The organism is Streptomyces sp. AV19, assembly GCF_015999245.1.
Taxonomy (GTDB): domain Bacteria; phylum Actinomycetota; class Actinomycetes; order Streptomycetales; family Streptomycetaceae; genus Streptomyces.
Genome location: NZ_JAEAMR010000007.1, coordinates 108806 through 220766, shown reverse-complemented (window position 1 = coordinate 220766; position 111961 = coordinate 108806). Strand labels below are relative to the sequence as shown.

The 111961-nt window shown below is 72.2% G+C and carries 103 protein-coding genes, 2 tRNA genes and 3 pseudogenes (1 of these 108 only partly in view); 61 read left to right on the top strand and 47 right to left on the bottom strand.

The window, feature by feature from the left end; all coding sequences use genetic code 11:
• Both I5Q34_RS10580 and I5Q34_RS10575 read left to right on the top strand, forming a co-directional pair.
• Positions 1-244: the 3' end of a peptidylprolyl isomerase gene (locus tag I5Q34_RS10580; protein ID WP_199891949.1), read on the top strand. 278 nt of this gene lie to the left of the window's left edge; only the last 244 of its 522 coding nucleotides appear in the window; the start codon falls outside the window, past its left edge; its stop codon occupies positions 242-244.
• Positions 245-349: 105 nt separating this feature from the next.
• On the top strand, positions 350-1213 hold the full coding sequence (locus I5Q34_RS10575) for a rhomboid family intramembrane serine protease (RefSeq protein ID WP_199891948.1): 864 nt from the start codon (positions 350-352) through the stop codon (positions 1211-1213).
• A gap of 340 nt (positions 1214-1553) precedes the next feature.
• Here the strand turns inward: I5Q34_RS10575 and crgA are convergent, their stop codons facing one another.
• Complete coding sequence (crgA, locus tag I5Q34_RS10570) at positions 1554-1808, bottom strand: cell division protein CrgA (RefSeq protein ID WP_199891947.1); 255 nt, start codon at positions 1806-1808, stop codon at positions 1554-1556.
• Between the two features lie 137 nt (positions 1809-1945).
• Between crgA and I5Q34_RS10565 the strand changes: the two genes are divergently transcribed.
• From I5Q34_RS10565 to I5Q34_RS10555, 3 genes are all read left to right on the top strand, one after another.
• Positions 1946-2725, top strand: coding sequence for a DUF881 domain-containing protein (locus I5Q34_RS10565; RefSeq protein ID WP_199891946.1), 780 nt, complete (start codon positions 1946-1948; stop codon positions 2723-2725).
• Positions 2726-2799: 74 nt separating this feature from the next.
• On the top strand, positions 2800-2988 hold the full coding sequence (locus I5Q34_RS10560) for a hypothetical protein (RefSeq protein ID WP_199891945.1): 189 nt from the start codon (positions 2800-2802) through the stop codon (positions 2986-2988).
• Positions 2989-2992: 4 nt separating this feature from the next.
• Entirely contained in the window at positions 2993-3661 is a 669-nt protein-coding gene (locus tag I5Q34_RS10555) for an aminodeoxychorismate/anthranilate synthase component II (protein WP_199891944.1), read from the top strand.
• Between the two features lie 92 nt (positions 3662-3753).
• On the opposite strand, the gene I5Q34_RS10550 is transcribed toward I5Q34_RS10555, so the two are convergent.
• A complete protein-coding gene (locus I5Q34_RS10550; RefSeq protein ID WP_199891943.1) occupies positions 3754-4920 on the bottom strand; it encodes an RNA-guided endonuclease TnpB family protein in 1167 nt (388 codons plus the stop codon).
• A gap of 133 nt (positions 4921-5053) precedes the next feature.
• On the opposite strand from I5Q34_RS10550, the gene I5Q34_RS10545 reads away from it, so the two are divergent.
• Together I5Q34_RS10545 and I5Q34_RS10540 are read left to right on the top strand one after the other, a co-directional pair.
• Positions 5054-6052, top strand: coding sequence for a class E sortase (locus I5Q34_RS10545; RefSeq protein ID WP_277965233.1), 999 nt, complete (start codon positions 5054-5056; stop codon positions 6050-6052).
• Complete coding sequence (locus I5Q34_RS10540) at positions 6049-6816, top strand: class E sortase (RefSeq protein WP_374192997.1); 768 nt, start codon at positions 6049-6051, stop codon at positions 6814-6816. The genes I5Q34_RS10545 and I5Q34_RS10540 overlap by 4 nt, the downstream gene beginning before the upstream one ends.
• Positions 6817-6837: 21 nt before the next feature.
• Here the strand turns inward: I5Q34_RS10540 and pknB are convergent, their stop codons facing one another.
• The 6 genes from pknB to I5Q34_RS10510 all read right to left on the bottom strand — a co-directional run bounded on the left by pknB (position 6838) and on the right by I5Q34_RS10510 (position 14964).
• Positions 6838-8907, bottom strand: a complete 2070-nt coding sequence (gene pknB / locus I5Q34_RS10535) for a Stk1 family PASTA domain-containing Ser/Thr kinase (protein WP_199891942.1) — start codon at positions 8905-8907, stop codon at positions 6838-6840.
• A gap of 133 nt (positions 8908-9040) precedes the next feature.
• The gene (locus I5Q34_RS10530) at positions 9041-10498 is read right to left on the bottom strand and encodes a penicillin-binding protein 2 (protein ID WP_199891941.1); all 1458 of its coding nucleotides are present in this window, start codon (positions 10496-10498) and stop codon (positions 9041-9043) included.
• Entirely contained in the window at positions 10495-11895 is a 1401-nt protein-coding gene (locus I5Q34_RS10525) for an FtsW/RodA/SpoVE family cell cycle protein (protein WP_199892890.1), read from the bottom strand. Before I5Q34_RS10525 ends, I5Q34_RS10530 begins: the two co-directional genes overlap by 4 nt.
• Before the next feature lie 38 nt (positions 11896-11933).
• A complete protein-coding gene (locus I5Q34_RS10520) occupies positions 11934-13469 on the bottom strand; it encodes a Stp1/IreP family PP2C-type Ser/Thr phosphatase (protein WP_199892889.1) in 1536 nt (511 codons plus the stop codon).
• Positions 13470-13544: 75 nt separating this feature from the next.
• Complete coding sequence (locus tag I5Q34_RS10515) at positions 13545-14087, bottom strand: FHA domain-containing protein (protein ID WP_199891940.1); 543 nt, start codon at positions 14085-14087, stop codon at positions 13545-13547.
• A 10-nt stretch (positions 14088-14097) separates the two neighbouring features.
• The gene (locus I5Q34_RS10510; protein ID WP_199891939.1) at positions 14098-14964 is read right to left on the bottom strand and encodes a DUF3662 and FHA domain-containing protein; all 867 of its coding nucleotides are present in this window, start codon (positions 14962-14964) and stop codon (positions 14098-14100) included.
• A gap of 360 nt (positions 14965-15324) precedes the next feature.
• On the opposite strand from I5Q34_RS10510, the gene I5Q34_RS10505 reads away from it, so the two are divergent.
• Positions 15325-15408, top strand: a tRNA-Leu gene (locus I5Q34_RS10505).
• A 118-nt stretch (positions 15409-15526) separates the two neighbouring features.
• Here the strand turns inward: I5Q34_RS10505 and I5Q34_RS10500 are convergent.
• The gene (locus tag I5Q34_RS10500) at positions 15527-15961 is read right to left on the bottom strand and encodes a MarR family winged helix-turn-helix transcriptional regulator (protein WP_199891938.1); all 435 of its coding nucleotides are present in this window, start codon (positions 15959-15961) and stop codon (positions 15527-15529) included.
• A gap of 84 nt (positions 15962-16045) precedes the next feature.
• Here I5Q34_RS10500 and I5Q34_RS10495 point away from each other — a divergent pair, with 84 nt between their 5' ends.
• The 3 genes from I5Q34_RS10495 to I5Q34_RS10485 are packed head-to-tail and all read left to right on the top strand — an operon-like array spanning position 16046 to position 18262.
• A complete protein-coding gene (locus tag I5Q34_RS10495) occupies positions 16046-17071 on the top strand; it encodes a hypothetical protein (RefSeq protein ID WP_199891937.1) in 1026 nt (341 codons plus the stop codon).
• Positions 17072-17088: 17 nt separating this feature from the next.
• Positions 17089-17904, top strand: a complete 816-nt coding sequence (locus I5Q34_RS10490; protein ID WP_199891936.1) for a J domain-containing protein — start codon at positions 17089-17091, stop codon at positions 17902-17904.
• A gap of 10 nt (positions 17905-17914) precedes the next feature.
• Positions 17915-18262: a rhodanese-like domain-containing protein gene (locus I5Q34_RS10485; protein ID WP_199891935.1), complete on the top strand. Its 348-nt coding sequence runs from the start codon at positions 17915-17917 to the stop codon at positions 18260-18262.
• 108 nt (positions 18263-18370) lie between these two features.
• Here the strand turns inward: I5Q34_RS10485 and I5Q34_RS10480 are convergent, their stop codons facing one another.
• Genes I5Q34_RS10480 through paaA form a run of 5 tightly spaced genes read right to left on the bottom strand, consistent with a single transcriptional unit; the run spans position 18371 to position 21972 of the window.
• Positions 18371-19453 carry a 2Fe-2S iron-sulfur cluster-binding protein gene (locus I5Q34_RS10480; RefSeq protein WP_199891934.1) on the bottom strand — a complete coding sequence of 361 codons (1083 nt, stop codon included), beginning with the start codon at positions 19451-19453 and terminating at the stop codon, positions 18371-18373.
• On the bottom strand, positions 19453-19983 hold the full coding sequence (gene paaD / locus I5Q34_RS10475; protein WP_199891933.1) for a 1,2-phenylacetyl-CoA epoxidase subunit PaaD: 531 nt from the start codon (positions 19981-19983) through the stop codon (positions 19453-19455). The genes I5Q34_RS10480 and paaD overlap by 1 nt, the downstream gene beginning before the upstream one ends.
• Positions 19977-20696: a 1,2-phenylacetyl-CoA epoxidase subunit PaaC gene (paaC, locus tag I5Q34_RS10470; RefSeq protein ID WP_199891932.1), complete on the bottom strand. Its 720-nt coding sequence runs from the start codon at positions 20694-20696 to the stop codon at positions 19977-19979. The genes paaD and paaC overlap by 7 nt, the downstream gene beginning before the upstream one ends.
• 14 nt (positions 20697-20710) lie before the next feature.
• Complete coding sequence (gene paaB, locus I5Q34_RS10465) at positions 20711-20998, bottom strand: 1,2-phenylacetyl-CoA epoxidase subunit PaaB (RefSeq protein WP_199891931.1); 288 nt, start codon at positions 20996-20998, stop codon at positions 20711-20713.
• Positions 20995-21972, bottom strand: coding sequence for a 1,2-phenylacetyl-CoA epoxidase subunit PaaA (gene paaA / locus I5Q34_RS10460; protein WP_199891930.1), 978 nt, complete (start codon positions 21970-21972; stop codon positions 20995-20997). The genes paaB and paaA overlap by 4 nt, the downstream gene beginning before the upstream one ends.
• 277 nt (positions 21973-22249) lie before the next feature.
• On the opposite strand from paaA, the gene I5Q34_RS34605 reads away from it, so the two are divergent.
• The 3 genes from I5Q34_RS34605 to I5Q34_RS10450 are packed head-to-tail and all read left to right on the top strand — an operon-like array spanning position 22250 to position 25007.
• Positions 22250-22942, top strand: coding sequence for a DUF5819 family protein (locus tag I5Q34_RS34605; RefSeq protein WP_234428709.1), 693 nt, complete (start codon positions 22250-22252; stop codon positions 22940-22942).
• The gene (locus I5Q34_RS34600; protein WP_277965234.1) at positions 22939-24192 is read left to right on the top strand and encodes an HTTM domain-containing protein; all 1254 of its coding nucleotides are present in this window, start codon (positions 22939-22941) and stop codon (positions 24190-24192) included. Before I5Q34_RS34605 ends, I5Q34_RS34600 begins: the two co-directional genes overlap by 4 nt.
• 44 nt (positions 24193-24236) lie before the next feature.
• A complete protein-coding gene (locus I5Q34_RS10450; RefSeq protein ID WP_199891928.1) occupies positions 24237-25007 on the top strand; it encodes an RNA methyltransferase in 771 nt (256 codons plus the stop codon).
• Between the two features lie 342 nt (positions 25008-25349).
• On the opposite strand, the gene paaN is transcribed toward I5Q34_RS10450, so the two are convergent.
• Positions 25350-27041: a phenylacetic acid degradation protein PaaN gene (paaN, locus tag I5Q34_RS10445; RefSeq protein WP_199891927.1), complete on the bottom strand. Its 1692-nt coding sequence runs from the start codon at positions 27039-27041 to the stop codon at positions 25350-25352.
• Between the two features lie 169 nt (positions 27042-27210).
• Between paaN and I5Q34_RS10440 the strand changes: the two genes are divergently transcribed.
• A complete protein-coding gene (locus tag I5Q34_RS10440; RefSeq protein WP_199891926.1) occupies positions 27211-28737 on the top strand; it encodes a 3-hydroxyacyl-CoA dehydrogenase in 1527 nt (508 codons plus the stop codon).
• Positions 28734-29324 (top strand): TetR/AcrR family transcriptional regulator, encoded by a 591-nt coding sequence (locus I5Q34_RS10435; protein ID WP_199891925.1) that lies wholly within the window; start codon positions 28734-28736, stop codon positions 29322-29324. Before I5Q34_RS10440 ends, I5Q34_RS10435 begins: the two co-directional genes overlap by 4 nt.
• A 373-nt stretch (positions 29325-29697) precedes the next feature.
• Here the strand turns inward: I5Q34_RS10435 and I5Q34_RS10430 are convergent, their stop codons facing one another.
• Positions 29698-30213 carry an Lrp/AsnC family transcriptional regulator gene (locus I5Q34_RS10430; RefSeq protein WP_199891924.1) on the bottom strand — a complete coding sequence of 172 codons (516 nt, stop codon included), beginning with the start codon at positions 30211-30213 and terminating at the stop codon, positions 29698-29700.
• 169 nt (positions 30214-30382) lie between these two features.
• Between I5Q34_RS10430 and pdhA (I5Q34_RS10425) the strand changes: the two genes are divergently transcribed.
• The 8 genes and pseudogenes from pdhA (I5Q34_RS10425) (at position 30383) to I5Q34_RS10385 (ending at position 39359) form a co-directional block, all read left to right on the top strand.
• Positions 30383-31519 (top strand): pyruvate dehydrogenase (acetyl-transferring) E1 component subunit alpha, encoded by a 1137-nt coding sequence (gene pdhA, locus I5Q34_RS10425; RefSeq protein WP_199892888.1) that lies wholly within the window; start codon positions 30383-30385, stop codon positions 31517-31519.
• Entirely contained in the window at positions 31516-32550 is a 1035-nt protein-coding gene (locus I5Q34_RS10420) for an alpha-ketoacid dehydrogenase subunit beta (RefSeq protein ID WP_199891923.1), read from the top strand. Before pdhA (I5Q34_RS10425) ends, I5Q34_RS10420 begins: the two co-directional genes overlap by 4 nt.
• The gene (locus tag I5Q34_RS10415; protein WP_199891922.1) at positions 32550-33989 is read left to right on the top strand and encodes a dihydrolipoamide acetyltransferase family protein; all 1440 of its coding nucleotides are present in this window, start codon (positions 32550-32552) and stop codon (positions 33987-33989) included. The genes I5Q34_RS10420 and I5Q34_RS10415 overlap by 1 nt, the downstream gene beginning before the upstream one ends.
• A 15-nt stretch (positions 33990-34004) precedes the next feature.
• A pseudogene (locus tag I5Q34_RS35500) lies at positions 34005-34160 on the top strand (NTP transferase domain-containing protein); the annotation flags it as partial.
• Positions 34161-34259: 99 nt separating this feature from the next.
• Positions 34260-35099: a DUF6457 domain-containing protein gene (locus tag I5Q34_RS10405; RefSeq protein WP_199892887.1), complete on the top strand. Its 840-nt coding sequence runs from the start codon at positions 34260-34262 to the stop codon at positions 35097-35099.
• Positions 35100-36085: 986 nt separating this feature from the next.
• Positions 36086-37480, top strand: a pseudogene (locus I5Q34_RS34590) (molybdopterin molybdotransferase MoeA); the annotation flags it as partial.
• A 584-nt stretch (positions 37481-38064) separates the two neighbouring features.
• Positions 38065-38607 (top strand): GntR family transcriptional regulator, encoded by a 543-nt coding sequence (locus tag I5Q34_RS10390; RefSeq protein WP_199891920.1) that lies wholly within the window; start codon positions 38065-38067, stop codon positions 38605-38607.
• Positions 38604-39359, top strand: coding sequence for a GntR family transcriptional regulator (locus I5Q34_RS10385; RefSeq protein WP_199892886.1), 756 nt, complete (start codon positions 38604-38606; stop codon positions 39357-39359). Before I5Q34_RS10390 ends, I5Q34_RS10385 begins: the two co-directional genes overlap by 4 nt.
• Positions 39360-39732: 373 nt before the next feature.
• Here I5Q34_RS10385 and I5Q34_RS10380 read toward each other — a convergent pair whose 3' ends face one another.
• Positions 39733-40872 carry a TrkA family potassium uptake protein gene (locus I5Q34_RS10380; RefSeq protein ID WP_374192996.1) on the bottom strand — a complete coding sequence of 380 codons (1140 nt, stop codon included), beginning with the start codon at positions 40870-40872 and terminating at the stop codon, positions 39733-39735.
• Between the two features lie 52 nt (positions 40873-40924).
• Between I5Q34_RS10380 and I5Q34_RS10375 the strand changes: the two genes are divergently transcribed.
• From I5Q34_RS10375 to I5Q34_RS10365, 3 genes are all read left to right on the top strand, one after another.
• Positions 40925-41905 (top strand): NAD(P)H-quinone oxidoreductase, encoded by a 981-nt coding sequence (locus I5Q34_RS10375; protein ID WP_199891918.1) that lies wholly within the window; start codon positions 40925-40927, stop codon positions 41903-41905.
• Between the two features lie 73 nt (positions 41906-41978).
• A complete protein-coding gene (locus I5Q34_RS10370) occupies positions 41979-42521 on the top strand; it encodes a hypothetical protein (RefSeq protein WP_199891917.1) in 543 nt (180 codons plus the stop codon).
• 82 nt (positions 42522-42603) lie between these two features.
• Positions 42604-43161, top strand: a complete 558-nt coding sequence (locus I5Q34_RS10365; protein WP_199891916.1) for a bacterial proteasome activator family protein — start codon at positions 42604-42606, stop codon at positions 43159-43161.
• A 59-nt stretch (positions 43162-43220) separates the two neighbouring features.
• Here the strand turns inward: I5Q34_RS10365 and I5Q34_RS10360 are convergent, their stop codons facing one another.
• Positions 43221-44843, bottom strand: coding sequence for a protein kinase (locus I5Q34_RS10360; protein WP_199891915.1), 1623 nt, complete (start codon positions 44841-44843; stop codon positions 43221-43223).
• A 389-nt stretch (positions 44844-45232) separates the two neighbouring features.
• Here I5Q34_RS10360 and I5Q34_RS10355 point away from each other — a divergent pair, with 389 nt between their 5' ends.
• Positions 45233-46972, top strand: coding sequence for a protein kinase (locus I5Q34_RS10355; RefSeq protein WP_199891914.1), 1740 nt, complete (start codon positions 45233-45235; stop codon positions 46970-46972).
• Positions 46973-46987: 15 nt separating this feature from the next.
• Here I5Q34_RS10355 and I5Q34_RS10350 read toward each other — a convergent pair whose 3' ends face one another.
• The 3 genes from I5Q34_RS10350 to I5Q34_RS10340 all read right to left on the bottom strand — a co-directional run bounded on the left by I5Q34_RS10350 (position 46988) and on the right by I5Q34_RS10340 (position 49305).
• Positions 46988-48067, bottom strand: a complete 1080-nt coding sequence (locus I5Q34_RS10350; protein WP_199891913.1) for a phosphotransferase — start codon at positions 48065-48067, stop codon at positions 46988-46990.
• 15 nt (positions 48068-48082) lie between these two features.
• Positions 48083-48508, bottom strand: coding sequence for a pyridoxamine 5'-phosphate oxidase family protein (locus I5Q34_RS10345; protein ID WP_199891912.1), 426 nt, complete (start codon positions 48506-48508; stop codon positions 48083-48085).
• A 137-nt stretch (positions 48509-48645) separates the two neighbouring features.
• The gene (locus tag I5Q34_RS10340) at positions 48646-49305 is read right to left on the bottom strand and encodes a response regulator transcription factor (protein ID WP_277965480.1); all 660 of its coding nucleotides are present in this window, start codon (positions 49303-49305) and stop codon (positions 48646-48648) included.
• A 369-nt stretch (positions 49306-49674) separates the two neighbouring features.
• Here I5Q34_RS10340 and pdhA (I5Q34_RS10335) point away from each other — a divergent pair, with 369 nt between their 5' ends.
• The 6 genes from pdhA (I5Q34_RS10335) (at position 49675) to I5Q34_RS10310 (ending at position 56486) form a co-directional block, all read left to right on the top strand.
• Entirely contained in the window at positions 49675-50826 is a 1152-nt protein-coding gene (pdhA, locus tag I5Q34_RS10335) for a pyruvate dehydrogenase (acetyl-transferring) E1 component subunit alpha (protein WP_199891910.1), read from the top strand.
• Positions 50826-51815: an alpha-ketoacid dehydrogenase subunit beta gene (locus I5Q34_RS10330; protein WP_199891909.1), complete on the top strand. Its 990-nt coding sequence runs from the start codon at positions 50826-50828 to the stop codon at positions 51813-51815. Before pdhA (I5Q34_RS10335) ends, I5Q34_RS10330 begins: the two co-directional genes overlap by 1 nt.
• 21 nt (positions 51816-51836) lie before the next feature.
• Entirely contained in the window at positions 51837-53264 is a 1428-nt protein-coding gene (locus I5Q34_RS10325) for a dihydrolipoamide acetyltransferase family protein (protein ID WP_199891908.1), read from the top strand.
• A gap of 360 nt (positions 53265-53624) precedes the next feature.
• Complete coding sequence (locus I5Q34_RS10320) at positions 53625-54431, top strand: helix-turn-helix domain-containing protein (RefSeq protein WP_199891907.1); 807 nt, start codon at positions 53625-53627, stop codon at positions 54429-54431.
• 85 nt (positions 54432-54516) lie between these two features.
• On the top strand, positions 54517-55182 hold the full coding sequence (locus I5Q34_RS10315) for a GntR family transcriptional regulator (protein ID WP_199891906.1): 666 nt from the start codon (positions 54517-54519) through the stop codon (positions 55180-55182).
• The gene (locus tag I5Q34_RS10310; protein ID WP_199891905.1) at positions 55179-56486 is read left to right on the top strand and encodes a nitrate/nitrite transporter; all 1308 of its coding nucleotides are present in this window, start codon (positions 55179-55181) and stop codon (positions 56484-56486) included. The genes I5Q34_RS10315 and I5Q34_RS10310 overlap by 4 nt, the downstream gene beginning before the upstream one ends.
• An 83-nt stretch (positions 56487-56569) precedes the next feature.
• Here the strand turns inward: I5Q34_RS10310 and I5Q34_RS10305 are convergent, their stop codons facing one another.
• Complete coding sequence (locus I5Q34_RS10305; RefSeq protein ID WP_199891904.1) at positions 56570-57400, bottom strand: maleylpyruvate isomerase family mycothiol-dependent enzyme; 831 nt, start codon at positions 57398-57400, stop codon at positions 56570-56572.
• A 117-nt stretch (positions 57401-57517) separates the two neighbouring features.
• Here I5Q34_RS10305 and I5Q34_RS10300 point away from each other — a divergent pair, with 117 nt between their 5' ends.
• Complete coding sequence (locus I5Q34_RS10300) at positions 57518-58309, top strand: carbon-nitrogen family hydrolase (RefSeq protein WP_199891903.1); 792 nt, start codon at positions 57518-57520, stop codon at positions 58307-58309.
• Positions 58310-58372: 63 nt separating this feature from the next.
• Here the strand turns inward: I5Q34_RS10300 and I5Q34_RS10295 are convergent, their stop codons facing one another.
• The 4 genes from I5Q34_RS10295 to I5Q34_RS10280 all read right to left on the bottom strand — a co-directional run bounded on the left by I5Q34_RS10295 (position 58373) and on the right by I5Q34_RS10280 (position 61298).
• On the bottom strand, positions 58373-59602 hold the full coding sequence (locus I5Q34_RS10295; RefSeq protein WP_199891902.1) for a dienelactone hydrolase family protein: 1230 nt from the start codon (positions 59600-59602) through the stop codon (positions 58373-58375).
• A 2-nt stretch (positions 59603-59604) separates the two neighbouring features.
• On the bottom strand, positions 59605-60018 hold the full coding sequence (locus I5Q34_RS10290; protein WP_199891901.1) for a hypothetical protein: 414 nt from the start codon (positions 60016-60018) through the stop codon (positions 59605-59607).
• Between the two features lie 64 nt (positions 60019-60082).
• On the bottom strand, positions 60083-60553 hold the full coding sequence (locus I5Q34_RS10285) for an NUDIX domain-containing protein (RefSeq protein ID WP_199891900.1): 471 nt from the start codon (positions 60551-60553) through the stop codon (positions 60083-60085).
• Between the two features lie 4 nt (positions 60554-60557).
• Positions 60558-61298: an XRE family transcriptional regulator gene (locus tag I5Q34_RS10280; protein WP_277965237.1), complete on the bottom strand. Its 741-nt coding sequence runs from the start codon at positions 61296-61298 to the stop codon at positions 60558-60560.
• 698 nt (positions 61299-61996) lie between these two features.
• Here I5Q34_RS10280 and I5Q34_RS35495 point away from each other — a divergent pair.
• The 3 genes from I5Q34_RS35495 (at position 61997) to I5Q34_RS10270 (ending at position 64245) form a co-directional block, all read left to right on the top strand.
• Positions 61997-62128: a hypothetical protein gene (locus I5Q34_RS35495; RefSeq protein ID WP_267911945.1), complete on the top strand. Its 132-nt coding sequence runs from the start codon at positions 61997-61999 to the stop codon at positions 62126-62128.
• Between the two features lie 3 nt (positions 62129-62131).
• Positions 62132-62320 carry a hypothetical protein gene (locus I5Q34_RS10275; RefSeq protein ID WP_199891899.1) on the top strand — a complete coding sequence of 63 codons (189 nt, stop codon included), beginning with the start codon at positions 62132-62134 and terminating at the stop codon, positions 62318-62320.
• A 95-nt stretch (positions 62321-62415) separates the two neighbouring features.
• Positions 62416-64245, top strand: coding sequence for an NHL domain-containing thioredoxin family protein (locus I5Q34_RS10270; RefSeq protein WP_199891898.1), 1830 nt, complete (start codon positions 62416-62418; stop codon positions 64243-64245).
• A gap of 81 nt (positions 64246-64326) precedes the next feature.
• Here the strand turns inward: I5Q34_RS10270 and I5Q34_RS10265 are convergent, their stop codons facing one another.
• The 3 genes from I5Q34_RS10265 to I5Q34_RS10255 form a co-directional block, all read right to left on the bottom strand.
• Positions 64327-64911 (bottom strand): DUF4232 domain-containing protein, encoded by a 585-nt coding sequence (locus I5Q34_RS10265; protein WP_199891897.1) that lies wholly within the window; start codon positions 64909-64911, stop codon positions 64327-64329.
• A gap of 27 nt (positions 64912-64938) precedes the next feature.
• On the bottom strand, positions 64939-66228 hold the full coding sequence (locus I5Q34_RS10260) for a M18 family aminopeptidase (RefSeq protein WP_199891896.1): 1290 nt from the start codon (positions 66226-66228) through the stop codon (positions 64939-64941).
• A 108-nt stretch (positions 66229-66336) separates the two neighbouring features.
• Positions 66337-68163, bottom strand: a complete 1827-nt coding sequence (locus I5Q34_RS10255) for an acyl-CoA dehydrogenase (protein ID WP_199891895.1) — start codon at positions 68161-68163, stop codon at positions 66337-66339.
• Between the two features lie 132 nt (positions 68164-68295).
• Here I5Q34_RS10255 and I5Q34_RS10250 point away from each other — a divergent pair, with 132 nt between their 5' ends.
• On the top strand, positions 68296-68748 hold the full coding sequence (locus I5Q34_RS10250; RefSeq protein ID WP_049719141.1) for an SseB family protein: 453 nt from the start codon (positions 68296-68298) through the stop codon (positions 68746-68748).
• A gap of 337 nt (positions 68749-69085) precedes the next feature.
• On the opposite strand, the gene I5Q34_RS10245 is transcribed toward I5Q34_RS10250, so the two are convergent.
• Positions 69086-70060, bottom strand: coding sequence for a serine protease (locus I5Q34_RS10245; RefSeq protein ID WP_199891894.1), 975 nt, complete (start codon positions 70058-70060; stop codon positions 69086-69088).
• A gap of 187 nt (positions 70061-70247) precedes the next feature.
• On the opposite strand from I5Q34_RS10245, the gene I5Q34_RS10240 reads away from it, so the two are divergent.
• Complete coding sequence (locus I5Q34_RS10240; RefSeq protein ID WP_199891893.1) at positions 70248-71201, top strand: pirin family protein; 954 nt, start codon at positions 70248-70250, stop codon at positions 71199-71201.
• Positions 71202-71240: 39 nt separating this feature from the next.
• Here I5Q34_RS10240 and I5Q34_RS10235 read toward each other — a convergent pair whose 3' ends face one another.
• Positions 71241-73403, bottom strand: a complete 2163-nt coding sequence (locus I5Q34_RS10235) for a SpoIIE family protein phosphatase (protein ID WP_199891892.1) — start codon at positions 73401-73403, stop codon at positions 71241-71243.
• 164 nt (positions 73404-73567) lie between these two features.
• Here I5Q34_RS10235 and aspS point away from each other — a divergent pair, with 164 nt between their 5' ends.
• Positions 73568-75367, top strand: a complete 1800-nt coding sequence (gene aspS, locus I5Q34_RS10230) for an aspartate--tRNA ligase (RefSeq protein ID WP_199891891.1) — start codon at positions 73568-73570, stop codon at positions 75365-75367.
• Between the two features lie 80 nt (positions 75368-75447).
• Here the strand turns inward: aspS and I5Q34_RS10225 are convergent, their stop codons facing one another.
• From I5Q34_RS10225 to I5Q34_RS10210, 4 genes are all read right to left on the bottom strand, one after another.
• Positions 75448-75801 (bottom strand): DNA-binding response regulator, encoded by a 354-nt coding sequence (locus I5Q34_RS10225; RefSeq protein WP_277965238.1) that lies wholly within the window; start codon positions 75799-75801, stop codon positions 75448-75450.
• A gap of 165 nt (positions 75802-75966) precedes the next feature.
• The gene (metG, locus tag I5Q34_RS10220; protein ID WP_199891890.1) at positions 75967-77682 is read right to left on the bottom strand and encodes a methionine--tRNA ligase; all 1716 of its coding nucleotides are present in this window, start codon (positions 77680-77682) and stop codon (positions 75967-75969) included.
• 110 nt (positions 77683-77792) lie between these two features.
• The gene (locus I5Q34_RS10215) at positions 77793-78041 is read right to left on the bottom strand and encodes a hypothetical protein (protein ID WP_374192995.1); all 249 of its coding nucleotides are present in this window, start codon (positions 78039-78041) and stop codon (positions 77793-77795) included.
• The gene (locus tag I5Q34_RS10210) at positions 78038-78241 is read right to left on the bottom strand and encodes a hypothetical protein (RefSeq protein ID WP_199891888.1); all 204 of its coding nucleotides are present in this window, start codon (positions 78239-78241) and stop codon (positions 78038-78040) included. The genes I5Q34_RS10215 and I5Q34_RS10210 overlap by 4 nt, the downstream gene beginning before the upstream one ends.
• Before the next feature lie 302 nt (positions 78242-78543).
• On the opposite strand from I5Q34_RS10210, the gene I5Q34_RS10205 reads away from it, so the two are divergent.
• A complete protein-coding gene (locus I5Q34_RS10205; RefSeq protein ID WP_199891887.1) occupies positions 78544-79197 on the top strand; it encodes a response regulator transcription factor in 654 nt (217 codons plus the stop codon).
• The gene (locus I5Q34_RS10200) at positions 79194-80225 is read left to right on the top strand and encodes a HAMP domain-containing sensor histidine kinase (protein ID WP_277965239.1); all 1032 of its coding nucleotides are present in this window, start codon (positions 79194-79196) and stop codon (positions 80223-80225) included. The genes I5Q34_RS10205 and I5Q34_RS10200 overlap by 4 nt, the downstream gene beginning before the upstream one ends.
• Here I5Q34_RS10200 and I5Q34_RS10195 read toward each other — a convergent pair.
• Entirely contained in the window at positions 80191-81243 is a 1053-nt protein-coding gene (locus tag I5Q34_RS10195; protein ID WP_199891886.1) for a VWA domain-containing protein, read from the bottom strand. The genes I5Q34_RS10200 and I5Q34_RS10195 overlap by 35 nt on opposite strands.
• Before the next feature lie 158 nt (positions 81244-81401).
• Positions 81402-82760 carry a carotenoid oxygenase family protein gene (locus I5Q34_RS10190; RefSeq protein WP_199891885.1) on the bottom strand — a complete coding sequence of 453 codons (1359 nt, stop codon included), beginning with the start codon at positions 82758-82760 and terminating at the stop codon, positions 81402-81404.
• Positions 82761-83052: 292 nt separating this feature from the next.
• Here I5Q34_RS10190 and I5Q34_RS10185 point away from each other — a divergent pair, with 292 nt between their 5' ends.
• Positions 83053-84249 carry an alpha/beta hydrolase family protein gene (locus tag I5Q34_RS10185; protein WP_199891884.1) on the top strand — a complete coding sequence of 399 codons (1197 nt, stop codon included), beginning with the start codon at positions 83053-83055 and terminating at the stop codon, positions 84247-84249.
• Here the strand turns inward: I5Q34_RS10185 and I5Q34_RS10180 are convergent.
• Positions 84206-85375, bottom strand: coding sequence for an alpha/beta hydrolase-fold protein (locus tag I5Q34_RS10180; RefSeq protein WP_307811664.1), 1170 nt, complete (start codon positions 85373-85375; stop codon positions 84206-84208). The genes I5Q34_RS10185 and I5Q34_RS10180 overlap by 44 nt on opposite strands.
• Positions 85376-86091: 716 nt before the next feature.
• On the opposite strand from I5Q34_RS10180, the gene I5Q34_RS10175 reads away from it, so the two are divergent.
• Complete coding sequence (locus tag I5Q34_RS10175) at positions 86092-86793, top strand: ScbR family autoregulator-binding transcription factor (protein WP_199891882.1); 702 nt, start codon at positions 86092-86094, stop codon at positions 86791-86793.
• Positions 86794-86814: 21 nt separating this feature from the next.
• Here I5Q34_RS10175 and I5Q34_RS10170 read toward each other — a convergent pair whose 3' ends face one another.
• Positions 86815-87390, bottom strand: coding sequence for a TetR/AcrR family transcriptional regulator (locus I5Q34_RS10170; RefSeq protein WP_199891881.1), 576 nt, complete (start codon positions 87388-87390; stop codon positions 86815-86817).
• A gap of 435 nt (positions 87391-87825) precedes the next feature.
• Between I5Q34_RS10170 and I5Q34_RS10165 the strand changes: the two genes are divergently transcribed.
• From I5Q34_RS10165 to I5Q34_RS10150, 4 genes are all read left to right on the top strand, one after another.
• Positions 87826-88041 carry an acyl-CoA carboxylase subunit epsilon gene (locus I5Q34_RS10165; RefSeq protein ID WP_199891880.1) on the top strand — a complete coding sequence of 72 codons (216 nt, stop codon included), beginning with the start codon at positions 87826-87828 and terminating at the stop codon, positions 88039-88041.
• 244 nt (positions 88042-88285) lie between these two features.
• Positions 88286-88678, top strand: a complete 393-nt coding sequence (locus tag I5Q34_RS10160; RefSeq protein ID WP_199891879.1) for a rodlin — start codon at positions 88286-88288, stop codon at positions 88676-88678.
• Positions 88679-88840: 162 nt separating this feature from the next.
• On the top strand, positions 88841-89233 hold the full coding sequence (locus I5Q34_RS10155; RefSeq protein ID WP_199891878.1) for a rodlin: 393 nt from the start codon (positions 88841-88843) through the stop codon (positions 89231-89233).
• 121 nt (positions 89234-89354) lie between these two features.
• Positions 89355-90083 carry a hypothetical protein gene (locus I5Q34_RS10150; RefSeq protein ID WP_199891877.1) on the top strand — a complete coding sequence of 243 codons (729 nt, stop codon included), beginning with the start codon at positions 89355-89357 and terminating at the stop codon, positions 90081-90083.
• A gap of 38 nt (positions 90084-90121) precedes the next feature.
• Here I5Q34_RS10150 and I5Q34_RS10145 read toward each other — a convergent pair whose 3' ends face one another.
• Complete coding sequence (locus I5Q34_RS10145; protein WP_234428704.1) at positions 90122-91597, bottom strand: helix-turn-helix transcriptional regulator; 1476 nt, start codon at positions 91595-91597, stop codon at positions 90122-90124.
• Positions 91598-91944: 347 nt separating this feature from the next.
• Here I5Q34_RS10145 and I5Q34_RS10140 point away from each other — a divergent pair, with 347 nt between their 5' ends.
• A complete protein-coding gene (locus I5Q34_RS10140; RefSeq protein WP_199891875.1) occupies positions 91945-92448 on the top strand; it encodes a DUF4232 domain-containing protein in 504 nt (167 codons plus the stop codon).
• Between the two features lie 59 nt (positions 92449-92507).
• A complete protein-coding gene (gene aac(3), locus I5Q34_RS10135; protein WP_199891874.1) occupies positions 92508-93365 on the top strand; it encodes an aminoglycoside 3-N-acetyltransferase in 858 nt (285 codons plus the stop codon).
• On the opposite strand, the gene I5Q34_RS10130 is transcribed toward aac(3), so the two are convergent.
• Entirely contained in the window at positions 93366-94280 is a 915-nt protein-coding gene (locus I5Q34_RS10130; protein WP_199891873.1) for an SGNH/GDSL hydrolase family protein, read from the bottom strand.
• 177 nt (positions 94281-94457) lie between these two features.
• Between I5Q34_RS10130 and I5Q34_RS10125 the strand changes: the two genes are divergently transcribed.
• Entirely contained in the window at positions 94458-95651 is a 1194-nt protein-coding gene (locus I5Q34_RS10125) for a CdaR family transcriptional regulator (RefSeq protein ID WP_199891872.1), read from the top strand.
• A gap of 145 nt (positions 95652-95796) precedes the next feature.
• Here the strand turns inward: I5Q34_RS10125 and I5Q34_RS10120 are convergent, their stop codons facing one another.
• Positions 95797-97464 (bottom strand): serine/threonine-protein kinase, encoded by a 1668-nt coding sequence (locus I5Q34_RS10120; RefSeq protein ID WP_277965240.1) that lies wholly within the window; start codon positions 97462-97464, stop codon positions 95797-95799.
• Positions 97465-97656: 192 nt separating this feature from the next.
• Here I5Q34_RS10120 and I5Q34_RS10115 point away from each other — a divergent pair, with 192 nt between their 5' ends.
• Together I5Q34_RS10115 and I5Q34_RS34580 are read left to right on the top strand one after the other, a co-directional pair.
• Positions 97657-98910 carry an SLC13 family permease gene (locus I5Q34_RS10115; RefSeq protein ID WP_199892882.1) on the top strand — a complete coding sequence of 418 codons (1254 nt, stop codon included), beginning with the start codon at positions 97657-97659 and terminating at the stop codon, positions 98908-98910.
• Positions 98911-98919: 9 nt separating this feature from the next.
• Positions 98920-99405: pseudogene (locus I5Q34_RS34580) on the top strand (universal stress protein); the annotation flags it as partial.
• A 144-nt stretch (positions 99406-99549) separates the two neighbouring features.
• Here I5Q34_RS34580 and I5Q34_RS10105 read toward each other — a convergent pair.
• Positions 99550-99620, bottom strand: a tRNA-Gly gene (locus I5Q34_RS10105).
• Positions 99621-100137: 517 nt separating this feature from the next.
• Here I5Q34_RS10105 and dcd point away from each other — a divergent pair.
• On the top strand, positions 100138-100713 hold the full coding sequence (gene dcd, locus I5Q34_RS10100) for a dCTP deaminase (protein WP_199891869.1): 576 nt from the start codon (positions 100138-100140) through the stop codon (positions 100711-100713).
• A gap of 20 nt (positions 100714-100733) precedes the next feature.
• Positions 100734-101231 carry a phosphoribosyltransferase gene (locus I5Q34_RS10095; RefSeq protein ID WP_199891868.1) on the top strand — a complete coding sequence of 166 codons (498 nt, stop codon included), beginning with the start codon at positions 100734-100736 and terminating at the stop codon, positions 101229-101231.
• A gap of 90 nt (positions 101232-101321) precedes the next feature.
• Here the strand turns inward: I5Q34_RS10095 and I5Q34_RS10090 are convergent, their stop codons facing one another.
• The 3 genes from I5Q34_RS10090 to I5Q34_RS10080 all read right to left on the bottom strand — a co-directional run bounded on the left by I5Q34_RS10090 (position 101322) and on the right by I5Q34_RS10080 (position 106262).
• Positions 101322-102710 (bottom strand): PA14 domain-containing protein, encoded by a 1389-nt coding sequence (locus tag I5Q34_RS10090; protein WP_199891867.1) that lies wholly within the window; start codon positions 102708-102710, stop codon positions 101322-101324.
• Between the two features lie 133 nt (positions 102711-102843).
• The gene (locus I5Q34_RS10085; protein ID WP_199892881.1) at positions 102844-103815 is read right to left on the bottom strand and encodes a Yip1 family protein; all 972 of its coding nucleotides are present in this window, start codon (positions 103813-103815) and stop codon (positions 102844-102846) included.
• 158 nt (positions 103816-103973) lie between these two features.
• The gene (locus tag I5Q34_RS10080) at positions 103974-106262 is read right to left on the bottom strand and encodes a (Fe-S)-binding protein (protein ID WP_199891866.1); all 2289 of its coding nucleotides are present in this window, start codon (positions 106260-106262) and stop codon (positions 103974-103976) included.
• Positions 106263-106515: 253 nt separating this feature from the next.
• On the opposite strand from I5Q34_RS10080, the gene dnaK reads away from it, so the two are divergent.
• Genes dnaK through I5Q34_RS10060 form a run of 4 tightly spaced genes read left to right on the top strand, consistent with a single transcriptional unit; the run spans position 106516 to position 110716 of the window.
• Complete coding sequence (dnaK, locus tag I5Q34_RS10075; protein WP_199891865.1) at positions 106516-108393, top strand: molecular chaperone DnaK; 1878 nt, start codon at positions 106516-106518, stop codon at positions 108391-108393.
• Positions 108390-109028, top strand: coding sequence for a nucleotide exchange factor GrpE (gene grpE, locus I5Q34_RS10070; RefSeq protein WP_199891864.1), 639 nt, complete (start codon positions 108390-108392; stop codon positions 109026-109028). The genes dnaK and grpE overlap by 4 nt, the downstream gene beginning before the upstream one ends.
• Before the next feature lie 45 nt (positions 109029-109073).
• Positions 109074-110258 carry a molecular chaperone DnaJ gene (gene dnaJ, locus I5Q34_RS10065; RefSeq protein WP_199891863.1) on the top strand — a complete coding sequence of 395 codons (1185 nt, stop codon included), beginning with the start codon at positions 109074-109076 and terminating at the stop codon, positions 110256-110258.
• A gap of 5 nt (positions 110259-110263) precedes the next feature.
• Complete coding sequence (locus I5Q34_RS10060) at positions 110264-110716, top strand: heat shock protein transcriptional repressor HspR (RefSeq protein ID WP_199891862.1); 453 nt, start codon at positions 110264-110266, stop codon at positions 110714-110716.
• A 142-nt stretch (positions 110717-110858) separates the two neighbouring features.
• Here I5Q34_RS10060 and I5Q34_RS10055 read toward each other — a convergent pair whose 3' ends face one another.
• A complete protein-coding gene (locus I5Q34_RS10055) occupies positions 110859-111278 on the bottom strand; it encodes a pyridoxamine 5'-phosphate oxidase family protein (RefSeq protein WP_199891861.1) in 420 nt (139 codons plus the stop codon).
• A gap of 197 nt (positions 111279-111475) precedes the next feature.
• On the opposite strand from I5Q34_RS10055, the gene I5Q34_RS10050 reads away from it, so the two are divergent.
• Positions 111476-111961, top strand: a 486-nt coding sequence (locus I5Q34_RS10050; RefSeq protein WP_307811662.1) for a Clp protease N-terminal domain-containing protein, incomplete at its 3' end; no start/stop codon positions are given.

The following is a 111961-nucleotide window of genomic DNA, read 5'->3' as shown; positions in this document are numbered from 1 at the left end:
GGACCTGGCCTTCAACAGGCCCTACCTGCTGGCCATGGCCAACGCCGGCCCGGGCACCAACGGTTCGCAGTTCTTCATCACCGTGTCCCCGACCACCTGGCTGACCGGCAAGCACACCATCTTCGGCGAGGTCACCACCGAGGCGGGCAAGAAGGTCGTGGACGCCATCGCGAGCACGGAGACCCGCAACGACCGTCCGGTTCACGACGTGGTCATCGAGTCCGTCGTGATCGAGACCCGATAGAGGACCGGCCGCACCATCCGGGAACCCGGCGCCCCGCCCGTCCGTATGACGGGCGGGGCGCCTCATGAACTGCGGTGCCCGGTTCGCACAGGGCGAGGGGAGAGCATGAACGACCAGGCCGTCTGCTGTTACCGGCATCCGGACCGTGAGACGGGGATCCGCTGCACCCGCTGCGAGCGGCCCATCTGCCCCGACTGCATGGTCAATGCCTCGGTCGGCTTCCACTGCCCCGAGTGCGCCGGCGGCGGACCGTCGTCCGGCCGCGCCGAGGGTGCCCGGCGGGACTCCGCCCCGCGCACGGTCGCGGGCGGGGTGACCCACCCCTCGGACCCCTTCCTGGTGACCAAGGTCCTGCTGGGGATCAACGTCGCGATATGGATCGCGGTGATGGCCACCGACAAGGACCTCGTCAACACCCTCTGCATGCTGGGGCGCTCGCCGTTCCACGAGGGCGAGGGCGTCGCCGACGGCCAGTGGTACCGGCTGCTGACCTCGCTCTTCCTCCATGAGTCGCCGGTGCACCTGGCGTTCAACATGCTCTCCCTTTGGTGGCTCGGCCCGCCGCTGGAGGCGGCCTTCGGCCGGGCCCGCTACCTGGCGCTCTACCTGCTGTCCGGGCTCGGCGGCAGCGCGCTGAGCTATCTGCTGGTCTCGCCGTACGCCGGGTCGCTCGGCGCCTCGGGCGCGATCTTCGGTCTGCTGGGGGCCACCGCCGTGCTGATGCGGCGGCTGAAGTACGACATGCGCCCGGTGATCGCGCTGCTCGTGCTCAACCTGATCTTCACCTTCACCTGGTCCGACATCGCCAAGGAGGCGCACATCGGCGGCCTGGCGATCGGGGCCCTGGTGGCGTTCGGCATGGTGCACGCCCCGCGGGCGAGGCGCGCGCTGGTGCAGTGGCTCACCTGCGGCGCGGCACTGCTGGCGATCGTGGTGACGGTGCTCGTCCGGACGTCCCAGCTCGGCTAGGGGCGGGCCCGCGGAAACGGGTGGGCGGCGGTCCGGGGAACCGATGGGCGGCGGTCCGGGGGACCGCTCACCCACACCGGTGGGAGGGCGGTTGTCCACAGCAGCCGCCGGATCGTGTGTGCGAAGCGCCGCTCAGCCCGAAGCGCTCCTGCAATACCGGCTCCGACCTGCGGAAACAACGACGTACGCCGGTGTGGCGGGCGAACTCGGACGTTCGCGATCAGTCACACCGGCGTCAACGCCGAGGAAGTTATCCACAGATCTTCTGAGTTTTCCCCACTGTGGACGAGGATGTGGATAACCCCGTGGGCAACAGCCCCGGGCCACCGCCGTGGCCCGGCTACTTCCACTGGGTCGAGACGACGAACCCCGCGGCGATGAAGCCGAAGCCGACCACGATGTTCCAGTTGTGCAGCGACTCGATGGGCATGTCGCTGCCCGTCACATAGAAGATCACGATCCAGGCCAGCCCGATGAGGAACAGCGCCAGCATCAGCGGTGCCACCCAGCGCCGTCCGCTGTTCAGCTTGATGCTCTGCTGCTTCGCCGGCGGGGGCGTGAAGTCGTCTTTCTTGCGGATCCGTGACTTCGGCACGAGGGACTCTCCTGTCGATGCGCTGCGTAACCGCGCTGGGGGAACAAGGGCTGGTCGGCCGCGCCGGGGAGCGCTTCCTTCCCCCCGGGCGTCCGTTAGCGTAGTGCTTCCGCGGCGCCGGAGAGGACAAGGGTACGTTGAGCAATTCCGCCGACTCCACCAGCGACGCAGGTCCCGCCCGCGGTCCCCGGCGACTGCGCCCCGTCCGGCTGCTCACGGCCGCCGTCTTCGCCCTCGCCGGCCTCATCTTCTGGATGAGCTTCAACACGGCCAAGGGCACCGACATCCGCACCGACGCCTCCATGCTCCGGCTCTCCGACCTCATCCGGGAACGCAGCAAGGGCAACGGCGACCTGGAGCGCAGTACCGCCACCCTGCGCTCCCGCGTCGACGCCCTGGCCGGGCGGGACGCCGGCGCCGACTCCGCGGAGGCCAGACGGCTGGCCGCGCTCGGCGACGCCGCGGGCACCCGGCCGCTCGGCGGCACGGCCCTGACCGTCACCCTCACCGACGCCCCGCCGAACGCCACCGCGAAGATCCCCGGCGTCCCCCAGCCCCAGCCCAACGACCTCGTCATCCACCAGCAGGACCTCCAGGCCGTGGTCAACGCCCTGTGGCGGGGCGGGGCCAAGGGCATCGAGGTGATGGACCAGCGGCTGATCTCCACCAGCGCCGTGCGCTGCGTGGGCAACACCCTCATCCTCCAGGGCCGCGTCTACTCCCCGCCCTACAAGGTGACCGCCGTCGGCGACCGCGGCGCGCTGCGCAAGGCCCTCGACACCGCGCCCGCCGTCCAGAACTACCTCCAGTACGTCCAGGCGTACGGCCTCGGCTGGAAGGTCGAGGACCGCGGCTCGGTCACGCTCCCCGGCTACACGGGCGCGGTGGACCTGCACTACGCCAGGCCCGTGGCGTGACCGGCCCCCGTGCACGGGCACTCCCCCTTACCCTGGTGCGGCAAAGACCATCCCCGTCGGCAAGTAGGGACAGCATGTACGTCTGGATCTGGCGTCATCTGCCGGGCAACGCATGGGTGAAGTCGCTGATCTCGCTGGCCCTCGTGCTGGGCGTCGTCTACATGCTCTTCCAGTACGTCTTCCCCTGGGCCGAACCGCTGTTGCCGTTCAACGACGTGACCGTGGACGACAGCCTGCCGACGACGGCAACGGAATGGCGGTGACGCGATGAGCGCGCGCATCCTCGTCGTGGACAACTACGACAGCTTCGTCTTCAACCTCGTCCAGTACCTCTACCAACTGGGCGCCGAATGCGAGGTGCGCCGCAACGACGAGGTCGAACCCGCCCACGCCCAGGACGGGTTCGACGGCGTGCTGCTCTCCCCGGGCCCCGGCACCCCCGAGGAGGCCGGCGTCTGCGTCGAGATGGTCAAGCACTGCGCGGCCACCGGCGTGCCGGTGTTCGGCGTCTGCCTGGGCATGCAGTCGATGGCCATCGCCTACGGCGGCGTCGTCGACCGGGCCCCCGAGCTGCTGCACGGCAAGACCTCCCTCGTGACGCACGAGGGCGGCGGCGTCTTCCACGGCCTCCCCTCGCCGTTCACCGCCACGCGCTACCACTCGCTCGCCGTCGAGCCCGAAGGCTGGCCGGACGAGCTGGAGATGACCGCCTGGACCAACCGCCCCGACGGGCGCGGACGCATCGCCATGGGCCTGCGCCACCGCGACCTGCCGGTCGAGGGCGTGCAGTTCCACCCCGAGTCGGTGCTCACCGAGTGGGGCCACCGGATGCTCGCCAACTGGCTCGTCGCCTGCGGTGACGCGGGGGCGGTGGAACGGTCGGCCGGGCTCGCCCCGGTGGTGGGCAAGGCCGGGGAGCCAACTTCTCGGCCCTGAGGGGACCGAGCTTGTTGGCTCGGCCGGAAGGGCTGGGATTGCAAGTGGAGCGCGACTGGCTGCCGCGTTGGTCCCCTGCGTCCGGTACGACGCTAAGCCGTACTGGGGCGGTTGACCGCGCCCCGCTTCCACACAGCCTCGCCCCGGTGGGCGATGTTGCGGGAGCCGTTGTGGTCCGCGTGCAGCACTGTCCCGCAGGAGCGGCATACGAACCGTGCTTGATCCACTCTGTTCGAGCGGTGGGTGTGCCGGCACTCGGAGCACTGACGGGAGGTGTTGCGGGGGTCGACGAAGACGACCGGCACACCGGCCCGTCGCGCCTTGTACGCGACGAACGCGCCGAGCTGGGCGAAGGCCCAGAAGTGCAGGGTGGACCGCTGGTCCTTCTTGGCCGTGACCCTCTGCCGGATCCCCGAAAGGTCTTCCAGGGCGATCCCGCGCGAGGTGCGTTGAGCGGTCGCAACGAGCTGCTTGGCGATGACATGGTTGACGTGGGCGGCGTGCCTCGCCTCACGGCGCCGGACACGCTTCAGCGCGCGCTTCGCGCTCTTCGTGCGCTTCTTCTGGAGTTTGGTCCGCAGGTCGCGGTACCGCTTGCGGTACCGGTTGAGGCTGCCTCCAGCCATGATCCGACCGTCGGACGTGGTGGCGATGTTGACGATTCCGAGATCCACGCCGAGGAATCCGCCCGGCTCATACGGTTCGGGCTCAGCCAGGTCGATGGTGGCGCTGAGGAAGAACATGCCGTCCCGCATCACCAGATCCGATTCGCCCTTGCGGGTGGCCAGGAGCTTCATGGCCTGCTCGGAGCAGACGAACGGGATGCCCTTGATGCGCCCGGCCACCGTCCAGATGGACACGGTGCGCTCATCGAGATTCCACGTCAGGATGCGGTCATCGAAGGGCTGGGCCGCGTCCTCGCGGAAGGCGATCGGCTTGGACTCCGCGCGCCTGCGACGCCTCGATCCTTCGGGGCCGAGATTCCCGGCCTTGATGTTCGCCTTCAACGTGGCATAGGCGTCGCACACCTTCTTCACCACCCGCACAGCGGCCTGCGCTCCAAGGTCATAGTCGGCCTTGAGCTGGTGGTACACAGCCTCCTGCAGCACGTTGCGCCGCTTGAGGCCCCTGGCGAAAGCCACCTCGGACGCCCGGTTCGCGGCCCGGTTGCAGGTGCGCAGTGTCGCCGCCAGCGCATGCGCATCATGAGCGGACACAGGCATCAACTTCACCTGCGCGACAATCTTCACGCAGAACATGCTATTTAGGCCAACTCCAGGAAATCAACTTGATGTTGAGACGCAACGAAGAGCCCTTCGCCGCCGTGTGGCTCCGACACGAGGAAGCCATTCCTCCCGGGGCTGGAGCCCCAGGCTTGCTGGCTAGGACACGGTGAACGGGTCGCGCCCCGAGGGGGATCCCTGGACGGCGGCGCAGCCAGAGCCGTACGCGGTACGGGAACCCGGCTCCTACGGCCCCCCGCGGGACCGGGTCGTCCATCAGCCGCTGCCTCCGGAGGAGGTCGTCTCGCGACCGTTGCCTCCGGAGGAGGTCGTCTCGCGACCGTTGCCTCCGGAGCGGCCCGTCGCCCGGCCGCTGCCGGCCGAGGACGACGGGACGGTGTCGCTGCGCTCCGTCGTCCCCGCCCCGGCCGGGGGCCTCGCCGGCGGCCGGGCGGAGCGGCGAAAGGCCGCCCGCCGCGCGGCACGCGCCGGGGTGGGGGTGGCCGTGAGCCGGCTCGTGGGCGAGGTGTTCATCACCATCGGCGTGGTGATGCTGCTCTTCGTCGCCTACCAGCTGTGGTGGACCAACATCCGCGCCCAGCAGCAGGCGGGCGGCGCGGCGAGGAGCCTGCGGCACAGCTGGGAGACGAACGGTGGCGCGGACCGGGACGCGGGGGCGTTCTCGCCGGGCGAGGGCTTCGCGATCCTCTACATCCCCGCGCTGGACGTGCGGACGCCGATCGCCGAGGGGACCGGCAAGCGCACGGTCCTCGACCGGGGTATGGCCGGGCACTACGGGAGCGGATCGCTCAAGTCCGCGATGCCCTGGGACAAGCGGGGCAACTTCGCGCTGGCGGGCCACCGCAACACCCATGGCGAACCGTTCCGCTACGTCAACCGGCTGCGCCCCGGCGACAAGATCGTGGTCGAGACGCGGAGCGCCTTCTACACCTATGAGATGACGAGCCGCCTTGACCAGACGTCACCCGCGAACGTCGACGTCATCCGCCCCGTGCCCCGGGGTTCGGGCTTCACCGGCCCCGGCCGGTACATCACGCTGACCACCTGTACCCCCGAATTCACCAGTACGTACCGGATGATCGTGTGGGGCAAGATGGTGGACGAGCGCCCGCGCGGCAAGGGGAAGCCCGACGCGCTCGTCGAATGACGGACCGGATGCGGAACGGGGTACGGGCGGCTGTGACAGTGACCGACGAGCAGGCCGAGAGCGCGTCACGGCCGGCGGGCCGGACCCGTGGGCGGATAGCCACCGCCGTCAGCGCGGTGGGCGAGCTGCTGATCACGGCCGGTGTGCTGCTGGCCCTGTTCGTCGTCTACTCGCTGTGGTGGACCAACGTCATAGCCGACCGCGAGGCGAAGAAGCAGTCGGACCACGTGCGCGAGAACTGGGCCAAGGCCCCCGCGGGCCCGGGCGCGCTGGACACCAAGGACGGCATCGGCTTCCTGCACGTCCCCGCGATGCTGGGCGACGGCGAGGTGCTGGTGAAGCCGGGCACCGGCGGCAGCGTCCTCAACGAGGGCGTCGCCGGCTACTACCGCAAGCCCGTGAAGTCCGCGATGCCCTGGGACAAGCGGGGCAACGTCACGCTGGCCGCCCACCGGGACGGGCACGGCGCGAAGTTCCACAACATCCACAAGATCAAGGGCGGGGACGCGGTCGTCTTCGAGACGCGGGACACCTGGTACGTCTACAAGGTCTTCAAGGAGCTCAAGCAGACCTCGCGGTTCAATGTGAAGGTGCTCGACCCGGTCCCCAGGGAGTCGGGGAAGACGAAGCCGGGCCGCTATCTGACCCTGACGACCTGCACGCCGGTCTACACCTCGGACTACCGCTACATCGTCTGGGCCGAGCTGGTGCGCACCGAGAAGGTGGACGCGGAGCGGACCCCGCCGAAGGAGCTGCGGGACTGAGTCCCGCAGCTCCGCCCGGACTCAGTGGCGGCGCCCGCCGAAGAGGCCGTTGCCGCCGAAGAGGCCGCCGTCGTCGTTGCCGCCGGTGCTGCCCTTGTCCTCGGAGTCCCCGGTGTCGTTGCCGCCGATGACCCCGCCGCCCTGAGTGATCAGGTCGACGGTCAGGCCCTTCTTGCCCTTGGTGCCGGCCGGCGGGTTGGTCATCACCACGGTCGCCTTGTCGTCCTGCGGGCCGGCGATGTTGCCGACCTTGAAACCGGCGTCCGTCAGGGCCTTCCTGGCGTCCTTGATCGACATCCCCTTGACCTCGGGCACCGCGACTTCCTGCGGGCCCTTGGAGACGTCGAGGGTGACCTGGGAGCCGGGCGCCGCCTTGCTGTCGCCCTGGGGGTTCTGGGCGACGACCTTGCCCGCCTCCTCCTCCGAGTCGACGTCGGTGCGGGCCACCTTGAAGCCGTTGTCCTCGAGCTGCTTCTTGGCGTCCTCGAACTTCTGGCCCACGACCGACGGGACGGCCTTGGTCTGCGGTGCCACGGCCACGGTGAGAGTGATCTCCGCGCCCTTGTCGGCCTTCGTGCCCACCTTCGGGCTCTGGCCGATGACGGTGTTGGGCTCGGCCTTCTCGGTCTCCTCCGTCCTGCGGCGGACCGTGAACCCGGCGTCCTCCAGGGTCTTCTTCGCGTCGTCGTAGGACAGGCTCATCACGTTCGGCACGTCGATCTTGGCCGGCCCCTTGGACAGGGTCACCCTGACCTCGCCGTTGCGCTTGAGCTTGGACCCGGCCTTCGGGTCCTGGTCGCAGACCTTGCCCGGGTCCTCGTCGCAGTTGATGGACTTGCCGCTGTCGACGACCTTGAGCTCGACGTTCTCGCCCTGCTTCTGGGCCTCGGAGAGCGTCACGCCCCGGAGGCTGGGCACGGTGACCTCGTCGCCGCTCCCGCCGCCGCTGAACAGCGACTTGCCGATGAAGATCGCTCCGACGAGCACCAGGATGCCCGCGACCACCAGCAGGACGGTCGACAGGCTGCTCTTCTTGCGGCCCCCGCCGTGCCCGCCGGGGTCACCGCCGTCGCCGTAGCCGTCGTAACCGCCGTAGCCCCCGCCGTCGCGGACCGGCGGCAGCATGGAGGTCTGGCCCGGCGCGTTCGGGTCGTGCTGCTGGCCGTGCGGCCGCAGCATCGCCGTCGGCTGGTCCTCGCCGCCGTAGCCCACCGAGCCCATGGCGCTGTAGGCGGACGCCGCGGCCACCGGGCGGCCCTCCAGCGCGGCCTCGATGTCGGCGCGCATCTCGTCGGCGCTCTGGTAGCGGTAGTCCGGGTCCTTGGTCAGCGCCTTGAGGACGATGGCGTCCATTTCCGGCGTGATCTCGGGGTCGAAGGCGCTCGGCGGGTTCGGCTCCTCCCGCACGTGCTGGTAGGCGACCGCCACCGGGGAGTCGCCGATGAACGGCGGCCGGACGGTGAGCAGTTCGTAGAGCAGACAGCCCGTCGAGTACAGGTCGGAGCGGGCGTCGACCTGCTCGCCCTTGGCCTGCTCGGGGGAGAGGTACTGCGCGGTGCCGATCACCGCGGCGGTCTGGGTCATGGTCATGCCGGCGTCGCCCATCGCGCGGGCGATGCCGAAGTCCATGACCTTCACCTGGCCGGTGCGGGTCAGCATGACGTTGGCGGGCTTGATGTCCCGGTGGACGATGCCCGCCCGGTGGGAGTACTCCAGGGCCTGGAGGACGCCGATCGTCATCTCCAGCGAGCGCTCGGGGAGCAGCTTGCGGCCGGAGTGCAGCAGCTCGCGGAGGGTCGAGCCGTCCACGTACTCCATGACGATGTACGGGATCGAGACGCCGTCCACGTAGTCCTCGCCGGTGTCGTAGACCGCGACGATGGACGGGTGGTTCAGCGAGGCGGCCGACTGGGCCTCACGGCGGAACCGGGCCTGGAAGGACGGGTCGCGGGCGAGGTCCACCCGCAGCGTCTTCACGGCGACGGTGCGGCCGAGCCGGGTGTCGTGGGCGAGGTAGACCTCGGCCATGCCACCGCGGCCGAGCACCGAGCCCAGCTCGTACCGGCCGCCGAGGCGACGCGGCTCTTCCATAGCTCCAGCCCTTCCGTTTTCCTGACCCCACCGACGTGGGTCCGGCGGTGTGCTGTCCGCGCTTACCGTACCCGGCGGGTCCTATCGCTCCCGGGCGTGACGGTCACCGATATCCGACTGGTACCGGATCCCGTCACTTCTGCGTCTTGAGCACCGCCTCCATGACGTTCTTGGCGATCGGGGCGGCGAGCTTGCCGCCGGCGATGTCGTCACGCATGGTGTCGGAGCCCTCGATGACCACGGCCACGGCCACCGGGGAGCCGTCGCCCGACTTCGCGTAGGAGATGAACCACGCGTAGGGGTTCCCGCTGTTGTCCACGCCGTGCTGCGCGGTACCGGTCTTGCCCCCCACCTTGACGCCGCTGATCTTGGCCGCGGTTCCGGTGCCCTCCTCGACGACCGTCTCCATGGCGCTCTGCAGCGACTGCGCGTGCTCGGGGGTGAGCGGGCGGCTCATCTCCTTGGCCTGGTGCGTCTCGATGACGTTGAGGTTGGGCGCGCGCAGCTTGTCGACCATGTACGGCTCCATGAGCTTGCCGTTGTTGGCGATCGCGGCGGCGACCATGGCCATCTGGAGCGGGGTGGCGCGGTTGGACGCCTGGCCGATGCCGGCCATGGCGTTCTGCGGGCGGTTGTCCTTGGGGTAGACGCTCTTGGCGACACCGACCGGGACGGTCAGGTCGTCGCTGTTGAAGCCGAACTTGTTGGCCGTGTCGATCATCTTCTGGTTGCCGACATCGGCGCTGATCTTGCCGAAGACGCTGTTGCAGGACCACTGGAGGGCCGCCCGCATCGAGACGTTGTCGCAGGGCATCGTCGTCTCGTTGGTCAGCGGCACGTTCCGGGTGTCCGGGAGGTTCCACCTCTTGGGCGAGTTGGTCTTCTCGTCGACGTCCTTGTAGAGGCCGGTCTCCAGCGCGGCGGCGGCCGTGACGACCTTGAACGTCGAGCCGGGCGGGTACGTCTCGCGCAGCGCCCGGTTGAGCATGGGCTTGTTCTTGTCGTCGTTGAGCTTCTTCCACGCGTCGCCGTCGTTGGCCCCGGCAATGGTCGACGGGTCGTACGACGGGGTGGAGGCGAGCGCCAGGATCTTGCCGGTGCGCGGGTCGATGGCGGCGACGGCGCCCTTCTTGTCGCCCAGGCCCTTGAAGGCGGCCTCCTGGGCCTTGGCGTTGAGGGTGGTGATCACGTCACCGCCCTTCTTGCCCTTGCCGGTGATCATGTCGATCGTCCGGTTGAAGAAGAGGCGGTCGTCGTCACCGGTGAGGATCTTGTCCTCGACGCCCTCCAGCATGGTGGGCGTGTAGACCTGCGAGCTGAGGCCCGTCACCGGCGCCCACATCGGGCCGTTGGCGTAGGTCCGCTTGTACTTGTAGTTGATGCCGTTGACTTCTTTGGAGTCCGTGATCGCGTTGCCGTCGACGATGATGTTGCCGCGCGGCTGGCTGTAACGGGCGATCGCGACCCGCATGTTGTGCTTGTGGTTCTTGAGCTCGTCGGCCTGGACGAACTGCAGCCAGTTGTCGCGGGCCATCAGCGCGAGGATGAGGAGTCCGCAGAAGATCGCGATCCGGCGCACGGGCTTGTTCACGGGCGGACCACCTGGGTCATCTCGGCGTCGGGGTTGCTGACGGGGGCGGGCGCGGGACGGCGGGCCGCGTCGCTGATCTTCAGCAGGATCGCCACCAGGGCCCAGTTGGCGATCACGGAGGAACCGCCCTGTGCCATGAACGGCATGGTCATGCCGGTCAGCGGGATGAGGCCCATGACACCGCCGGCCACCACGAAGACCTGGATGGCGAAGGCGCCGGACAGGCCGATGGCGAGCAGCTTGCCGAACGGGTCGCGGGCGGCCAGCGCCGTGCGGACGCCGCGCTCCACGATCAGCCCGTAGATGAGCAGGATGGCCATGACGCCGGCCAGGCCCAGCTCCTCGCCGACGGTGGCGAGGATGAAGTCGGAGTTGGCGGCGAAGCCGATGAGGTCGGAGTTGCCCTGGCCCCAGCCGGTGCCCGCGACGCCGCCCGAGCCGAAGGTCATCAGCGCCTTGGCGATCTGCTCGCTGGCCTGGGACTTGCCCCAGCCGGCGAACGGGTCGAGCCAGGCGTCCACACGGGCCTGCACATGGCTCTCGAAGGAGGCCACGCCCACCGCGCCGGCCGCCGACATCAGCAGGCCGAAGACGATCCAGCTGGTGCGCTCGGTCGCGACGTAGAGCATCACGACGAACATGCCGAAGAACAGCAGCGAGGTGCCGAGGTCGGTCTCGAAGACCAGGATCAGGATGCTGAACGCCCAGACGGCCAGGATCGGGCCCAGGTCACGGCCGCGCGGCAGGTACATCCCCATGAAGCGGCGGCTGGCCAGGGCCAGCGCGTCCCGCTTGACCATGAGGTAGCCGGCGAAGAACACCGCCAGGACGATCTTGGCGAACTCACCGGGCTGGATGGTGCCCAGACCGGGGATCTTGATCCAGATCCGGGCGCCGTAGACCGACGGGAAGAACATCGGCGAGATCAGCAGGACCAGCGCCACGGCCATCGAGATGTACGTGTAGCGCTGGAGGATCCGGTGGTCCTTGAGGAAGACCAGCACCGCCACGAACAGGGCGATGCCCAGCGCCGAGAACAGCAGCTGGTTGGTGGCCGCGGGCGCGAAGGTCTTGGACGCCTGGAGCCGGGGCGACTGGTCCAGCCGCCAGATGATCACCAGGCCCAGTCCGTTGAGGACCGTGGCCAGCGGCAGCAGCAGCGGGTCGGCGTACTTGGCGAACTTGCGCATCACCAGGTGGCCGACGCCGGCCAGCAGGCCGAGGCCCATGCCGTAGCCGAGCATGCCGGAGGGCATCTCGCCGTCCAGGGCCAGGCCCACGTTGGCGTACGCGAAGCAGGGGAGGATGACGGCGAAGGCGAGCAGCAGCAACTCCGTGTTGCGCCGGCTCGGCTGGCCCGCCGTACTGACGGTGGTGGTGGCGGTGGTGTTCGGCATGGGTGAGATGGCTGACATGTCGCGGGCCCCCTACAGCCTCACTGCTGGGAGCCGTTGCACTGCTGAGCCACTTTCTGCTCTTCCTCGCTGAGGGTGGGACCGGGGGTCGGCACGGACTGGAGGGTGACCGAGGTCCCGCCGTTCGCGGCCCCGGTGGGCTTGCCGTTCTCGGGCTTCCGGCCGTCCGGCTGCTGTGCTTCCGGCTTCTGGCTCTCGCGCTGCCGCCGTTCGGCCTTCTGCTGCTCGTCCTTCTTCTTGCAGGCGCTGGCCAGCGTGCCGAGGTCCTTGACCTTCTGCACCGCCTGGTCCCGGCTGCCGACCGCGATCGTGTCCTCGACCCGGCCCCGCTGGTCCACGGGGAGGTACTTGAGTTCGATCTCGGGATGGTCCTGGTACAGCCTGCTGAGGCTGATCCAGGCAAGGTCCTGGTTGATGCCCTGGTAGAGGGCGACGTGGGTGTTGTCCCTGGCGCCCACGTAGTACTGCGTCCGCGTCCACTGGTAGCCGCCGTAGAGGCCGCCGCCGACGACGCCGAGCACCACGGCGATGATCAGCGACCGCTTGACCCAGCCGCCGCGGCGGGGCGGGCGGGCCTGCTCCACACCCTCGTCGTCGTAGTCGTCGTGGAACGCGCCGAACGCGCCGTCCGGGGCGTCGCCCACGGCCGGGCCGCTGCCCGGCGGGCCGAAGCCGTCGGCCGGACCCGGCGCGGGCGGGGTGCGGCCCAGCTCGGACGCGCGGCCGGCCGGGGTCTGCATGGCGTTCTGGTGGCCCAGCGGGAACTGGTTCTCGGCGACCGCGCCGACGACCACGGGGGTGTCGCTGAACTGCTGGGCGAGGGTGTCCCCGCCGTCCACGTCCAGCACGTCGGCGACGATCACGGTGACGTTGTCCGGGCCGCCGCCGCGCAGGGCGAGCTCGATCAGCTCCTGGACCGTCTCCTGCGGGCCCTGGTAGCTGGCGAGCCGCTCCTCGATGGTCTCGTGGCTGACGACCCCGGAGAGGCCGTCGGAACAGATCAGATAGCGGTCGCCGGGCCGCACCTCGCGGATCGACAGATCGGGCTCGACGTGGTCGCCGCTGCCCAGCGCACGCATCAGCAGCGAGCGCTGCGGGTGCGTGGTGGCCTCCTCCTCGGTGATCCGGCCCTCGTCGACGAGCCGCTGGACCCAGGTGTGGTCCTGGGTGATCTGGGTGAGGACACCGTCGCGCAGCAGGTACGCGCGGGAGTCGCCGACGTGCACCAGCCCGAGCCGCTGGCCCGTCCACAGCAGGGCGGTGAGCGTGGTGCCCATGCCCTCCAGCTGCGGGTCCTCCTCGACCATCGAGCGCAGCTGCTCGTTGGCGCGGTGGACGGCGGTGCCGAGGGAGGTGAGGAGGTCGGACCCCGGGACGTCGTCGTCCAGGGTCACCAGGGTGGAGATCACCTCGGAGCTGGCCACCTCGCCCGCGGCCTGGCCGCCCATGCCGTCGGCGATGGCGAGCAGCCGGGGGCCGGCGTAACCGGAGTCCTCGTTGCCTTCCCGGATCATGCCCTTGTGGGACCCGGCGGCGAAACGCAGCGACAGACTCATGCGCACCTCGCCAGTCGGCTCCGGGTACAGCCCCTTGCCCACCTCGATGCCCACCCTCCGGTCGTCATGGTCCTACTACTTCCGCAGCTCGATGACGGTCTTGCCGATGCGGATCGGCGCGCCGAGCGGGATCGGGGTCGGGGTGGTCAGCCGGGTCCGGTCGAGATAGGTGCCGTTGGTCGAGCTGAGGTCCTCGACGATCCAGCGGCCGTCGCGGTCCGGGTAGATCCTGGCATGCCGGCTGGAGGCGTAGTCGTCATCCAGCACGATCGTCGAGTCGTGGGCCCGGCCGAGGGTGATGGTCTGGCCCTGCAGGGCCACGGTGGTGCCGGTGAGGGTGCCCTCCGAGATCACCAGCTTGGTGGGCGCGCCGCGGCGGCCGCGGCTCTCGCCCCGGCCGGCCGCACGCCGGCCGCCGGACTGCTGCTGGCGCTGCGGCGGCGGCGTGGCCTGCTGGGCCCGCTGCGCGGGGCGCGCTTCGCCGCCGCGGCGGGAGCCGCGCGCGGTCACCCGCGTGCCGAACAGGTCGCTGCGGATGACCTGGACGGCCACGATGACGAACAGCCACAGTACGGCGAGGAAACCCAACCGCATGACCGTGAGGGTCAGCTCTGACATTGCCCCCGCTTCACCCTTCGGCTTGCCGGTAAACGATGGTGGTGCTGCCCACGACGATGCGCGAGCCGTCGCGGAGCGTAGCGCGCGTGGTGTGCTGCCCGTCCACGACGATGCCGTTGGTGGACCCCAGGTCCTGGACGGTCGACGGGGTGCCGGTGCGGATCTCGCAGTGCCGGCGGGAGACGCCGGGGTCGTCGATCCGGACGTCCGCTTCGGTGCTGCGGCCCAGCACCAGGGTGGCCCGGGAGATCTGGTGGCGGGTGCCGTTGATCTCGATCCAGCGGCGCGTGCGCTCTGCCGCGCCGGCACCCGGCCCGCCCGCGCGGGGCTGGGGACGGGCCGCGCCGGGCGGCGGGGACGAAGGCATGGGCGGGGCGCCGGCCGGGCGCTCCGGGTAGCCGCCGCCCTGGGTGACGGGGGAGCCGCCGCGCGGGGCGGCTCCGCCGCCGTACGTCGGCTGCTGGGGCGCGTGCCCCTGGTACCCCTGCGGTTCCTGGGACTCACTGGACGCCAGGGTGCGGCTGCGCACCCGGTACAGCCCGGTGTCGAGGTCGTCCGCCTTCTCCAGGTGGACCTTGATGGTCCCCATGAAGGTGTACCGCTGCTGCTTGGCGTAGTCGCGGACCATGCCGGCCAGCTCGTCGCCGAGCTGACCGGAGTACGGGCTGAGCCGCTCGAAGTCCGGGGCGCTCAGCTCCACGATGAAGTCGTTGGGAACGACCGTGCGGTCACGGTTCCAGATGGTGGCGTTGTTGTCGCACTCCCGCTGGAGCGCGCCCGCGATCTCGACGGGCTGCACCTCGGACTTGAACACCTTGGCAAAGGTGCCGTTCACGAGACCTTCGAGTCGCTGCTCGAAGCGCTTCAGTACTCCCACGGGGCACCTCCTTCCCTCGGTGACGCCTGTGATGCTCGGTGCCGTTCCTGATACTGCTTACTGATCGTATCCACGCGCCGGGAAAACAGCTGGTTCCCCTTCGGCGCCAGGAGTGATGAGTGTCGCCTACGCGCTGCCTCCGCACTCCCTCACTCGGATCGTAGAGCCGCCGGAGAGCCAGTGTCCCGCAACCGGTGGCGTCCCCGCGGATGCCCGGGGGGACGCCCGGGGGCCCTCGGCGGATCACGGGTGTGAAGGCACCCTCCGGGGCGTGCTAATGTTCTGCATGTCGGAAGGCGGACGCACCGCGGACCGGACGAAAGTCCGGTAGGGGAGCGGAAGCCGGAGGACACACCCAATGCGCGGGTGGCGGAATAGGCAGACGCGCTGGATTCAGGTTCCAGTGCCCGCAAGGGCGTGGGGGTTCAACTCCCCCCTCGCGCACCGTACGGAACGGGCCTCGTCGTGAGAACGACGGGGCCCGTTCTGCTGTGTCCGGGCACCGGTTCGGTGTGCCGTATCTCTCAGCCCTCCCTGGTGGAGGGCTTTTTGCGTGGTCCGGTCAATCCCGGGTGGATCCCGAGGCGTTGTAGCGCAGCAGGTAGGACGCGAAGCGGGCCAGGTCGTCCTCGTCCCAGTCGGCGAGGCGCTCCTCGAAGGCGACCCGGCGGCTGGCCGCGACCTGGTCGAGGACGGCGGTGCCGCGGTCGGTGAGGTGCAGCACCTGGACCCGCTGGTCGTGCGGGTCGGTGCGGCGTTCGACGAAGTCGAGCCGTTCCAGGGCGGCGATCTGCCGGCTGACCGTGGACTTGTCGAGCAGGTAGTGCGCCGCGAGGTCGGTGGCCCGGCACCCCCGCTGGTCCTGGAGGTGGGCGAGGAGGGTGTAGGAGACGAGCGACAGCTCGGGGTGGAGCTGCGCGGCGGCGGCGCGGGCCCGGCGGGCGAAGGCGGTCAGTTCGCGCTGGATGGTGTCCAGGGAATCGGCTCGGTGCGGCACGAGGGTTTCCTTCCGTCGCTTTGGTTGTATAGTACAACTTGATTAGAGAGTTGTATAAGCCAACCATTCTGGAGAGGGGTGCCCATGAGGCCCGCGACGCGCAGCGCGCTCCGGCACGTGCTGACCCACCTGCTCACCCCGTTGCTGATGTGCGTCGGCATGGGGCTCGCCTACCTCGGTGCCTTCGCCCAGCCGTCGCCGCACGGGCTGCCGGTGGCGGTCGTCGGCTCCGGCGCGCGCGCCGGGCACCTGGCGGCGGCGATCGGCGAGAAGGCGGGCGACAAGCTGTCCGTCCGCACGGTGGCGGACCGGGACGCGGCGGTGCGGGCGCTGGAGCACCGGGACGTCTTCGGGGCGTACGTGCCGGACCGGCGCGCTCCCGAGCTGCTGGTGGCCACGGCGGGGTCGGACACCACGGCGTCGGCCGTGCAGAAGGTGTTCACGCCGGTGGCCGCGCGGCAGGGCGCCCCGCTGAAGGTGACCGACGTCGTCCCGCCCGCCGGGCACGACCCGACCGGGCAGGGCATCTTCTTCCTGCTCGTCGCGCTGAGCATCGGCTCGTACGCCTCGGTCGCCGTGATCGGCGGGGCCGGCGGCGCGCTGCCGCTGAAGGTGCGGGCGGCGCTGGCCGCGGCCGTGTCGCTGGTGGTGAGCGTGATCGGGACGGTGCTGGCCGGGCCCGTCTTCCACCTGGTCGAGCACGGGCTGTGGGGCACGTGGGGGCTGGCCTGGGTCTACTCGGCGGGCGTGCTGTTCGCCGGGACCGGGCTGCACACCTTCCTCAAGCGCTGGACGACGCTGGGTGTGATGGTGCTGTTCGTCATGCTGAACTTCACCAGCTCCGGCGGCGTCTTCCGGCCCGAGCTCCAGAACGGCTTCTTCAGGGGGCTGCACGGCTTCTGGAACGGCGCCGGCTTCGTCGAGGGCACGCGCAGCCTCGTGTACTTCGACGGGTACGGGCTCGGCGGGTACGTCGGGACGCTGGTGGCCTGGCTCGCGGTCGGGCTCGTGGTGCTGGGCGCCGCGTGGGCCGTGGAGCGGCGGGGGCACGTGAAGTCCGCCCGGGCCGCCGAGGCGGAGGAGGAGATGGAGGAGGCGGTCGGCGTCTGAGCTCGTACGCTGGGCGGGTGACGAATCCGGAGACCGAAGTTCCGTCGGAGCCCGGCACCGAGCGGCTGGAACAGGCCGTACGGGCGGCCGAGCAGGCGCTGATCGAGTTCGAGATCGCCGTGGAGACCTTCCGCGTGGAGGTGGAGAACTTCTCCCGCCTGCACCACCAGCGGCTCGGGCCCCTGTACGCGCGGCTGGAGGAGCTGGACGCGCTGATCGCCGAGGCCGTCGCGGCGCACTCCGGCGATCCGGAGGACCTGCGGCGGGCCCGGGAGGCGCGGGCGCTGGTCCAGCCGATGCCCGGGGTGCAGGAGCTCTTCGGGGACTGGCTGGATTCGGAGGGGTTCCCGCCCGAGGCGTCGGCGATGCTCACCGGGCAGTCCGTCCGCCCGCCGCAGCGGGTGCGGCCCGGTGACGGGGCCCGCAAGGCGTACCGCGAGCTGGTCCGCCGTGCCCACCCCGACCTGGCGCCCGACGAGGGCGACCGGAGGCGGCGTGAGTCCTTCATGGTGCGCGTCAACGCGGCGTACGCGGCGGGGGACGAGGCCCAACTGCTGGAGCTGGCCGAGGAGTGGGCGGCGGGGCCGGTTCCCGCGCAGCGGCGGCCGAGCCGCGCCGAGGAGCTCTACGCGCGGCTGGAGTGGCTGGCGCGGCGCAAGGAGATGCTCTCGGCGGCGGCGGCGGAGCTGGAGGCGTCCGCGATCGGCTCGATGATCAAGATGGCGCCGGACGACCCGGACGGGCTGCTGGAGGAGGTCTCGGGCGGGCTGCTGACGCAGATCGCCGAGCGGGAGGCCCGGCTGGCGGGACTGACCGGTCAGCGGTTCGGGTAGCGTCGGGCGCATGACTTTCGGATCCAGTGTGCCCACGGTCAGTGTCGACGATCTCTCGGCGGGGGACTTCCTGCTCGATGTGCGCGAGAACGACGAGTGGGAGGCCGGGCACGTGGAGGACGCGCTGCACGTGCCGATGAGCGAATTCGCCGCGCGGTACGTCGAGCTGTCGGACACGATCGACGACGGGCGGCGGGTGAACGTGATCTGCCGCTCGGGCGGGCGCTCGGCGCAGGTGACGGCGTACCTGCTCCAGCAGGGCGTGGACGCGGCGAACGTCGCGGGCGGCATGGAGGCCTGGGCGGCGGCGGGGCGGCCGGTGGTGAGTGCGAATGGCGCGGCGGGTGCGGTGATTTAGGGGTTTGCCCCACCCCCTCCCCCGGAGGGGGTACCCCCACTTTCGCCGTTTCTCGCGCGCTCCGCGCGGGTGTCCTCAGACGCCGGACGGGCTGAACAGCCCGTCCGGTCAGCGGTCGAAGTCCAGTTCCACCTGCTCCGTCGTCGGGTGCGACTGGCATGCCAGGACGTAGCCGGACTCCAACTCCTCTTCCTCCAGCGCGAAGTTGCGGTCCATCTGGACTTCGCCCGAGACGAGGAACGCCCGGCACGTGCCGCACACACCGCCCTTGCACGCGTACGGCGCGTCCGGGCGGTTGCGGAGGACCGCCTCCAGCAGGGACTCCCCGTCCTGGACGGGCCATGTGCCGCCACGGCCGTGGAGCGTCGCGGAGACCGTGCTGTGCGCGGGGGACGCGGGGGCCGAAGTGCGCGGCGCCGCCGCATCCTCGACGTGGAAGATCTCCTCGTGGATCCGCCCGCGGGCCACTCCCAGCCCGCGCAGGGCCCGTTCGGCGCCCATGACCAGTCCGTGCGGGCCGCACAGGAACCAGCCGTCCACCGCGTCCACCGGGAGCAGCGCCGGGAGCAGGGCGGTCAGCCGCTCCTCGTCCAGGCGGCCGGAGGCGGGGCCCGCCTGCTGCTCCTCGCGGGAGAGGGTCTGGACGACCTGGAGGCGGCCCGGGTAGCGGTCCTTGAGGTCGGCCACCTCCTCCAGGAACATCGTGGAGGCCGTCGTGCGGTCGCTGCGCAGCAGAGTGAACCGGGCCGACGGCTCGCGGGCGAGCAGCGTGGCGGCTATGCACAGGACGGGAGTTATCCCGCTGCCGCCCACGATCGCGGCGAAGTGCCCGGGGCGCGGCTCCAGGACGAAGCGGCCGGCCGGCGTCATCACATCCAGCGTGTCGCCCACGGCCAGTTCCTTGAAGGCGTAGGTCGAGAACGCTCCGCCGTCCACAAGCCGGACGCCCACGCGCAGCGTGCGCGGCCCGCCGTCGCCGGGGGCCGGCGCCTGCCCGCAGACGGAGTAGGTGCGGCGCACCTCGGTGCCCTCGACCCGGCGGCGCAGCGCCAGGTGCTGGCCGGGCGCGTGGCGGAATTCCTCGCGCAGCTCCTCGGGCACCTCAAAGGTGAGGGCGACCGCGTCGTCGGTGAGCGGGTCGACGGCGGAGATCCGCAGGGGGTGGAAGACGCCGTGGCGGGCCGCTGCCATCACAACTCCTTGAAGTGGTCGAAGGGTTCGCGGCACGCCTCGCAGCGGCGCAGGGCCTTGCAGGCGGTGGAGGAGAAGCGGCTGAGCAGCGTGGTCTCGGTGGAGCCGCAGTGCGGGCAGCGCACCGGCTCCGCCGGTCCGCCGGGGCTCGCGGCGAGCCGGGTGGGGCCCAGCTCCACGGCGACCGGGCCCCCGGGGCGGGGCGGCGCGATGCCGGACGCGGCCAGCTTGCGGCGCCCTTCGGCCGTGATGTCGTCCGTGGACCAGGCGGGAGAGAGCACGGTGTGCACGGATACCTCGGCCATGCCCTGTTCGTGCAGGACGCGCTCGATGTCGGCGGACATGGCCTCGACGGCGGGGCAGCCGGTGTAGGTGGGGGTGAGCTCCACCTCGACCCGGCCGGGGGCGGTGACGCGCAGGTCGCGCAGGACCCCCAGCTCTTCCAGGGTGATCACGGGCAGCTCCGGGTCCGGGACGGCGCCGGCCAGGGCGCGGAGCCGCTCCTCCAGGGGCGTCGGGGTCGTCACCATGTCGCCCCCGGGTGGCTGCGGTGCAGGTGCTGCATCTCGGCGAGCATGCGGCCGAAGGGCTCGGTGTGGACGCCCTGGCGGCCGGCCCCCGCCGCCCAGGCGGCCGACTGCGGCCCGGCGGGTGTCTCCAGGGTCGCCTGTTGCAGCGTGTCGGTGACCAGGGCCGTCCACGCGTCCCGCAGGGCGGGCCAGTCGATCTCCGGGAGGCCCTCGACGGGCTGGAAGAGCTCGCCGGTGTAGCGCCAGAGGCCGTCCACGGCGCGCTGCATCCGCCCGTGGCTCTCCGGTGTGCCGTCGCCGAGCCGCAGGGTCCACTGCTCGGCGTGGTCGCGGTGGTAGGCGGTCTCCTTGACGGCCTTGGCGGCCAGGGGGGCGAACGGGCCGTCGCCGTCCGCCAGCCGGCCGTACAGCAGGTGCTGGTAGGTGGAGAAGCAGAGCTGGCGGGCGATGGTGGCGGCGAAGTCGCCGTTGGGCTGCTCGACGAGCTGGACGTTGCGGAAGGCGCGCTCGTCGCGGAGGTAGGCCAGCTCGTCCTCGTCGCCGGTGAGGGAGAGCAGGGTGCGGGCCTGGCCGAGCAGGTCGAGGGCGATGTTGGCGAGCGCGACCTCCTCCTCCAGGACGGGTGCCCGGCCGGCCCACTCCCCCAGCCGGTGGGAGAGGACCAGGGCGTCGTCGCCGAGCGCGAGGGCGGCCGTGGGCGGTACGGCGTTCATGGGTGGTACAGGAGTCACAGGTGCCGCACCCCTTCGGGGATCTCGTAGAAGGTGGGGTGGCGGTACGCCTTGTCGGCGGCGGGCTCGAAGAAGGGGTCCTTCTCGTCCGGCGACGAGGCGGTGATCGTCTTCGAGGGCACCACCCAGATGGAGACGCCCTCGGAGCGCCGGGTGTACAGGTCGCGCGCGTTGCGCAGGGCCAGCTGCGCGTCCGGGGCGTGCAGGCTGCCGGCGTGGGTGTGCGACAGGCCGCGCCTGCTGCGCACGAACACCTCCCACAGGGGCCAGTCGGTGCCGGTCATGCGCTCGCCTCCGGGTGCTCGGTGGGGGTGGTGTGCTTCGCCGCGTGGGCCAGGGCCGCCTCGCGCACCCATGCGCCGTCCTCGTGGGCCTTCCGGCGCCGGGCGAGGCGCTGCTCGTTGCACGGGCCGTTGCCGCGGAGGACCTGGTGGAACTCGTCCCAGTCGATGGGGCCGAAGTCGTGGTGGCCGCGCTCCTCGTTCCACCGGAGGCCGGGGTCGGGGAGGGTGAGGCCGAGGGACTCGGCCTGGGGGACGCAGATGTCGACGAAGCGCTGGCGCAGCTCGTCGTTGGAGTGGCGCTTGATCTTCCAGGCCATCGACTGGGCGGAGTGCGCGGACTCGCCGTCCGGCGGGCCGAACATCATCAGGGACGGCCACCACCAGCGGTCCACCGCGTCCTGGGCCATCGCGTGCTGGGCCTCGGTGCCCCGGCTGAGGGCGAGCAGCAGCTCGTAGCCCTGGCGCTGGTGGAAGGACTCCTCCTTGCAGACACGGACCATGGCCCGCGCGTACGGCCCGTAGGAGCAGCGGCACAGCGGGACCTGGTTGGTGATCGCCGCGCCGTCCACGAGCCAGCCGATCGCGCCTACGTCGGCCCAGGTCAGGGTGGGGTAGTTGAAGATCGAGGAGTACTTCTGGCGGCCGGAGTGGAGCTTGTCGAGCAGCTCGTCGCGGCCGACGCCGAGGGTCTCGGCGGCGCTGTAGAGGTAGAGGCCGTGGCCCGCCTCGTCCTGCACCTTGGCCATCAGGATCGCCTTGCGCCGCAGTGAAGGGGCCCTGGTGATCCAGTTGGCCTCGGGCTGCATGCCGATGATCTCGGAGTGGGCGTGCTGCGCTATCTGCCGCACCAGGGTGGCGCGGTAGGCGTCCGGCATCCAGTCGCGCGGCTCGATGCGTTCGTCGGCGGCGACCGCCGCCTCGAACACGGCTTCCAGGGTCGCCGTGTCCACCGTCTCCGGTGCTGCCGTCGTCATGCGATGCCCCCTCCGGTGAGGTCCGGTGCGATCGGGAACGACCCGGCGCGAACCGACCGACCGATCGTTCGGTTCAATGGTGAGGCGGGCCCCGGGAGGTGTCAAGCCTGTGGATAACCGCCTGTGGACGACGCCACAGGGCGATCGGGTCCTATGGCCGCTGCGCCGCCGGGACCGCCTCGGTACCGTTCGGTTGCGGCCGGTCGCCGGACCGGCGGAGGCGCCGCGCGGCGGCGCGCGACGGCACAGGAACGAACGCAGCGGAATCGGGGCGCGGATGGAGACGGACGACGGACACGAGCCGGAGGGGGGCGCGGACGCACCCGCGCCCGCCGGTCTGTCCCGGCCCGCGCGCTGGATCGTCGCGCTGGGCGCCGTGGCCGTCGCGCTGGCCGCCACCGCGCACCTGGTGATCATGTTCCTGCATGTGGCACCGGCGAATACGATCAGCAAGCAGCACGCGGCGACCATAGGCGACTATGTCCTGCCCGAGTTCGAGCAGAACTGGAAGTTCTTCGCCCCCAATCCGCTTCAGCAGAACATCGCCGTCCAGGTCCGCGCCCAGGTGACCGGCCCCGACGGCCGGACCAGGCTCACGTCCTGGACCGACCTCTCCGCCCAGGACGGTGCCGCCATCCTCCACAACCCCCTCCCCAGCCACACGCAGCAGAACGAGCTGCGCCGCGCCTGGGACTTCTACGGCAACACGCACGACGACCGCGGGCAGTCCACGGGCATGCGCGGCGACCTCGCCGAGGAGTACCTGCGGCGGCTCGCGGTCGCGCGCCTGGACCTCGACCGCGACGGGACCCGGCTCCACCGCGTCCAGCTGCGGTCCGTGACCACGGCCGTCACACCGCCGCCGTGGGCCGCCGGGCAGTCCGGGCAGCCCGCCACGAAGCCGGCCTACCGCGAGCTGGGCTGGTGGCGGGTCACCGACTCCGACCTGGACGTGGTGAGGTCCCGGTGAGCGCCGCCACCTGGCGCAGGACCTGCGCCGACGCCTTCGCCCGGGTCACCGGCTCCTCCCTCGGCCCGTACCAGACGGCCACGATCCGTATCGGCCTCTCCTTCGCCTGGCTGTTCTTCCTGGTGCGCGAGTGGTTCAACGGCCAGGAGCTGTACGGGCCGGACGCGCCGTGGAGCTGGGAGCTGGCCCGTCGGCTGATCGCCGACAACCACGCGTTCACCGTGCTCATGTGGTCCGGCGAGGGCTGGTGGTTCAAGCTCGTCTACCTCTTCGCCATGGTCACCGCCCTGCTGTTCATGCTCGGCTGGCGGACCCGGACCATGTCCGTGCTCTACATGATCGGCGTCCTGTCGCTGCAGAACCGCAGCGTCTTCGTGGGCGACGGCGGGGACAACGTCCTCCATCTCATGGCGATCTACACGGTGTTCACGCGGTGCGGGCAGGTGTGGTCGCTGGACGCGCGGCGCGCGCGGCGGGCGGCCCGGAGCGGATTGGATCCGCGGGATCCGCGGCGGGACGTGACCGGGGTCGTGCTCTGGGGCGTCTGCGGGGTCGCTCTGGTTCTGGCGACGGTGTTCGCCGATCCCGCGATGACGTGGACGGACCACGGTCCCGTCCCGGGCATCGGCTGGGCCGCCGCGCTGTGGGCGGTGTGGCTGCTGCACGGCGTGTGGTGGCTGGTGCGGCTCCGGGACGACCTGGCGGGCGGCGAGGTGCGGGCGGTCATGGCCGCGTTCGGTCATCTCCTGCACAACGCCGCGCTGTTGGTGATCATGGGCGAGGTCTGTCTGATCTATGGCGCGGCCGGCTGGTACAAGATCCAGGGCTCGCTCTGGCAGGACGGCACCGCCCTCTACTACCCCCTGCACCTGGACTACTTCTCGCCCTGGCCCGGGCTCTCGCACGCGCTCGCGGCCAGCGGTGTCGTCGTGCTGCTGCTCAGCTACGGCACGGTGGCCATGCAGGCGGCCTTCCCCTTCACGCTGCTCAACCGCAGGGTGAAGAACGTCCTGCTGGTGCTGATGATGGTCGAGCACGTGGGCATCGCGGTGCTGTTGGGGCTGCCGTTCTTCTCGCTCGTGATGATCTTCGCGGACGCGGTGTTCCTGCCGACGTCCTGGCTGCGGCGGGCGGGGGAGCTCGTGGCGGGGCGGGCGCGGTGGGTGGCCGCGCGGGTTCCCGCGCAGCGGGGCGGGGCGCGGGGCGGTGCGGCGGCGGAGGCGGATCACGAGAGGGTGCGTGCGGGCTGATCTCCCGGGCTTTGTGCCCAGGTCAGGGCCTTAGGGTTGAGGGTATGACCGAGGACGCGACCGGTATCGCCGTGCGGCAGTGGGGCGAGCTGGCCCCGTCGGCCGTGCTGCTCGACGGATTCCATGCGCTCAAGCACGCGCTGCGGTTCGGGGCCGAGGTGGGGCCCGTCGTCACCAGTGACCGGGGCGGGGTGCTGGAGCTGGCCGGGCGGCTGGCCCCGGACGTCTCGGCGGCGCTCGACGCGCTGATGGTGGAGGTGGACCGGGCGGTCCTGCGCTCGCTGGTGCCCCGGGGGCACACGACGGAGGTCGCGGGGCTCGCGGTGCGGCCGGCGCGGGGCGCGAACCTGGCCGCGCTGGCGGCCCGGCCGCGGCGCGCGCCCGTCGTCGTCCTCGACAACCCGCGGAACCTGGGGAACGTGGGGGCCGTGGTGCGGCTGGCCGCGGGGTTCGGGGTGACGGGGGTGGTCACCACCGGGGATCTCGATCCGTGGCATCAGAACGCCGTGCGGGCCGGGGCGGGGTTGCACTTCGCGACGGCGGTGGAGCGGGTGCCGGCGGGAGGCGTGCCGGAGGGGCCCATGTTCGCGTTGGACGCGGACGGGGACGACATTCGGTCGGTGGCTCTTCCCGATGACGCGGTGCTGGTGTTCGGGTCCGAACGGCATGGGGTGTCGGAGGAGTTGCGGGGGCGGGCGGATCGGGTGGTTTCGCTGCCGATGCGGGCGCAGGTGTCGAGTTATAACCTCGCGACGAGTGTGGCGATGGCGTTGTTCCACTGGGGTGGTGGGCCGGTGGGGGTGCCTGCCGGGTAGGGAGGGTGCCCCCAGACCCTCCCCCAGAGGGGGTACCCCCACTTTCACCGTTTCCTCCGGGGCTGCGCCCCGGGCCCGAACCGCCCTTCGGGCGGCGTTGCGGGGCCTGCGCCCCGGCTTGACGGTGCGCTCCGCGCGGTGTGGGTCTACGCCCCGGCCCTGCGGGGTTGGATCGGGGGCTTCGCCCCCTGGCCCCCGAAACCGCGCTCCGCGCGGTTGTCCTCAAACGCCGGACAGGCTGATTGTGAGCCCCCGCGCCCGCGCGCAGCGGGGGTTCCCCAGGGGCACAGCCCCTGGGGAAACGGGGAAAGGGCGGGACAGGGGCACCCCCCGCCCGCGCGCTCACCCCTCCCGGCGTACCTCCACCGTCCTGAAGCGGGACGCCACGAACGCCCCGTCGCACAGCGCCGCGTTCGCCGACGGGTTGCCGCCCGTGCCGTGGTAGTCGGAGAACGCCGCTGTCTGGTTGACGTAGACGCCGCCGGTGAGGTTCAGGGAGAGCTGGGCGGACTCCTCCAGGCAGGCCTGTTCGATCAGTTGCTCCGCCTCCGCCGAGGTCGTGTACGCGCCGACGGTCATCGCGCCCTTCTCGCGGATCGTGCGGCGCAGCAGCTCCACCGCTTCCGCCGTGGAGTCCACGGCCACGGCGAAGGAGACCGGGCCGAAGCATTCCGAGAAGTACGCCGCCTCGGCGTCCGGCTTGGCGCCGTCGAGCTTGACGACGACCGGGGTGCGGACGGTCGCGTCCGGGAAGTCGGGGTTGGCGACCGTCCGTGAGGCGAGGGCGAGTTCACCGATCCGGGCGGCCGCGTCGATGCGTTCCTTGACCTGGTCGTTGACGATCGCGCCGAGGAGGGCGTTGGCGCGGGCGTCGTCGCCCAGCAACTGCCCGATCGCGGCGGCCAGATCGGCCACCACCTCGTCGTACGTCTTGTGACCCGCGTCGGTCGCGATGCCGCCGCGCGGGATCAGCAGGTTCTGCGGGGTGGTGCACATCTGGCCGCTGTAGAGGGAGAGGGAGAAGGCCAGGTTGGAGAGCATGCCCCGGTAGTCGGCGGTGGAGTCGACGACGATCGTGTTGACGCCGGCCTTCTCCGTGAAGACCTGCGCCTGGCGGGCGTTGGTCTCCAGCCAGTCGCCGAAGGCGGTGGAGCCGGTGTAGTCGACGATCCGGACGTCGGGGTGGACGGCCAGCGTCTTCGCGATGCCCTCGCCGTCCCGCTCGGCGGCGAGCGCCACCAGGTCGGGGGAGAAGCCGGCCTCGCCCAGCACCTCGCGTGCGATGCGCACGGTCAGGGCGAGCGGCAGGACCGCGCGCGGGTGCGGCTTGACGAGGACGGGGTTGCCGGTGGCGAGGGAGGCGAACAGGCCGGGGTAGCCGTTCCAGGTGGGGAAGGTGTTGCAGCCGATGACCAGGGCGATGCCGCGCGGCACGGCGGTGAACTCCTTGGCCAGCTTCAGCGGTTCGCGCTTGCCCTGCGGTTTGACCCACTCCGTCGTCCGCTCCACCTCGGCCTGCGCGGCGTAGGCGTAGGCGACGGCCTCCAGCCCCCGGTCCTGCGCGTGCGGCCCGCCGGCCTGGAACGCCATCATGAACGCCTGGCCGCTGGTGTGCATGACGGCGTGCGCGATCTCGTGCGTCCGGGCGTTGATCCGCCGGATGATCTCCAGACAGACCAGCGCCCGTGTGCGCGGGCCGGCCTCGCGCCAGGGGCGCATCGCCGAGCGCATCGCGGGGAGCAGCACCGTGATGTCGGCGTGCGGGTACTCGATGCCCAGCCGGGGGCCGTAGGGCGAGACCTCGGAGCCCGTCCAGCCGTCCGTGCCGGGCTGGTCGAGCTCGAACCGGCGCTCGCGCAGGGCCTCGAAGGCGGCCTGGCCCGCCGCCGCGTCCAGCGTGCCGTTCTCCCCGTAGGCCTTGGGGTGTTCGGGGTGGGGGGACCAGTAGGCGCGGGTGCGGATCGTGTCGAGGGCCGTGTCGAGCGTGGCGGCGTGCCTCTCGGTCAACTGGTCGGTGGTGAGTGCGGCAGTCACGGCTGACCAACTCCTCGTCGGGCGGAACTCGGATGCGGCTGGTGCATGGCGCCGGGCGCGCACGGCGGGGTGCCGTTGTCGTACCCGCCAGATACATTAACCGAACGATCGGTCGGGACAAGGGGGCCCGGGAGAATCCGCCCGCACCCCATCGGGGAGGATCACAGACATGACCGCAATCGAGCCGGAGCGCACCGTGTCCGTCGTCGGCGCGGGCACGATGGGCCAGGGAATCGCCCAGGTCGCCCTCGTCGCGGGCCACCCCGTGCGGCTGTACGACGCGGTGCCCGGCCGGGCGGAGGAGGCCGCGGCAGCCGTCGGGGCGCGGCTGGACCGGCTGGTCGCCAAGGGCAGGATGACCGAGGGCGAGCGGGCCGCGGCGCGGGGCCGGCTGCGTCCGGTCGCGGAGCTCGCCGGGCTCGCCGGGTCGGCGCTGGTGATCGAGGCCGTCGTCGAGCGACTCGACGTCAAGCAGCGGCTGTTCACCGAGCTGGAGGCCGTCGTCGGCGACGGCTGCCTGCTCGCCACCAACACCTCGTCCCTGCCGGTGACGGCCGTCGCGGGCCCGCTGCGCCGTCCCGGCCGGCTGGTGGGAATGCACTTCTTCAACCCCGCCCCGCTGCTGCCGCTCGTCGAGGTCGTCAGCGGCCACGCCACGGACCCGGCGGCGGCCGACGTCGCGCAGGCCACCGCGGCGGCCTGGGGCAAGACGCCGGTGCGCTGCGCCGACACCCCCGGCTTCGTCGTCAACCGGGTGGCCCGGCCCTTCTACGCCGAGGCCTTCCGGCTCCTCGAGGAGCGCGCCGCCGACCCGGCGACCGTCGACGCCGTGCTGCGCGGGAGCGGCGGCTTCGCGATGGGCCCCTTCGAGCTGACCGACCTCATCGGCCAGGACGTGAACGAGGCCGTCACCCGTTCGGTGTACGAGGCGTTCTTCCACAGCCCGAAGTTCACGCCGTCCCTCGCCCAGCGGCGCCTGGTCGAGGCGGGGCTGCTGGGGCGCAAGAGCGGGCGCGGCTGGTACGACCACGCGGAGGGCGCGGAGCGGCCGGAGCCGCACACGGCCGGGCCGGAGAAGGCGCCCGGCGCGGTCACGCTGCACGGCGAGCTGCCCCCGCCCGCGGCCGTCCTGCCCGAGCTGATCGAGGCGGCGGGGATCGGCGTCACCAGGGTCGAGCCCGACTACGGCGATTACGGCCACCTCGTGCTGCCGGGCGGCGCCCGGCTGACGCTCACCGAGGGGTACGCGGCCGCCTCCGAGGCGGAGCGGCCGAACATCTACGTCGACCTCGCCCTGGACTACCGGCGCTGCGAGCGCGTCGCCCTCGCGGCCTCGCCGACGGCCTCCCCGGCCGACGTGCGGGCCGCGACCGGCCTCTTCCAGGCGCTCGGCAAGCGTGTCAGCGTCGTCGACGACGTCCCCGGCATGATCGTCGCGCGGACCGTCGCCCTGATCGTCGACCTCGCCGAGGACGCCGCCGGCCGTGGCGTGGCCTCGCGGGAGGACATCGACACCGCCATGCGCCTCGGCGTGAACTACCCGCGCGGGCCGCTGGAGTGGGGCCGGGAGCTCGACGTCGAGTGGGTCCGCCGGTTCCTGCAGAACATGGAGTTCGAGTACCCGGGCGGCCGCTACGCCCCGTCCCAGCCGCTCCGCCGCCGTGCGGCCGTCAAGGAGAGCCTGCTTCAATCATGACCATGGCCAAGCGCGACACCTACACGCCAGAATCGCTGCTCGCGGTCGCCGTAGCGGTGTTCAACGAGCGCGGCTACGACGGCACGTCGATGGAGCACCTCTCCAAGGCGGCCGGGATCTCCAAGTCCTCGATCTACCACCACGTCAAGGGCAAGGAGGAGCTCCTCCGGCTGGCCATAAGCCGCGCCCTCGACGGGCTCTTCGCCGTGCTGGACGAGCCGGGCGCCACCGGCGGCCGCGCGGTGGACCGGCTCGAGTACGTCACCCGGCGCACCGTCGAGGTGCTCATCGCCGAACTGCCCTATGTGACGCTGCTGCTGCGCGTCCGGGGCAACACGGACACCGAGCGCTGGGCGATGGAGCGCCGCCGCGACTTCGACCACCGCGTCGCGGACCTGCTCAAGGAGGCCGCTGCCGACGGCGACCTGCGGCCCGACGTCGACGTCCGGCTGGCCACCCGGCTGCTCTTCGGCATGATCAACTCGGTGGTGGAGTGGTACCGGCCGCAGCGCCGGGGCGCGGCCACCAGCCAGGAGGTGGCGGACGCGGTGATCCTGACGGCGTTCGCGGGCTTGCGGGATCGCTGAGTCGCTCGGGCGATCGAGTGCCGGGCCGGCGGGCTGCCGGGCCGCGGGACCGCTGGGCCGCGGGGCTGCTGGGCCGCAGAGGTGATCGAGCGGGGGCCGCGGGGCCGCTGAGGCACAGGGCCGCTGAGCCGCGGGGGCGGTCGAGCGGGGCGGGGCCGTGGGCCCGCCGGGGCCGGCAGGAGCCGTCGGGCGGTGGGCCGCCGGGCCGTCGGCGAGGGGCGCGCGGCGTCGTGCGAGGGCCGGAGCGTGCCGTACCGCCGCCGTCCGTACCGCCCCGCCGTCCGTACCGCCGCCATCCGTGCGGCCGTCCGGGCCGGCTCGCTGCCGTACGTCCCAGCCGTCCGGCCACCCGCCGGTCCGTCCGGGGCGGTGGTCAGCCGGGGCCCTCCTTGGGGTCCCGTTCCTCGAGGTCCTGCTCCTCGAAGACCAGCAGCGTGCGGGTGGTCAGCACCTCGTCGATCGCCTGGATGCGGGTGAGCACCAGCTCCCGCAGTGCCCGGTTGTCCTTGGTGTGCACCAGCAGCAGGACGTCGAAGTCCCCGCTCACCAGGGCGATGTGGGCCGCGCCCGGCAGCGCGCGGAGCTTGTCCCGCACCGTCCGCCAGGAGTTCTGCACGATCTTCAGCGTGATGTAGGCCGACGCGCCCTGCCCGGCCCGCTCCTGGTCGATGCGGGCCGCGAAGCCCCGTATCACCCCGTCGTCGATGAGCCGGTTCACGCGCGCGTACGCGTTGGCGCGCGACACGTGGACGCGTTCGGCCACCGACCGTATCGAGGCCCGGCCGTCGGTCTGGAGCATGTGCAGGATCGAGCGGTCGATCTCGTCGAGCGGTCGGGCCGGTGCTCTGTGGCTCGAATTGGCTGAACTGGCCATCTGTTCGTCCCGCATACCGCCATGCCTCCCCTTCATGGACGCGCTGTTCATATCTCAGGCTGTGGAAAACCGTTTGTCCACAGGCTGAGGCCGCCTGTAGCCAAAATGCCCCGACGACCGAACAATCGGTAGGGAGAGCACAGGGTGCTTTCCGGTCATGCTCGTTCCCGAGGAGGTGCTCGTCATGACGGTCCTGGAGCAGCCCGGTTCGCACCGGCCGCCCCCGTCCCGGGCCTGGCGGCCCCGCACCGACCCCGCGCCGCTGCTGCCCGACGCCGAGCCGTACCGGCTGCTGGGCACCCCCGCCGCCGAGGCGCTCGACCCCGCGTTCCTGCGGCTGCTCCACGGGCACCTGGTGCGCGGCCGCCGCTACAACACCCAGGCCACCGCCCTGACCCGGCAGGGCAGGCTGGCGGTCTACCCCTCCTCCTCCGGCCAGGAGGCGTGCCAGGTCGCCGCCGCCCTCGCCCTGGAGGAGCGCGACTGGCTCTTCCCCAGCTACCGCGACACCCTCGCCGCCATAGCCCGCGGCCTCGACCCCGTCCAGGCCCTGACCCTGCTGCGCGGCGACTGGCACACAGGCTACGACCCGCGCGAGCACCGCGTGGCCCCCCTCTGCACCCCGCTGGCCACCCAACTCCCGCACGCCGTCGGCCTGGCGCACGCCGCCCGCCTCAAGGGGGACGACGTCGTCGCGCTCGCCATGGTCGGCGACGGCGGCACCAGCGAGGGCGACTTCCACGAGGCGCTCAACTTCGCCGCCGTCTGGAAGTCCCCGGTCGTCTTCCTCGTGCAGAACAACGGCTTCGCCATCTCCGTGCCCCTGTCCAAGCAGACCGCCGCGCCCTCCCTGGCGCACAAGGGCGTCGGCTACGGCATCCCCGCCCGCCTGGTCGACGGCAATGACGCCCCCGCCGTCCACGAGGTCCTCACCGAGGCCGTGCGCCGCGCCCGGGCCGGCGGCGGGCCCACCCTCGTCGAGGCCCTGACCTACCGCGTCGAGGCCCACACCAACGCCGACGACTCCACCCGCTACCGCAGCGACGCCGAGGTCACCGCCTGGCGCGCCCACGACCCCGTGGAACTGCTGGAGCGGGAGCTGACCCGGCGCGGGCTGCTGACGGAGAAGGATATCGCCGTCGAGCGCGAGGCCGCCGAGCGGATGGCCGCCGACCTGCGCGAGCGGATGAACGAGGATCCGCCGCTCGACCCCATGGAGCTGTTCGACCACGTCTACGCCCGGCGGACGGATCAACTGACCCGGCAGGCCGAGCAGTTGCGGGCCGAGCTCGCGGCCGCCGAGGAAGGAACGGACCGATGACCACCGCGGTCACCGCGACGGGCCGCAAGCCCGCCACCATGAGCCAGGCCCTCAACCGGGCGCTGCGCGACGCCATGGCCGACGATCCGGCCGTCCACGTCCTCGGCGAGGACGTCGGCACCCTGGGCGGCGTCTTCCGGATCACGGCCGGGCTGGCCGAGGAGTTCGGCGACGACCGCTGTACGGACACGCCGCTGGCCGAGGCGGGCATCCTCGGCGCGGCCGTCGGCATGGCGATGTACGGGCTGCGGCCCGTCGTGGAGATGCAGTTCGACGCCTTCGGCTACCCGGCGCTGGAGCAACTCCTCAGCCACGTCGCGAAGATGCGCAACCGCACCCGGGGCCGACTCCCCCTGCCGATCACCATCCGCATCCCGTTCGGCGGCGGCATCGGCGGCGTCGAGCACCACAGCGACTCCTCCGAGGCGCTCTACATGGCGACCCCCGGCCTGCACGTGGTCACCCCGGCCACCGTCGCCGACGCCTACGGGCTGCTGCGCGCCGCCATCGCCTCCGACGACCCGGTCGTCTTCCTGGAGCCCAAGCGGCTGTACTGGGCCAAGGCCGACTGGGAGCCCGACCGGCCGGAGGGGGTGCCGGGCATCGGCACCGCCGTCGTCCGCCGCCGCGGCACCTCCGCCACGCTCATCACCTACGGCCCCTCCGTCCCCGTCTGTCTGGAGGCCGCCGAGGCGGCCCGCGCCGAGGGGTGGGACCTGGAGGTCGTCGACCTGCGCTCGCTGGTGCCGTTCGACGAGGAGACCGTCGTCGCGTCCGTGCGGCGCACCGGCCGGGCCGTCGTCGTCCACGAGGCCACCGGCTTCGGCGGGCCCGGCGGCGAGCTCGCCGCGACGGTCGCCGAGCGCTGCTTCCACCACTTGGAGGCCCCGGTGCTGCGGGTCACGGGCTTCGACGTCCCGTACCCGCCGCCGATGCTGGAGAAGCACCATCTGCCGGGAGTCGACCGGGTGCTGGACGCGGTCGCCCGGCTGCAGTGGGAGTCGGAGTGGACGACGGGGGGTGTCAACTGATGGCCGTGGTCAAGGAGTTCGCCCTGCCCGATCTCGGTGAGGGGCTCACCGAGGCGCAGGTCGTCCGCTGGCTGGTCGAGGTCGGCGACGTGGTCGCCGTGGACCAGCCGGTGGTCGAGGTCGAGACGGCCAAGGCCATGGTGGAGGTGCCGTGCCCCTACGGGGGCGTGGTCACGGCGCGCTTCGGCGAGGAAGGCGCGGAACTGCCGGTGGGCGCACCCCTGTTGACGGTCGCGGTAGGGGATTCGGCGGGGGCGCCCGATCCGGCGTCCCCGGCGGATCGGTCCGCCGGGGAAGGGTCGGGGAACGTCCTCGTCGGCTACGGCACCCAGGCCCCGGCTCCTCGCCGGCCCCGGGTGCGACGGCCGGCGGCCGAGCCCCTGCCGGTGCCCCGCCCCGACGACGGGGCGCTCTGGTCGGACGCCCCGGTCTCCGGCGGGCCGGTGGCCGCCGGTTCCGCGTCCAGCGGTCCCGGATCCGGCGGTTCCCCGGCCGATCCGGCAGGTGCAGGTGCAGGTGCAGGTGCCAGTGCCGGTACAGGTCCCGGTCCCGGTCACGGTCCCGTGGCCGTGATCTCCCCGCTCGTCCGCCGGATCGCCCGCGAGCGCGGCCTCGACCTGGCCCGGGTGCGCGGCAGCGGTCCCGAGGGGCTGATCCTGCGCGCCGACGTCGAACGGGCCGCGGCCGCCGCCGAGTCCATGCCCCCGGTCGTACCCGCGGCCGTGCCCCCGGCCGTGTCCCCGGCCGCGGGCGAGCGCATCCCCCTGCGCGGGCTGCGCGGCGCCGTCGCCGAGAAGCTCGGCCGCAGCCGGCGCGAGATCCCGGACGCCAGCTGCTGGGTGGACGCCGACGCGACGGAGCTGCTCGCCGCCCGCCGGTCCATGAACGAGGGCCCCGGCCGGACGAAGGTCTCGCTGCTCGCCCTCCTCGCCCGGATCTGCACCGCCGCGCTCGCGGAGTTCCCCGAGCTCAACTCCGTGGTGGACACCGAGGCCCGGGAGATCGTGCTGCTGCCCGCGGTGCACCTCGGCTTCGCCGCGCAGACCCCGCGCGGGCTCGTCGTCCCCGTCGTCCGCGACGCGCACACCAAGGGCGCGGCCGCCCTCTCGGCGGAGATCGCCCGGCTCACCGAGGCCGCCCGCGAGGGCCACATCACCCCCGCCGAGCTCACCGGCGGCACATTCACCCTCAACAACTACGGAGTCTTCGGCGTGGACGGCTCCACCCCCATCATCAACCACCCCGAGGCGGCGATGCTGGGAGTCGGCCGCATCGCCCCCAAACCCTGGGTCCACCAGGGCGAGTTGGCCGTGCGGCACGTCGTCCAGCTGTCCCTCGCGTTCGACCACCGGGTGTGCGACGGGGGAACGGCCGGCGGATTCCTGCGCTACGTCGCGGACTGCGTCGAACGCCCCGCCGTGCTCCTGCGGACGCTCTGAACCCATACTCGTCGGGTGACGGAAACGCTGTACGACGCGGTCGTCCTGGCCGGAGGAGCCGCCCGGCGGCTGGGCGGGGCGGACAAGCCCGGGGTGCGGATCGGCGGCCGCTCCCTGCTGGACAGGGTGCTCGGCGGGTGCGCCGGCGCGGCGACGACGGTGGTCGTCGGGCCGCGCCGGCCCCCCGCGCGGCCGGGGGGCTGGGGGCGCGCACACCCCCCCCGCCGCGGGCCGCGGGCCGCCCCCCCCCCGGGGCGGCGGCCCCAAACGCTGTACGACGCGGTCGTCCTGGCCGGAGGCGCCGCCCGGGGGCTGGGGGGGGCGGACAAGCCGGGGGGGCGGAGCGGCGGCCGCTCCCTGCTGGACTGGGTGCGCGGGGGGGGCGCCGGCGCGGCGACGACGGTGGTCGTCGGGCCGCGCCGGCCCACGGCGCGGCCGGTCGTCTGGGCGCGCGAACAGCCGCCCGGCGGCGGGCCGCTGGCCGCCCTCCACGCGGGGCTGCGGCACGCCACGGCGGAGACGGTGCTCGTCCTCTCGGCCGACCTGCCGTTCCTCGGCGCGGACGCCGTGCGGGAGCTCGTCGCCGCGGCCGTCGGCGCGGAGGGCGCCCTGCTCACCGACGCCGACGGCCGCGACCAGCCGCTCGTCGCCGCCTACCGGGCGGAGCCGCTCCGGCGCGAGATCGCCCTGCTCGCCACGGAGCACGGCACCCTCACCGGCCTTCCCGTGCGCCTCCTCACTGCCGAACTGTCCCTCGCGCGCCTCCCGTACCACGAGGCGTCCTTCGACTGCGACACCTGGCAGGACATCGGCGCGGCCCGCGCGCGCATCAGGGACGATAGGACCGTGCTGGATGAATGGATCGCCGCGGTCAAGGCCGAACTCGGCATAGAACTCGACGTCGACCGGGCCGGGCTCCTCGACCTGGCCCGCGACGCGGCCCATGGCGTGGCCCGCCCCGCCGCCCCCCTGACGACCTTCCTCGTCGGCTACGCGGCCGCGCTGCGCGGCGGCGGCCCCGAGGAGGTCGCCCGCGCCGCCGGGCAGGCGGCGGCACTGGCCGCGCGCTGGGCGGAGGAGGACGGCGACGGCTCCGGGGCCCCCGCATGAGCCCCCACGACCGCGACGCGGACGCGGCCGCCCTCGACCGGGCCACGGACGAGGCGCTGGCCATCCTCGCCGCCGACCACGGCGCACCGGGACGGGCCGCCGTGGGGCCGGTGGACGGCGGGTACCTCCCGTTCGACGACGACCCGGACGACGCCGGGCCGCCACCGGCCGCCGCCACTCGTGAAGTCCCGCCGCTGGACGTGCCGTTCGGCGGCGTGCGCTTCTACGACCACGCGGGGCCGGACCCGTACGGCGGGGACGCCCCGCACCGTGTACATGGCGCACTCGGCGCACACGGCCGTGCGGACCCGTCGGGCGACGCGGGCCTGACCGAGGTCTGGCGGACGGTCCGCGACGTCGCGTCACAGGACGCCGGCCCCTCCCGGCAGCAGCGGCCGCCCGCCCGGCGGGGCGCCACCGGCTCGTCCACGGGCGTGTGGCGGTCCGTCGCCGACGGCACCTCCGCCGGTGCCCGGCGGAACGGTACCGACGACGAGGCGCTGACCGACGTCTGGCGGTCGGTCCGGGACGTGACCGGTGACGGCGCGCGGGACGGTTCCCGCGGCCGGACGGCCGGCGCGCGCGCCGCTTCCGTACCGGCGTCCGCCGCCCGGGAGACCCCGGCGGCGGAGCGCTCCACGGGCCGGACCCGTGCCGGGTCCGCCCGTTCGCGGGCCGCCGACGACGCGCCCGCGCCTGCGGCGGCGCAGGGCCGCCCGGCCCCGGGCGACGGCCGTCGGGCGCGCGACGGCGATGCGGGGCGACGTACCGACGCGTCCGCGCGAAACGGCCGTTCCGGCCGCGACGGCGATGCCGCCCCGGAGCGCGTCGGCTCGTCCGCCCGCGAGGCGCCGGGCGGCGCGGGTTCCCGTCCGGACGGCGACGGCGCCCCCGGGCGCGCCGACGCGTCCACGCGCGGGACACGCGGGACACGCGGGACACAGGGGCGTCCGGACGAAGACCGCTCCCCGCACGACGGCCGCGACGGCCACGACGGCCGCGACAGCCGCGACGACGAGGACGCCGCCCGGGACCCCGCGCCCGGTGGCGACGAGCCGTCCGGGCGACCGGCCACCCCCCGCCCGGGCGGGACCGACGCGCCGCCGCCCGGCTCCGCGCCCGCCGGCCGCCACGAGGACGGTGACCCCACCATGGTCCGCCAGGGCGCCGGCCACCACGTCACCACCGACACCACGGACCGCCTGCCCCCCACCCCCTGGCCCACCGCCGGCCGCATCGCCGCCGGGGCCGCCGAGGCGCTGGCCCCGGAGGAGGTGCCGCTCGGCGAGGCGCTCGGGCGGACGCTGGCCGAGGGGCTGGCCGCGCTGACGGACCTGCCGTCGTTCGACACCTCCGCCATGGACGGCTGGGCCGTCGCCGGGCCCGGGCCCTGGCGGCTGCCCGAGCGGCCGGCGGGCGAGGGCATCGTCGCCGGACAGACCGGCAACGAGCCGCTGCGGGACGGGTGTGCCGTGCCCATCGCCACCGGTGCCCGCGTGCCCCCCGGGGCGACGGCCGTCCTGCGCCGGGAGCACGGCCGGACGACGGCGCAGGGCGAGCTGTACGCCACCCGCCGGGCCGGGCAGGGCCAGGACATCCGCCCGCGCGGCCAGGAGTGCCGCAGCGGCGACGAACTGCTGCCCGCCGGCAGCCCGGTGACGCCCGCCGTGCTGGGCCTCGCCGCGGCCGCCGGGTACGACGCGCTGTCCGTGACCGCCCGTCCCCGGGTCGAGATCCTCGTCCTCGGCGACGAGCTCGTCCACGAGGGCCTGCCCCACGACGGGCGGATCCGCGACGCGCTCGGCCCGATGCTCGGCCCCTGGCTGCGGACGCTCGGCGCCGAGGTGGCGGCGGAGCACCGGCTGGGCGACGACGCCGACGCGCTGCACGACGCCCTCGCCGCCTCCGACGCCGACCTGGTGATCACGACCGGCAGCACCGCCGCCGGCCCCCGCGACCACCTGCACCCGGCCCTGCGCCGGCTCGGCGCCGAGCTGCTCGTGGACGGGGTCGCGGTCCGCCCGGGCCACCCCATGCTGCTCGCCCGCCTCGCGGAGAACCGGCACCTCGTGGGCCTCCCGGGCAACCCGCTCGCCGCCGTCGCTGGCCTGCTCACCCTGGCCGAACCGCTGCTGCGCACGCTCTCCGGCCGCACGGCCCCGTCGCTGCGCCGGGCCGTGCCGGCCGGACCGGTGCCGAGCCACCCGGCCGACACCCGCCTCGTCCCCGTCGTGCTGCGCGGCGGCGACGGCGCGCGCCCGCTGCGCTTCCACGGGCCGGCGATGCTGCGCGGCCTGGCGGCGGCCGACGCGATGGCGGTGATCCCGCCGGGCGGCAGCACCTCGCGCGGCCGGGTCGCCCTGCTCGACCTGCCCTGGTAGAGGGCCTGTTCAGCTCTCGGACACCGGCGCCTTCCGGATGGTGATCAGGCGGTCGGTGAGGTGCGCCGTCGCGGCCTCGGGGTCGGTGCGGTGTGGCAGGCGGTGGCCGCGGACCACGGCGACCACGAGGTCGTCCGTCGGACCACGAGAACACCGGCCTACGGGAAGGTCCTTGGCACCACAGGACGGGGGCGGCCTGCCCTGAGCCGGGAAACGGGATGGGCGCGCGATACCTCGATGGGATGCGACCGCCCGACGACGTAGACGTTCCCATCCTCGAACTCCAGCCTGGTGCGCGCGGGAAGGACGCAGCGGACGTCCCGCACACGATGCGGAATACCGCCGACCGTGACCACGTCACCGACGCGGACACGGTCCCCCGTAACGGTCACCATGGCGATGCCCCGCCGGCCGGCGTGATGGTTGTTCATGGGCCAACTCCCGTGTCTGGTAAGGAACAGCGCGCAACATAATGTTGTTCGCATATAGCAGTAAGGATGTTTTTGGGAGCGTCATCACCCGATCGGCTCACGTGCGGTCGAGGCAGTAAGGTCGGGGAACCGCGACCAAGGCAGGAGGCCGCCGTGAGCAGCAGCGAGTGGATCAGCACATCGGTGCCCTACCTGGCACCCCGCGAGAGCGGGCAGCCCGACGCGTGGAGCGAGGAGAGCGCCGCCCGGGGCCGGCGAGGCTCCCAGCGCATCGTCGCGGCGGGGGAGACGGTCCCGGCACCCGAGGTGGCCAGGCTGCTGGGGACGTCGGACGGGGAGTCCGTCGTCGTCCGTCGCAGAATCATCTATCTGGACGACGAACCGACAGAACTGACGGACACCTACTACCCGTTGGACATCGCGCGCGGCACGCCGCTGGCCGGGACGGCCAAGATCCCGGGCGGTGCCGTGACTCTGCTGGCCAGGCTCGGATACGTCGGCGAGCGGGTGACGGAGGAGATCAGGGCCCGTAGGCCCGCCGCCGAGGAGCTGCAGACCCTGGCCATGGCCGAGGAGGAACCGGTCCTCCGTCTGACCCGTGTGACGTTCGACGGGAACGACCGCCCTCTGCAGGTGGACGTGATGACGATGCCCGCGCACCGTCAGAGCCTCCGCTACGAACTCAGGATCGGCTGACCGTGCGGGACCGGCGCTCGCTCCACACGCGCATCGCGGCGGACCTGCGGGACGAGATCCTGTCGGGCGGCCTCCCCGCGGGTGGCAACATCCCTTCCACCCAGCAGCTCACAGACCGTTTCAGCGCGTCGAACGCGACGGTGCAGAAGGCACTTCAGATTCTCAAGGACGAGGGGCTCGTGGTCGGCCGCCCGGGTTCCGGGGTCCTGGTGCGTGAGCACCGGCAGCGGACGATGTACCCGGCTTCGTACCTCGCGCCCGCCGCGCCCGGGCAGCCGTACCGGTGGATCACGGAGGCCGGGAAGCGTGGGGTGAGGGCCCGCAGCCGGCTTCTGGACGTGGCCGAGGTGCGCCCGCCCTCGGACGTCGCCGTGGCGCTGAACATCACCGACGGCGGCACCGCGCTCCTGCGCTCCCAAGTCCTCCTCTTCGACGACGAACCGGTGGAACTGGTCAAGTCCTTCTATCCCCCTGACATCGTGCGCGGCACGGCCATGACGGAGCGCCGCCGGATCCGTGGCGGTACGCCGACTCTCCTGGCCGAACTGGGCTACCCGCCCCGCAAGTGCGTGGACCGGGTCGCCGCCCGGGTCCCCACCCAAGAGCAATACGAGGCCCTGGCTCTGCCGACAGACCTGCCCGTCCTGCGTACCTTCCGGGTGGTCTACAGCGATGACGAACGGCCCATCGAGGCATCGGTCATGGCGAAGGCGGGGCATTTGTATGAGCTGCGGTACGACATCTCTGTGTGAGGGCTGCTGTCGTGTGTTTCGCAACCCAACCTGTATCAGGCCGGGTCGGCCTGTTCCCATGCCTTGCGGATCTCAGCGGGTGGAATTGCGTGCTCGACCGGGTGCGGGCCGAGTGGGAGAACGGCCCGGGTTCCGGGCCGGTTTCGGCGGTGATGCGCATGCGGGGGCTCGGGCGGGTCTGCCGGCATCTTGCTGACTGCCCGGACGAGTGGTGAACCGGCGGAGCCCGATTTCCGGGATTCGGGGGGCGGGATTCGGGCTCTGCCCAAAGGAATGGTGGGTCGTCAGACCCACCCTCCCTCCCCAAGTCGCGCGTATACCACGTGGATGACGGTCGGGCTCGCCCCGGACGCCGGGGAGTCGAAGGAAATCGTCAGCCCTCCGCCGTCGTCACCGGCGGCGCCTCCCGGATCGTGATCACGCGGTCCGTGAGGTGGAGGGACTGGGCCTCCGGGTCCGTGTAGTTGAGCAGACGGTGGCCCCGGAGGACGGCTACGACAAGGTCGGCGCAGTCGCGCGGGGAGCGGCCCGCCTCGGACTTGGTGACCGGGCGTTCGACGACGTCCAGGCCGTGGCCGTAGGTCAGCAGGTCCTCCAGGACGTTGCCCACGTACGGGCTCACCATCGACATGCCGAGCATGCGGCCCGCCGAACTGGAGCTGGTGACGACGGTGTCGGCGCCGCTCTGGCGCAGGAGCGGGACGTTCTCGTCCTCCCGTACGGCGACCACGATCGTGGCGTGCTTGTTGATCTGCCGCGCCGTGAGGGTGACCAGGGCGGCCGTGTCGTCGCGCTGGGTGGTGATCACGACCTGGGCGGCCTTCTGCAGCTCCGCGCGGTGCAGGGTGTCGGAGCGGGTCGCGTCCCCGAGGACGCCCACCAGACCGTCGCCCGCCGCCGCGTCCACCGCCTTCTTCTGCGGGTCCACCACGACGATCTTCTCCTTCGGCCGGCCCTGGCCGACAAGGGTCTCGACCGTGTGCCGGCCCTTGGTGCCGTAGCCGATGACGACGGTGTGGTCCCGCATGCGCGATCTCCAACGGTGTACGCGGACCTGCTGGCGCGTCCGCTCGGTCAGCACCTCCAGCGTGGTGCCGACCAGAATGATCAGGAACAGGACGCGCAATGGCGTCACAACGAGGATGTTGATCAGGCGCGCCGCGTCGCTCACCGGTGTGATGTCGCCGTACCCGGTGGTGGAGAGGGTGACGGTGGCGTAGTACGCGGCGTCCAGGAAGCTGAGCGGGCCGCCCGCGTTGTCGTGGTAGCCGTCCCGGTCGAAGTAGACGATGAAGGTCGTGAGGCCCAGCACCAGCAGGGCCATGACCAGGCGCTGTATCACCTGCCGCAGCGGCGCGGTGATGTTCTGGACCGGGAGGACGACGGCGCCCGCCGCCTCGGCGTCCTCGCTGTCGGACCGGGTGCGGCGCCAGAGCGAGCGGAACAGGCGGCGGGCGCCGGTCCGTTCGTGTTCAGGAGGGCCGGGGGCGGCTGCGGTCGGTGGGGTCGGCACGGCTCCATGATCCCGTACCCCGCCGCGGAAGGACGCGGAGTAGCCTCGCGCCATGCATGCGATCACCATCCCCACACCCGGCGGACCCGACGCGCTCGTCTGGGCCGAGGTACCCGATCCCGTGCCCGGCGGGGGAGAGGTGCTGGTCGAGGTCGCCGCCACCGCGGTCAACCGCGCGGACCTGCTGCAGCGCCAGGGCTTCTACGACCCGCCGCCCGGCGCCTCCCCCTTCCCCGGCCTGGAGTGCTCCGGCCGGATCGCCGCGCTCGGCCCCGGGGTCAGCGGCTGGGCGGTCGGCGACGAGGTGTGCGCGCTGCTGGCGGGCGGCGGCTACGCGGAGAAGGCCGTCGTCCCCGTCGGCCAGCTGCTGCCCGTCCCGGAGGGGCTGGACGTGGTGTCGGCCGCGGCCCTGCCCGAGGTCACGGCGACGGTCTGGTCGAACGTGTTCATGCTCGCCCACCTGCGCCCCGGCGAGACGCTGCTGGTGCACGGCGGCGGCAGCGGCATCGGCACGATGGCCGTCCAGCTGGCCAAGGCGGTCGGCGCGCGTGTGGCGGTCACCGCCGGCGGCGGGGAGAAGCTGGAGCGCTGCCGCGAGCTGGGCGCGGACATCCTCATCGACTACCGCGAGCAGGACTTCGTCGAGGAGCTGCGCAAGGTCACCGGCGGCGCGGGCGCGGACGTGATCCTCGACATCGTGGGCGCCAAGTACCTGGCGAGGAACGTGGACGCCCTCGCCGTCAACGGCCGGCTGGCGGTCATCGGCCTCCAGGGCGGCCGCAAGGCCGAGCTCGACCTCGGCAAGCTGCTCGCCAAGCGCGCCGCGGTGATGGCGACCACGCTGCGCTCGCGGCCGCTCGCGGAGAAGGCGGCGATCGTCGCGGCGGTGCGCGAGCACGTGTGGCCGCTGGTCTCGGGCGGGCGGGTGCGCCCGGTCGTGGACCGGACCCTGCCGCTGCGGGACGCGGCCGCGGCGCACCGGATCGTGGAGGAGAGCGCGCACGTGGGGAAGGTGCTGCTCACGACGGGCTGATCACGACGGGCCGAGTCACCCGTACGGCCGTTCGGCGCGTGCCGCCGTCCGGCCCCCGTGTGACGGTGGAGGGGTGATCGCCGGAACCCGCCCGGCCGCGCTGGCCGGGCTGACGCTGGCGGCCGTCCTCGCCCTGGCGCCGGGTGCGGCGCGGGCCGAGCCCGGGCCGTCCGCCCGGCCCGCGCCCCGCGCGGCGGGCCCGTCCGCCGCCCCCGACCCCGGGCGGCTCGCCGGGACGGTCGCGGGCCAGGGCCGGGCCCACCCCGGGCGGGCCCCGGAGCCCTCGCGGGCGCCGGCGGAGTACCCGGACGAGGAGGCGCCGCCGGAGCCCGCGGACGAGGAGCGGCCGGAGCCCGCCGCCGTCCCGCCCGAGCCGCCGGAGGCCGCCGAGGAGGCGCCCGCGACGCCCGCGCCGCGGGCGGACCCCTCGCCCACGCCGTCCTCGCCCGCCCCGCCGCCCGTGCCCGTGCGGGCCGGGGGCGGCCGGTCGGCCGCGCGCGGCAGCACGTCGGCCCCGGCCCCGGAGCCCGTGATGCGCGTCCTCCCGCTCGGCACCGGGCTGACCCTCACCGGCCTCGGGATCGGCTTCCTCGGCCTCCGGCTGCGCCATCGCTGAAGCCGGAGCGGCCGACCCCGTTGGATCATCCGCTCGCAGGGGCATCACCTGGGGGAAATCACCTGTGCGAGAGAATGGCGGCATGGATATGCCGAGGAACGAACGGTCGCAGGAGAGCCCGCACGTCCTGGTCGTAGGCCCGGACGGCATGGCTCTCGGCAGCGCTGGCCCCGGCGTCGGGGCCGGTGACGACGAGTCGCGCGAGGTGCCCGTGACGGAGCAGGTCGAACAGCCCGCGAAGGTCATGCGCATCGGCAGCATGATCAAGCAGCTGCTGGAGGAGGTACGGGCGGCTCCTCTGGACGAGGCCAGCCGTGTCCGGCTCAAGGAGATCCACCACAGCTCCGTCAAGGAGCTGGAGGACGGGCTCGCCCCCGAGCTCGTGGAGGAGCTGGAGCGCCTCTCGCTCCCGTTCACCGACGACACCATCCCCACCGAGGCCGAACTGCGCATCGCCCAGGCGCAGTTGGTCGGCTGGCTGGAGGGGCTCTTCCACGGCATCCAGACGGCGCTGTTCGCCCAGCAGATGGCGGCCCGCGCCCAGCTGGAACAGATGCGCCGGGCCCTGCCGGCCGGCGTGGGCGAGGACGACCACGAGGGCGGCCACCCGCAGGGCGCGCGCTCGGGGCCGTACCTGTAGCGGAGCGCACGAAGGGCCGGAAGTCCCGCGGGACTTCCGGCCCTTCGTCGTGTCCGGCGTCAGGACGCGGGGTCGCCGGTCGAGACGGTCAGGACGATCGTGGTGTTCTTGGGATCGAAGGCATCGCCTTGCGCGGGGCTGGTCATCATGACGGTGCCCTTGCCCCAGACATTCTCGTCCTGCTTGTCCTCGCGGTACTTCCAACCGGCCTTCTGGAGGCAGGCCTTGACCGAGTCGATGTGGACGAAGGTGAGGCTGGGCATCGACTTCTTCGACTTGTCGAGGAAGCTGTCACGCGCGTTGGTGCACTTCTCGACCTCGATGACCTTGGACTTGTCGCCGTCCTTGTGCTTGGCCTCGTTGGCGCCGCCGCCCGACGTACCACCGGACGTGCCGCCCGCCGGGGACGGGGACGTCGTCTGCGACGTCTTCTCGTCCGCCCTGGTCTCGGGCTCGTCGTCGGAGCCGCCCTTGAGGGCGATGATCCCGACCACGGCGACGACGGCCAGGGCCGCGACGATCGCCGAGCCGACGATGACCGGCCTGTTGCCCTTCGAGGGAACCGGGGCCGGGGGCGCCTGGTACGGGGGAGGCGTCCGGTACGCGGGGGCGGGGGGCGGGGTCTGCTGGTAACCCGCCGCGTACGAGGGCTGCTGCGGCGGCTGGTACGGCGTCTGCACGGACTGGATGCCCGGGCCCGGGACCGCCTGCTGGTCCACCGGCGGGAAGACCGCCGAGGAGACGCCCGCGCCGCTGCGCGGGGCCGGGGCGTCGCCGTTGATCACCGGCGAGGACGCGCCGTGCACCGTGGAGGCCACGCGGGCGCACTCGTCGCGCATCGCGGCGGCGGACGGGAAGCGCTCGTTCGGGTTCTTCTTCAGCGCGCGGGCGACCAGCGCGTCCAGCGCCGGCGGGATCGAGCGGTTGATCGTGGAGGGCGCGACCGGCTCCTCCTGGACGTGCGCGTACGCGATGGCCAGCGGCGAGTCCGCGTTGAAGGGCAGCCGACCCGTCAGCAGCTCGAAGAGCATGATGCCGACCGAATAGAGGTCGGAGCGCGCGTCCACCCCGCGCCCCAGCGCCTGTTCGGGCGAGAGGTACTGCGGGGTGCCGACGACCATGCCGGTCTGGGTCATCGACGTGACCCCGGACTGCATGGCGCGCGCGATGCCGAAGTCCATGACCTTGACCACATCACGCTTGGTCATCATCACGTTGCCCGGCTTGATGTCCCGGTGGACCAGGCCCATCTCGTGGCTGACCTCGAGCGCCGCCAGCACGTCCGCCGTGATCTTGAGCGCCTTCGCGGCCGGCATCGCGCCGTACTGCTTCACGTCCGCGTCGAGCACCGAGCGCAGCGGCTTGCCCTCGACGTACTCCATGACGATGTACGGCATCGTCGTGCCGTCGAGCTCGTCCTCGCCGGTGTCGAAGACCGAGACGATGTTGGTGTGCGTGAGCTTGGCCACGGCCTGCGCCTCGCGGCGGAAGCGCTCGCGGAAGGACGATTCCCGGCCCAGTTCCGTGTGCAGCGTCTTGATCGCCACCTGGCGGTCCAGCGCCGCGTCGTACGCGAGGTGCACGGAGGCCATGCCGCCCTCGCCGAGCAGGTCGCGCAGCTGGTAGCGGCCGCCCGCGACGGCCCGTCCCGCGTACCGGCCCTGTGCGCCGTCCTGGCTCATGCTCCTGTTTCCCCCATCGGCGTGCGCACCGGCGTCCGTCGGTGACGCGACGCGGGGCCCGGCCCGGTTCAAAGGTCTGATCCAGCCAGATCCATCCGACCGGACACGTATCCCGGCCAAGTGTGCCGCAGGGCCGGGGCACGTCAAGCCACGTGCCCGTTCCGTGACCGGATGCGCGACAAGCCGTCACGGAATTTGCCTTGCGCGGCCCGCTGCGGGTTTGATTGCCCGTCCATCCCCGACCGGTGCGCATCCCGGAACCTGTAGCGTGCCTAGCGGAAGAACTGCATTGCTTCGTATTGCCCCGAGGTACTGCCCCGGGCCTTGCGCGAGCACTGCCCCAAGGTTCAGGCCCCCACGCGAGCGGCCAGACACGACGGCGAGGACTGATGGCACAGACGCAGAGCGCCCAGGGTCCGTCCGACCCTGACGCCACCGGGGGCGGAATGCCCGATGTGCCGGAAATGTGGGGTAATGGCGGCGTGGTCGGCGACGGCCGTTACCGCCTCACCCACCGGCTCGGCCGCGGCGGCATGGCCGAGGTCTTCGCCGCCGAGGACGTGCGCCTCGGCCGCACGGTCGCGGTCAAGCTGCTGCGCGCCGACCTCGCCGAGGACCCGGTCTCCAAGGCCCGCTTCACCCGCGAGGCACAGTCCGTCGCCGGGCTGAACCACCACGCGGTGGTCGCCGTCTACGACTCCGGCGAGGATGTCGTCGGCCACAGCACCGTGCCGTACATCGTCATGGAGCTGGTTGAAGGCCGTACCATCCGCGACCTGTTGCTCAACGCCGAGGCCCCGCCGCCCGAGCAGGCGCTCATCATCGTCTCGGGCGTGCTGGACGCGCTGGCCTACAGCCACCAGCACGGCATCGTGCACCGCGACATCAAGCCCGCCAACGTCATCATCACCAACAACGGCGCCGTCAAGGTCATGGACTTCGGCATCGCCCGCGCCCTGCACGGCGCGCAGTCGACCATGACCCAGACGGGCATGGTCATGGGCACCCCGCAGTACCTCTCGCCCGAACAGGCCCTCGGCAAGACCGTGGACGCCCGCTCGGACCTCTACGCCACCGGCTGCCTGCTCTACGAACTCCTGTCGCTGCGCCCGCCGTTCACCGGTGAGACGCCGCTTTCCGTGGTGTACCAGCACGTTCAGGACAATCCGATCCCGCCGTCGCAGGTGCTCGGCAGCGTCCCGCCGGAGCTCGACGGGCTCGTCATGCGCTCGCTGGCCAAGGACCCGGACGACCGGTTCCAGAGCGCCGAGGAGATGCGCGGGCTGGTCCAGTACAGCCTCCAGATGCTGCACGACGCGGGCGGCCACACCGGCGCCTGGGACACCGGCCCGGTCGCGGCGGCCACCGCGGCCACGCAGATGCTGGGCGCGGCCGGCATGGGCCAGACCACGGCCATGCCGCACCCGCAGCACGGCGACACCTCCCCGCAGCGGATCCTGCCGCAGGGCGTCGGTGGCGCCGGCGACGACGACTACGAGCCGGCCGGGCGCGGCCGGGGCGGCAGCAGCAAGCTGTGGATCTTCATTGCGGTGGTGATCGTGGCGACGGTCGCGGTGGCGGCGTTCGTGTTCTTGAAGGACGGCAAGCAGGGTTCTTCGGAGGAGAAGACCAAGGACAAGCAGACCGTGGCGCCCTCCAGCCCCGGCTCCAGCGAGTCCTCCTCCCCCAGCCCCAAGAAGGAGGAGCCGTCCTCCATCCCCCAGCGCGGCGGCACGACCGGCGACAACTCCAGCGATGACGACGACGATTACTCGGAGAACACCGGTAATCGCGGCCGCCACTCGCAGGAGCCCTCCAACGAGCCCTCCAACGACCCGTCCAAGGAGCCCAGCGGCAACCCGACCGGCGACGACAAGCCGGGCAGCAACCAGGGGACCTCGCAGGGCACTTCGCAGGGGACCTCGCAAGGTACGTCCCAGGGCACTTCGCAGGGGACCTCGCAGGGCACGTCCCAGGGCACTTCGCAGGGCACGTCCCAGGGGACGACGCAGGGGACCTCGCAGGGGACGACCCAGGGGACGACCCAGGGGACCTCGCAGGGCACCACCCAGGGGACGACCCAGGGCTCGACCCAGGGGGCGGACACCCAGGGCCACTCCACGCCCTGACGCCCCCGGGCCGTCTCAGTCCGTGAACGCGTCGTGCACGTCCTCGTACGCGCGCGTCCACCACACGGCCAGCGCCGCCGACGCCGGGAAACCGGGGTCGGCGCGGTGGTCGCCCAGCTGGTAGCGCCAGCGCAGCATCCAGAAGTCGTTGAGCCGCTCCCACCACACCCGGTGCACCGCCGCCGCCAGCTCCGCCGGGCCGGCGCCCGTGCTGCGCCGGTAGGCCCGTGCGTACGGCCGTACCTTCGTGAAGTCCAGCGTGCCGTCGGGCCGCAGGAAGAAGATCACGGCGGCCCGGACGGCCTCCTCGGCGCGCGGCCGCACCCCCAGCCGGTCCCAGTCGACGATCGCGGCGGGCTCGGCGCCCCGGTAGAGCAGGTTGAGCGGGTGGAAGTCGCCGTGCACCCAGCCCCGGGCGGGCGTCGCGGCCGCCGGCGGACGGCGGTGGGCATGCTGTTCCAGCAGGGTGCGGCGCTCGACGAGGCGGTGCTCGGCGAGCTCGTCGAAGGCGTCGCGGGGCCGGCGGCGGGCCAGGACCAGGAGCTCCTCGATGAGCGCGTACGTGTCCTCGGGGTCGGCCGCGGCGTCGGGGGCCGGGGAGCGGCCCGTGAGGGCCTCCTCGGGCCCCTGGGGGACGGCCTCGGGGCGCTCGCCCTCCATCACCGTCTCCAGGCTCACGTGCACCCGGCCCAGCAGCCCGCCCAGCCGCCGGGACTGGGCCTCGGTCAGCTCGCCCCCGTCCCGGTGGCGGCCCTCGACCCAGGGGTGCAGGGCGTAGCAGCGGCCGCCGAGGACGGCGACGGTGGAGCCGTCGTCGTCGGCGACGGGCGGGGCGACCGGCAGCCCGAGCGCGCCCAGCCGGAGCGTGGCGGCGTGCTGGCGGGCGATGGCGTCCCGGTCGCCGTCGAGGTGGTGCTTGAGGAAGAAGCGGCCGCGGCTGGTGGAGAGCCGGTAACCCCGGTTGAGCAGGCCCTCGGTGAGCGGTTCGCAGGAGACGGGCTCGCCCGCCTGCCGGTAGCGGCGCAGCAGGGTGCGCAGGGCGCCGTCGGGGGGTGGGGCGTGGGGCGGTGCGTTGTGGACAAGTGAGCGCGGCACGCCCCAAATGTTAGTTCACGAAGCGTGCGCGGCGGCCCTCGTGGGTACGCCTTCGAGGTGGTGCAGGGTGATGAACTGCGGTTCTATGCACAGGTATTCGGGGACGAAGGGTTTGTCGTCGGCGATGCGGGGGGCCGGGCCGAAGCGCGGGAGTTCGGCCGGGTCCGGGGTGAACGTCCGGGCGGTGCCCATGAGTTGGATGTGCCAGACGCGCTCGTCGCCCTCCTCCCGGTCGCCGAAGTTGTCGGCGTTGTAGGCGACGACCGAGCCGTCGCAGGCGCGTCCGTAGCCGTAGCCGCCGTGCAGCCGGATCAGGACCCTGCCGTCGGAGACGATGTGCCGGGTGGTGATGACGAACGGGAGCGCGCGCATGGTCACCGAGAGCCGCCCGTAGGGGGCTCGTTCGAGCAGTTCGAGCGCTCGGTACTCGTCTGAAGGCATGCGCTTACTCTGCACCGTCACCCCCGGTGCACGTAGAGCCACCCGCCCCGTCGCGCCCGGGACGTTGGTCCCTAAACGGGCGGCAGGCCCTTTGGGACGGGTGCTTTTCGGCCTCGGTCCGGCGACTTCCGGCCGTGTCAGCGCTTCTCCGCCTGGAGCCGGGCGACGTACGCGGCGGCCTGGGAGCGGCGCTCCATGCCCAGCTTGGACAGCAGGCTGGAGACGTAGTTCTTGATGGTCTTCTCGGCGAGGTGCAGCCGCTCGCCGATCACGCGGTTGGTCAGGCCCTCCCCGATCAGGTCCAGGATGCGGCGCTCCTGCTCGGTGAGGGAGGCGAGCTTGTTGTCGCCCTTGGGGTCCTTGCCGTCCCGCAGCCGCTCCAGCACCCGGGCGGTCGCGACCGGATCGAGCAGCGACTTTCCGGCGGCCACGTCGCGCACGGCGGACAGCAGCTCATTGCCGCGAATCGCCTTGAGCACATATCCCGAGGCCCCGGCCATGATCGCGTCGAAAAGCGCCTCGTCGTCGGCGAACGAGGTGAGCATCAGACATTTGATGCCCTCGTCCTGCGCGCGGATCTCACGGCATACTTCTACTCCGCTGCCATCCGGAAGACGGACGTCCAGAACGGCGACGTCGGGCCGGGTGGCGGGAATGCGCACCAAAGCGTCGGCCGCGGTACCGGCTTCGCCGACCACCTCGATGTCCTCCTCGACGGAGAGCATCTCGTGGACGCCGCGCCGCACCACCTCGTGGTCGTCAAGCAGAAATACCGTGATTTTTCCTTGTTCGCGCACAGTGTCAGTCTCACACATCGAGTCTTCCCCTGCTCTTGTCCTCCGGGATAACGTGCGGTCGTTCCGGCGGTAACTCCGCTTCGGCGGAGGAGGCTCGCAAGGCTCTGACCAGTACCGCTGCGGCCCTTTCTGGATTTACTTGGAAATCCAAGCAAAATCGCAGGTCAGACAGGGTTTCGCAGGAATGCCGGGTACTGGGTAACGTGCCTATTGCAGGCCATTCGCCGGGGCGCCTGTCGCGCCCGGTTCCGGCCTCGGCACACCCACCCCGTGTGCCGTCGGGAAGCGGGCGAGCACCCCCAGCCCCACGGCGGGGGGACCCCCTACGGCCACCGGCGACCCCGGGGGCCGACAGACGGAGGAGCACACGTGACCGTGGACAGCACCGCCGCGCGCAAGCCGCGCGGCGGCAAACGCGCCGGCGCGAAGAAGCCGGCCGGCGGGCCGGACCAGCCGGAGCTCGTACAGCTGCTGACGCCCGAGGGCGAGCGGGTCGGCCACCCCGACTACGCCATCGACGTGACGCCCGGGGAACTGCGCGGCCTGTACCGCGACATGGTGCTGACCCGCCGCTTCGACGGCGAGGCCACCACCCTCCAGCGCCAGGGCGAACTGGGCCTGTGGGCCTCCCTGCTGGGCCAGGAGGCCGCCCAGATCGGCTCCGGCCGGGCCACCCGGGACGACGACTACGTCTTCCCCACCTACCGCGAGCACGGCGTCGCCTGGTGCCGCGGGGTGGACCCGACCAACCTCCTCGGGATGTTCCGCGGCGTCAACCACGGCGGCTGGGACCCCAACGAGAACAACTTCCACCTGTACACGATCGTCATCGGCTCCCAGGCGCTGCACGCCACCGGCTACGCGATGGGCGTCGCCAAGGACGGCGCCGACTCCGCCGTCATCGCCTACTTCGGCGACGGCGCGTCCAGCCAGGGCGACGTGGCCGAGGCGTTCACCTTCGCCGCGGTCTACAACGCCCCCGTGGTCTTCTTCTGCCAGAACAACCAGTGGGCCATCTCCGAGCCCACCGAGAAGCAGACCCGCGTCCCGCTCTACCGCCGCGCCCAGGGCTTCGGCTTCCCCGGCGTCCGCGTCGACGGCAACGACGTGCTGGCCTGCCTCGCGGTGACCAAGGCCGCGCTGGAGCGCGCCCGCACCGGGCAGGGCCCCATGCTCGTCGAGGCGTTCACCTACCGGATGGGCGCCCACACCACCTCCGACGACCCCACCCGCTACCGCCGCGACGAGGAGCGGGAGCTGTGGGAGGCCAAGGACCCGATCCTGCGCCTGCGCCGCCACCTGGAGCGCGAGGGGTACGCCGACGAGGAGTTCTTCGCCGCGCTGGAGGCCGAGAGCGACGCCCTCGCCAAGCGCGTCCGCGACACCGTGCGCACCATGCCGGACCCCGAGGACACGGCGATCTTCGAGAACATCTACGCGGACGGCCACGCGCTGGTCGACGAGGAGCGCGCGCAATTCGCCGCCTACCAGGCGCAGTTCGCGGACGAGGAGAGCAACTGATGGCCACCGAGAAGCTCTCGATCGTCAAGGCGATCAACGCCTCGCTGCGCACGGCGCTGGAGTCCGACCCCAAGGTCCTGGTCATGGGCGAGGACGTCGGCAAGCTCGGCGGCGTCTTCCGCGTCACCGACGGCCTGCAGAAGGACTTCGGCGAGGACCGCGTCATCGACACCCCGCTCGCCGAGTCCGGCATCGTCGGCACCGCGATCGGCCTGGCGCTGCGCGGCTACCGGCCGGTGGTGGAGATCCAGTTCGACGGGTTCGTCTTCCCAGCGTACGACCAGATCGTCACCCAGCTCGCCAAGATGCACGCCCGCGCGCTCGGCAAGATCAAGCTGCCGGTCGTCATCCGCATCCCCTACGGCGGGGCCATCGGCGCCGTCGAGCACCACAGCGAGTCCCCCGAGACGCTGTTCGCGCACGTCGCGGGCCTGAAGGTCGTCTCGCCGTCGAACGCCTCCGACGCCTACTGGATGCTCCAGCAGGCGATCGCCGGCGACGACCCGGTCATCTTCTTCGAGCCCAAGCGGCGCTACCACGACCGCTCCGAGGTGGATCCCGATGCCAACACAGCGACGCCGGGCCCGCTGCACACCGCCCGCACCGTGCGGACCGGCACCGACCTGACGCTGGCCGCCTACGGGCCCATGGTCAAGACCTGTCTCGAGGCCGCCGCGGCGGCCGAGGAGGAGGGCCGGTCGCTGGAGGTCCTGGACCTGCGGTCGATCTCGCCGGTCGACTTCGACGCGATCCAGGCGTCCGTCGAGCGCACCCGCCGGCTCGTCGTGGTCCACGAGGCCCCGGTCTTCTTCGGCTCCGGCGCCGAGATCGCGGCCCGGATCACCGAGCGCTGCTTCTACCACCTGGAGGCCCCCGTCCTGCGGGTCGGCGGCTACCACGCCCCCTATCCGCCGTCGCGGCTGGAGGACGAGTACCTTCCCGGACTGGACCGGGTACTCGACGCCGTAGACCGCTCGCTTGCGTACTGAGGGCCAAGGAGAGTCGTGACGATGACTGCGAGCACGGAGCGCTTCCGCGAGTTCAAGATGCCCGACGTGGGCGAGGGCCTCACGGAGGCGGAGATCCTCAAGTGGTACGTGGCCGTCGGGGACACCGTCTCCGACGGGCAGGTGGTCTGCGAGGTCGAGACCGCCAAGGCGGCCGTGGAGCTGCCGATCCCCTTCGACGGCGTGGTGCACGAGCTGCGCTTCGAGGAGGGCACGACGGTGGATGTCGGTACGCCGATCATCTCCGTCGACACGCAGCCGGGCGCGGGCCCGGCAAAGCCGTCGGCGGCCGGGGCCGCCCCGGCCGCTCCCGAGCCGGAGGCCGAGCCCCAGGGCCGCCAGGCCGTCCTGGTCGGGTACGGCGCGGCGCCGTCCTCCACCAAGCGCCGTCCGCGCAAGGCCGCCCGGGCGGAGACCGCTCCGAAGGCGGCGTACGCGGCGGCCGTCCAGGCCGAGCTGAACGGGCACGCGGCCCCGGCTCCCGCTCCGGCCGAGCCGGCCGTCCCGGCGGGCGTCGGCGCCGCCGTGGCGGGCGCGGAGCGGCCCCTGGCCAAGCCGCCGGTCCGCAAGCTGGCCAAGGACCTCGGCATCGACCTGGCCGCCGTCACCCCCACCGGGCCGGGCGGGGTCGTCACCCGTGACGACGTGCACGCCGCCGCGCAGGCCGCGGTCGCGCCGGCCGCCGCCGAGCCCGAGGCCCCGGTGGCCCCTGCCGTGGTGCCGGCCGCCTCCCGCGAGACCCGCATCCCGGTCAAGGGCGTCCGCAAGGCCACCGCGCAGGCCATGGTGGCCAGCGCCTTCACCGCGCCGCACGTCACGGAGTTCGTCACCGTCGACGTGACCCGCACGATGAAGCTCGTCCAGAAGCTGAAGGCCGACCCGGACATGGCCGGGCTGCGCGTCAACCCGCTGCTGTTCGTGGCCAAGGCGCTGCTCGTCGCGATCCGGCGGAACCCGGACGTCAACGCGGCCTGGGACGAGGAGAACCAGGAGATCGTCCGCAAGGAGTACGTCAACCTCGGCATCGCCGCCGCGACGCCGCGCGGCCTGATCGTCCCCAACATCAAGGACGCCCAGGCCAAGACGTTCCCGGAGCTGTCGCAGGCGCTGTCCGACCTGGTGAGCACGGCGCGGGAGGGGAAGACGAGCCCGGCGGACATGTCCGGCGGCACGGTGACGATCACCAACGTCGGCGTCTTCGGCGTGGACACGGGCACGCCCATCCTCAACCCCGGCGAGTCGGCGATCCTGGCCTTCGGCGCGATCAAGCTGCAGCCGTGGGTGCACAAGGGCGAGGTCAAGCCGCGGCACGTCACGACGCTGGCGCTGTCCTTCGACCACCGTCTGGTGGACGGGGAGCTGGGGTCGAAGGTGCTGGCGGACGTGGCGGCGGTGCTGGAGCGGCCGCAGCGGCTGATGATCTGGGGGTAGGTTTTTTCAAACGCCGGACGGGCTGAATCAGCCCGTCCGGCGTTTGAGGACAACCGCGCGGAGCGCGGTTTCGGGGGTCCAGGGGGCGCAGCCTCCGGTCAGCGCGGCGGAGCCGCGGCGGGGCTCCGGGGCTTGCCCCGGGAGAAACGGTGAAAGGGCGGGCCGGGGGCGGGCGAAACGCGAAGGGCCCGGCGCGAGCCGGCCCCGCACCCCCCTCCGGTGCGGAGCCGCCACGCATCCGGACCCTCCACGCAGGCGTGAGCGGCCTCGGACAATTCCACCCCCGGAGGGCGGAATGGCCCGTGACGGGCAATTTACTTAACATTGACCAACACTTGCAGTGTCGGAAGGTGAGGCCCGGTGGACGCGGACGACGTGCGCGACGGCGAGTCCATCAGCCGTCTGCTCCGCGCCTGGCGCTCCCGCGTGGACGCCCGCACCGTCCCCGAGCTGCGCTGGACCCACCCCCGCCCCGGCCGCCTGCTCTCCCAGAAGCACGTCGCCCGGCTGACCGGCGTCAGCGAGGGCTGGTACCGCGCCCTGGAGGCCGGCCGCCGGCGGGACTTCTCCGAGGGGTTCCTGCTCCGCGTCGCCGCCGCGCTGCGGCTGAGCGAGGCCGAGACGCTCACCCTCTTCCTCGCCGTCTGCGGCCGCCGCCCGCCCGAGCCGCGCACCGCCGCCGGCGAACTCCCGCAGGGCGTACGGGACCTGCTCGTCCAGCAGACCACCTACCCGTCCTACCTCTCCGACATGGCCTGGAACGTCGTCGCCTCCAACCGCCTCATGGGCGAGTGGTTCCCCTGGGTGCTGCGCCCCGGCGCCAACCTGATGCGCTGGGCACTGCTCCACCCCGAGGCCCGCGAGCAGATGCTCGACTGGGAGAACAGCTGCGCCCGGACCTACCTGGCGATGCTCCGCGTCGCCGCCAACAGCAACCCCGGCAACGCCGAACTGCGCTCCCTGGTCCGCGAGGTGCTGGACTCCGACGCCGCCTGCCGGCGCATCTGGGCCGAGGAACACGACGTCGTCGAACACCGCGACGGGCACCTCTTCCGGCTGCGCCTGCCGTACCACGACCACGCCGAGATCCGCGTGACCAGCCACGTCCTGCTGCCGATACAACGCCAGGACCTGCGCTTCGTGTTCATCATCCCGCTGAACGACTGAGCGTCCAGAGCCGGTACGTACCACGACCCGTCCGGATCGCGGACATGCCCTCATCAAGCATCTGTCTTGTATCTATGCTGTGCGCATGCCTACCTCCTCCGTGTCCGCACAGGTCAGACAGCCCCCCGCCGCCGAGCGCGTCTACGCGCACGTCAAGGACGGTGTCCTGCACCGGCGTTACGCCGGGGGGACGCTGCTCACCGAGGGCGGGCTCGCCGAGGCCGTCGGGGTGTCCCGCACCCCGGTGCGGGAGGCGCTGCTGCGGCTGGAGGGTGAGGGACTGCTCAAGCTCTACCCGAAGAAGGGGGCGCTCGTGCTGGCCGTGTCCGCCCAGGAGATCGCGGATGTGGTGGAGACCCGGCTGCTGGTGGAGAAGCACGCGGCGGCCAAGGCGGTGCCCGCCCCGCCGGCGCTGATCAGCAGGCTGGAGGAGCTCGTCGAGGACATGCGGCGGCAGGCCGCCGAGGGCGACCTGGCCGCCGTCTCGGTCAGCGACCGCGCCTTCCACGCGGAGATCGTCCGCAGCGCCGGCAACCAGATCCTCTCCCGCCTCTACGACCAGCTGCGCGACCGCCAGCTGCGGATGGGGGTCGCGGCCATGCACGCCCACCCCGACCGGATCGCCAAGAACATCGCCGAGCACACCGAGATCCTCGACGCCCTGCGCTCCGGCGACGCCGCCGCCGCGGTCGCCGTCGTCGACCGGCACGTGGGCTGGGTGCGCAACCTCGCCCAGGGAGACGTCCGATGAGCTCCCCGGCCGCGGCCCTGCCCGGCGATCCGCCCGGCGGCCGGCGGGCGGTCGCCGTCTGGGGCATCGGCGTCGCCGTCTACTTCACCGCCATCGTCTTCCGCACCAGCCTGGGCGTGGCCGGCATCGACGCCGCCGAGCGCTTCCACATCAACGCCTCGGCGCTGTCCACCTTCTCCATACTCCAGCTGCTCGTCTACGCCGGGATGCAGATACCCGTCGGCCTGATGGTCGACCGCCTCGGCACCAAGAAGGTGCTCGCCCTCGGCGTCCTGCTGTTCACCGCCGGACAGCTCGGCTTCGCGCTCTCCCACTCCTACGCCGGCGCCCTCGCCGCCCGCGCGCTGCTGGGCTGCGGCGACGCGATGACCTTCATCAGCGTCCTGCGGCTGGGCGCCCGCTGGTTCCCCGCCCGGCACGGCCCGATGATCGCCCAGGTGGCGGCGCTGTTCGGGATGGCCGGCAACCTGGTCTCCACCCTCGTCCTCGCCCAGCTGCTGCACACCCACGGCTGGACCACCACCTTCGCGGGCAGCGCGGCGTCCGGCGTGCTCGTCCTCGTCCTGCTCGTGGCCTTCCTCCAGGACCACCCCCGGGGGTACGAGCCGGTGCCCGCCCCGCACCCCGGCGCCGGTTACGTCCGCCGCCAGATCGCCCTCGCCTGGCGCGAGCCCGGCACCCGGCTCGGCCTCTGGGTGCACTTCACCACCCAGTTCCCCGCCATGATCTTCCTGCTGCTGTGGGGCATGCCGTTCCTCGTGGAGGCCGAGGGCCTCGACCGGGGGACCGCCGGCGAACTCCTCACCCTCGTCGTGCTGGTGAACATGGCCGTCGGCCTCGTCTACGGCCAGATCATCGGCCGCCACCACGCCGCCCGGCTGCCGCTCGCCCTGGGCACGGTCGCCGCCACCGCCCTGCTGTGGGCCGCCACCCTCGCCTGGCCCGGGCCGCACGCCCCGATGTGGCTGCTGATCACGCTGTGTTCGGTGCTCGGCGCCTGTGGCCCCGCCTCGATGATCGGCTTCGACTTCGCCCGTCCCGCCAACCCTCCGGAGCGGCAGGGCACGGCGTCCGGCATCGTCAACATGGGCGGCTTCACCGCCTCCATCACGACCCTGCTGGCCATCGGCCTGATCCTGGACTCCACCGGGGAGGACTACCGGGCCGCCCTCGCCTCGGTCTTCGCCCTCCAGGCGCTGGGCCTGACCCAGATCCTGCGGCTGCGCGGCCGGGCCCAACGGCGCGAGCAGGAACGGATCGTGGCGTCCCGGGTGGAGACGGTGCACGTGCCGGTATCCCCCTGAGGCGGTCGCGGCACGACGGCCGGGGCCGCTGGGGGACGGCACGACCCGTTCCGGGCGACCGACCGTGCGACCGCGCGGCAGCGCTACGGCGTGACGGCGAACTCCCGCAGGATCGCCGCCGCCAGCCCCGGCTCGCCCTCCGCCTTGACCCGGTCGGCCACCGCCTCCGGCCGTACCCGCCCGCAGGCCAGCCGGACGTACGTCTCCCAGTCCGTCGCCAGCGTCACCGCCGGGCCCAGCGAGACGCTGGAGTCCACCGTGCCCCGCCCGGCCCCGTCCACCCGCACGGTCCGCAGGAACTCCACCGGCCCGTGCACGTCCACGACCACCGCCGAACCGGCGGGCGCGCCCGCCTTCCCGGCCACCACCCCGGGCAGCCCGGCGACCAGCACGTCCCGCGCGACCAGCGCGCCGGGCGCGTCCAGGTTGCCGGGCACGCCCAGCGCCCGGCGCAGGTCCTGCTCGTGCGCCCAGACGTCGAAGGCCCGCACGGTCAACGCCCGTTCGAGGGTCTGCTCGTTCCCCGAACCCAGCGGCCAGCGCACCGGCGCCCGCGGGGAGCGGGTCTCGCCGCGCAGCTGCCGCGACCGCCGGATGATCGTCAGTTCCAGCTCCGAGGTCATCTCCAGCGCGGTGTGGCAGCGCCGCACATCGACCTGCACCTCGATGTAGCGGGAGAACTCGTCGGTGACGTGGTACAGATCGCGCGGCAGCGTGTGGATCGGCCGCGGCTCGCCCAGCATCTCGTTCTCGACCCCGATGACGTGCGAGACCACGTCGCGCACGGACCACCCCGGGCAGTCCGTCGGCCGGTTCCAATCGCACTCGGCGAGGGGTCTCACCAACTCGTTGATCGCTTCGATGGAATGGGCCCAGGCGTCGATCGCCGGCTGAAGGCTTGGGTGGACGGTCACGTGATCCCTCGTCGTGCGGTGCGTACGTGCGCGGGGCAAGTGCGGTCTGGGTCTCTTAAGTTACGCTGCGCAAGGGCAACCCGGCAGAGGTTTCATGGGTGGAAAGTGGTGGTACCTGTGCGCGTCTCACTGATCCAGCTGGCCGTCGACGCGGCGGAGTCGCCGGACGAGCGGCGCGAGCGCGTGGCCCGGCTCGTCCGCGAGGAGCGCGACAGCGACCTCGTCGTGCTCCCCGAACTGTGGACCACGGGCGCCTTCGCCTCCCCCCAGTTCCTCCACGAGGCCGAGTCGCCGGTCGACGGCCCCACGTCCCGGCTGATGTCGGCCGCCGCGCGCGACGCGGGCGTGTGGCTGCACGCGGGCTCGATCATCGAACAGGGCGGCGCGGACGGCCTGTTCAACACCTCACTGGTATTCGATCCGTCGGGGGAGCTCGTCCGCACCTACCGGAAGATCCACCTCTTCGGCTTCGACGAGGGCGAGGCCGTGCTGATGAGCGCGGGCGGCGAGGTCGTCACCGCGGAACTCCCGCAGACGGTCGTCGGCCTGGCGACCTGCTACGACCTGCGCTTCCCCGAGCTGTTCCGCGCGCTGGTGGACGCCGGGGCCGAGACCCTCGTCATCCCCGCCGGCTGGCCCGCGGCGCGCCGCGCCCACTGGTCGCTGCTGGCCCGGGCCAGGGCGGTCGAGGACCAGGCGTACGTCCTGGCCGTCGGCACGGCCGGCACCAACGGGGGTGTGGAGCAGGCCGGGTACAGCGTCGTGGTGGACCCCTGGGGCGAGGTCCTCGCCGAGGCGGGCGCCGGCGAGGAGATCCTCCGCCTGGACCTCGACATGGAACGGGTGGCCCGCACCCGGAAGGAATTCCCGGCGCTGCGCAACCGGGTGCTGGGCCTGGGCGAGGGGTAGGGCCGGAGCCGACCGCACGGCGTGTCGCTGCCGCGCCCTTACCCCTCTCCGGCTCGACCGGCCTCAGATGCCCGCGTCGGGCGTCTTGTTGACCTTCAGGGTCTTCGGGATCGCGGGCAGCAGCCGCTCCTTGGAGACGGTCTCCCGGATCCTGTGCGGATCGGCGTACGTCTCCGGGCGCGCCTCCCGGAACGTCACGGCCGGTCCGCCCTTGCGGAGGTTGCCGCCCTTGGGCGCGAGGCCCTTGACGGCGGGGAGCCGGTAGGAGCCCGCCTTGTGCAGCGCCTGCTCCAGGAAGGCGGCGGTGAGCTGGGCGACCTGGTCGCGGGCGGCGGCGGGCTTCGCGACCTTGGCGCGCTTGCACTCACCGACGCTCCCGTCCTTCCTGGCGGGCGCGAGGTTGGTGTTCATCATGGTGTGCCCGGCGCCGGGCAGCAGCACATCGGCGGCGACCTTGGTCCGGCCGGACTTGGCCAGGCCCTTCACCGTCGTCAGCCCGGCGTCCGGCCCGGTGTCCTCGTCGCACCCGCCACGGATGTTGAGCACGGGCACCTTGTGCGTGGCCTTCTCGGCGTACTCGGCCGGCTCGATGGCCACGGCCCCGAACAGCCCCTTCCGCTGGGCGGCCTTCTGCGACAGCACGTACCCGCCGCCGCGGCTGTGCCCGACGAGCCCGACGCGGGAGGTGTCGATCCGCCCCTTGACGTCGGGGATCTTCAGCCCATGGCTGACGCCCTTGTTGAGGTCGGAGAGCAGCCTCAGATGCGCGTCGACAAGATCCGTGTACCCCTTCACGGGATCGGTCTCGCCGCCCCACCAGATCTCCGGCGAGACGACGTCGATCGACACGGCGACGAACCCCTTCCGCGTCAGCGCCTCCACGACGTGCGAGAGCCCGGCGTCCTGCCGCAGGTAGTCGGGCCCGACGCCCTTCTCCTTCTTCCCCGGCTTGGCACACACCAACGGCCATGCGGTCTTCACCGGGTTCTGCGTGATGCCGTCCCCCTTCTTGGCGGTCACGCAGTTGTGATGCGCCCCGTGCATCACGACGGCGACCGGGTGCGGCCCCTTGCCCTTGGGCATGCCCAGCACCCCGTGCACCTGCGTCGGGTTCCCGGCGGTCCGCCCACCGGTGATCTTCAACAGTCCGGGGGAGAGCGCGTATTGGGTGAGGCTCCCCTTGGGCTCCTTCGAGGGCTTCCCGGCGGCGTGGGCGGTGCCGCAGGTGAGAGCGAGGCCGAGGGCGGCGGAGGCGGCGACGAGGCGCGTGGCGCGGATGTGTGTTCTCTTCACGATTAAAGGGACGGCAAAATGGGTGCTCCAAGTTCCGCTTGACCGGCCCGTATCGGTGCTGTGGCCTCGGACGCATACCCCGTCACCGCCACAGAACAGGCGGCGACCACGACCGCCGCTTGAACCGTGACGGTGATCCAGGCGCGCCCGAGCACCGCCGCCACGACGACCACGAAGGCGCACGCGGCGACCACGGCAGCGGTGGTCCTCACTTGCCCGCCCGTGTCCGCCGCCGGGCGCCCGCCCCACTCCTCGACGACCACGACGAGCAGGAGGACCGCCCCCACGACACCCTCCAGCCCCAGCAGGAAGAGGGCGATGAGCAGATCCACGTACCACGGCAGTCCGCTCCGGCGGTGGGCGTCGAGGCCGTGCGGGACCACGACCGGCGGTGCTTCGGGCAGTGACGACGACATGCGACGGAGTCTTCTCCGCTCCCGTCTCGCGTGCATGAGTAGCCGTACTCAGGCGGGGGCGCCGCTATCCCAGATAGGGCGTGGGACGGTGCTCCAGGAAGTGCTGAAGGCGCAGCCGCTGGGTGTGATGCATGGGGAGTGAATCGAGTTCTCGCGGCTCGACGAACCGGAGCTCCGTACTCTCGTCGGAAATCGCCAGCGCGCCGCCGACGGCCCGGGCCGTGAAGCACACGTTGAACTGCCGGCGCACCTCGCCGTCGCTGTACGCGATGATGTGCCGGGGGTCGGTATACGTACCGACGAGCCCCGTGATCTCGACGCGCAGCCCGGTCTCCTCCTCGACCTCCCGTACGGCAGTGCCGGGCAGCGAATCCCCCATGTCCATCGCGCCGCCCGGCAGCGCCCACAGGTCGTTGTCCCTGCGCCGCTGGAGCAGGATGCGGCCCCGGTCGTCGGTGACGACGGCGGATGCCGCCACGACCAGGCTGTTGGGCTCGGGCGCGCTCGGGTCGTCGTAGTACTCGGTCCGTGCCACGCGCTCACCTCTCCACCGGCCGTGCGGTTTCCCACACAGCGTCGAAGCTCTCCATATAGGTGTCGAACATGCCCCCACGGTTGTTGCGCCGAAGGTGCCACACGGGCGCTGCGAAGGCGTTGACACCCCATACGTGAGCGTTGACCAACACCTGCTCGTCGGCACGGTACAGGCTGTTGTAGAGAGTCGTTCCGTGAGTCCGCACCTCGATCCCCGGTAAACCGAGCAGCGGCCGGTAGTGCATCAGCGCCAGACGGCAGCGGGATTCGATGCCGTGGCCGAATGCCTCTTCCTGGCCGCGCTGTTGGACGTTGGCGCTGTCGGCATCACCCACGGCGATACGGACCGAGCACCCCTCGGTGGCGCGCTCGCTCAACAGGTCGTTCAGGCGGGGGTACGCCTCGTGCAGGAAGACGGCTGCGTAGACCAGTACGTCAATCCGGCGCTGCGCTTGCGCGAGAAGCTCTGCGAAGACGGAGACGGGGAGGTCGGCCCGCTGGGCGTAGAGCGCGACGAGTTCGGGGCTGACAGCCCGCGCCGTCCGTGCCTGCCGGAGGGCCGGCCATAGCGTGTGGACATCCTCCCCCAGGACCTCGGCGGCCCTGAGCGCTGTCACTCGCCGCGGTGTCCGACCGAGATTGATCCACCGTTCAACGGACTTGGGATCAACACCGGACGCGTGGGCCAGGGCGGCGTGCGTCCATCCACCGGATGCCATGGCAGCCCGTAAGCGTTCGTTCGGCACGTGTCCACTCCCTCGTACTCAGGACGTTCACAGGGACGTTCTACCTGTCGTGGGACGTCCCGAAGTGGGGAACGCGGGAGGTTCCCCCGTCCCATGTTCAGCACGAAGATCACCGCATGACCGAACCCACGCGATTCAGCTCCGCGACGGTTGAACTGCCGTTGCGCCTGGTACCGGAACTAACCCCGGTAGAAGGCTGTGCAGCCAGTGCAGAACTCGTGGCCGTACGGAACCGGGCGCGAGCCGGAGGCGACCTGACCACGGTGTCCGACTGCAATGTCCACTTGCGGTGGCACACGGTGGGGCATCAGGGCCCGAACCGGCCGAGTGCGGTGAGTACCCGGGAGCGCCCGTGAGTGATCGGCCTTCGTACCAATACCCCCGCCCTTTGGTCGGCGTGACCCGACCTTCGGGTGCCACGCTGCACACCTACCGCACGTGCCCGAGGTGCCTCGCCCTCCATCACGGGATCGATGCCGCGCTGCGCGTCGGGTGCCAGAACGCCGCCGCCCGGCTACGAGCAGAACTCAATGCACACCAGCAGACGACACCTCACAAGAACCCGGCACCGTGAAGTCCGCGCCGTTGCTCTTCGCTTTCAACTCCCGTTGGAGGCGGCTGGGCGGAGCGCACCACTGCACGACGGCACAGGGGCAGCCCCTGCGCCGGCACAGTGTTGATCCCGAAGGAGCGCGCGGATGGGCAAGCAGGACGACGACTGGGACCCGAACGAGAACCGGGACCAGGTGACCGACCCCGATACGCAGGTTTCCCAGAACGGTAGCGTCTACAGCAGCATGGCCGACGACGAGGAGCGCGAAGGGAAGTAGTGCGTGATCCACGGCGAGCATCTTGCGAAAGACCTACGGCGCGACCACGGGTTCATTCACATCGGGCGCACCAAGGACGGCAATGCCGTGATCATGCGCAAGGGCGACCGGTGGACCGTCGTGCCTCTGCGCTGGCTCAGCAGCGATGCCGTGGCCACCATCAAGGCCCAGGCCGGGATCGGCCTTGTCTGAGCCTCCACGGCCCCGCTCACGTGGGCGGGGCCGTCCGCTCGACCCTGTCAGCCACCTGTGATCGTGTGTTCATCCGGGAATGGCACCCTTGACCCATGAACGCTGCCTCCCCGGCCCCGCGCCGCCCCCGCGTCCGTGCCCCCGAGCTGATCGGCAAGGGTGGTTGGCTCAACACGGGTGGGAAGGAGCTCAGCCTCGCGGAGCTGCGCGGACGCGTGGTGATTCTCGACTTCTGGACGTTCTGCTGCGTGAACTGCCTCCATGTCCTGGACGAGTTGCGCGAGCTGGAGGAGAAGCACCGGGACACGACCGTGATCATCGGCGTGCACTCGCCGAAGTTCGTGCACGAGGCCGAGCACCAGGCCGTCGTCGACGCCGTCGAGCGGTACGGCGTCCACCACCCCGTCCTCGACGACCCCGAGCTCGCGACGTGGAAGCAGTACGCGGTCCGCGCCTGGCCGACGCTCGTCGTGATCGATCCCGAGGGGTACGTCGTCGCCCAGCACGCCGGCGAAGGGCACGCGCACGCACTGGAGGCGCTGGTCACCGAGCTGGAGGCCGAGCACGGGGCCAAGGGGACGCTGCGGCGGGGGGACGGGCCGTACGTGGCGCCCGAGCCGGTGGCGACCGATCTGCGGTTCCCGGGCAAGGCGCTGGCGTTGCCCGGCGGCCGGTTCCTCGTCTCGGACACCACCCGGCACCAGCTCGTCGAGCTCGCGGAGGACGGCGAGACCGTCGTCCGGCGCGTCGGCACCGGCGAGCGCGGGCTGAGCGACGAGCCCGTCCGCTTCAGCGAGCCGCAGGGCCTCGAGCTCCTGCCCGACGGGCGAGTGATCGTCGCCGACACCGTCAACCACGCGCTGCGCGCCTACGACCCGGAGACCCACGAGGTCACCACCGTCGCCGGCACCGGCCGTCAGTGGTGGCAGGGTGCGGCGACGTCCGGGCCCGCCCGCGAGGTCGCGCTCTCGTCCCCCTGGGACGTGGCCTGGTTCGCGGACCGGCTCTGGATCGCCATGGCCGGCGCCCACCAGCTGTGGACGTACGACCCGGCGACGGGGACCGTCGAGGTCGCCGCGGGCACCACCAACGAGGGCCTGGTGGACGGCCCGGCCCGCGAGGCGTGGTTCGCCCAGCCGTCCGGGCTGGCCGCCGCCGGGGACCGGCTGTGGATCGCCGACTCCGAGACGTCCGCGCTGCGGTACGTGGAGCGGGACGGCGACGGGTTCGCCGTGCGGACCGCCGTCGGGGCCGGGCTGTTCGACTTCGGCCACCGGGACGGTGACGCTCAGCAGGCGCTGTTCCAGCACCCGTTGGGCGTGACCGCGCTGCCGGACGGTTCCGTGGCCGTGTCCGACACGTACAACCACGCGCTGCGCCGCTTCGACCCGGCGACGGGTGAGGTGAGCACGCTGGCCACGGACCTGCGGGAGCCGTCCGACGCGGTGCTCGTGCCCGACTCCGACGAGATTCTCGTCGTCGAGTCGGCCCGGCACCGGCTGACGCGGCTGCGGCTGCCGGAGGAGGCGGTGCGGGTGGAGTCCGTGGCGCACCGCACGCAGCGGGCCGCGACGGAGGTCGCGCCCGGCGAGCTGGAGCTCGCCGTCATCTTCGAGGCACCGGCCGGGCAGAAGCTGGACACGCGGTACGGGCCGTCGACGCGGCTGCTCGTCAGCGCGACGCCGCCGGAGTTGCTGGCGTCGGGGGCGGGTGCGGGGACGGACCTCGTCCGGCGGGTCGTCCTGGCGGACGGTGTGGGGGAGGGCGTCCTGCATGTCTCCGCGATGGCGGCGTCGTGCGACGACGATCCGGCGAACGAGTATCCGGCGTGCCATGTGCATCAGCAGGACTGGGGGGTTCCGGTGCGGGTGGTTGCGGGGGGCGCGGGCCGGTTGCCGCTGGTGCTGGCGGGTCTGGACGGGTGAATTTTCCCCAACCCCGCCCTTTCACCGTTGCCCCCGCGCGGAGCGCGGAAGAAACGGTGAAAGGGCGGGGCGGGGAGAAAATCAGCCCTTCAGGGCCGCCGCCTCATCCGCCACCCAATACGTCGTCCGCACCGAGTCGTCGATCCTCAACTTCCCACCCGGCAGCGCCGCCCTGACCTCGCCGCCCTCCACCGGATCCCCGTTCTTCGCCTGGAGCGAGACGGACAGCTCCTTCGCCTCCCTCGGCGTCGCGCCGTCCGCCGACGTCGGCACGATGCCGGCGTAGGCGGACTTGCCGACCGCCAGCCGCACCGGCGCCGCCGGCTTCGACGCCGCGTCCATGTCCGCCGTCGCCTGGTCCTTGTCGAAGCGCAGGAACGGGAACCCGTACGCCGTGCACGCCTTGGCCGCCGTGGCCACCAGCAGGACGCGTCCGGAGGCCGCCGGCCGTGCCTGGAGCCTGACGTCCGACGGCGCGCACGCGTCGCCCTTCGCCACGCCCGAGCCCGCGCTGTCCTCCCCCTCCGCGGGAGAGGACGCCTCGGCCGACGCCTTCGCGTCCGCGTCCGAGTCCGAACTCCCGCCCCCGCCGCACCCGGTGAGGGACAAGGCGGCCACGGCGGCGACGACGGCGAGGGCGATGCGCGGAAGAGAGCGGTCGGTCATGGGTTCGTTCCCCCGGGATGGGACGGCTCAGCCTTCCAGGAAGGCGGTCAGCGCCGAGGCGAGCAGATGCGGGTCGTCCGCGCCGCACAGTTCGCGGGCGGAGTGCATGGAGAGGATAGCGACGCCGATGTCGACCGTGGTGATGCCGTGCCGCGCCGCCGTGATCGGCCCGATCGTGGTGCCGCAGGGAACGGAGTTGTTGGAGACGAAGTGCTGCCACGGCACGCCCGCCCGCTCGCACGCGTCGGTGAACAGCGCCCGCCCGACACCGTCCGTCGCGTACCGCTGGTTGACGTTGGTCTTGAGCAACGGCCCGCCGTTGGCGACCGGGTGGTGCCCCGGCTCGTGCCGCTCCGCGTAGTTGGGGTGCACGGCGTGCCCCGTGTCGGAGGAGAAGCAGACCGTGCCGGCGAGCGCCCGCGCCCGGTCCTCGTACGTGCCGCCGCGCGCGAACACCGAGCGCTCCAGGACGTTGCCGAGCAGCGGCCCCTCGGCCCCGGTGTCGGACTGGCTGCCGTTCTCCTCGTGGTCGAAGGCGGCCAGGACGGGGATGTACGACAGGTCGTCGGAGGAGGAGGCCGCGGCCAGCGCGGCCGTACCGGCGTGCACGGAAAGGAGGTTGTCCATCCGGGGCCCGGCCACCAGCTCGCGCTCGCGGCCGAGGTAGGCGGGCGGCTCGACGCTGTGCGTCATCAGGTCCCAGCCGGTGATCTCCCGCGCCTCCACGCCCGCCTCCGCCGCGACGAAGCGGATGAGGTCGCCCTCCTGTGCGCTGCCGAGGCCCCAGAGCGGCGTCATGTGGCGCTGCCGGTCCAGCGTCAGGCCGTCGTTGACGCCCCGGTCGAGGTGGACGGCCAGCTGCGGGACGCGCAGCAGCGGGCGGTCGACGTTGACGAGGCGGTGCTCGCCGCCGCGCAGCGTGATCCGGCCGGAGAGGCCGAGGTCGCGGTCGAGCCAGGTGTTGAGCAGGGTGCCGCCGTAGATCTCCACGGCGACCTGGCGCCAGCCGTGCGCCCCGGTGTCGGGCAGCGGCTTGACGCGCAGGTTGGGGGAGTCGGTGTGCGCGCCGACGATGCGGAACGGGGTGGCGGGGGCCGCGCCTTCGGGCACGTACCAGGCGATGACCGCGCCGCCCCGCAGCACGAACCTGCCGCCCGACGAGGCGTCCCACGCGTCGGTCTCCGCGAGCTGCCGGAAGCCCGCCTTCTCCAGCCGGGCGGCCGTGTTGGCCACCGCGTGGTACGGCGAGGGGCTCGCCGCGAGGAAGGACATGAGGTCGTCGGTGTGGCCGCGGTCGAAGCGGTGCGCAGTGCTCATACGGCCAGGATAGGGAGGACGTGCGAAGGCCCGCTCCTCCCTCGGAGCGGGCCTTCGACGCCGGTTCCAGGACGCCGGTTCCAGGACGCCGGTTCCAGGACGCCGGTTCTAGAACGCGGCCTCGTCCAGCTCCATCAGCGACTGGTCCACGCCCTCGGCGAGGGTGCGCTCGACCGAGACGCCGGGCAGGACGTTCGCGGCGAAGAACTTCGCGGCGGCGATCTTGCCGGTGTAGAACGGCTTGTCCTTGGCGGAGGCGTTCGGCAGCTTCTCGGCGGCCACGGCGGCGCCGCGCAGCAGCAGGTAGCCGACGACGACGTCACCGGCGGCCAGCAGGAAGCGGGTGGTGTTGAGGCCGACCTTGTAGATGGACTTGACGTCCTTCTCGGTGGCGGCGAGGTCGGTCAGCATGATGCCGACGATCGCCTCCAGGTCGGCGGCGGCCTTGGCCAGCCGGTCGCGGGAGGCCGTCAGCTCCTCGCCGCCGGGCGCCTCGGCGAGGAACTTCTTGATCTCCTCGGAGAGCGTGGTGAGGGCCTGGCCCTGGTCGCGGACGATCTTCCGGAAGAAGAAGTCCTGGCCCTGGATGGCCGTGGTGCCCTCGTAGAGGGTGTCGATCTTCGCGTCGCGGATGTACTGCTCGATCGGGTACTCCTGGAGGTACCCGGAGCCGCCGAAGGTCTGCAGCGACTGGGCCAGCTGCTCGTAGGACTTCTCGGAGCCGTAGCCCTTGACGATGGGCAGCAGCAGGTCGTTGAGGCCGTGCAGCGCCTTGGCATCCTCGCCCGCGGCCTCCTTGACCAGGATGTCGTCCTGGACGGCGGCGGTGTGGAGGACGAGGGCGCGCATGCCCTCCGCGTACGCCTTCTGCGTCATCAGCGAGCGGCGGACGTCGGGGTGGTGGGTGATGGTGACCTTCGGCGCGGACTTGTCCATGAAGTTCGCCAGGTCCGGGCCCTGGACGCGCTCCTTGGCGTACTCCAGCGCGTTGAGGTAGCCGGTGGAGAGGGTGGCGATGGCCTTGGTGCCGACCATCATCCGCGCGAACTCGATGATCATGAACATCTGGCGGATGCCGTCGTGCTTCTCGCCGATGAGCCAGCCCTTGGCGGGGTGCTTGTCGCCGAAGGTCATCTCGCAGGTGTTGCTGGCCTTGAGGCCCATCTTGTGCTCGACGTTGGTGGCGTAGACGCCGTTGCGCGCGCCCAGTTCACCGGTCTCGAAGTCGAACTCGTACTTCGGCACGAGGAAGAGGGAGAGGCCCTTGGTGCCCGGGCCGTGGCCCTCGGGGCGCGCGAGGACGTAGTGGAGGATGTTGTCCGCCATGTCGTGCTCGCCCGAGGTGATGAAGCGCTTCACGCCCTCGATGTGCCAGGAGCCGTCCTCCTGCTTGATCGCCTTGGTGCGGCCGGCGCCGACGTCCGAGCCGGCGTCCGGCTCGGTCAGCACCATGGTCGAGCCCCACTCCTTCTCGACCGCGACCTTCGCGATGTGCTTCTGCTGCTCGGTGCCCTCCGCGAACAGCACGCCGGCGAAGGCCGGGCCGGACGAATACATCCAGACCGCCGGGTTGGCACCCAGGATCGTCTCGGCGAAGCCCCAGAGCAGGGAGCGCGGGGCGACGGTGCCGCCGATCTCCTCCGGGATGCCCAGGCGCCACCACTCGGCGTCCATGTAGGCCCGGTAGCTCTTCTTGAAGGTGTCCGGGACGGGGGCGGTGTTGGTCTCGGGGTCGAAGACGGGCGGGTTGCGGTCGGCGTCCGCGTAGGAGTCGGCCAGCTCGTTCTCCGAGAGGCGCGCGATCTCCGAGAGGATGTCCTTGGCGGTATCGACGTCCATCTCCGCGAACGGGCCGGTGCCGTACAGCTTGTCGCGGCCGAGCACCTCGAAGAGGTTGAACTCGATGTCGCGGAGGTTCGACTTGTAGTGGCCCATGACAACGGCTCCGTAAGGGGTGACGAGAGGGGCGTTCTTCGTTCGTACCGGTCGGTAATCTGCATGATGCTACCCACCGGTAATAAGAAGCAACCCCTGTTCGGCCAACTGTGACTCGTTACGCTTCTGCCCATGTACGGCTACGACACGAACGTGGGACAACAGGGCTACGCCCCGCCGCAGCAGCCCGGCGGCTACGGCGAGCAGCCGCTCTACCCCGAGCCGTCGCCGCCGTCGCTCGCGGACGCGGTACGGGCCTTCACGACCGGTTCGATGTCCGCCGAGGACTTCCAGGTGATCTTCTCCAACTCGAAGGTCTACTGCCCGCGGGGCGACAACCCCGGCTTCCTCGCCCTGCACAACACGCAGCACCCGGTGATCCCGATGTTCACGTCGCTCAAGGAGCTGCGGCGGTACGCCGGGAAGGAGTCGAAGTACTTCGTCATCACGGGCGCCGAGGTGATCGACCTGCTGCCGACGGGCTACGGCTTCGTCCTCGACATGGAGGGCGACCACCGGATGGTCTTCGACGCGAAGGCGGTCGAGCAGATGGTGGACTTCGCGATGCGGCGGATGTACGGCTGAGGCCGGTTCGTGGGCGGGGAGTTGGCCCCGGTCCCTCCCCCAGAGGGGGCACCCCCACTTTCACCGTTTCTCCCGGGGCTGCGCCCCGGGCCCCGCAAAGCGGCTGCGCCGCTTTGTCCTCAAGCGCCGGACGGGCTGAATTCGTGCCCGGGCGCGCACTTCAGCCCGTCCGGCGTTTGAGGACAGCGCCCGAAGGGCGCTTCGGGGGTCCAGGGGGCTCCGCCCCCGGTCAACGCGGCGAAGCCGCGTTGCGGGCCCGGGGCGGAGCCCCGGAGGAAACGGTGAAAGGGAGGGACCGGGGCACCCTCGAAAACCGCAAGCGCCGCGCCCCCGCGCCCTACCGCACCACCCTCCCGTACAACTCCTCAACCGCATCCCCGAAGTAAGAGCTGTACGACGTCTCGTCGTCCCCGCCCTCGTCCTTGCCCCCCAGCACCCCGACGACCGTCCCCAGCCCCGTCGCCGCGTCCACATCCGTCAGCAGCGGGCTGCCGCTCGTACCGCCGGGCATCCCCCGGCAGTCGAAGCGGAGTTGGGTCCGGCCCTCGGCCCGCGTCGTGTTCTGGCAGCCGAGCGGGCGCTCGCCGTCCCCGGGGTAGCCGAGCACCCGGGCCGGCTTGTCCGTGGGCGGGTGGAAGGCGATCCGCTCGGCGCCCGTCACCTGCTCGACGGGGGTGTCCGAGCCGACCTGGCGTACGCGCAGGAAGGCCACGTCGTGGTCCTCGTCCCGGTCCGCTATCCACTCGGGGGCCACGTCGATGGAGGTGGGCACCCAGATCCCGTACGGCGCGACGCCGTCGTGGTAGCCGGGGGCGAAGGCGATGTCGGTGTGGAAGCCGTCGGTGTGCACGCAGTGCGCGGCGGTGACCAGCAGATCGCCCCGCTCGCTGTGGACGACGCCGGCGGTGCAGCCGTGCCCCGGCGGCTCGTCCTGACCGGACTGACCGGACTGACCGGCCTGACCGGAGTCGTCGGCGTAGAACAGCGGCCCGATCGCGGGCGAGGGTTCCGTGGGCGCCGCCTCCAGCGGCTCGGAGCGGGGCAAGGGCTCCGTGCGGCGGGCAGAGCCGTGACCGGCCGCCGCCCGCGCCGTCCCCGGCTCCGTGCGCACCGCCGAGGCCATGGCGTCGGCGGTTCTGTCCCCGGCCTCCTCCGGCTCGGCGTAGTGCCCGGAGGACTCGCCCTGGGCCAGGGAACCGTCGGTGGCCGAGCCCCGGCCCGCCACCAGCAGGCCGAGGACGGCCAGGGCCAGCACGGTGGCGAAGAGGACGGTGTAACCGGCCTTGCCGGGGCCGGCGGATCTGGCGCGCATTGATCAAGTGTCCACCCTCCCCCGGAAAGCGGCGAACTCTCCCCGGAAAGCGGCGAACTCCGCCCGGAAGGCGGCGAACCACCCGCGAAGCGGCGACCGCCCCCGGAACCCGCCCGGGAATGCGGAACCGCTTGCCGGTTGTTCACCCTTCAACTAAATTGGGGGCGAACCTTCCGAGGAGGCCGACATGCCCGCCGTAACCGTCGAGAATCCGCTGTCCCTGCCCCGCGTCTCCGCTCCCGCGGACGCCCGGCAGCGCCCGGTACTGCACGTCGCCACCGCTCCGCAGGGCCTGGAGGGCGAGGGCTTCCCCGTCCGCCGCGCCTTCGCGGGGATCGACTACCGGTACCTGGACCCGTTCATCATGATGGACCAGATGGGGGAGGTGGAGTACGCCCCGGGCGAGCCCAAGGGCACCCCGTGGCACCCCCACCGGGGCTTCGAGACCGTCACCTACATGATCGACGGGATCATGAACCACCGGGACTCGCACGGTGGCGGCGGGACCATCACCGACGGCGACACCCAGTGGATGACCGCCGGGTCCGGGCTGCTGCACATCGAGGCGCCGCCGGAGGCGCTGGTGGTCAGCGGCGGGCTCTTCCACGGCCTCCAGCTGTGGGTGAACCTGCCCGCGAAGGACAAGATGATGGCGCCCCGCTACCAGGACATCGGCGGGGGCAAGGTCAAGCTGCTCAGCTCTGCCGACGGCGGGGCGCTGCTGCGGGTCATCGCCGGGGAGATCGACGGGCACCAGGGGCCCGGGGTCACCCACACGCCCATCACGATGCTTCACGTGTCACTGACCCCGGGCGCGCAGCTCACTCTTCCGTGGCCTCCCGGCTTCAACGCCCTCGCCTACGCGATGGCCGGGCGCGGCACCGCCGGTACCGAGGGGCGGCCGTTCCGCTCGGGCCAGTCGGTGGTCTTCGGCGACGGAGACGCGGTCACCGTGCGGGCGGACGCCTCGCAGGAGTCGCGCAGCCCCGACTTCGAGGTGGTGCTGCTGGGCGGGCGGCCGATCGGGGAGCCGATGGCGCACTACGGGCCGTTCGTGATGAACACGCACGTCGAGCTGGCCCAGGCGTTCGACGACTTTCGCGCCGGACGGCTGGGCTCGGTCCCGGCGGACGAGGCGTAGCCCCGCCCACGGGAACGAAAAGGCCCCCGCCCGGGGCCGCTAGGTGATGACCTCCAGGTCGGCCATCCCGGCGGTCCCGGTCTCCGGCACCCCGTCCTCGTAGAGCTCGAACCAGATGTTCTTGCCCTCGCCCTGGGGCTCGACCCCCCACGCCCCGGCGAGCATCTCCATCAGCAGCAGGCCGCGCCCGGAGGAGGCCATCTCCCCCGGGTGGCGGCGGTGCGGCAGCTCGTCGCTGGCGTCGGCGACGTCCACGCGCAGGCGGCGGCGGCCGGGGTGCCCGGATATCGCGGCCATCAGCAGCGCGTCCCCGTCCGTGTGCACCAGGACGTTGGTGACCATCTCGGAGACCATCAGCACCGCGGAGTCCTTCTGGTCCTCGTCCGGCCAGTCGTGCATCAGGTCCCGCACCTGCTGCCGGGCCTCCGCGATGCGCTCCGGCTCCGCCTGGGCGATGGTGAGGACCGTGCGCCGCGGCGGCACCGGTGCGCGGCCGCCGGGGAGCGCCGCGGGCACCTCGCGGCGCAGCAGGAGCAGCGCGATGTCGTCCTCGCGCCGGTCCACCAGCGGGCCGGTCGTGTAGTGGGACGAGGGGCCGTGCACGGCCTGGACGAGGCCGTCGGCCAGCTTCTCCAGGAACTCTGTGCCCTCCGCGTGGGCGGCGTCCCCGGCCGGCTCGGCCTCGATGACCTCGCGCAGCCGCTGCCAGCCGGTCTCCAGGTCGTGGCCGCCGGTCTCGATCAGGCCGTCGGTGCACACCAGCATCGTCTCGCCGGGCTCGAGGACGAGGCGGGTGGTCGGGTAGTCGGTGTCCGGGTCGATGCCCAGCGGCAGCCCGCCGGCCGTGGAGCGCACCAGCAGGGTGCCGTCGCTCAGCCGGATCGCCGGGTCGGGGTGTCCGGCCCGGGCGATGACCAGCAGCCCGGTGGTGGGGCACACCTCGATGTAGAGGCAGGTGGCGAAGCGCGGGTCCGTCTCCTCGAAGGCGTCCGGCCCGCCGTTGACGCCGGCGAGGAAGCGGGAGGCGCGGGAGAGCACGGCGTCCGCGTGGTGGCCCTCGGAGGCGTATGCGCGCAGGGCGATCCGCAGCTGGCCCATCAGCCCGGCGGCGCGTACGTCGTGGCCCTGGACGTCGCCGATGACCAGGGCGAGCTTGCCGTTGGGCAGCGGGATCATGTCGTACCAGTCGCCGCCGACCTGGAGGCCGCCGCCGGTGGGCACGTAGCGGGCGGCCACCGACATCCCGGGGATGTCCGGCTGCACGGTCGGCATCATCGCGCGCTGGAGGCCGACCGAGAGCTCCTTCTCGGACTCGTGGACGCTGGCCCGGCCGAGCGCCTGGGCGAGCATCCGGGCCACCGTGGTGAGCACCGAGCGCTCGTCCGGGGTGAAGGAGACCGGGACGCTGAAGCCCGCCATCCAGGCGCCGATCGTCTGCCCCGCGTTGATCAGCGGCAGGAAGGCCCAGGCCCGCCTGCGGAATCGTTCCACCATCGGCCAGATAAGGGGGAAGCGGCGCGCGTAGTCGTCCGGCGAGGGGATGTAGATGGCCCGGCCGGAGCGGATGACCTCGACGGCGGGGTGGCTGCTGTCCATCGGCATCTCGAGGAGGGCCTCGACGTCGTCGGTCCCGTAGCCGTGGTGGCCGATCATCGTCACCCGGCTGCCGTCGGTGCCGAAGACCGCCAGGGCGGACGGCTCGAAGCCGGGCATCGACAGGCCCGCGGCCACCCGCAGCACCTCGGCGGTCGAGCGCGCCTCGGCCAGCGCCCGGCCGGCGTCCAGCAGGAAGGCCTCGCGGTTGCGCCGCCAGTCGCCGGTGACGGCGCTGCGCCGGGGCGAGGTGCCCGGGTGCGGCTCGGGGACCTCCTCCAGGGTGCCGACGAGCGCGGGGGAACCGTCCCGCTCCACCGGCCTGGCGCGGGCGCGGACGGTCCGCAGCACCAGCCCGGCCTCGTCCACCACCCGGACCCGGGCCTCGGCCAGTGTGTGTTCCGCCACGGCCAGGCTGATCACGCCCTGGAACTCCACCCAGTCCACCGCGTGGAAGCGCGCCCGGGTGCCGGACTCGGTCAGCTCGGCCCGCCGGGCGGGCAGACCCAGCAGACGGGCGGCCTCGGCGTCGAAGGCGACGGATCCGGTGGCCCTGTCCCAGTGCCACAGGCCGGTCGCGACGGCGGCCAGGACGTCCTCGGTGCGCATTGCCCCACTTTATGTGGGTTTCTTGGAGGCAGACCACCGAAGGCGGGTGGGGCAGTACCCTTGCTCAGTGCTGTATGCACGCTAACCCAGTGCAGCAACCTAGTGCAGCGGGCCAGTGCAGCGCACCCCTCGATCCACGCCTTCGACCACGACTTGGATGAACGATGCATCGTTACCGGTCCCACACCTGCGGCGAGCTCCGTGCGGCGGACGTCGACACCGACGTACGCCTGAGTGGCTGGCTGCACAATCGGCGCGACCTGGGCGGCATCCTCTTCATCGATCTCCGTGACCACCACGGTCTCGTCCAGCTCGTCGCCCGCCCCGGCACCCCCGCCAACGAGGCGCTGGGCCGCCTCACCAAGGAGACCGTCGTCCGCGTGGACGGCAAGGTCATGAGCCGCGGCGCGGAGAACGTCAACCCGGACCTGCCGACCGGTGAGGTCGAGATCGAGGTGACCGAGGTCGAGGTGCTCGGCGCCGCCGACCAGATCCCCTTCACCATCAACGCCGAGGACGGCGTCAACGAGGAGCGGCGCCTGGAGTACCGCTTCCTCGACCTGCGCCGCGAGCGCATGCACCGCAACATCATGCTGCGCTCGGCCGTCATCTCCGCGCTCCGCCAGAAGATGACCTCCCTCGGCTTCAACGAGCTGGCCACCCCGATCCTGTCCGCGACCTCCCCCGAGGGCGCGCGCGACTTCCTGGTGCCCTCTCGTCTGCACGCCGGCAAGTTCTACGCGCTGCCGCAGGCCCCGCAGCAGTTCAAGCAGCTGCTGATGATCGCGGGCTTCGACCGCTACTTCCAGATCGCGCCCTGCTTCCGCGACGAGGACGCCCGCGCCGACCGCTCGCCGGGCGAGTTCTACCAGCTCGACATGGAGATGTCCTTCGTCGAGCAGGAGGACGTCTTCCAGGTCATCGAGAAGGTCATGACCGACCTCTTCGAGGAGTTCGGCAACGGCCGCCACGTCACCTCGCCGTTCCCGCGCATCCCGTTCCGCGAGGCGATGCTCAAGTACGGCTCCGACAAGCCGGACCTGCGCGCCAAGCTGGAGCTGGCCGACGTCTCCGACGTCTTCGCGGGCTCCGAGTTCAAGGCGTTCGCCGGCAAGCACGTCCGGGCGCTGGCCGTGCCGGCCGTCCAGGACCAGCCGCGCAAGTTCTTCGACGGCCTCGGCGACTTCGCGGTCGAGCAGGGGGCGAAGGGCCTGGCCTGGGTCCGCGTCGGCGAAGGACTCCCCGACAAGGCGGCGCTCACCGGCCCGATCGCCAAGTTCCTCACCGAGGACGACGTCAAGGCCCTCGCCGAGCGTCTGGGCCTGGAGCCCGGCCACGCGGTCTTCTTCGGCGCCGGTGACTTCGACGAGGTCTCCAAGATCATGGGCGCGGTCCGCGTCGAGGCCGCCAAGCGCGCCGGCCAGTTCGAGGAGAACGTCTTCCGCTTCTGCTGGATCGTCGACTTCCCGATGTTCGAGAAGAACGAGGACACCGGGCAGGTCGAGTTCTCGCACAACCCGTTCTCCATGCCGCAGGGCGGCCTGGAGGCGCTGAACACGATGGACCCGCTGGACATCCTGGCCTGGCAGTACGACATCGTCTGCAACGGCACCGAGCTGTCCTCCGGCGCGATCCGTAACCACGAGCCCGAGGTCATGTACCGGGCCTTCGAGATCGCCGGCTACTCCAAGGACGACGTGGAGCGCGAGTTCGGCGGCATGCTGCGCGCGTTCAAGTTCGGCGCCCCGCCGCACGGCGGCATCGCCCCGGGCGTCGACCGCATCGTCATGCTGCTGGCCGACGAGCCCAACATCCGCGAGACCATCGCCTTCCCGCTCAACGGCAACGCCCAGGACCTGCTGATGGGCGCCCCGAGCGAGGTCGACGAGGCGCGGCTGAAGGAGCTGCACCTGAACATCCGCACCGGCCCGGCGAAGGCGACGCCGTACAAGCCGACGAAGTAGACGCGGTGAGCGAAGGGGCCCGGCACCGATGCGCCGGGCCCCTTCGTCATGCCGCGCCCTCTGTCACACCAGTGCCCCCGTCACACCAGCGCCTTCAGTCTCGGCAGCGGCTCCGGCGGGCAGCAGCCCGCCGCCGCGTGCACGGCGCGCCCCAGCCGCCGCGGCGTGAGGCGGTGCCCCCAGAGCACGGACCGTACGCCGTACTCCGTCACGGCCATCAGCTCCGTCTCGCCCAGCTCGTCGGCCACCACCACCAGCGGTGCCCAGCTCTCCCGGGTCCTGCGGCGCAACTGCTCGGCGGCGTCCCGGTCGTGGCGCCCCAGCAGCAGGAGCTCGACGGCGGCCGACTCCCCCACCACCCGGACTTCGGGCAGGGTCCGCAGCTGGCGGACGATCCTGGCCCGCCCCAGCTCGTCGGTGGCGTGCACGCTCACGGTGATGCGATGGTCATCCAACACTGGTTCGGCTCTTTCTTCGTCTCCCCCACGACCCAACACCGAACAGCCTGGCGGGCCGCGCTCAACGAACGATTGCCGAACGATCAACGGGCATGACAAAGGGCCCGGAACATGTCGTTCCGGGCCCCCTGATCAGTCGGCTCAGGCGGCGTCGTCCCCGCCGAAGCGCTCCTTGTAGGACGCCAGGTCCTCATCGGTGATCTTCGCGAAGAGCACCGGCGGGACGGTGAACGGCGTGCCGGCCGGGACCAGCGACAGCGAACGGGCCTCGTCCTGGGTGATCCACGTCCGGTCGTCGGCGGGCAGGGCGAACGCCGAGCGCATCGCCGCCGCCGAGGCCGGGATGAACGGCTCGGAGACCACCGCGTAGAGGTGGATCAGGTTCATCGCCGTGCGCAGCGTCAGCGCGGCGCCGTCCGGGTCGGTCTTGATCTCCAGCCAGGGGGCCTTGGTCTCCAGGTAGGAGTTGCCCGCGCTCCACAGGGCGCGCAGCGCCTGCGCCGCCTTGCGGAACTGGAGCTCCTCCATGTGCTCGGCGTACTCCGCGAGCAGCCGCGCGATCTCCTCGCCCAGCTCCGCCTCGGCCGCGCCCGCCTCGTTGCCGGCCGGGACCTCGTCGCCGAACCGCTTGCGGGAGAAGGACAGCACGCGGTTGACGAAGTTGCCCAGGGTGTCGGCGAGGTCCTTGTTGACCGAGGAGGTGAAGTGCTCCCAGGTGAAGGACGAGTCGTCCGACTCCGGGGCGTTGGCGATGAGGAAGTAGCGCCAGTAGTCGGCGGGCAGCAGCTCCAGGGCGGCGTCGGTGAAGATGCCGCGCTTCTGCGAGGTGGAGAACTTGCCGCCGTAGTACGTCAGCCAGTTGAAGGCCTTGACGTGGTCGACCTTCTTCCAGGGCTCGCGGGTGCCGAGCTCGGTGGCCGGGAACATCACCGTGTGGAACGGGACGTTGTCCTTCGCCATGAACTGCGTGTAGCGGACGTCGGTCGCCTCGTACCACCACGACTTCCAGTCGCGGCCCTCCGGCTGCTGGTCCGCCCACTCCTTGGTCGCGCCGATGTACTCCACCGGGGCGTCGAACCACACGTAGAAGACCTTGCCCTCGGCCGCCAGCTCCGGCCAGGTGTCGGCCGGCACCGGCACGCCCCAGTCCAGGTCACGGGTGATGGCCCGGTCGTGCAGGCCCTCGGTCAGCCACTTGCGGGCGATCGAGGAGGCCAGCACCGGCCAGTCCTTGCCGTGCTCGTCGATCCACGCCTCGACCTCGCCCTGGAGCTTGGACTGCAGCAGGAACAGGTGCTTGGTCTCGCGCACCTCCAGCTCGCTGCTGCCGCTGATCGCCGAACGGGCGTCGATCAGGTCGGTCGGGTCCAGGACGCGGGTGCAGTTCTCGCACTGGTCGCCGCGCGCCTTGTCGTAGCCGCAGTGCGGGCAGGTGCCGACGATGTAGCGGTCGGGCAGGAAGCGCTCGTCCGCGAGCGAGTACACCTGGCGGATCGCCCGCTCCTCGATGAACCCGTTCTTCTGCAGCTGCCGCGCGAAGTGCTGGGTGATCTCCCGGTTCTCCGGGGAGGAGCTGCGGCCGAAGTAGTCGAAGGAGAGGCCGAAGCCGTCGTAGATGGCCTTCTGCACCTCGTGCTGCTGGGCGCAGAACTCGCCGACCGGCAGACCGGCCTCCTTGGCGGCCAGCTCGGCCGGGGTGCCGTGCTCGTCGGTGGCGCAGATGTAGAGCGCCTCGCGGCCGGTCTGGCGCAGGAAGCGGGCGTAGACGTCCGCCGGGAGCATGGACCCCACCATGTTGCCCAGGTGCTTGATCCCGTTGATGTACGGAAGGGCGCTGGTGATGAGGTGTCGAGCCATTGCCGGCTGCTCCCTGGTCGATGCTCGGGGTGACGGAATCCGTGACGCGTAGGTCACAGTCACCTTTAGCGTATCCGAGCACCAGGGGGCAGCCGCGCGGCGTTTTCCGTTCAGGCCCCGTGGGGCCGGTCCATCCAGGCCCGCCAGGGGCGCCTGATCAACTCCCGGTAGGTGTGGTGCGAGGGGTTGCGGCCCGCGTGCCGGAAGGTCCAGTGCTGCGCGTCGAGGAAGTCCTCGGCGGGCCCCGAGCTCTCGCCGCACACCGCGCACTGCATCGCGTACGTCACCGGCTCCGCGTCGGGCTCCTGGTCGGGCTGCAACGTCCAGGTGCCGAACAGGAAGACGCTGCGGGCGCTCACCGGCCGCACCCGGCCTCGCCGGCCCCGGCCGCGATCTCGGCCTCGGAGGGGAACCGGATGGCCGCCGGTGGACAGGACCACTCGATCCCGCCGCGCGGTGGTCGTAGCTGAACGTAACCGGCGTGGGTGTCCATGATCTGTCCCAGCCGTCCGGTGCGGGTGTCGATGACGTAGCTGCCGAGGGGGAATTCATCGTTCACACCGTTACGATGCCCACTTCGTGCCGTCCTGATCGGTGACGGAGGGTGATGTCGCGGGGCGCCGGGATTACGCGGAGAGGTCGCCCGGACGGTCACTCTCCGCGTTCGGGGACCCCGCTCCGGCCGGCCCTGACGCCCGTACGTTCCGGGCCGTTCGGCTCGTATGGATCCGTAGGCATCCGTAGGGACCCGTATGGAGACATCCGCGAAACATCTCCTCTGATACACCGCATTCTGGAAGAAGGGGGCGAGGTACACCGCACGATCCAGCGGGATGATCCCAGCGAGGTGAGGACGACGTCATGCGAGTGCTGGTCGCCGAGGACGAGGAAACCCTGGCCGAGCTCGTGGCCACCGGGCTGCGCCGGGCGGGGTTCGCGGTGGACACCGTCTACAGCGGGGACGCGGCCCTCGCCTACCTCGGGCTGCACGACTACGACGTGCTCGTGCTCGACCGCGACCTGCCCCGGGTGCACGGGGACGACGTGACGCGGCGGCTGGTCGCCTCCGGGGCGCGGACGCGCATCCTCATGCTGACGGCGGCGAGCAGCATGGAGGACCGGGTCGCCGGGCTGGACCTGGGGGCCGACGACTACCTGCCCAAGCCCTTCGAGTTCCCGGAACTGATCTCCCGGGTGCGCGCGCTGCGCCGCCGCAGCGCCCGTCCCTCGCCGCCGCTGCTGGAGCGGGACGGGCTGAGGCTGGACACGGTGCGCCGCACCGCCAGCCGTGACGGGCGCGAACTGGGGCTCTCGCCCAAGGAGTTCTCGCTGCTGCAGATCCTGCTGGAGGCGGACGGCGCCGTGGTCTCCGCCGAGGAACTGCTGGAACGGGCGTGGGACGCGCACGCCGACCCGTTCACCGGCGCCGTGCGCGTGGCGATGAGCAAGCTGCGCGGCAAGCTGGGCGAGCCGCAGCTGATCCGCACCGTGCAGGGCGTCGGGTACGCGCTGTGAAGCGGCCCGTCCTGACCGCGCGCGCCAGGATCGCCGGGGCGTTCGGCGGGATCTTCCTGATGCTGGGCGCCGGCCTGCTGATCACCGTCAACCTGCTGTCCCGGCACAGCACCCGCGAGCGTGCCTTCCTGATCGCGGAGACGGCCACTCCGGTCCGGGCGGTGCGGGGCCAGTCCGTGAACGCCACCACGCTGCACCGCATCTCCGGCGACGTGAGCGCCGCCGCCTCGCAGGAGCTGATCGTCTGGTCGGCGGGGGCGCTGCTGGCGATGGCGCTGCTCGCGGTGGGGGTCGGCTGGTGGACGGCGGGCCGGTTCCTCTCCCCGGTGCAGGGCGCGTTCGACAGCCAGCGCCGCTTCATCGCCAACGCCTCGCACGAACTGCGCACCCCGCTCGCCACCCAGCGGGCGGCGATCCAGGTCGGGCTGGAGGGCGAGCCGTCGGCGGAGGAACTGGCCCGGACCAGGGCGGTGCTGCTGGAGACCAACCGCAAGTCGGAGCGGGTCATCGAGGGCCTGCTCGTGCTGGCCGGGAGCGAGCACGGGATCGAGCGGCCGGAGCCATTCGACCTGGGCGGGGTCGTGGACGAGGAGGTGGCCGCGGTGGCCGCCCGGGCCGGGCGCGAGGGCGTGACGGTCGCGGTGCGGAGCGGGCCCGCGCCGCTGAGCGGCAACCGCGTGCTGATGGCCCAGCTGGTGGGCAACCTGCTGCGCAACGCGGTCGGTTACAACCACCGCGGCGGCCGGGTCGAGGTGACCGTGGAGCCCGGCCGGCTGGTGGTGGCCAACACCGGCCCGGTGGTGCGGGCCGCGGAGGTGGAGGGGCTCTTCGAGCCGTTCCGGCGCGGCGAGGGCCGGGAGCGGCTGGGCGGCGGCGCGGGGCTCGGGCTGTCGATCGTGCGCTCCATCGCGCGGGCCCACGGGGGGACGGCCGAGGCCGTCCCCCGCCGCGGGGGCGGCCTGCGGGTGACCGTGGACCTCGCGCGCAGCCGGGTCAGCGGACGGTCCCCGCGGCCCGGGCCCGGGTGAGCCAGGCCGCGAAGCCGGCCGTCAGGCCGCGGTAGAGCTCCTCCTCGCGCAGGGCGCGGGGATCGCGTCCGGCCGGGAAGAAGCCTGCGTTGTCCACGGCGGGCCAGTCCTCCAGACCGCGCAGGAACTCGAAGCCCCGGCCCGCCGGTTCGCCGAAGCCGACGAACTGCCAGAAGACCGGCAGCCCGGCGCTCTCGCGCAGCGCCTTCTCCGCCTCCGCCCGGCTGGAGGGCCCGCCGTCGGTCTGGAAGACGACGAGCGCGGGCACGCCGGCGGCGGAGGCCGAGTGGTGCTCCATGACGGCCCGCATGGCCAGGTGGTAGTTGGTGCGGCCCATGTGCCCGTAGGAACCGTGCAGTTCCTGGATGAGCCCGCGGTGGCGGTCGAGGCCGAGCTCGGAGACACCGTCCACCTCGGTGGAGAAGAAGACGAGGGGGACGGTGGCGTCGTCGTCGAGGTGGGCGGAGAGCGCGAGCACCCGCTCGGCGAGGTGCTGGACGCTGCCGTCGCGGTAGTGGCCGCGCATCGACCCGGAGCGGTCGAGCACCAGATGGACGGCGGCCCGCCGGCCGGTCAGGCCCTCCTCGCGCAGGGCGTCGCCGGCCTTGCGGTAGAGGCCGACCAGGCCGGGCGCGGTGCGGCGCACCTTCTCCAGGCCGGTCTTCTCCGGGCCGGTCTTCTCCGGGGCGGCCCGCTCCGGTCCCGCCGGCGAGGGCTCGGGCTCGGGCCGGGGCGCGGGCTCCGGTTCGGGCACGGGGTGCGGGCCGGGCATCGGCGGGGCGGGCTCGGGCTCGGGGACCGGCTCGGGGCCGGGCGGGATGGGGCTGGGCGGGACGGGCGGGAGCGTGCCGGGGTCGGGGATGCGGTCGCCGGTGGGCTGGGCGGGGACCGAGAGGGCGGCGTACGCGGCGGGGGCGCTGGCGGTGGCGGCGGTGCCCTGCTGGGGGAGGGCGGGCGTCCCGCTCCCGGGCTCCTTGGGCCGGCCGAACGCGTTCCGCAGCAGGCTGCGAATTCCCATGGGGAGAAATCCTTACCTTTATCCGGAATGTACCGACTGGGGGTGACGGTAAGGCTAGCCCCAACGCCCCGTCAGGCCCCGTGGACCGGCCCCGTGGAGCCGGCTCCGTCCCACGGATCCCCTACACGGGGCCCCGCGCCGGTCCCCCCGCACCGGATCTACACCGGGTCGGGGATCCAGTTGCCGTGCGCCCCGACCGGGACCCGTACCGGCAGGTGGACCCGGGCGACGGGCCCGGCCGCGAAGTCCCCGGCCGCGATCACCAGCAGGTCGCTGGCCGCGCGGCCGGGGTCGTACGCGTAGGCCAGCACCCAGCCGTCGTCCTCCGCGGCCCCGGGCGCGGCGGGGACGAAGACGCCCTCGCCGACGTCCCCGTCCGCCGGGACCGGGTACTCCTCGCACGTCCCGCGCTCCAGGTCGTACTTGAGCAGCCCCCGGCCGAGGCCGGTCCGGTCCCCGCCCACCCGCTCGTGCACCGCGTACGCGTAGCGGTGCCGGGCGGTCAGCCGCCGGGGGTCGACGCGCGGCAGCTCCACCGGCCGGTCGTCCAGCTGCTCCCGGCGCACCGCCGCGGCGGCCGGGTCCACCGTCCACCGCTCCAGGTGGGCCGGCCGGGCGCTCCCGGGACCGTCGAAGAAGCGCTCGTGGCGGACGAGATGGACGGTGATCACCCCGTCGTGCTCGTGGGCGTTCGCGGCGTGGAAGACGAAGCAGGGGTCCGTCTCCAGCCAGCGCACCTCGTCCGGGCCGGCCTCGCGCGGCAGCACGCCGACCCTGGCCGGGCGGCCGGGATCCCAGTCGAAGGCGTTGCCCGAGGGGCCGGACCCGGCGGAGAAGACCACCGGGAGGTCGTAGAGCAGCACGTGGCGGGCGGTGAGCGAGAAGTCGTGCATCATCGGCCGCCCCTCGACGGGGACGTCGGCGTGGTGCCGCACGCAGCCGTCCGTCCCGGCGACCAGGTACTGCACGTACGGCCAGGCCGGGCAGTACGCGACCGCGTGCAGCTCGCCGCCCGCCGGATCGACGACGGTGTGCGCGGCGAACCCGCCGGGCAGCGTCCCGTGGAAGTCGAAGGGCCCCACGGTGTCGAGCTGCGAGTCCAGCTCGTAGGGGAGGGCGCCGCCCTCGACCAGGGCCAGCAGGTGCCCGGCGAACCGCTGGATGTGGGTGTTGGGCGCGAAGTCCACCAGGTGCCGCGGCCCGTGCAGCACCTTCTCGCCCAGCTGCCGGGTGACGGCGTCCGAGCGCACCCAGCGGTTGCGGTACCAGGCGGCGCGGCCGTCGCGCAGCCGCACCCCGTGCACCATGCCCTCGCCGGCGAACCAGTGGGACGCGGACGGGTCGTCGCGGCGCAGCGGGTTGGGCCCGTTGCGCAGGTAGCGGCCGCGCAGCGCGTCCGGGACGCGGCCGGTCACCGGGAGGTCGAGCGCGGTGACCTCCTCGTGGACCGGCGCGAACAGGCCGCCGAGCCGGCCCTTCGCGTCCTCGGCCCCCGTCGTCGCGCCGCCGTCCGCCATGCCGCCCACCTCCACCGGTGTCCCGGTCCGTCCCCGCGGAGCCCCCTCCGGGCCTTCCCTCCACCATCGGGCGGAAGGTGCCGTTCGGCCAGATGCCGCCCGCCGGCCGCGGCGCGCGCCCGGAGCGTGTCCGGCGCGGTAACGGCGGGCGAAGCGCGGGATGCGCGCAGGACACGGGCCGGGGAAGAAATGCGGACAGGGCAACCCTTGCGGCCCTTTCCGGCCTCTTATTCGTTGAGCATCGCCGATCCGAACATGAGTACCCACCTCTGGGGCAGGGAGTGAGAACCGCATGGGCCTGACCAGCAGGTCGCTGTTGTACACGGTGGCCTTCGCCGCCGTGTTGTGCGTGGGGCTCATGGTGTGGGTCTGGCCGCGGCTCTCCGGGAAGGGACCCCTGCCCGTCCTGGGCCGGCTGGGCTCGATCCTGCTCACCCAGCTGTCGATCATGGGCGCGGTGCTGCTCGCGGTCAACGCCAATGTCGGCTTCTTCGGCACCTGGAACCAGCTGCTCGGCCGGGTCGACAAGGCGCCGGTCAACATCACCGAGATCAACACGGACGGCCCCCGCGCCAAGGTCGACGAATCGGCGAACGGCCTGATCCAGCCCACTGACGGCGAGAACGTCGAGTCCTTCCCCGGCTACCCGAAGGGCCCGGAGGACAAGGTCGGCGCGATCCGCTCGGTGCGCGTCCTCGGCAAGCGCTCCCAGGCGGTCAACCCCGCCTACGTCTACCTGCCCCCGCAGTACTTCCAGAAGCAGTACGAGCGCACCCGCTTCCCCGTCATGGTCGCCGTCAGCGGCTACCCGGGCGGCCGGGCCAGCGTCGCGCGCAACCTCCGGGTGCCGCTGAACGCGGCCCGGCTGCTCCAGGAGAAGCAGATGAGCCCGACGGTGATCGTGATGCTCGCCCCGACCATCGCCTCCCCGCGCGACACCGAGTGCGTGGACGTCCCCGACGGCCCGCAGGCCGAGACGTTCTTCACCAAGGACCTGCCCGAGGCGCTGCGCAGCGCCTACCGCGTGGGCGACCACGCCTCGTCCTGGGGCGTCCTCGGCTACTCCTCCGGCGGCACCTGCGCCCTCCAGCTCGCCATGCGCGCCCCGGACGTCTACCCGGTCGCCGCCTCCCTCTCCGGCGACTTCCACATCAAGAACGACATCGCCACCGGCAACCTCTTCGGCTCGGGCGAGAAGGCCGAGGAGCGCAAGCGCGAGCACGACCTGATGTGGCGCCTGGAGAACAAGCCGGTGCCGCGGGTCTCGCTGCTGGTGGCCACCAGCCGCAAGGGCGAGAAGAACTACGAGGCGACCGAGAGCTTCGTCGCGGCCGCCCGCGAGAAGAACCTGCACGTGGCCGAGATGGTGCTCCCCGAGGGCAGCCACGGCTTCAAGACCTGGCAGCGGGAGATCGGCCCGGCGATGGCCTGGATGAGCAAGCAGCTCACCTTCCCGCAGGACGTCCAGGACCGTCCGAAGAAGCACTGAACGGGCCCGGCCCGCCCGGCAGTTGCCGGGTGAGCCAGGCGAACGTCTCCGGGTACAGCGCGGACCACGTCCGGTAGTTGTGCCCGCCCTTGTCGAGGAGCATCGTCCTCAGCCGCACCCGGCTCCCCGACGCGGCCCGCTGGAACTCCTCCAGGTAGGACGGCGGGCTGACGCGGTCCTGGCGCGAGGTGGCCAGGAAGAGGGCCGCGTCCGAGCGGGTGTGGGCGACCAGCCAGGTCGGGCTGTTGCGCTCGCGCAGGACGGGGTCCGTGAGCGCGCCGCCGTCGCCGTTGAGCGGGTCGGGGTCGAGGGCCGCGCCCGCGGCGAAGACCCGGGGGAACTGCAGCGGCAGCTTGGCCGCGCAGAAGCCGCCGGTGGAAATCCCCAGCAGCCCCCAGGACTTGGGCTGCGGCGCGGCGCGGAAGTGCCGCCGCACGAGGTCCGGCACGTCCTGCGAGAGCCAGGTCGCCACGTTGCGCCCGCCCGCGTCCGAGCAGTCGGTGTCCCGCCCGCCGGGGTTGATCACGGGTACGGCGAGGATGAACGGGCCGGTGGCGCCCTCCTGGAGGAGTTTCTGGTACGCCCGCGGCATCCGGCCCTGCTCCGTCCACGACTGGGGCGACCCGGGGACGCCGTGCAGCAGCATGACCACGGGGAAGGACGTCCGGCGGTAGCGCGGCTCGTCGTACTGCGGCGGAGTCCACACCATCACCTGGCCGGACAGGGCGGAGCGGGTGCCGCGGAAGTACGTCTCCCGCATGCCGTTGTCGTCCCTGGTGAACGTGGCGTGCTCGGCCGGCGGCCCCTGCATGGCGACCGGACCGGCGCCGGCCGTCCTGCCCAGCAGGTCGTCCCAGGACGCGTAGAGGCCGTAACTGGTGTTGATCCAGGCGGCCACCACGCAGATCGCGGTGGCCTGGCAGAGGAGGACCATCAGCAGCCGCGCCCCCCAGCGCACCGGGGCCGGACCCGGGATCCGCGTCCACAGCAGCAGCACGGCCAGCACGGCCAGGACCGCCGCCGCGACCAGCAGCGCGAGGAAGACGTTTCCGGTGAGGCTGAGAGTCATCCCGTCGTGATCTCCCTCGAAATCTCCCTCGAAGCGGTCGCCGGCGAAGGACGGCACGGCAGACCATAACGACGAAGCGGGCGGGAATCGGCCGTAACGGAGGACGAGAACCCGGATGGGTCCGGGGAAGCCAAACGGTCATATGTCCGGCGGACTGGTGCGGAGGGGAGCGCGGGCGGGGCGGGCGGAGGACGGCCGGGGCAACCGGAGGGCCAATCCTCAAGTCCTGCTCAGACTTTCGATCGTGCCGTGGTGTAACCACCCGAACACGAGTAGTTTCCCGAGCAGGGCGGTCCGAGCCATCGGACGCTGTCTGGGAGGCGTGATGGAATCCATGACGCGCAAGGAACGAAAGACCGTTGTCGTACTGGCCCTCATCGTGATCGCGATCGTCTGCTACATGATCGGCAACATCCAGCCCTGATCGCACGGCCCGCGGCGGACGCGTACCGTCCGGTCTGCCGTGCTCCCCGGTCCCCGGCACGCCCACGGGTGGCTTTCGGCCGGGTGGACGGCCGCCCTCCCCCGCCGGCGGCCCGTCCGCCCGCCCGCCGCCCGTTGCCCCTCGGGCAAGGTGCGAGGTCGGCGGGGTGCTCGGCGGGGCCCCGGACATGGCCGGTTCGCCGTCCTCCGCTGACGTGGCCCGGCTGCGTAGGCTCGTCGGACGGGCCGGGTGCCCGCGGTGGCGGGGATTCGTACACGTCGGTTTGATTCCGGTGACAGTGCCGGCGCCGCCGCACCGCGGGGGCGGGCTATCGATGCGGAGGCGGACCGTGGCGAAGCAGGACCGGGCGATCAGGACCCGCCGGACCATCCTCGAAGCGGCCGCGGTGGTCTTCGACGAGCGGGGCTACGAAGCGGCCACGATCACCGAGATCCTGGCCCGCGCCGAAGTGACCAAGGGCGCGCTCTACTTCCACTTCGCCTCCAAGGAGGACCTCGCGCACGCCGTGATCGACGCCCAGCTCGTCGAGGCGCCCCGCCTCCCCGAGCCGCCGGTCACCTCCCGGATGCAGCAACTCGTGGACCTGGGCATGGTGTTCGCGCACCGGATGGCGGACGACCCGCTGCTGCGCGGCAGCGTCCGGCTCACCCTGGACCAGGGCTCGGCGGCCCTGAACCGCAGCGGCCCCTTCCACGGCTGGACCCGGCTGCACGTCCGGGTCCTGGCCGAGGGCAAGGAGCGCGGCGAGGTGCTGCCGCACGTGGTGCCGGCCGACACCGCCGAGCTGATCGTCGGTGCCTACGCCGGGATCAACACCATGTCCCAGGCCGCCACCCGCCGCGCCGACCTGGAGCGCCGGGCCATCGCCCTCTACGAGCACGTCATGCCCAGCATCGCCGTCCCCTCCGTGCTGGCCCGCCTCGACGTGGCCCCCGGCCGCGGCGCCCGGGCGCTCGCCGAGGCCGAACGGCTGCGCGCCGCCGGGGCCGCCGGGCCGCCGCCGGCCTTCGCCCCCGTCGCCGTGGGCTGACGGGGCCCGGCGCGCCCGCCGTCACCGGCCGGCGACGGCCGTCCCCAGCACCTCCAGGGCCACGTCCAGGGTGGCGAGACGCTTCTCCTCCGGGTCGCCCACGACGTCGTCCAGCACCAGGGCCCCGAAGTGGACCGTGAACAGCGCGCTGGAGAACCGCACTTGGGCGTCGAGCGCCTCGTCCCCCGCCCGCATCAGCCGGGACAGCCGGGTCACCCGCTCCCGCAGCCGCCCGCCGATGTCGAGGGTCCGCAGCGACGCCTGGTTCTCCTGGAGGATGCGGAACACGGGGACCGCCCCGCGCAGCTTCTCGCTGTAGCGGCACAGGAGTTCGCGCTTGACCTCCGGCGTCGGCGGCTGCGCCTCGCCCCAGTCGATCAGCTCGTCCACGGGCCCGCCGACATGGTCGGAGATGGCGCGGAGGATGTCCTCCTTCGTTTTGAAGTGGTAGTAGAGCGCCGCCTTGGTGACCCCGAGCTGCTCGGCGATCTCCCGCAGGGAGGTCTTCTCGTACCCGCGGGTCACGAAGAGGTCCAGCGCGGTGCGCTGGATGCGTTCCCGTGTGTCGCTCCTGCGCGTGTGGGGGGTGCTGCCCATGTGGTCCCTGCTCTCCTTGGTTCCGCGTTCCGCCGTGCCCGTGCTGTCGTCGGCGGGAGCCTCTCCCGGCCCGCCCTCTCCTCGGTCCCCACGGCCATACATGCTCGGCGGTGGCGTCACAACTTCCCCGCATCGCCCGCCCGGTGGGTGCCGGGCGCGCGAACCCGCCTGCGGAGGAGCCTCGGTGGCGGGCGGCTCCACGGCAAGCCGTTGCGGTCCCCAACTCGCCGTTCACGGCCGGGAGATGAGGGACGCCGGGACCGCCGTCCGCTCCGGCGCGCGGGCCCCCGCCCCCGGCGGGCGCGCGGGGCGGTTCATCCGGACGCGCGATCCGCCCTCCGACAGACCCGTCACCCGTTCGGACGTACCGGGGTTCCTCCGGTGCCGCCGTCGGGAGACGGTGGAAGGGGCGCACCGGCAGGAAGAGTGGAGGCCATGACCGACCCGCTCCCGGCGGACCCGCTCGTCCGGGTCGAGAGGGGAGCCGCCGGCCACGAGGAACTCGCCGCCGTGACCGCGGTTCTCCTCGCCTGTGCCGCCGCGGGCACCGGCCTCGCCCTGCCCGCGGGCTTCTCCGCCCACGGACTGCTGTGCACACCGGCCCGCTGGCGGCCCTCCGGATTCGTCTCGCCGATCAGCTGGCGCCGCTGACAGGCCCTTCGCTTCGGCAATTCTTCTTGCGGTCTTCTTGCGGTCTTCTTGCGGTGACGAACCGTGTCCGGAAATGCGCGAGGACCAGCCGCTTTTCGTACCGACGGCATTCCCGGAAATTGCCCGGTGAGGGCTTCCGCCACACTGGCTCGAATGAGTGAAAGCCCGGAACCTCTCTTCCGGGGCGGGAGTTGTGCAGATCGCTTTCTCAGTGGGGGCGCTACACGATCGAAAGGCTAATCACGTGCTCAAGAAGGTACTCGCCACGACCGTCATGACGGTCTCCACGGTCGGCGCCGTCAGCTCCCCGGCGCTGGCCCTCAGCAACGACCAGGACGTGGCCAACGCGAACGGCTCGAAGACCGGCTACGGCAACACCAAGACCGGGGGCAAGGAAAGCCCGCAGATGAGCCTGATCCAGGGCACGCTCAACAAGCCCTGCATCGCCATCGGCAAGCTGGGCCTGCAGTCGGTGCTGGGGCTCATCAACATCGGCCTCCAGGACATCCCGATCCTCACCTCGCAGCAGCAGCAGCAGTGCACCGACAACTCGACGATCAACGACGGCGACGACCAGCTGTCGCACCTCATCGACGACATCCCGATCATCTCGGGCAACGGTTCGGCCAACGGCTGATCCCGGGAGCGAGCACGGGATTCCCCCTGCGGCGGGTGTGCGGGACCCGCGGCAGGGGGTTTCCGTGTTTGTACGGCCGAATGAATGAAGCCCGATGACTTTTCCTGGACAACCGAGTTACGCAAGTAGCGCTCGCAAAACGACCAGAGCGAAGGAACCATCGTGATCAAGAAGGTAGTGGCCACGGCCGCACTGACGGTTTCCGCAGTCGGCGGATCCGTCGGTCCCGCGCTGGCAGCCGGACACGACGACGGCGTCGCCAACGCCAACCAAGCAGTGCAGATGTACGGGAATACTTACACCGGCGGTTACATGAGCCCCCAGATGGGCCTGATCAACGGCTCGTTCAACAAGCCGTGCATCGCCATCGGCAAGCTCGGCGCCCAGTCGCTCATCGGCCTGCTGAACATCGGTCTGCAGGACGTGCCGATCCTTTCCTCGCAGCAGCAGCAGATGTGCACCGAGAACTCCACGATCAACGACGGCGACGACGCGCTGTCGCACATCCTGGACCACATTCCGATCCTGTCCGGCAACGGTTCCGCCAACGACTGACGGAACGACGGACGGACGGAACGACTGACGGATCGACCGACGGGATCGCCGCGCCGCGAGCCGCCCCCGGGACCGCCCGGGGGCGGCTCCGTCGTGCGGGACAATGACCATGATGAACGGCATGCCATCCGCCGCACCGGGTTCTCCGGACGCCGGCCCCGAACTGCCCGCGCCGCACCGGCGGATGATCGCCGACGCCGTCTCCGTCGGCGCGCCCTGGTCGCTCGTCCTCGCCGGCGGCTACGCGCTGCGGGCCCACGGGCTGACCCGCCGGACCGGCGTCGGCGTGGCCCTCGCCACCGAATCGCAGGACGCGATGGCGGACATCGCCGCCGGCGTCCGGGCCGGGCTGCGCGAGCGCGGCTGGCGGGTGCGCGACGTGGAGACCGGCCCGCTCTCCGCGCGGCTGGCGGCCACCGCTCCCGACGACGGGGAGGAGTTCCCGCTCGACCTCCTCAAGGAGACGATGTGGCGCCCGCCCGTCGTCACGGAGTTGGGCCCGGCCCTCGCCGCCGAGGACGCCGTGGGCCTCAAGGTGCGTGCCCTCGCCGAGCGGGGACTGGCCCGCGACCTGATCGACGTGTACGGCGCCGCCGACCGCTGGCCGGCCGCCGAAATCGAGGAGTTCGGACGCCGGCACGCGCGCGGCCCCGACGGCCTCGACCCCGCCGACCTGCGGGCCCGCCTGGATGGGGCCGAGTGGATCGACGACCGGGCCTTCGCCGCCCACGGCCTGGACGCGGAGGACGTCGCCGGTCTGCGCCGCTGGGCGCAGCTGTGGGCCGACGAGCTCGGCGAACGGATCATGGAAGAGGCGCCCTATGAGGACGAGCCGTCCGAGGACGCCTGATCCCTCGGAGGACGCTTGATCCCTCGGCACTTGATCTCTCAGCGGCGGGCGTAGTCCGGCAGCAGTTCCCACGTCCTGGTGTCGAACCGGTAGGCGTACTGCGGTCGTTCCTTGACCGCACTGGTGCGGAACGGCTGCCCCCGGTCCTTGATCCGCAGTGTCCCGTGCCGGTCGCCGCTGCTCCAGTCCAGCTCCAAGTACCAGCTGACGTCGTGTCCGTCGGTGTGGGCGAGGACGTCGAGCACCTGCGGGTCGGTCGAGGACGCCTTGTAGGGGAAGTCCGTCGCGGGGATGACGAGGTCGCCCTGGCGCCCGGACACGGGGCGCGCGGCGGGGCGGTCCCGGTCCAGGTCCACGTCGAAGTGGGCGGGGGTGAGCCCGCCGCCGCAGCCGTCGCCCATGGCGTAGGCGGACCAGTCCAGCGGCGGTCTGCGTTCCCCGGCCACGCGCACCCGCATCGCGTGCAGCACGACCGCCTTCCGCTCCGTGCCCTGCACGGTCACCTGGAGACGCATCCGCCCGCCGGGCACCGCCTGCATCGCGGCCGTCCAGTCGCCCGCGTCCTTGCCCTCGGGCGGTGCGACGACCGCACCGGGCTGACGGCCCGTCAGATAGAGGGTGTCGCAGCGTTCGGTGAGGGCGTACGGGCGGACGGAGACGGTCAGGGGAGCGGGAGCGTCCGGGCGGTGGGCCGGAGTGTTCTTCCCTTCCTTCTTCTCGCGGCCCTTCTTCTCGCGGTCGGGAGGGCTGCTCGGAACGCTCCCTTCCGGACCGGGTGCCGGGCTGCCGGTGACGTCCGGCGGCAGCGGCCGCCCGTCCGTTCCGGGCGGGGTGGAACGGTCCGGGGTGTTCCGGGGGGAGGGCGGCGTGCTCGTCCCGGGCGGTACGTCCGCCCGGGGCGGACGCCAGGTGGCGCTCGCGGTCGGTCCGGCGGGGGCGGCCCCGTCCCGGTCCGCCCGCTGCGAACCGGCGGAGCAGCCGGCGACGACGGCGGCGGGTACGACGACGGCGGCGAGGGCGGCGGCGAGCAGGGTGTGCCGGAGGCGGCGGCGTCCGGCGGGGCGGGCCGCCACGTGCGGAGCGGGCTCGGGTACGGCCGTGTCGATCGACTCCGGCGCGTCTGTTCCGGGGGAGGCAAGCTGCCCGTCCCGTTCCGCGGTGTCTTCCGGCGGGCCTTCGGGTACCGGCCGCTTGGCCGGATCCGTCGCCTCGGGAGGCGGCGCTTCCGCCGGTCCGGCCGTTTCCTTCCGGGCCGGGCCCGCCTTGCGCCGTCGCGCGTCGTCGGCCACGATCCACGCGCGGTGGAGCTCCACGAGTTCCTCGCGCCGCGCACCGCAGAGCCGGGCGAACCGTTCCACCGGGGCGAATTCCGTGGGGACGGCGGCGCCGTTGCAGTAGCGGTGCACGGTCGACGTACTCATGTGCAGCCGCTTGGCCAGTGCGCCGTAGCTGTGCCCGGAACGTTCCTTCAGCTCGCGGAGCCGTTCCGCGAACGCCTCGACCGGCTCGGCCATCCCGCTGTTCCCCCGTCCCAGGCCCGCGTTCCAGGGCGCGGCAATTCCCCCAGGCCGGACTATATGCAGCCGTTCCAGCTTCCCCAAAGATCCGCCGCGCCTTGGCGCCGGAACGCGCCACATCGCAGGCTGTCGGCACGGAAGCACGGCCGGTGCGGCCCCGCACCGGGCGGTGATCCGGACAGGAGTCGCCGTGCGGACCAGGTTCCGCCTCCGGGTCGAGCTCATCGACGCCGTGGCTCTGGGAGTCCTCGCCGCGTCCGTCGGAACGGTCGCCGCGCTCCTGCGCCACCTCTGAAACGCCCGCATTCCTCAACAGGAATTCCTCAACAGGAGAAGAACAAGCCATGCGCATAGCCAGCCTCGCCACGTCCGCCGTCCTCGCGGCCGGCGTCCTCGCCGTGACCGCCGGTCAGGGCCAGGCGGCCCCCGTGACCCGTGCCTGCTCCACGGCCGACGTCAAGCTGACCGTCCAGAACGTGCCCCACCCCCTCGGCCACCAGCTCCTGGCCGCCACCAACACCGGCCGCACCGCGTGCAACGCCTACCTCCACCCGTACCTGGGCTTCGACGACGACCAGTCCGTGACCCGCGTCGTGGAGGAGAGCAAGCCGCAGGCCGTGGTCACGCTGGCGCCCGGCGAGTCGGCGTACGCGGGCATCCGTCTCTACGCCCCCGACGGCAGCGGGCACGACGGCCGTACCGTCCGGACCCTGCGGGTCTTCCTCGACAACGGCCACGGCCCGGCCGACGGCCGGGCGAAGGTGACCCTCCCCAAGGGCACCTACATCGACGACACGGCCGCCGTGACCTACTGGCAGTCGGACGCCGACACGGCGCTCGACTGGTAGCGCCGACAGAGAAAAAAAAGGGGGTGCGCCGTCCCTGTCCGGAGGGCCAGCATCGGCCCATGGACGAGAGGAAGCTGCTCGAACTCGCCGGCGGCCCCGTGACGCACGGCCGGCTGGTCCGCGAACTCCGTGCGCTCGGGCTCGGCGAGGGCGACGTCGTCATGTTCCACACACGGCTGTCGGCCCTCGGCTTCGTACCGGGCGGTCCGCGCACCGTCATCGCCGCGCTCGCCGAAACCGTCGGCGGGCGCGGCACGTTGATGGCGCCGGCCGGCTGGAACGACGCGCCCCCGTACGACCTCGCCGACTGGCCCGAGGAGTGGCGGGAGGCCGCCCGGGACGGGTGGCCTCCCTACGACCCGGCTCTGAGCGAGGCCGACCACAACAACGGCCGGCTGCCCGAGGCCCTCCGCCACGAGTCCGGCGCGGTCCGCGGCCGCCACCCCGACGCGAGCTTCGTCGCGCTCGGGGCGGCGGCCGCGGAGCTGATGGCCGATCAGCCCTGGGACCATCCGCACGGACCGGACAGCCCCCTGGCCCGGCTCGTCGCGGCCGGTGGCCGGGTCCTGCTGCTGGGCGCGCCCCTGGACACCCTGACCCTGCTGCACCACGCCGAGGCCCTGGCCGAGGCGCCCGGCAAGCGGTACGTGGACTACGAACAGCCGGTCCTCGTCGGCGGCGAGCGCGTCTGGCGCAGGTTCCGGGACATCGACACCGAGGACGGAGCCTTCGACTACACCCCGGTGGTCCCGGCGGGCGAATGGCCGTTCACGGTGATCGCCCGGGAGATGCTCGCCGCCGGAATCGGTGTCCGTGGCACCGTCGGCGCCGCCGAGTGCCACCTCTTCGAGGCGCGGGACGTGGTCCGCTCCGGGGTCCGGTGGATCGAGGCGAAGCTGGGCGGAGGGGCGTGCTGATCAGCGGCCGAGGGTGCGCAGTACCGCGTCGGCCATGACGCGTTCGCCGGTGGCGTCGGGGTGCAGCGGCAGGGTGGGGGACGTCGGGACGAGGCCCTGGATCCACGGGTCGGCCGAGCAGCCGTCGTGACCCTCCGTCGGTCCCAGGGTGTCGACGTACGTGGCGCCGCCGCCCTCCGCGGCGCGCGACACCATGGAGTTGAGGTCGCCGAGGACGGACCGCAGGTACGCGACGTCGCCGGTGGTGACCGGCAGCTTGCCGACGCACTTCTTCGCGTCGGCGGGGATCAACGACGGGTAGCCGGTCACGAGCACCCGGGCGTGCGGGGCCCGTTCACGGATCGTCCGCAGCGCCTGCGTCAGCCGGGGTGCGGCGGCGTCGAGGCGTCGGCCGAGGGTGTCCTTGTAGTGGTCGCGGCAGGGCGCGCCGAAGGGGCTCGTCGGGGCCAGGGCGGTGCAGGCGGCCACGACGTCCACGAACCCGAGGTCCGAGGTGCCGAGGTCGTTGCCGCCGACGGTGAGCGTGACCAGGCTGGTTTCACGTGAAACAGCGTCCAGTTGGGGGCCGTTGACGGGTATCCCGGCGTCGGTCTGGGTCGCGGTCAGCGCGCTGACCTTGGCGGCGGCGCAGGTCACGTCCTGGTGCGCGGCGCTGCGGAGGGCCGCGGCCACGAGGCGGCCGTAGTTGTGGTCGGAACGCAGGCACAGGCCGCCGGACTGGGCGGGTATCCCGGCGCCGGCGGCGTAGGAGTCCCCGAGCGCGACGTACCTGCCGCCGACGGGCGCGTCCGCGGCGTGGGCGGGGACGGCCCAGGGAGCGAGGGCGGTGGAGAGGAGGGCGCCGCCGGTCAGGGCGGAACGCCAACCTCGCGTCGCCGTGCGGTGATTGGCGGGCTTCGATGCGGCTCTGGGCACGGTTCCTCCTGGGGAGGGTGAGGGGAGCGGTGGGACGAAACCGGCCGGTAACGTTGCCGGTATCGTCGTGGCGCACCGTCCCGTGAGCCATGTGCGGGAGCACAGGAACGCGGACGTCCCGTTGTCCCCGGGCACAACAACACCCCTTGCCGGGCGCGGCTTTGTAACCTGCCGGTCATGAGCAGCGCCCCCGGACCGCCGCCCGAGGTCGCCCCCGCCGCGGCCGCGCTGCTGGCGCGTGCGCCCGCCCTCGCCGAGGGCATGGTCCGCCGCATAAGGGCCGAAGTGGCGTACTACGGCAGTGAAGAACGCGTGCCCTCCGACGAGCTCCTGGGGTCGTGCCGGCGCAATGCCGAGTTGGTGCTGGGGCAGTTGGCGCACGGGCGCGGCGCGGGGATGGAGTCGGCCCGGCGGACCGGCCGGGACGGCGCCCGCCGGGGGGTGCCGCTGGCCGAGCTGCTGCACGCCTACCGCGTCGGCTCCGAGTTCCTCTGGTCGGCGCTGGCCGCCGAGGTGAGCGCGGCCGACGGGGTCACCGTGGAGAGCGTCACCGCGCTGGCCGCGTGGTGGGTCAAGGAGGGGCTGGCGGCGGCGTCCGGCGACGCGTACCGCGAGGCGGCCACGGAGATGACGCTGCAGCGCGAACGGGAACGATCCGCCCTGGTCGAGGCCCTGTTCACCGGGCTGCTCACCGACCGGACCACCCTCTGGGAGGCGGCCCACGCGCTCGGGCTGCCCACCGAGGGGACGTTCGTCGTGGTGGCCGCCGAGGTGCCCGCCCCGGGCCGGGAGGCCCTGCCCGGCATCGAACCCCGCCTCCAGGCCGAGGGCGCCCGCTCGGCCTGGCGCCTGCTGCCCGGCCTCCGGATCGGCGTCGTCGCGCTCCGCGCGCCGGACGCCGAGGGGGCGGCCCTGGGCGTCCTCGACCGTGCCGCCTCCTCCCGCGTCGGCGTCAGCCCGCCCTACCGGGCGCTGGGGGAGACCCCCCGGGCCCTGCGCCTGGCCCGGCTGGCCCTGACCGGGCCGGGCGGGCGGGCCCCGGGGGTGGCCCGGTTCACTGACAGTCCCGTGTCCCTGCTGGTCGCGGCGGCCCCGGAGGAGGCCGGCCGTATCGCCGGCACCGTCCTGGGCCGGGTGCGCGCCCTGCCGGCCGCCGAACGCGACCGCCTGCTGGACACCCTGGAGCGCTGGTTCGCCGCGGGCGGCTCGGCCGCCGCGGCCGCCCGCCTCCTGTACTGCCACCCCAACACCGTCCGCTACCGCCTGCGCAGACTGGAGGACCTCACCGGCCGCTCCCTGGCCGACCCCCGGTCCGTCGCGGACCTGGCCCTGGCCCTCTGCGCCCTGCGCCTGCTGCCGGACGGGCTCTGAACGGCGCTTCGGACGGGGTCGGAGCGGTCCGGTGCCCCGGCCGGCAGGACGACGCCTTCGCGCCGGCAGGAGCCGGGCGACGTACCGCCGGTACCGCTCCCGGTCATGGACGGTCACGCCGCGGGCCCCGCGCGGGCCCGTCCCCTCAGGTGCAGGTGACCGGCCGGCCGCTCTCGCGCGTGAGGTTGTCGGCCGACATCCAGCCCGCGGTCTTCGTCCCCTCCACGCGTGCGTAAATCCACGTGTTGCCATGGGCGTTGACGACGGAGCAGTGGTACCAGAGCTTCTTGCCCGCCTTGACCCGCGCCACGGAGGAGCACGCCTGGTACGGGCCCGTCACCAGGTGGTAGTCGCCGGACAGGTAACCGTAGGTCCCCGGCTTCGGGTCGCGGTGGGTCCACCCGCCGCAACTCTTCGACACGGAGCCGGGCTTGGCCTTCGTGGCGGAGGGCTTGGCCTTCGTCGGGCTCGCCTTGGCCGAGGGGGACGCCGGCGTGCGCGAGGGCGTGGCGGACGGCTTTCCGGGCGAGGCCGTGCTCCGGGCAGGGGACGGGGAGGCCGAGGCGGTCCCGCCGATGATCGTTCCGCCCTCGTCCGTCCTGCCGCCGCCCGCCGGGGAACCGGCCGCGGTGGGCGCCGCCTGCGCTTCCGTACCGCTCGTCCCGCCCTTGGCGTCCTTGTCGTCCTTGGCGCCGACCAGCGCGTAGGTCACGCCGCCCCCGGCGAGCACGACGGCCGCGGCCGCCGCCGCGACGAGGGCACGGCCGCGCCGCCGCCCACGGCCGGACGCGGCGCGGCCGGCGCCCGGAGCGGGGCCCGCGACGGGCACGACCGGCACGACGGGCGCCGGAGGCGGCGGCGAGGGCCGGTGGAAGGGCGGCGCGGCACCGAAACCGGGCGGCGGCGCCGGGGCGGTGACCTCCGTCGGAGTGGGCGCCGGTGCCGCCGTGTTCGCCGTCCCGCCCGCGGCCACCCGCGCCAGCATCCCGCGCGCCTGGTCGGCGGTCGGCCGGCTCTCCGGTTCCTTCGCCATCAGCGCCCGCAGCACCGGCGCGAGCGGCCCCGCCCGCCGGGGCTCCGGCAGGGGCTCGGTGACGATCGCCGACAAGGTGGACCACACGGAGGTCCGGCGGAACGGCGAGGTGCCCTCCACCGCCGCGTACAGCGTCATGCCCAGCGACCAGATGTCCGACGCGGGGCCGGGCTCCCTGCCCTGCGCGCGCTCCGGCGGGAGGTAGTCGAGGGAGCCGACGAGCTGCCCGCTGCGGGTCAGCTTGTCCATGGCCTCGTCGCCGGCCTCCATGCTGGCGATGCCGAAGTCGGTGAGCACGACCCGTCCGCCCCGCTCCAGCAGCACGTTCGCCGGCTTGACGTCCCGGTGCAGCACGCCGGCCCGGTGCGCGGCGTCGAGCGCGTCCATCAGCTCGGCGCCGATCGCCGCGGCCTCGTGCGGCTCCAGCGCGCCACGCTCCGTCAGCACGTCGTCGAGCGAGGGTCCGTCGACGAGTTCCATGACGATGACCGGAAGGCCCTGCTCCTCGGTCACGTCGTGCACGGTGACCACGCCGCCGTGCCGGATGCGGGCGGCGGCCTGCGCCTCGCGTTGCATCCGGGCCCGCAGATCGGCCAGTTCGGCCGCGGAGGCGTCGGTGAAGGCCCGCAGGACCTTGACGGCGACCTCCCTGTTCAGCAGTTCGTCCACCGCCCGGGCGACCACGCCCATGCCGCCGCGCCCGATCGTCGCGGTCACCCGGTAACGCCCCCCGAGCGCCGTGCCTATCAGCTCGTCGCCGTTCGTCTCCCCCGCCGTCACCGCACGCTCCGTTCCGTCCCTGTACGTCGTTCCCGTACGTCGTTCCTGTACGTCGTTTCGCCATCGGCGGCCCCAAGGGTAAAGGCAGGGCCGTCGACGGACCGGCCGCATCGGCCGGGCGGGAGGGGCCGGGTCTGGTTCCATGAGGCCCTCGGACCCGTTCGCGCACCGGAGGACCTGGAGGATCCCGCCCTGAACGCGCCGCTCGCGGAAGCCCTGTCCCTCGCCCTGCTCGTCGGGGTGCTGGCCTTCGCCGTCGTGCGTCCCCGAGGCCTGCCGGAAGCGGTGGCGGCGGTCCCGGCCGCGGTGGTCGTCGTGGGCGCGGGGCTGATCCCGTGGGAGCACGCGGCCGAAGAAGCGGAGCGGCTGGCACCGGTGGCCGGCTTCCTGGCGGCGGTGCTGGTGATCGCCGAACTCTGCGACGGCGAGGGGCTGTTCCGCGCCTGCGGGGCCTGGATGGCGCGCGCCTCGGGCGGACGGCCGCGCCGCCTGCTCGGGCAGGTCTTCCTGGTCGCGTCGGTGACCACGGCGGTGCTGAGCCTGGACGCCACCGTGGTGCTGCTGACCCCGGTGGTGTTCGTCACCGCCCGGCGCCTCGGGGTGCGGTCGAAGCCGCACGTCTTCGCGTGCACGCACCTGTCGAACACGGCGTCGCTGCTGCTGCCCGTCTCCAACCTGACCAACCTGCTGGGCTTCGCCGCGAGCGGGCTGGGCTTCACCCGGTTCGCCGCGCTGATGGCCCTGCCCTGGCTGGCGGCGATCGCCGTCGAGTACGCCGTCTTCCGCCGCTTCTTCGCCCGCGACCTGATGGAGGAGTCACTCGCGCCGCATACCGGAACCCCGAGGACGCCCGTGTTCGTCCTGGCCACCGTGGCCTGCACGCTGGGCGGTTTCGTCCTCGCCCCGGCGCTCGGCGCGGACCCGGCCTGGGCGGCCCTGGCCGGCGCGCTGGTCCTGGCCGTCCGCTCCCTGGCCGCGCGCCGCACCACGCCCGCCGGAATCGTCCGCGCCGCCTCGCCGCTGTTCCTCGCCTTCGTCCTGGCGCTGGGGATCGTCGTCCGGGCGGTGGTCGACAACGGGCTCGACACCGGTCTCGGGCGCCTCGTCCCGGACGGCACGTCGCTGCCCGCGCTGCTCGGCGTCGCGGCCCTGGCGGCCGTCCTGGCGAACGTCGTCAACAACCTCCCCGCCGTCCTGGTGCTCCTGCCGCTGACGGCGCCCTCGGGCCCCGCCGCCGTCCTCGCCACGCTGACCGGGGTGAACATCGGCCCCAACCTCACCTACGCCGGTTCGCTGGCCACGCTGCTGTGGCGGCGCGTCGTGCACGCCCACGACCGGCGGGTGGATCTCGGGGAGTTCACCCGGCTCGGCCTGCTCACCGTGCCTGCCGGGCTCGTCGTCGCGGTGGTGGCATTGTGGGGCGCGTCGCAGGTCGTCGGAGGCTGAGGAGCCGTGGTGGCCGTCATCGTCTGGATCACCGAGGGCACCTGGCGCGCGGCCGTCGCCGCCGCCCGCACCCACGTACCGGACGGCACGGACGTCGTCCTGCTCCACGTGTCCGAGGCCGACGTCACCGAGGCCGCCCACGGCGCCTTCGCCCACCTCCTCGGCCGCGGCCGGCCGGAACGCGACCCGGGCACCCGCATGGAGCGGGCGGCGGCCGCCTCGGCCGGCGAACTCCTCGCGGCCGCCGCCGGGCACCTGGGCCGCCCGTGCTCCCGCGCGGCGCGGGCCGGGGTCCCCGAGCGCGAAGTCGTCGCCGCCGCGGAAGGCGCCGACCTCCTCGTCGTGGCCCGCGACGGCGACCGCACCCGCCTGGGCCCCCGCAGCCTCGCCCCCGCCACTCGCTTCGTCGTGGACCACGCCCCCTGCCCGCTCCTCCTCGTCTGGCCGTCCCCGCCCCCGGCCGCCTCCACGCTTCCCCCGGCACCGCCTGAACCGGGGCTGATCCCGGAGGAGTTGGGGCGCGCCGATGCCGCGGAGCCCCCGAGTCATCGGGGCAACGAAGAAGACGGCAACGAAGAAGACAGCAATCAAGAAGACAATGAAAAAGACCCAGGTCGCTGACCTGGGCCTTTCATCAAGAGCGGGCGACGAGAATCGAACTCGCGCTCTGAGCTTGGGAAGCTCATGTTCTACCATTAAACTACGCCCGCGAGGACGCCCCTCAAGGCGTCGCATCGTCGCACACTCTACCCCATCCGAGGCTCCCCGCGCATCTGTCGCGAGGGGCCTTTTCTGCTTGCGGGGGTGGTGTGGAAGGGGAGCGCACAGGAGGGGGACGCGGGCGTGGGGGACGGGAGTTGGGGCGTACCGTGTGGCGCGGACAGCCCGTCCGGGGGCGGCGGGAGTGCCGGGTAGGGGCACGTCCTATACATCCCCTAATGTGGCTTTTGTCTTTCACGTCCATGGGAAAGGGACTCGATGGAGCGCACCGTCGTCCGTTGTGCCGAAGGGCACGTGTTCAGCACCGCTTCGTTCCCGATGCAGAACCTCGGTCCCGGGCGGCTCGGCCCCGGGCGGCTGCTGCGCTGCCCGCGCTGCGCCCGGCTCCGGCACTCGGTGCCCGTGGCGCACCGGAAGCGTTGATCATAAAGCGGTGAACGGCCTCGCGGGCCCGGTCCCCCTCGGACCGGGCCCGCGTCGTGCTCCGTCTCCGCGTATCCTCGACCCGTGCTTCTCTCAGACAAGGACATCCGGGCCGAGATCGACGCCGGGCGGGTGAAGATCGATCCGTACGACGCGTCGATGGTGCAGCCGTCGAGCATCGACGTACGGCTGGACCGCTACTTCCGGGTGTTCGAGAATCACCGGTACCCGCACATCGACCCCGCCGTGGAGCAGGCGGACCTCACGCGCGAGGTGGTGCCGGAGGGGGACGAGGCGTTCATCCTGCACCCCGGCGAGTTCGTGCTGGCCTCGACGTACGAGGTCATCACGCTCCCCGATGACGTCGCCTCGCGGCTGGAGGGCAAGTCCAGCCTCGGCCGGCTCGGGCTGCTCACGCATTCCACGGCCGGCTTCATCGACCCGGGCTTCTCCGGGCACGTGACGCTGGAGCTGTCGAACATGGCGACGCTCCCGATCAAGCTCTGGCCGGGCATGAAGATCGGCCAGCTGTGCATGTTCCGGCTGACCTCGCCGGTCGAGCACCCGTACGGGTCCGCCAAGCACGGTTCCCGCTACCAGGGGCAGCGCGGGCCGACACCCTCGCGGTCCTTCCAGAACTTCCACCGAACCCAGGTCTGAGCAGAGCAAGGCGAGCAACAGTGAGTGACATCCGCGAGAACCTGACCTACCCGATCTTCGGGCAGGCCATCCGTGAGCTGGCGCAGACCATCGCGGACGACGGCTACGAGCCGGACATCATCCTCTCCATCGCGCGCGGCGGCGTCTTCGTCGCCGGTGGCCTCGCCTACGCGCTGGACTGCAAGAACATCCACCTCGTGAACGTGGAGTTCTACACCGGCGTGGGCTCCACCCTGGAGATGCCGGTCATGCTGGCGCCCGTCCCGAACGCGATCGACTTCTCCAACAAGAAAGTCCTGATCGCGGACGACGTCGCCGACACCGGCAAGACGCTGAAGCTCGTCCACGACTTCTGCCTCGAGCACGTCGCCGAGGTCCGCAGCGCGGTGATCTACGAGAAGTCGCACTCGCTGGTGAAGTGCGAGTACATCTGGAAGCGCACCGACGAGTGGATCAACTTCCCGTGGAGCGTGGAGCCGCCGGTGGTGCGGCGCGAGGGCCAGGTCCTCGACGCGTGAGCGTGCACGTCCGGTGAGGGCCCCGGCTCCGTTCCAGGAGCCGGGGCCCTCTGCCGTATGCCGGGACGCCGTGGGGCAGGACGGCATACGTCAGGACGGCTCGTCCCCGTTGCGCACGACCTTGCTGCGGCCGGATTCCACGCCCTGGTCGTTCACGGCGGTGACGTAGTAGCTCCGGATCCGGCCGGGCCTGATGGTCCGGTCCAGGAACTTCAGGTCCTCGCCCTGTACGGAGCCGAGACAGGTGAAGTCCGCGCCGCCGTCCTCGTCCCGGCCGTAGACGCGGAAGTGCGTGGCGTCGTCGCGGATCCGCCAGTACAGGGCGACACCCACCGGGGGCGTGTCGAAGGCCGCGAGGTCGAGGGGCGCCTGGGGCAGGCTGCGGTCCACGGACGCGAAGGCGACGGACGCGGAACGCCCCGACTCCTTGCCCCCGGCGCCGAGCGCGGTGACGGCGTACTCGTAGGCGGTGCCGTCGGCCACGGGTGTGTCGGTGGCCGAGGTCTCCCGCGTCGTCAGGACGGGCTGCCAGTCGTGCCGCGGGTCGCGGCGCCAGACCCGGTAGCCGGCCAGGCCCGTTTCCTTGCTCTTCGCCCAGGTCAGCCTGGCCTCCAGGTAGTCGCCCGACACCGCCAGCCCGGCCGGCGCGGCCGGGGCCGGTGCCGCCGTGCCGATCCTCGCCTCGGCGGAGCGGGCGGAGGCGTTGCCCGCCTTGTCGAGGGCGGTGACGGCGTAGGCGTAGGAGCTGCCGTCGGACTTCGGGCGGTCGGTGAAGGACGTGCCGGTCAGCGGCTTCTTGCCGCTGACGACGGCCCAGGCGCCCGCCTTGCCGGACGCGGGCAGGACGCGGCGGTGGACCTGGTAACCGGCCAGGTCGAGTTCGTTGTTGCGCCCCCAGCCGAGCGTCGCCCTGCCGGACTTGGCGTCGTAGGAGGCCTTCGGCCGGGCCGGGGCGAGCGGCTTGACCTTGTCGTCGGCCTTGCTGGTGACCGGTGCGTAGGTGAACTTCACGTTCGCGGGGCCGGTGAAGGCCGCGTAGTTCACCCGGAGCGTGTGCTTCCCCTTGGGGACGGTGAGCCGGACCGCCTTCTTCCGCGTCTTCGGGACGTCCTTCCACAGGTCGATCTTCAGGACGTTGTCGAGGTAGACCCGGATGCCGTCGGCGGCCTCCGCGGTGAGGGTGAAGGGGCCGCCGGAGCCGAAGTCGCGGGTGGTCGTCCAGCGGACGCCGAAGTTGTCGCGGGGCAGGCCGGCCGGGGCACCGGTGCCGTAGTTCTCGGCGATGGCGTTGTCGCAGGCGGTCTTCCTCGGAGTGCCGCGGAAGGTGGTGTTCGGGAAGAACTCCGCCTTCCAGACACCGGGCGCGCAGGTGACGGGCGCCGCCTGGGCCGCGCCGGCCGGCACGGTGAGCCCGAGAGCGGCGGAGGTGAGGACGAGGGCCGTCGCCGAGGCGCGGCGTACGGCGGTGCGTCGGAGCATGCGGGGTCCTTGCTGCGAAACCAGAAACCTGTGGCGCAAGGGGTGTGGGGGGACGCCGAGGCGATTGTGCCGGAGGGCCCCGGACGCGTCGCGTCCGGGGCCCTCCGTACGTACCCGATTACAGCGTGCTCGATTACAGCGTGCCGAGCTTGATGAGCGACAGCAGGGCGACCAGCTGGATCGCCGACGCGCCCAACGCCTTGGGCCAGGGCAGGTCGTGGGACTTGCTCACCATCGAGGTGAGCAGATAGCCGGCCAGCAGCCAGGTGGCCCAGCCGAGCAACTGCACGAGGGCGTTGTCGCCGCCGAGGAAGACCGCGAGCACCAGGCGCGGCGCGTCCGTGAGCGACATGATCAGCATCGAGAGGCCGATCGTCGGCTGCCACAGGCCGTCGCCGCCCAGCTGGCGGGCCAGGGTGTGGGTGACCGCGCCCAGGATCAGGGCGGAGATCAGGACCAGGACGCCGGCCGTCAGCACCAGCGGGATGCTGTTGCCGAGCGTCGCGTTGAGCACGTCCTTGCGGGCCTTGTCGAAGCCGAAGACCGCGAGCAGGCCGTAGACGAAGGTGACGATCAGCGCGGTGCCCCACATGGCGTGGTCGCGCATCTGCCAGAAGGTGGCCGAGGGCCGCAGCACGATCCCCGTCAGCAAATCCTTCCAGTGCAGCCGGGGACCGGACGGCGGGGCGGGCGCCTGGCCGCCGTAGGTCTGGGCGTCGCCGTAGTCGTCGTGATCGCCGTGGCCGCCGTGGCCGCCGTCGGGGCCGTACGCGTCCGGGGCGTCGCCGATGCCGAACTGCTGGGTGTGCCCGGGGCTGTCGCCGGGGCGGCCGTACGGGTCGTACGGCGCCTGCGGTCCGGGCGGCTGCGGCGGCTGGTGGTACGGCTGGCCCCCGCCGAAGTACTCGGGCTCGTCCCGCCCGCCGGGGCGGGCCTGCCACTGCGACGGCGCCTGCGGTGCGCCGTGACCGCCGGGCGCGCCGCCCGGACCCCCGCCGTACGCGGGGCCGCCACCGTACGCCGGGCCGCCGTACGGGGCCTGCTGCCCCGGGTGTTGTCCTTGCCGCGCGGGGTCTCCCTCGCCGGGGCCCTGTCCGCGTCCCATCCTGAATCCAGCCACGCCTTCGAACGTACCCGCTCGCGGGGGGTGGTGGTGCCGGGCGGGGGCCTCGGAAGCCCGCTTGCTGCGGAGCTGTGACAACCCCTAGGGGAAACCTCGGGGCCCCGCGAACGCGTCGCGGGGCCCCGGGTCGTCGGAGGGGACTACTTCACCGGCTCCGGGTCGGGCTCCGGCGCGTCGGCCGTCTCGCCGTCGCCCTCGGGCTCGACGGGGGTCTTGACGGAGTCCAGCAGGAGCTGGGCGACGTCCACGACCTGGATCGACTCCTTCGCCTTGCCCTCGTTCTTCTTGCCGTTGACCGAGTCGGTCAGCATGACGAGGCAGAACGGGCAGGCCGTCGAGACGATGTCGGGGTTGAGGGACAGCGCCTCGTCCACGCGCTCGTTGTTGATGCGCTTGCCGATGCGCTCCTCCATCCACATGCGCGCGCCGCCGGCGCCGCAGCAGAAGCCGCGCTCCTTGTGGCGGTGCATCTCCTCGTTCCGCAGGCCCGGCACCTTGGCGATGATCTCGCGCGGTGGTGTGTAGACCTTGTTGTGGCGGCCCAGGTAGCAGGGGTCGTGATAGGTGATCAGACCCTCGACCGGGGTGACGGGGATCAGCTTCCCCTCGTCGACGAGGTGCTGGAGCAGCTGCGTGTGGTGGATGACCTCGTACTCGCCGCCGAGCTGCGGGTACTCGTTGGCGATGGTGTTGAAGCAGTGCGGGCAGGTCGCGACGATCTTCTTCTTGGACTTGGGCTTCTTGGTGGACTCGTCCTCCGAGTCCTCACCGAAGGCCATGTTCAGCATCTCGACGTTCTGCTGGCCGAGCTGCTGGAAGAGGAACTCGTTGCCGAGGCGGCGGGCCGAGTCGCCGGTGCACGCCTCCTCGCCGCCCATGATGGCGAACTTGACGCCCGCGATGTGCAGGAGCTCCGCGAACGCCTTGGTCGTCTTCTTGGCGCGGTCCTCCAGGGCGCCGGCGCAGCCGACCCAGTAGAGGTAGTCGACCTCCGTGAGGTCCTCGACGTCCTTGCCGACGACCGGGACCTCGAAGTCGACCTCCTTGGTCCACGCCAGGCGCTGCTTCTTGGCCAGGCCCCAGGGGTTGCCCTTCTTCTCCAGGTTCTTGAGCATCGTGCCCGCCTCGGACGGGAAGGAGCTCTCGATCATCACCTGGTAGCGGCGCATGTCGACGATGTGGTCGACGTGCTCGATGTCCACCGGGCACTGCTCGACGCAGGCGCCGCAGGTGGTGCAGGACCACAGGACGTCCGGGTCGATGACGCCGCCCAGGCCGTTGGACGCAGCTTCGAGCGTCCCGATCAGCGGGCGCTCGGCCTCGGCCAGCGCGGCCGCGGGGACGTCGGCGAGCTGCTCCGCGGTGGCCTGCTCCTCGCCCTCCGCGTTCTTCCCGCCGCCGGCGAGCAGGTACGGCGCCTTGGCGTGCGCGTGGTCGCGCAGCGCCATGATCATGAGCTTGGGGGAGAGCGGCTTGCCGGTGTTCCAGGCGGGACACTGCGACTGGCAGCGGCCGCACTCGGTGCAGGTGGAGAAGTCGAGCAGGCCCTTCCAGGAGAACTCCTCGATCTTCGAGACGCCGAAGACCGCGTCCTCCGCCGGGTCCTCGAAGTCGATCGGCTCGCCCTTGCTGACCATCGGCTGCAGCGCGCCCAGTGCGACGTCACCGCCGGCCTCGCGCTTGAACCAGATGTTGGGGAAGGCCAGGAAGCGGTGCCAGGCCACTCCCATGTCGGTCTTGAGGGAGATCGTGATCATCCAGATGAAGGACGTCGCGATCTTGATCATGGCGACCAGGTACGTGACGTTCTGCAGGGTCTCGACGCTCAGCCCGTCGAACGCCGCGACCAGCGGGTACGAGGCGAAGAACCCGGCCTCGTAGTGGTCCACGCCGTGCTGGGCGCCCTCCAGGCCGCGCAGCGTCAGGATCGAGGCGCCGACGATGAGGATGACGGCCTCGACGAAGTAGGCCTGGCCGAAGTTGGAGCCCGCGAAGCGGGACTTGCGGCCGGGCCTGCCCGGCTTGCTGAGCTGCCGGACGGCGATCAGGGTGAGGATGCCGAGCGTGGTGATCAGGGCGAAGAACTCGACGAAGATCTCGAACGGCAGCCAGTCACCGATGATCGGCAGCAGCCAGTCGGCCTTGAAGAGCTGGCCGATGGCGTTGACGATCGTCAGCAGCAGCGCGAAGAAGCCCACCGCCACGCCCCAGTGCGCGACGCCGATCGTGCCCCACTGGTTCATCCGGGTGTGGCCCAGGAACTCCTTGACCACCGTGACCGTGCGCTGCTTGGGGTCGGCGGTGCGGGTGCCCTTGGGCACCGGCTGGCCGAGCCTCATGTGCTGGTAGATCTGCAGGATGGCACGGCCGAACAGCGCGACGCCGACCGCGATGAGGACCAGCGACACAATGATCGCGGCGAGTTGCATGGGAGGGCTCCTCGGACCTGCGAGAGCGATTACTAATCGGTAACTTATCCAGTCCGTACGAGACTACTCACTCTCGGCCGCGCGCTGTACCCGCAGCGCCGGTGATCTGCGTCGCGCAGGCAAGCCTTGGAAGCCCCTCTTGCCGATCTTGGACGCACGAGAGTTGAGCCCCCTCGACTCAGTTCCGTTGACAGAGTGGCCTCCGTGTTGCACCCTTGAGCCTGTTCCACTCAAGTCAGCTGGAGGAATCGACATGGCACGTGCGGTCGGCATCGACCTGGGTACGACGAACTCCGTCGTCAGTGTTCTCGAGGGCGGTGAGCCCACCGTCATCACCAACGCCGAGGGCGCCAGGACCACGCCGTCCGTCGTGGCCTTCGCGAAGAACGGCGAGGTGCTGGTCGGCGAGGTCGCCAAGCGCCAGGCCGTGACCAACGTCGACAGGACCGTCCGGTCGGTCAAGCGCCACATGGGCACCGACTGGAAGATCAACCTGGACGGCAAGGACTTCAACCCGCAGCAGATGAGCGCCTTCATCCTGCAGAAGCTGAAGCGCGACGCCGAGGCGTACCTGGGCGAGAAGGTCACGGACGCGGTCATCACCGTCCCGGCGTACTTCAACGACTCGGAGCGTCAGGCCACCAAGGAGGCCGGCGAGATCGCGGGCCTCAACGTCCTGCGCATCGTCAACGAGCCGACGGCCGCCGCGCTGGCCTACGGCCTCGACAAGGACGACCAGACCATTCTCGTCTTCGACCTCGGCGGCGGCACCTTCGACGTCTCGCTGCTGGAGATCGGCGACGGCGTCGTGGAGGTCAAGGCCACCAACGGCGACAACCACCTCGGTGGTGACGACTGGGACCAGCGCGTCGTGGACTACCTGGTCAAGCAGTTCGCCAACGGTCACGGCGTGGACCTGTCCAAGGACAAGATGGCCCTCCAGCGCCTCCGCGAGGCCGCCGAGAAGGCCAAGATCGAGCTGTCCTCGTCCACCGAGACCACGATCAACCTGCCCTACATCACGGCCTCCGCCGAGGGCCCGCTGCACCTGGACGAGAAGCTCACCCGCGCCCAGTTCCAGCAGCTGACCGCGGACCTGCTGGAGCGCTGCAAGACCCCGTTCCACAACGTCATCAAGGACGCGGGCATCGCCCTGTCCGAGATCGACCACGTGGTCCTGGTCGGCGGCTCCACCCGCATGCCCGCCGTCGCCGAGCTCGTCAAGGAGCTGACCGGCGGCCGCGAGGCCAACAAGGGCGTCAACCCGGACGAGGTCGTCGCCATCGGCGCCTCGCTCCAGGCCGGTGTCCTCAAGGGCGAGGTCAAGGACGTCCTGCTGCTCGACGTCACCCCGCTGTCCCTCGGCATCGAGACCAAGGGCGGCATCATGACCAAGCTGATCGAGCGCAACACCACGATCCCGACCAAGCGCTCCGAGATCTTCACGACGGCGGAGGACAACCAGCCGTCCGTGCAGATCCAGGTCTACCAGGGCGAGCGCGAGATCGCGGCGTACAACAAGAAGCTCGGTATGTTCGAGCTGACCGGCCTCCCGCCGGCCCCGCGCGGCGTCCCGCAGATCGAGGTCACCTTCGACATCGACGCCAACGGCATCATGCACGTGGCCGCGAAGGACCTCGGCACGGGCAAGGAGCAGAAGATGACCGTCACCGGCGGCTCCTCGCTGCCGAAGGACGAGGTCGACCGCATGCGCGAGGAGGCCGAGAAGTACGCGGAGGAGGACCACAAGCGCCGCGAGGCCGCCGAGACCCGCAACCAGGCCGAGCAGCTCGTCTACCAGACGGAGAAGTTCCTCAAGGACAACGAGGACAAGGTTCCCGCCGAGGTCAAGACCGAGGTCGAGACCGCCGTCTCCGAGCTCAAGGAGAAGCTGAAGGGCGAGTCCGCCGAGGGCGACAACACAGCGGAGATCCGCACCGCGTCCGAGAAGGTCGCGGCGGTCAGCCAGAAGCTCGGCCAGGCCATGTACGCCGACGCCCAGGGCGCCCAGGGCGCGGCCGGTGCCGCGGGTGCGGCCGGTGGCGCGGGCCAGCAGGCCAAGGCCGAGGACGACGTCGTCGACGCCGAGATCGTGGACGACGAGAAGCCGAAGGGCGGTGCGTCGGCGTGACGGAGGAGACCCCGGGCTTCGACGACAAGCCTGAAGGCACTCCCTCCGGCAAGCCGGCCGACGAGAAGGGCGCCGCACCCGCCGAGGAGGCGGGCGCGGCCCCGGCCGGCGAGGAGCTGGTCGAGGTGGGCCTCCAGGCCCAGCTGGACCAGGCCCAGGCCGCGCTCAACGAGCGCACCGCGGACCTGCAGCGGCTCCAGGCGGAGTACCAGAACTACCGCCGCCGGGTCGAGCGGGACCGGGTGCAGGTCAAGGAGGTGGCCACGGCCAACCTCCTGTCCGAGCTGCTCCCCACGCTGGACGACATCGGCCGCGCCCGTGACCACGGCGAGCTCGTCGGCGGCTTCAAGTCCGTCGCCGAGTCGCTGGAGACGGTCGTGGCGAAGCTGGGCCTCCAGCAGTTCGGCAAGGAGGGCGAGCCCTTCGACCCGCTGATCCACGAGGCGCTGATGCACAGCTACGCGCCGGACGTCACCGAGACCACGTGCGTGCAGATCCTGCAGCCGGGGTATCGGATCGGCGAGCGTACGGTCCGCCCGGCGCGGGTCGCGGTCGCCGAGCCCCAGCCGGGCGCCCAGTCCGCCAAGGGCGAGGGCGAGTCCGACGAGGAGAGCGGTGGCCCGGACGAGGGCTGACGCGATGACGCACGGCACTGAGCACCGGGAGGAGGGACGCCGGGGATGAGCACCAAGGACTTCCTGGAGAAGGACTACTACAAGGCCCTCGGCGTCTCCAAGGACGCCACCGAGGCGGAGATCAAGAAGGCGTACCGGAAGCTCGCCCGCGAGTTCCACCCGGACGCCAACAAGGGCGACGCCGCGGCCGAGGAGCGCTTCAAGGAGATCTCCGAGGCGTACGACGTCCTCGCCGACGCCAAGCGGCGCAAGGAGTACGACGACGCCCGGGCGCTGTTCGGCAACGGCGCCGTCTTTGGTCAGGGGGGCCGACCCGGCCCGGGCGGCGGCGGCTCCTTCAACTTCGACCTGGGCGACCTCTTCGGGGGCGCCCAGGGCGGGGCCGGGGCCGGCGGCTTCGGCGGGGGCCTGGGCGACGTCTTCGGCGGCCTGTTCAACCGGGGCGGCGCGGGACCGCGCACCCAGCCGCGCCGGGGCCAGGACATCGAGTCCGAGGTGACGCTCAGCTTCACCGAGGCCGTGGACGGGGCCACCGTCCCGCTGCGGATGTCCTCCTCGGCGGCCTGCAAGTCCTGCTCCGGCACGGGCGACAAGAACGGCACGCCCAGGGTCTGCCCGACCTGCGTCGGCACCGGCCAGGTGTCGCGCGGCGCGGGCGGCGGCTTCTCGCTGACCGACCCCTGCCCCGACTGCAAGGGCCGCGGGCTGATCCCCGAGAACCCCTGCGACGTCTGCAAGGGCAGCGGGCGGGCCACCTCGTCGCGCACCATGCAGGTCCGGATCCCCGCGGGCGTCTCCGACGGCCAGCGGATCCGGCTGCGCGGCAAGGGCGCGCCCGGCGAGCGCGGCGGTCCCAACGGCGACCTGTACGTCGTCGTCCACGTCGGCTCGCACCCGGTCTTCGGGCGCAAGGGCGACAACCTCACCGTCACGGTGCCCGTCACCTTCACGGAGGCGGCGCTCGGCGGCGAGGTCAAGGTGCCCACCCTGGGCGGTCCTCCGGTCACCCTGCGGATCCCGCCCGGCACGCCCAACGGCCGCACCATGCGCGCCCGCGGCAAGGGCGCGGTGCGCAAGGACGGCACCCGCGGCGACCTGCTGGTCACCGTCGAGGTGACCGTGCCCACGGACCTCAGCGACAAGGCCCGGGACGCCCTGGAGACCTTCCGCGAGGCGACGGCGGGTGAGGACCCGCGCGCAGAGCTGTTCCAGGCAGCGAAGGGAGCGTGACCGCGATGAACGGCGACGGACGCCGTCGTAACCCCTACGAGCTGACCGACGAGTCACCGGTGTACGTCATCTCCGTCGCGGCCCAGCTCTCGGGCCTGCACCCGCAGACCCTCCGCCAGTACGACCGCCTCGGCCTGGTCTCCCCCGACCGCACGGCCGGGCGCGGCCGCCGCTACTCGGCCCGCGACATCGAGCTGCTCCGCCAGGTGCAGTCGCTGTCGCAGGACGAGGGCATCAACCTGGCCGGTATCAAGCGCATCATCGAACTGGAGAACCAGGTGGCCGCGCTCCAGCAGCGCGTCACCGAGCTCCAGACGGTGGTCGAGGGCGCCGCCGCGGCGATGCAGCAGCGCGAGGCCGCGGTGCACGCCTCCTACCGGCGGGACCTCGTCCCGTACCAGGAGGTCCAGCAGACCAGCGCGCTGGTCGTCTGGCGGCCGGGCAAGCGGGAGCGCTGAGCGCCTGCTCCGGTATCGAGGAGGCCCGTCACCCCATGGGTGGCGGGCCTCCGGCGCGCCGGGCGCGCGCCCGTGCCGAGCGCGTACCCCATCGCCGCGTCGGAAATCGGCGTCCCGGGTGTCTGCTCGGCGGGGACGCGGACTACGCGGCCGGCCGCACCGAGCCCATGGCCCGCGTGACCGCGATCCGGATCAGCACCCGGTCGGGGTTGGGCGACGGAGTCCGCTCGTACCGCTCCGCGTAGCGGGCGACCGCGTCCGCGACCTCTTCCGGCTCGGTGACGACGACGGCCGTGCCCTCCAGCGTCGCCCATGACCCGCCCGGCGCGACCTGGCAGACGGCGACCCGGGCGCCGTCCGGCCCGGCGGCCAGGACGTTGGCCACCTTGGTGCTCTGCTTACGCGTGATCACTCGGGCCGTCGAGGTCTCCGCGTCGAAGGTGACGCCCACGGGTACGACGTGCGGGCTGCCGTCCCGGCGGAGAGTGGTGAGCGTCGGGAAGTGGCGCGCGCGCCAGAAGGCGAGGTAGGCGTCGGGGAGGTTGCGCAGGTCATGGGCCATGGGGGTCAGGGTAGTTGGACGGTCGCACCGCCTGCGGTGGCGGCCGCCCCTCCCCAGGGCTTCACTCACAAGAGGGTCACTTGTCCCCGACGCACTCCCCAAACCAAGGTTGAGTGGAATAGACTCAACTTATCGCACGTTCCTCACAGCAGGACGAGCACTCGCAGCAGGACGAGCCCGAGGAGGAGCCCCCGACCGTGGATGCCGAGCTGACCAACAAGAGCCGTGAGGCGCTGAGCGCCGCCCATGAGCGGGCCGTGGCGGCCGGGCATGCCGACATGACCCCGGCCCACCTGCTGATCGCCCTGCTCGCCAACCGGGAGAACGAGAACCTGCTGGATCTGCTGGCCGCCGTCGAGGCGGACGCCGCCGTGCTGCGCGGCGGGGCCGAGCGGGTGCTGGCCGCGCTGCCGAGCGTGCAGGGGTCCACCGTCGCGCCGCCGCAGCCGACGAGGGAGCTCCAGGCCGTGCTGGTGGACGCGGGCGAGCGGGCGCGGGATCTGGGGGACGAGTACGTCTCCACCGAGCACCTGCTGATCGGGATCGCGGCCAAGGGCGGGCGGGTCGCCGAGCTGCTGGAGCAGCAGGGTGCTTCCGCCGGGCGCCTGCTGGACGCCTTCGAGAAGGCCCGGGGCGGGCAGCGGGTGACGACGGCCGATCCGGAGGGGACGTACAAGGCGCTG

Bases quoted from the DNA above. Each gene is read 5' to 3' on its own strand.
- I5Q34_RS10235 (WP_199891892.1), bottom strand. From the start codon at position 73,403: ATGCGCACCGAGGACGTCCTGGCCGCCGTCGCGACCGGCCTGTGGCAC.
- metG (WP_199891890.1), bottom strand. From the start codon at position 77,682: ATGGCTCGACACCTCATCACCAGCGCCCTTCCGTACATCAACGGGATC.
- paaB (WP_199891931.1), bottom strand. From the start codon at position 20,998: ATGACCGGCACCGACTGGCCCCTGTGGGAGGTGTTCGTGCGCAGCAGG.
- I5Q34_RS10140 (WP_199891875.1), top strand. From the start codon at position 91,945: ATGCGCATAGCCAGCCTCGCCACGTCCGCCGTCCTCGCGGCCGGCGTC.
- I5Q34_RS10085 (WP_199892881.1), bottom strand. From the start codon at position 103,815: ATGGGACGCGGACAGGGCCCCGGCGAGGGAGACCCCGCGCGGCAAGGA.
- I5Q34_RS10325 (WP_199891908.1), top strand. From the start codon at position 51,837: ATGACTGCGAGCACGGAGCGCTTCCGCGAGTTCAAGATGCCCGACGTG.
- I5Q34_RS10480 (WP_199891934.1), bottom strand. From the start codon at position 19,453: ATGGCAGCGGCCCGCCACGGCGTCTTCCACCCCCTGCGGATCTCCGCC.
- I5Q34_RS10080 (WP_199891866.1), bottom strand. From the start codon at position 106,262: ATGCAACTCGCCGCGATCATTGTGTCGCTGGTCCTCATCGCGGTCGGC.
- I5Q34_RS10550 (WP_199891943.1), bottom strand. From the start codon at position 4,920: ATGTTCTGCGTGAAGATTGTCGCGCAGGTGAAGTTGATGCCTGTGTCC.
- I5Q34_RS10090 (WP_199891867.1), bottom strand. From the start codon at position 102,710: ATGCTCCGACGCACCGCCGTACGCCGCGCCTCGGCGACGGCCCTCGTC.
- I5Q34_RS10270 (WP_199891898.1), top strand. From the start codon at position 62,416: ATGAACGCTGCCTCCCCGGCCCCGCGCCGCCCCCGCGTCCGTGCCCCC.
- pknB (WP_199891942.1), bottom strand. From the start codon at position 8,907: ATGGAAGAGCCGCGTCGCCTCGGCGGCCGGTACGAGCTGGGCTCGGTG.
- I5Q34_RS10185 (WP_199891884.1), top strand. From the start codon at position 83,053: ATGGGCCTGACCAGCAGGTCGCTGTTGTACACGGTGGCCTTCGCCGCC.
- I5Q34_RS10125 (WP_199891872.1), top strand. From the start codon at position 94,458: ATGAGCAGCGCCCCCGGACCGCCGCCCGAGGTCGCCCCCGCCGCGGCC.
- I5Q34_RS10315 (WP_199891906.1), top strand. From the start codon at position 54,517: ATGCCTACCTCCTCCGTGTCCGCACAGGTCAGACAGCCCCCCGCCGCC.
- I5Q34_RS10495 (WP_199891937.1), top strand. From the start codon at position 16,046: ATGAGGCCCGCGACGCGCAGCGCGCTCCGGCACGTGCTGACCCACCTG.
- I5Q34_RS10435 (WP_199891925.1), top strand. From the start codon at position 28,734: ATGACCATGGCCAAGCGCGACACCTACACGCCAGAATCGCTGCTCGCG.
- I5Q34_RS10190 (WP_199891885.1), bottom strand. From the start codon at position 82,760: ATGGCGGACGGCGGCGCGACGACGGGGGCCGAGGACGCGAAGGGCCGG.
- I5Q34_RS10240 (WP_199891893.1), top strand. From the start codon at position 70,248: ATGCCCGCCGTAACCGTCGAGAATCCGCTGTCCCTGCCCCGCGTCTCC.
- I5Q34_RS10415 (WP_199891922.1), top strand. From the start codon at position 32,550: ATGGCCGTGGTCAAGGAGTTCGCCCTGCCCGATCTCGGTGAGGGGCTC.
- I5Q34_RS10360 (WP_199891915.1), bottom strand. From the start codon at position 44,843: ATGAGCCAGGACGGCGCACAGGGCCGGTACGCGGGACGGGCCGTCGCG.
- I5Q34_RS10375 (WP_199891918.1), top strand. From the start codon at position 40,925: ATGCATGCGATCACCATCCCCACACCCGGCGGACCCGACGCGCTCGTC.
- I5Q34_RS10310 (WP_199891905.1), top strand. From the start codon at position 55,179: ATGAGCTCCCCGGCCGCGGCCCTGCCCGGCGATCCGCCCGGCGGCCGG.
- I5Q34_RS10330 (WP_199891909.1), top strand. From the start codon at position 50,826: ATGGCCACCGAGAAGCTCTCGATCGTCAAGGCGATCAACGCCTCGCTG.
- I5Q34_RS10145 (WP_234428704.1), bottom strand. From the start codon at position 91,597: ATGGCCGAGCCGGTCGAGGCGTTCGCGGAACGGCTCCGCGAGCTGAAG.
- I5Q34_RS10205 (WP_199891887.1), top strand. From the start codon at position 78,544: ATGCGAGTGCTGGTCGCCGAGGACGAGGAAACCCTGGCCGAGCTCGTG.
- I5Q34_RS10430 (WP_199891924.1), bottom strand. From the start codon at position 30,213: ATGCGGGACGAACAGATGGCCAGTTCAGCCAATTCGAGCCACAGAGCA.
- pdhA (WP_199892888.1), top strand. From the start codon at position 30,383: ATGACGGTCCTGGAGCAGCCCGGTTCGCACCGGCCGCCCCCGTCCCGG.
- I5Q34_RS10355 (WP_199891914.1), top strand. From the start codon at position 45,233: ATGGCACAGACGCAGAGCGCCCAGGGTCCGTCCGACCCTGACGCCACC.
- I5Q34_RS10420 (WP_199891923.1), top strand. From the start codon at position 31,516: ATGACCACCGCGGTCACCGCGACGGGCCGCAAGCCCGCCACCATGAGC.
- paaA (WP_199891930.1), bottom strand. From the start codon at position 21,972: ATGACGACGGCAGCACCGGAGACGGTGGACACGGCGACCCTGGAAGCC.
- I5Q34_RS34605 (WP_234428709.1), top strand. From the start codon at position 22,250: ATGGAGACGGACGACGGACACGAGCCGGAGGGGGGCGCGGACGCACCC.
- I5Q34_RS10555 (WP_199891944.1), top strand. From the start codon at position 2,993: ATGAGCGCGCGCATCCTCGTCGTGGACAACTACGACAGCTTCGTCTTC.
- aspS (WP_199891891.1), top strand. From the start codon at position 73,568: ATGCATCGTTACCGGTCCCACACCTGCGGCGAGCTCCGTGCGGCGGAC.
- I5Q34_RS10245 (WP_199891894.1), bottom strand. From the start codon at position 70,060: ATGCGCGCCAGATCCGCCGGCCCCGGCAAGGCCGGTTACACCGTCCTC.
- I5Q34_RS10060 (WP_199891862.1), top strand. From the start codon at position 110,264: ATGAACGGCGACGGACGCCGTCGTAACCCCTACGAGCTGACCGACGAG.
- I5Q34_RS10195 (WP_199891886.1), bottom strand. From the start codon at position 81,243: ATGGGAATTCGCAGCCTGCTGCGGAACGCGTTCGGCCGGCCCAAGGAG.
- paaD (WP_199891933.1), bottom strand. From the start codon at position 19,983: ATGGTGACGACCCCGACGCCCCTGGAGGAGCGGCTCCGCGCCCTGGCC.
- I5Q34_RS10165 (WP_199891880.1), top strand. From the start codon at position 87,826: ATGACCGACCCGCTCCCGGCGGACCCGCTCGTCCGGGTCGAGAGGGGA.
- I5Q34_RS10150 (WP_199891877.1), top strand. From the start codon at position 89,355: ATGCCATCCGCCGCACCGGGTTCTCCGGACGCCGGCCCCGAACTGCCC.
- I5Q34_RS10265 (WP_199891897.1), bottom strand. From the start codon at position 64,911: ATGACCGACCGCTCTCTTCCGCGCATCGCCCTCGCCGTCGTCGCCGCC.
- I5Q34_RS10260 (WP_199891896.1), bottom strand. From the start codon at position 66,228: ATGAGCACTGCGCACCGCTTCGACCGCGGCCACACCGACGACCTCATG.
- I5Q34_RS10290 (WP_199891901.1), bottom strand. From the start codon at position 60,018: ATGTCGTCGTCACTGCCCGAAGCACCGCCGGTCGTGGTCCCGCACGGC.
- paaC (WP_199891932.1), bottom strand. From the start codon at position 20,696: ATGAACGCCGTACCGCCCACGGCCGCCCTCGCGCTCGGCGACGACGCC.
- dnaJ (WP_199891863.1), top strand. From the start codon at position 109,074: ATGAGCACCAAGGACTTCCTGGAGAAGGACTACTACAAGGCCCTCGGC.
- I5Q34_RS10560 (WP_199891945.1), top strand. From the start codon at position 2,800: ATGTACGTCTGGATCTGGCGTCATCTGCCGGGCAACGCATGGGTGAAG.
- I5Q34_RS10520 (WP_199892889.1), bottom strand. From the start codon at position 13,469: ATGAGTCTGTCGCTGCGTTTCGCCGCCGGGTCCCACAAGGGCATGATC.
- I5Q34_RS10440 (WP_199891926.1), top strand. From the start codon at position 27,211: ATGACCGCAATCGAGCCGGAGCGCACCGTGTCCGTCGTCGGCGCGGGC.
- I5Q34_RS10540 (WP_374192997.1), top strand. From the start codon at position 6,049: ATGACGGACCGGATGCGGAACGGGGTACGGGCGGCTGTGACAGTGACC.
- I5Q34_RS10345 (WP_199891912.1), bottom strand. From the start codon at position 48,508: ATGCCTTCAGACGAGTACCGAGCGCTCGAACTGCTCGAACGAGCCCCC.
- I5Q34_RS10255 (WP_199891895.1), bottom strand. From the start codon at position 68,163: ATGGGCCACTACAAGTCGAACCTCCGCGACATCGAGTTCAACCTCTTC.
- I5Q34_RS10055 (WP_199891861.1), bottom strand. From the start codon at position 111,278: ATGGCCCATGACCTGCGCAACCTCCCCGACGCCTACCTCGCCTTCTGG.
- I5Q34_RS10250 (WP_049719141.1), top strand. From the start codon at position 68,296: ATGTACGGCTACGACACGAACGTGGGACAACAGGGCTACGCCCCGCCG.
- I5Q34_RS10450 (WP_199891928.1), top strand. From the start codon at position 24,237: ATGACCGAGGACGCGACCGGTATCGCCGTGCGGCAGTGGGGCGAGCTG.
- I5Q34_RS35495 (WP_267911945.1), top strand. From the start codon at position 61,997: ATGGGCAAGCAGGACGACGACTGGGACCCGAACGAGAACCGGGACCAG.
- I5Q34_RS10525 (WP_199892890.1), bottom strand. From the start codon at position 11,895: ATGCCGAACACCACCGCCACCACCACCGTCAGTACGGCGGGCCAGCCG.
- I5Q34_RS10515 (WP_199891940.1), bottom strand. From the start codon at position 14,087: ATGTCAGAGCTGACCCTCACGGTCATGCGGTTGGGTTTCCTCGCCGTA.
- I5Q34_RS10365 (WP_199891916.1), top strand. From the start codon at position 42,604: ATGGATATGCCGAGGAACGAACGGTCGCAGGAGAGCCCGCACGTCCTG.
- I5Q34_RS10575 (WP_199891948.1), top strand. From the start codon at position 350: ATGAACGACCAGGCCGTCTGCTGTTACCGGCATCCGGACCGTGAGACG.
- dnaK (WP_199891865.1), top strand. From the start codon at position 106,516: ATGGCACGTGCGGTCGGCATCGACCTGGGTACGACGAACTCCGTCGTC.
- I5Q34_RS10170 (WP_199891881.1), bottom strand. From the start codon at position 87,390: ATGGGCAGCACCCCCCACACGCGCAGGAGCGACACACGGGAACGCATC.
- I5Q34_RS10485 (WP_199891935.1), top strand. From the start codon at position 17,915: ATGACTTTCGGATCCAGTGTGCCCACGGTCAGTGTCGACGATCTCTCG.